Origin of the sequence: Acetobacter fabarum (assembly GCF_022483405.1) — a bacterium.
In the GTDB taxonomy this organism is placed as follows: domain Bacteria; phylum Pseudomonadota; class Alphaproteobacteria; order Acetobacterales; family Acetobacteraceae; genus Acetobacter; species Acetobacter fabarum.
The window spans coordinates 1,980,001-2,095,343 of sequence record NZ_JAKVNI010000001.1 but is presented as its reverse complement, the minus strand read 5'-3'; the positions used below and the strand labels follow the sequence as shown (position 1 = coordinate 2,095,343).

The window sequence follows — 115,343 nt, the reverse complement described above, 5'->3', positions numbered from 1 at the left end:
CCAGAATACCCAGCCAGTTAAACTTCTCAAACCGTTCAAAATGCATTGGATCCCGCGGCAAGCCATAAGCCATCATGGCGATGGCAAGCGCTGCTGTGGGTATGATCTCCCAGTATAGCCAGTGCCAGCCTACATGCTCAAACCAGAAGGCCTCCAGCGGCAGGCCTAGATTGGGGCCAAAAGTGGCACTCATGGCGTAGCCCCCGATGCCAAATACACGGATCTGGGGTGGCAGGTACTTCAGCATCACGGTCATGAGCACCGGTGGTAGGCAGCCAGCGGATAACCCCTGAAACGCCCGGAGAATGCAAAGCGATGTGACATCCGGCATAAAGGGAGCGGGAATGGACAGGAGTGCCAGAACCGCAGTCATGAAAATGGAAAACCGGTAGATCGAGAACGTCATGTAGAACCAGGGCGTAAACGCCATGGCCGCGATGTTGAACGCCTCGTAAATGGCAATGACCCACGTGCCTTCATCATGGCCAATGTGCATGGCCCCACGAATGTCGGACAGTCCGATTTCGGTCACATGCTCATTAAAACCTGCAACATGCACGGCAAGCAGCATGCCCAGACACCCAACAACGGTGCGCAGGCCAAATGGCGGAATATAGGAAAACTGCGGTGGTGACGCATGGATAACAGGCGCACCAGCCGCCGGTGCAGAAGCGGCATTTGTCATGCCCCGCATGTTCCCGATTGGCAGGCCACAAACAACCCCCATTCACGGCAACTAACGATTCCACTTTCTGGAACGATAAATGGTGGTGCCTGCGCCAGATAACGTCTATTTTTGCAACCATGAGAGGCTATGACCTAGATCTGCTGCGCTTCCTACAGGTTCTTATCGAGGAGGAAAGCGTCTCGCTCGCGGCAAGGCGGCTGGAGGTGAGCGAACCAGCCATGAGCCGCCACCTGGCCAAGTTACGCATCGCTTTTGCAGACCCCATTCTGGTCCAGTCTGGTCGTAGCATGAGTGCTTCCGCTTTTGCTGCTGGTATTCTGGACAGGGTGCAGGAGCTTGTTCGCGCAGCCGACAGCCTGATAGAAACACGCGCACTGGCCAATCTGGCCAACATGGCACCTACCTTTACCATCCGCGCAAATGATCTGGTTGTGGCATCCCTTGCCCTGCCACTTCTGCAGGCCCTGAAAAAGGAGTGCCCACGCTGCGAACTGATCTGGGCACCAGAGATTGATGACCCCGCATCCGACCCGCTCCGCCATGGTCGCGTTGACCTTTATATTGGCGCAACGGATGTTATGAAGCCCGAAATCAGGCGCCAGACCCTGTTCCGCGACCATATGCGCGGCGTTGTGCGCAAGGACCACCCCATTCTGGCAACCCCCGTTACCCCCCAGAGTATGGTGCTGTATGATTACATCAGCGTGTCCCGCCGTGGTCGTGCGCAAGGCCCTATAGACTGGATTTTACGCAACCAGTTCGGGCTGACCCGGCGCATAGCCATGGTGGTACCCAACTACCATTGCATGGTGGAGAGCATGAAGGGCTCTGACCTTATTCTACCCCTGCCCGGTATTGTTGTGGAGCATATCTCGCTCAAGGCACTGGAGCTGGCAACATTCGAGTTTCCGTTATCCCTGCCCAGTATTGATGCTTTTCAGGCATGGCACCCACGGCGGGATACAGACCCCGTACATCGCTGGCTGCGTGAAACCCTGTTCCGTGTTTCGCGGCAGGTTCTGGGGGCTTACACGCAATAATCAGCAGTTTTACAAAAAACCTGCCGTGCGGATATAAGGCCGCAAATCGCTCAAAAAAGCCTTAACGCTGGCCCGCGTATGCTGCCGTGTGGGCAGGACTGCATAGAGGTCAATTTTTTCGCCCTGCAGGTCCGGCAGAATACGCACCAGCTTGCCTTCTTCAAGGTCCTGATAAACGTCGCAGAGCAGTTTGTAGGCAATCCCCTGCCCTGAGAGCGCCCAGTCATGAATGATCTCGGCGTTGGTGGTGGAAAGGCGTGGCTCCACCATAACCACATCTGTTTCCGTCTCATTCCCGATAACCCATTTATTCAGCAATGCCATGGTTTTATTTTTGCGCAGGCATAAACAATCATGCTTGGGAATATCACGTGGATGGGTCGGCATGGAATGACGTGCAATATAGGCGGGGGATGCACACAACACCCGCATTGTGGAGGCCAGACGGGTCACTACCGCCCCCGGTGTTTCTGGCAGACCGAGGCGGAGCACAACGTCCAGATAATCGTTATAGTCATAGTTCCCTTCTGGCGCAAGGGCCAGATTGATCATCAGGCGTGGGTGCTTGGCGCTAAAGGCTTCAATAAACGGTGCGATCTGCCTGCGGCCCAGTTCTACCGGAGCGCCAATACTCAACGTGCCACGCGGCGCGTTGGTGCTGGACGATATTTCCTCCTCCAACTGGTCAATATCAGCCACAATGGTCAGGGCGCGTTCATAGTATAAACGCCCCGTCTCGCTCAGGCCAAAATGGCGCGTATTCCGGATAACCAGCGTACTGCCCAGCCGCATTTCCAGACGTGCCAGACGGCGGGATACCGCGGCCGGAGATGTGCCCAGACTGCGCGCTCCAGCGGAAAGACTGCCTGCATCCACCAGACTTATGAAAAAACGTAGATCTCCGGTTTCGTCATAAGACATGGAGCCTGCTCCTTTGGTAACGCACTCTGGTCGCCCAGTTTTGCGTTTAGCGTAATATTATTTTTCCTTAATTGTCACTACCGAAGATGTGAAAGGAGGGGCATATTCGCTTCAGAACATCAAGGTAAAGCGCAAAACATCCTTTGCCCATCTGTCAAAAAACAGACAGATGATACGAAATAGCAACGGAATAAGACAATGCCAATGCAAGCGACCGTCGAGCGGATCAAGGAAGATTATAACGCTCCTGCCCCATCGCATGAAGATACCCTGCGGCAGAACCTTATCGGCACATGGGAACTCGTGTCCTACAAGGTGGAAGAAAAAGAAACCGGCAACTTCATCAACGCAATGGGGCCAGCGCCCCGCGGCCGTGTTGTCTTTACCCCCGATGGCTGGGTCGCTTTTAACCTGGAAGGCAGCAACCGCCTTGCCGCAACAACAGATGCCGACCGCTCCCAGTTGATGAAAACACTGGTGGCCTATATCGGGCACTACCGTGTTGAAGGTGACCAGTGGATTACCAGCGTGCAGACCGCATGGGCACCAGAATGGGTTGGCACCGAACAGCGCAGAACAGTCACCCTTAATGGTGAATATGCGGATGTTGTCACCCCATGGCGTAAAATGCCTAACTGGGCGGCTGGGCGGCTGTCGCGCAGCATTATCCGCTTCCGCCGGGCGGGTAACGCGTAAACCCGCCACGCAGGACACCCCACATACACACCTTACTTTAGGTAAGGTGTGTATGTGGCAGCTTTATCCGGTCAGACCGGGCATACGCCACTGGCGCATTGTAGATGCGCCCAGTCTACAACCTCACGCACCTTTTCATCCGCAATCCCTGCGGTAATGGCTGCAAACTGACCTGCGGAAACTTCCTCTTCCGGCAGATATTCGTAGCCAAGGTCTGAATCCGCACGGCTTGGCAGTACGGCGCAGCACCTGACCCCTGGCTGGTATTTGGCGACCATGGCGCGGAAATTTTCCAGATCATGACGATCCGTATAAATTTTGAGCGTGTAGGAAACCTGATTCCCCTGCTCTGCACCAATCCAGTATTTTTCCAAAAGTTCCAACCAGCGAAACTGCTCCTCCGGTGTGGCTTCCGGCGCAGTCAGAACCCTCTCGCCCATACCCAGCCGCTGGATAAGAGGCACTGTTGGAAATCCGACAATGCTCATTCCGGGAAAACTCCGTAACGACCGAACAGGGTAGCCTTTTGCCTCGTAGGTAGACAAAAGCGGGTCCGTACCGTTTTCCCACACACCATCTTCACGCCGTACGCCTTTAAACTGTACCCAGCGCAAATACTGCCGTCTGGCTGGCAAGTGTGCCCCTTCGGTCAGGCCGAACAGTTTGGAGGTTGTGCCTGCGGGTTTGACTGTGGTCACTGTAACCGGGCGTTCTGCGCCCATATCCTGCGCATAGGCGTTGGCCTCTGCTTTGGCGATGCAGGAAAGCTGGTGCACCGCCTTCCAGAAAGACGCTGCCCGTTTTTCGTCCAGCATGTCTTTAAAGCCGAGGCCAAACCGTAGCCATGCCCATTCATGCAGCCCGGTGGGACCAATGCCTATGCGGTTTGTGCGGGCTACTTCCTGCGCATACAAGGCATCCATCCGGTTTGCCCGCAGCAGAAAACGAACGCCCAGCCTTACGGAATCCCTTACTCGCGCATCCCACGCCTGTGCCAATTCAAGCGGCAGATCGCCCGGAGTGACGTCCTCCAGAGGCACAGGGCATGCCAGCAGCGGCGCAAAATCTCCAATAACGCAGTAGCCACCCGTTACGTGGAGCGTAATTTCACCACACGGGTTGGTCGTAACCGGAAAATGTGCTTCGGCCGCGCAACCCGCCAGCTCTGCCAGTAATGCCGCAGCATGCGTTGCCTGATAACGCGACGAGCGGAAATCCCTGCCATCCGCATGCACGGGCTTACGGCGGGCACTGCCGGTGCGGTTATCTTCCAGTTTATCGCCGTTAATAAAACCGGGCTCACCATTAATCCATGCACAACGGGTTGCTTCCGCAAACACTGCCCTTGCATGCTCGGCAAGCGGCCCGACCTGCGCTGGGTCATTCACACACTGCCAGAATTCCTGATCCACCATGACCGAATGGTTGGCTGTCCATAGCCCCCCTTCCTCCTTGGCGCGAATAAAACGGAGGACTTCCGTATCCCGCCAGGATTTGGTGGCCATGCGCGCAGCACGGCGAGCACCACCTACCTGCACCTCAACAGACAAATAGTGGTCCACACGTAGCGCCTGCTCCCATTTGGGCATGCCGTTGCTACGTGCGGGTTCAATCACATGGACGCGCACATTCAACAGCCCACGCAGGAGCGAGATCGGGCCAGAGGCCGGCCGCCCCTGCATGCCGGCAATAGGGCTACCCGCGCAGCGAATGCGGCTGAAGTCCAGCACCAGAGAGCGCCCTTCCGCGCCCTGAAAGGCCATGGCTTCGATCATTTCGACCGCTTTGGCCCATCCTTCGCGGCTATCTTCTATAACATGCACAAGCGCATTGGGCTGTGCTGGCATGGAGGTGTGAACAAACTGGTTTAAAAAACTGCTAACCTGCGCTTCCATGTCTGCATCAAACGCATCCAGCAGTGTACCCCAGGGCAATATCTGCATTTCCAGACCAAAATGGAGCAATCCTGCCCGGTCATGCGGGTAATCTGGATGATCTTTCCCCAGCACAAAATGCAGGTCTGGGGCCTGTGCCCAATCTACAATGCAGAGTTCATCATCATACGCACGGCCTACCCCCGAGCCATTTAGCAGCAGGTAGAACTTGGCAAAGGAGCAGATAGCCGTCGCGCAATTGGTAAACACTTCCATATTGCGGCCCGGTTGATCCTCATCCCCGTGCTGAAGGTGCCTGCCGGATGTCAGCAACGCACCGGTGGCAATGGCATTGCGGAGTTGCTGGGTTTCCCTCTCATCCACACAGGCAAGCAGGCCCGTGTTGCCTGCGGCTACTCTGCTGGCCACTGTCCCAAAACTTTCATGATCCGATGGACGGAAGACTGTCCGCCGCCCGACCGCCTCCCCCATGCCCCGGTCAAGTGCACGGGCCGGTGCCGGGCGCAGGCCAAAAGCCTCTTCAAACGGGTAGCGCGGCGCTGCCACAGGTCGCGCGGCCAGAGTGCTCGCATGTAAAAAATGCCCGTTCATAGATTGACTCCATCATCTCGCCCAGCCGCAGAAAATCGGCCAAAAATCGTTCATGTTGTGTCTTGTTGGTGATGATTACGCCATATCTGGTATTTGGCACGTACAAAATTCCGCACAAAACCCCGGCTTTGCAACAAAGGCCGGACTTCCCTAGCCTTCCGCTTTGTTTTTTGCGAATGCGGCGCATTCTAAATATTTAAGGGGAGGTGCGACTCATCCTTTATGGCTCCCCCGCTTATGGCAAGAGCGGCTCATGCGTCGGGTGCAATGCCAGCAATGCTCCCGCTACAGGGCATGATACGTCTTGTATCTTGCCATCCCGCCTTATGGGCTTATGCTGCTTGGCGTTGTTACCGTGTGCGTTTCTGCTGGGAGCTTGTGTCCGTTGTCCACACCTCAACTTGTTGATCCAAAACTGACTCAGGCCGCAGTTTTTCTGGTTCTGACCCTTGATAGCGATACTTCGGTCAACCCGCAGGTTCTGGACCTTCTGGGGGATATTTCGTCTCTTGTGCGAGGAATTGGCTTTCGGATTCCAGATGGCAAGCTAAGTTGCGTAACCGGAATTGGGTCACAGGCATGGGACCAGCTTTTTGGCGCACCACGCCCCAAAGAACTTCACCCCTTCCGTGAGATCAATGGCGTGCACCATGCGCCAGCAACGCCGGGGGACCTGCTTTTTCATATCCGTGCAACCCAGATGGACCTCTGTTTTGAACTGGCTGCAGCACTTGTGGCCCGGCTGGAAGGTGCTGCAAGCGTTGTGGATGAAGTCCACGGTTTTAAATATTTTGATGCCCGCGACCTGCTCGGCTTTGTGGACGGCACGGAAAACCCTTCTGGTCAGGTTGCCACGAATGCCACAATCATTGGTGAAGAAGACCCCGCTTTTGCGGGGGGAAGCTACGTGATTGTGCAAAAGTACCTGCACGACATCAAAAAATGGGATGCCATTCCCACCGAGGTGCAGGAGCACATTATTGGTCGCAAAAAGGTATCGGACATAGAACTGCCCGAAGCCGCAAAGCCCAGCTACGCCCATAATGTTCTCACCAATATTGAAGAAAACGGTGAGCAACTCCAGATCGTGCGTGAAAACATGCCATTTGGCACCGTAGGTAAAGGGGAGTTTGGCACGTACTTTATTGGTTACGCCCGCTCCCCGGCCCGAACGGAGCAGATGCTCCAGAACATGTTTATCGGCAAACCACCGGGCAATTATGACAGACTGCTGGACGTAAGCACCGCAGTTACCGGTTCGCTGTTCTTTACGCCTACCTGTGAATTTCTGGACGCTGCCCCGGACATGGAAGGACCGGCCCAACCCGCCGCCCCTGCCCCTCAGCTTCCACCGCGTGACAAGCAAGACGGTTCCCTCGGCATTGGATCACTCAAGAATTAAGGACGCCAGACATGAACAACCTGCACAAACACCTTGCCCCCATTTCCGCCGAAGCCTGGTCCCAGATTGAGGAGGAAGCCACCCGCACCATCCGCCGCCATCTGGCTGGCCGCCGTGTGGTAGATACACCAGACCCCAAAGGCACCGCTTTTGCAGGCGTTGGAACCGGGCGTGGCAAAAAAATCGACACCTCAGATACGGGTGTGCTGGCCACCCAGCGCGAAGTGCTGCCGCTGGTTGAACTGCGCGTTCCCTTCACTCTATCCCGTGAAGAAATTGATGCCGTAGAACGCGGCGCTCTGGATTCAGACTGGCAGACCGTCAAGGACGCCGCGCAAAAAATTGCTTTTGCCGAAGACCACGCAATATTCGATGGCTTTGAAGCCGCTGGTATTTGTGGGCTGCGTAAGGGCACTTCCAACCCCCATCTCAAACTGCCGCCACAGGCCAAGGACTACCCCCACGCCATTGCAGAGGCCCTGAACACCCTGCGCCTTGCTGGCGTCAATGGCCCCTATTCGGTTGTGCTGGGCGCACAGGCGCATCTGGCGGTTAGCAGCGGGGATGATGATGGCTACCCCGTTCGCAAGCATATTGAGAGCATGATTGACGGCAAAATCATCTGGGCGCCTGCACTTGAAGGCGCTTTTGTCGTCTCCATGCGTGGTGGGGATTTTGTGCTTGATATCGGGCAGGATCTCTCCATTGGCTATCTGAGCCATACGGCAGAAACCGTGGAACTTTACCTGCAGGAAAGCTTTATGTTCCGCGTGCTGACCAGCGAGGCAACGGTTACTCTGGATCATTCTACGGCCTCTGCTTAACAGCGTTCCCCGCAGCCTATCTGCCGGTCAGGTAGGCTGATAAAGGCGGCATATGCCCGGTACGGGAGCAACCAGAACGCCCCACCGGGCCATGCCGCCTTTTTTGTGCGCATGTCAGCCCGTGCTCAAAGCGTGGCCCGCGCAAAACTTAATGCCCGCAGCAGTTTACGAAGCCCCGGTGTTACGCGATAAGACTGCTTTGCTGTTCCCCCATATGCGCGTTTTTTCCGAGGTTCCATGATCCGTCTCGACAATATCAGTAAACATAATGGTCACCGTGTGATCTTTATCGAGGCGTCTGCTGCCTTGCAAAAGGGCGAGAAAATCGGACTGGTTGGCCCCAATGGTGCGGGTAAGACCACGCTTTTCCGCCTGATTACGGGGCAGGAGGAACCGGACGAAGGGCATGTGCTGACCGACCGGGGCGTTACCATCGGCTTTTTCAACCAAGACGTAGGGGAGATGGCAGGCCGCAGCGCGGTTGCCGAGGTCATGGATGGTGCTGGCCCCGTAGCCGAAGTGGGAGCAGAACTTGCCAGACTGGAAACCGCTCTGGCTGACCCCGAGCGGTTTGACGAGCTGGATACCATACTGGAGCAGTTTGGCGAGGTTCAGGCCCGCTTTGAAGAGCTTGGTGGCTACGCACTGGATGGCCGCGCGCGTGAAGTGCTGCATGGGCTGGGCTTTAGCCAGGAAATGATGGACGGAGACGTAGCACTCCTGTCCGGTGGCTGGAAAATGCGTGTCGCACTTGCCCGTATTCTCCTGATGAAGCCCGACGTGATGCTGCTGGATGAACCAAGCAACCATCTGGACCTCGAAAGCCTGATCTGGCTGGAGCAGTTCTTGGCGGGTTATGATGGCGCGTTGCTCATGACATCGCATGACCGGGCGTTCATGAACCGGATCATCAACAAGGTGATCGAAATTGATGGGGGCGCCCTGACCAGTTTTTCAGGCGATTACGAGTTCTACGAACAACAGCGCGCCCTGAATGAAAAGCACCAGCAGGCCCAGTTTGACCGGCAGCAGGCCATGCTGGCCAAGGAAGTCGCGTTTATTGAACGGTTCAAGGCACGTGCATCCCATGCAGCACAGGTGCAGAGCCGGGTTAAAAAGCTGGATAAAATTGATCGGGTGGAACCACCAAAGCGCCGACAGGCTTTGTCTTTTACATTCCCGCAGGCGCCCCGCTCGGGTGATTCCGTGGTCAACCTGCGTGGCGTGGATAAAAGCTACGGCTCGCGCGTTATCTATAAAGGTCTGGACCTGTTAATCCGGCGGCAGGAACGCTGCTGTGTGCTGGGCGTGAATGGCGCGGGCAAATCCACCCTGCTCAAGCTGGTAACAGGCACCACCGAGCCCGATGCAGGCACTGTTACGCTGGGTGGCAGTGTTAAAATGGGCTATTTTGCCCAGCATGCCATGGACCTGCTGGACGGCGAGCGCACGGTGTTTGAAACATTGTGCGATACCTTCCCTCTGGCTAATCAAGGGGCTTTGCGCACGGTTGCTGGCGGGTTCGGCTTTTCCGGTGATGACGTGGACAAAAGCTGCAAGGTGCTCTCGGGGGGTGAAAAAGCCCGGCTGGTCATGGCGTTGATGCTGTATGACCCGCCGAACTTTCTGGTGCTCGACGAACCAACCAACCATCTGGATATCGCGACAAAGGAAATGCTGATTGCCGCACTGGCTGATTATGATGGCACCATGCTCTTTGTCTCGCATGACCGGCATTTTCTGGCAGCCCTTTCCAACCGTGTGCTGGAGCTTACTCCAGATGGCCTGCACCGTTATGATGGCGGATATACTGAATATGTCGCCCGAACCGGACGGGAAGCACCGGGACTGCACGAGTAGAAACACCAGCAGAACCAGGCAACCGATTAAGGTTTGAAAGGCCATTCGGATATGAAGCACTATTCCGCAGCTCAGACCGCAGAATACCTGCCCTTTGCCAGTCTGGTTGATGCGCTGGCCGTTGCGGTGCAGGACTACGCCAATGGTGCCATAACCTGCCCCGAACGCACGGTTGTTGGTGCGCCGGGCGGGACTGGCCTGCTCATGGCCATGCCCTGTGCAAGCCCGGATATTCTGGTCACCAAGCTTTTGACCATATGCCCCGATAACGCTGGCACATCACGCCCGACCATTCAGGGGCAGGTAACCTGTGCAGATGCAAAAACGGGCGAGCTCCTGTTCTCGCTCGATGGCCCAACAGTAACCATGCGCCGCACCGCAGGCATAAGCATGCTGGGCATACGCCTGCTAGCCCGCAAACCTGTCCGTAAAGTGCTGATTATTGGCACAGGTGCACAGGCCAGTGCCCATTGTGCAGCCTTGGCCAGCCTACACCCCCAGACAACAGTCTTTGTACGCGGCCGAACCCCAGAACGGGCAAAAGATTTTTGCGAACGGCATCAGGCCCTGCCTCTCGACCTGCGCCCGGTAGCCCCGCAGGATACCCGGTTTGACGTCATTATCACTGTGACACCAAGCAGGGAGTGCCTGTACAATGAACAACCAACTCCAGAAAGCCTGATTATTGGCGTTGGTGCTTTTCGGCCAGATATGATCGAAGTTGGACCGCGCACTGTACACGCAAGCCAGCTTTATGTTGATGACCCAATAGGCGCACCCAGCGAAGCAGGGGATCTGCTTCAGGCTGGTGTAGACTGGGCGCGCGTGTGCTCTCTTGCTTCGGCACTCCATACTCCCCCCTCTTTGGAGCGGGCTGTCTTTTTCAAGTCCGTTGGGTGTGCCGCGTGGGATCTGGCTGCCTGCCGCGTTGTGCCGCATTAATCCAGCCTGAGTGTACCCACAGTCCATGCCCCCTTACACGAGGCCATGGACTGTAGGGAGTATTATATTTACGCAGGAATATTCTGCACAATGGCAGCGCCAAGTTCACGCGTGCCCGCAGTGCCGCCCATATCTGGGGTGCGGGGTGTTGCCGGATTTTCCAACGTTTTTTCAATTGCCTGCATCACCAGCCCTGCGGCTTCTGGCTCGCCCAGATGCTCCAGCATCATGGCCGCAGCCCATATCTGCCCTACGGGGTTGGCAATAAAGCGGCCTGCAATATCGGGTGCGGAACCGTGAACGGGTTCAAACATGGAGGGGTAAGCCCGTTCGGGGTTAATATTGGCCGAGGGAGCAACAGCAATTGTGCCTGTAATGCCCGGCCCCAGATCGGACAGAATATCCCCAAACAGATTACTGCCAACAACCACATCAAACCGTTCAGGAGACATGACAAACCGTGCGGCCAGAATATCAATATGGTACTGGTCCATCCGCACATCCGGATACTCTTTGCCAATCGCTTCAAACCGGGAATCCCAGTAGGGCATGGAATGGAACAGACCATTGGATTTGGTGGCTGACGTCACGTGCAAACGCCCTAGTTTACGGGCATATTCAAATGCGTAGCGGAGAATACGGTCTGTGCCATAACGGGTGAAGACCGCAGTCTGCATAGCCCCTTCGGATGGTGTACCTTCACCAAACACGCCGCCTATCTGGGAATATTCGCCTTCACAGTTTTCACGCACAATCCAGAAATCTATATCGCCGGGTTTTTTATTGGCCAATGGACACGGGATACCCGGCAAAAGCCGGACCGGGCGCAGATTGACATACTGGTGGAACTCCCGCCGAATGGGAATAAGCAGCCCCCAAAGCGAAATATGATCTGGAACGGACGGAAAGCCCACAGCACCCAGCAAAATGGAATCACTTTGTGAGAGCTGGTCAATGCCGTCCTTTGGCATCATCTGCCCGGTGCGCAGCCAAGTTTCGCAGTTCCAGTCATAATTGCGAAATTTTATTCCAAAATCGCAAACTTCTGCCACACGCTCCAGAACATTCAGGGCTTGCGGCATAACTTCCGTGCCAATACCATCCCCCGGAATAACGGCTATTTCATAAGTCTTCACTCGGTTTTATCCTTATTACCAGATGAACAAACACGTCTTTTTCAATCAGAGGGCATGCTCTTGCGCGGCACATATATGGGCAAGAGTGTGCCAGTAGCGCACCCCTCTGGTTATGATTGAATCATCAAAATCATAATCAGGAGAATGGAGTTTATGAGACTCCCCATTCCCGATCATGGCATAGGCTCCAGGCTTTTTTTGCAGCATGAAGCCAAAATCCTCGGAGGCCAGACTGGGGGTAATATCCATATCCGGCACTGGGCCACCCATTTGTGCTTCCAGTGCACGCATGGCTTTGCGTGCAAGCTGGGTGGCATGGTGCTCGTTAACCGTAACGGGGTAAGGCTGATGAAAATTAACCTGTATGGTAACACCATGGGCCACCTGTAGCCCACTGCACAGGCGTTGCAGCCCATCCTTGAGTTCATCAAGCACCACCGGGTCCAGAGCACGCAGGGTACCTGCCAGCCGGGCTGTTTCTGGCAATATGTTATCCGTTGTTCCTGCATCAAAAACACAGAAGGACACCACGGCAGGAATGGTGGGGTCCGTGCGGCGGGCCACCAGTAACTGGGCCTCCTGCACCAATGCTGCCCCAATAGTCAGCGGGTCCGTGCCCAGATGTGGCTGGGCCGCGTGGGACCCCTTGCCTGTAATCTGGATTGCAAAGCGCCAGCCACCCGCCATAATCGGGCCAGAACGAACCCCCATGCGCCCGGCTTCCAGCCCCGGCCAGTTATGCAGGCCAAAACAGTAATCCGTTGGGAACAGATCAAACAGACCTTCATCTATCATAACCTGTGCACCAGCCCCGCCCTCTTCCGCAGGCTGGAAAACAAAGTGTACCCGGCCGCATGGCGGTGGGTCTGCTTTAAGCAGTGCCGCGGCACCAAGCAGCATGGCGGTATGCCCATCATGCCCACAGGCATGCATGACCCCGGGTGTGCAGGATGCCCACGGTGCTTGTCCTGCCTCGCTTACTGGCAGGGCATCCATATCGGCGCGCAGCATAATGGCGGGGCCTGCAATCCCCGTATCCAGCGTGGCGACAACCCCTGTTCCGGCAAGGCCAATATGGGGCGCGTAACCCAGATTTTGCAAATACTCGGCAACAAGGGCCGACGTTCTGTGCTCCTCAAACCTGAGTTCGGGGTGCGCATGCAAATCCCTGCGTAGTTCAGCCAGAAAAGCGACATCAACAGTCAATGGCTTCATAACTGTTTACTCCGCCGCCATCAGCACGCTTTTAAGCCTCAGATTAGCTTCAAACGCCTGCCTGCCGAGGTCTTTGCCAATGCCGGAACCGCCAAACCCGCCAGTTGGAATAACAAAGTCTGAAGAACGGCCATAACGGTTAACCCATACCGTGCCAGCTTTGAGCATACGAATGGCGCGCATGGCTCTGGGCAGGGAGGCAGTATGCACACCGGCTGCCAGCCCATAAACAGGGTGTTCAGCCAGTGCAAATGCCTGATCATCCTCATCAAACACCTGTATGGCCAGAACGGGGCCAAAGACCTCCTCCTGCCATAAGGGGCATTCTGCATTCTGGACCATTACCATACCGGGGGAGAGGAAAACGCCACCGGTATTCGTATCCATACGTTTGCAGGCTACCAGTTCCTGCGCACCTGCATGCACACTGCCTTGCACCAGTGCGAGAATACGGTTTGCCTGTGGTTCTGAAATAATGGGGGAATATGCTGCGTTTTCATCCCACGGGGCTAATGCCGTTACTTGCCCGCACCGTGCAACAAGCGCTGCAATCAGGGGTTCGGCCACACCACGCTGCACAATAAGGCGGGAGCCGGTTACACACACCTGCCCGGCATTGCCTGTAAAGGCGCGGAAAATGCGGTCCGCCACATCATCCACACTCGGAATATCATCAAACACCAGTTGCGGGCTTTTCCCGCCCAGTTCCAGCGTAACCGGTTTTGGCCCGCTTTCAGCAGCAGCTTTCATGACAGCAATACCCGTGCGGGTGGACCCGGTAAAACTGAGTTTGCCAATAGCCGGATGCCGGCAAATGGCCTCCCCCGTTGCAAGGCCCATACCTTGCACAACATTGAACAACCCTGCGGGCAACCCAGCCTCAACAGCCAGTTCGGCCAGCCTGACCACTGAAAACGGCGTCATTTCAGATGGCTTGAGCACCGTGCCATTCCCCGCGGCAAGAGCTGGCACCACTTTCCAGCTTGCCATGACCAGCGGAAAGTTCCACGGCGCAATGGCCCCGGTAACGCCGTAAGGCTCATACACGGTCATGCCCAAAAGATTAGTGGCTGTTGCGGCTACGTCTCCGCCAACCTTATCACAATACTCTGCAAAAAACCTTATACCTTCAGCAAGGAAAGGAATATCCCACCCAACTGTCTGGGCAATGGGGCGGGTGGAACAGACTGTTTCCAGCCGGGCCAGTTCCATGGCGTTACGCTCGACCAGATCAGCCCAGCGGCGCAGAACTTTTGCACGCTCGCGTGGAGCACAGCTTGCCCACCCACTCTGGCGCTGCACACGGGCAGCAGTTTGTGCGGCCTCGTCCACCAGATCAGCCCCGGCTTCTGGCAGATGTGCCAGAATGCGGCCATTCCCTGGGCTGGTTACGGCAATATCCGCCCCACCGGGCACAAGCCTGCCTGCCAGAAAATGCCCAACGGGCAGCGCTACATCTTCTGGACGAAAACCAAGATTGTTCACGCTCTACTCCCCTGCACTGTGGCTGTTGCAAACGCCATTCAGGTCATTGCGGTATCGTAGTTTTTCTTATCCATACTGTTGGCGCAAATACTAAAACGGGGTGAATGGCAATTTAATGCTTTCTTACAGCCCCTGCCTCCAGAACAGCACAATCCGCTATCGTAACGACTGGTTACAGCACCATATTTTCCGCCCGTACCAGCATAGGAAAAACAAGGCCAACAACACAACGGATACCAACAGCCATGACTCCAGAGACACTTGTATCACTCGATCGTGCCCACCTGATCCATCCCGTCTCATCATGGCGTGATCAGGAAGAGCATGGACCGCGCATCCTGCAATCCGGTCAAGGATCATGGCTGACGGATATTCATGGCAACAAGCTGCTCGACGGGTTTGCTGGGCTCTGGTGCGTTAACGTGGGTTACGGCCAGCAAAGTGTTGTGCAGGCCGCCGCAGAACAGATGACCCGCCTGCCCTATGCCACCGGCTATTTTGGCTTTGCAAGCGAGAGCGCCATTACCCTTGCCTCCCGCCTTGCGGCCGTAACGCCGGGTGATCTTAACCGGGTCTTTTTCTCCCAAGGTGGGTCCGATGCCGTGGATAGCGCCCTGCGCTTTATCCGCTTTTACCAGCATGCCCGCGGCACACCGGAAAAACGCCATGTAATTGGTCTGGCCCGTGGCTACCATGGCAGCACTTACACCGGGGCTGGCCTTACAGCCCTTGCTGCGTTCCATCGTAATGCAGATGTGCCTCTAGCCTGGCAGCATCACATCCCTAGCCCAGACCCCTACCGCCACCCCAAAGGGCCGGATGCCGCCGCCATTATTGCCGCCTGTGTAGCCGACCTGCACAACAAGGTGGCCGAACTTGGCGGGCCAGAACACGTTGCCGCATTCTTCTGTGAGCCTGTGCAGGGTTCGGGTGGTGTTGCAGTGCCGCCGGTCGGGTGGCTGAGCGCCATGCGCAACGCCTGCCGGGAACTGGATATTCTGTTTGTAACGGATGAAGTGATTACCGGTTTTGGCCGCACAGGCCCCCTGTTTGCCTGTGAGCATGAAAATGTTGTGCCGGATATGATGACCGTAGCCAAGGGCCTGACATCTGGCTACGCCCCCATGGGAGCCGTATTCATGAGCGAGGGCATGTATGCCACAATCCGTGATGCGACCCCCGCAGGTGTTGCCGTAGGCCACGGCATGACCTACAGCGCTCACCCCGTTAGTGCTGCCATTGGCCTTGCCGTGCTGGACCTTTACCAGAACGGGCTGCTTGAAAACGGCGTACGCTCCGGTGTGCATCTGGCTGAGCGCCTTGCCAGCATGAAGAACCACCCGCTTGTGGGCGATACCCGGTCCATGGGCATGCTTGCAGCCATTGAACTGGTGACAGACAAACAGGCCAAAACCAAGCCTGCAGCCTCGTTGGGTATTTCCAAAAAACTGGCCAGAATTGGTTACGAAAATGGCGTTCTGTTCCGCGCCTTTGGGGATGACATCATCGGGCTGGCTCCTCCGCTGTGCATGACTCTGGAAGAAACAGATATTCTGTGCGATCGTATCGAGGTCGTATTAAATGCATTGCTGGACGACAAGGACATAGCCGCAGCAATTGCCTGAGACACCGAGCCGTGGCGCACATGCGCCGCCACGGCCATGGCAGGAGATTCACCCTCATGAAGGGACTTTTCCGACGTGTGTCCGAAACACAGCGGTCACCCATTACCATAACAGTGAACGGGCAACCCGTTACAGCGCTTGAGGGGGACACCATTCTAACCGCCCTCCTTCTGGCTGGCGGGCAGCTCCGTGTGAATGAGTTTGATCAAAAACCAAGGGCAGGTTTCTGCCTTATGGGAGCCTGTCAGGATTGCCGCGTATGGACCGAAAGCGGTGATGAACTGCGCGCCTGTTCCACCCCCGCCACTCCCGGCCTACGTATAGTGACAGCAGAGGTGCCATGGACAAGCCAGTAGTTATTGTTGTCGGGGCGGGGCCTGCTGGCACACGCGCGGCACAAACCCTTACTCAGGCCGGCCTGCGCCCGATTGTGCTGGATGAAAACCGCCAGCAGGGTGGCCAGATATACCGTAGGCAGCCGGAAAATTTTGTGCGGCCAGCATCAAAGCTCTATGGCGCTTCCGCACGTTCCGCCACGGCACTGCATACAGCTTTTGCAGAATTACTCCCGCATATAGAATACCGCCCAGAAACGCTGGCATGGGGTGTTGTGGACCAGCAGGTGCTGGTGGAACATAACCAGCGGGTAGAGGCCATTCCCTATGATGCGCTGATCATTGCTACCGGGGCTACCGACCGCATTATGCCCTGCCCCGGCTGGACATTACCCGGCGTGTTTACCCTTGGGGGTGCCCAGATCGCGCTCAAGGCACAGGCCTGCGCCGTTGGTGCAGCCCCAGTCTTTATGGGCACGGGGCCACTTCTGTATCTGGTGGCGTGGCAGTACCTCAAGGCTGGCATCAAGCCACGGGCGGTGCTGGACACGTCATCCCTCAAAACACGTATTAAAGGCCTGCGTGGCCTGCGCCACCGACCCGCCATACTGGCACAGGGTGTGCGTTATATGGCCGAGCTCATGCGTGCTGGCGTGGCCCTGCATGCCGGTATTCAGCCCGTACGCATAGAAGAACGGGATGATGAAGATGGGTTGCGTGTAAGAGGTGTAACCTGGCGGAACAGCCGTGGTCAGTTACGCCATACCGTGGGCGATGCCGTTGGCATGGGGTATGGCCTGCGCTCGGAAACGCAGCTGGCCGACCTGCTGAAATGCGACTTCGCCTTTGACCCCACATCCCGCCAGTGGCTACCTGTTACGGACGAGGATGGCGCAACATCGCAGCAAGGCGTTTACACAGCAGGGGACGGTGCAGGCATACGCGGTGCAGATGGCGCGGAATATGCCGGTGCTCTGGCCGCCCTGCGCTGCCTTGCTGATCTGGGCTTGACTGTGTCTGCACAGGAAGTCGCTCGTTTGCGCAAGGCGCTGGAGCCTATGACGGCCTTCCGCACCGGGTTGGAAACGGGTTTTCCCTGGCCATGGCGGAACGCTGCCTCCTTACCGGACGAGACTGTTATCTGCCGCTGCGAGAACGTGACAGCAGGTGATATTCGCCGGGCAGCCGGTTCGCTGGATGCGCCGGAACTCAACCGTGCCAAAGCTTTTGTGCGTGTGGGTATGGGCCGTTGTCAAGGGCGCATGTGCGGCCTTGCCGGCGCGGAAGTTCTGGCAGCGGCCCGTAACATACCCATTGAACAGGCAGGCCGTATCCGCAGTGCGGCGCCCATTAAACCCTTACCCGCCAAAATCCGGGGTATTATGACATGAGCCAGCCTGTTACCAACACCACTGCACGGGCCGATGTTATTATTATTGGCGGCGGCATTATGGGGGCTGCAACCGCGTTTTTTGCGCGCCAGCGGGGTTTGTCCGTTATTCTGCTTGAGCGCGATCTGGTCGGCCAATATGCCTCGGGCACCAATTTTGGCAATGTGCGCCGCCAGGGCCGCTTTTTGCCCCAACTCCCCCTTGCCAACAGGTCCCGCGCCCTGTGGGGCGACCTCCCCCGCCTGATTGGCGAAAATGTTGAATTCCTGCCCAGCGGGCATGTGCGTGTTGCTTTTAAAGCCGAGGACAGCGCCCGACTGGAAAAATACGCACAGGACTGCAAACCCTATGGGCTAGAACTAGAGCTTTACAGTGGCCGCAAGGCTGTAGAGCGCTTTCCCATGCTCGCGGCAGATGTGGACTGCGCGTCTTTTTCCCCGCTTGACGGGCACGCCAACCCCCGCCTTGCCGCACCGGCGTTTGGCCGTGCTGCACGGCGGGCGGGTGCAACTGTGCGGGAGGGGGCCGAAGTCAGCAATATTACACGTACGGCAGAAGATTTTGTGGTGGAAACAGCTGATGGCCTGCGCTTTACCGCCCCCCTGCTCCAGATTTCGAGCGGAGCATGGGGGCAAAAAATGGCTGCCGCGTTTGGCGAAAACCTGCCGCTAACCCCCAAAGCTCCGCAGATGGGGGTAACAGAACCCGTTCCCTACCGTATTCACCCGGTTATTGGCTATGCCTCATGGGTGGAGGAGGAAGGCGTTTATCTGCGGCAGGTGGAACGCGGGAATATTGTATTTGGTGGCGGGCTACGGGGCACTGTGGACCTGAACACCAAGCGGGCACAACTTAACCCGCTGAACACTGTCAGGCAGATGCCGCATCTGGAGCGTATTCTGCCTGACTTTGCACGCCTGCGCATTATTCGGACATGGACCGGCATTGAAGGTTATACCGATGATGATCTACCCGTTATGGGGCCAAGTGCCCGCGTGCCGGGCCTGTATTACGCCTTTGGATTCTGCGGTCACGGTTTTCAGCTCGGGCCGGGTGTAGGGGCAACCATGGCGGACCTGCTGGCTACAGGCAAAACCGAAATTCCCCTTGAACCCTTCAGCATTGCCCGTTTTGCGGCTCCGGTCAGCCTATAATAGTCCTTGATCTGCCTGCCGGTTCTGGACGGGCAGATCAGGCCAAATATGCCCACGGCATTATCTGTGGTCCTTTTTCCAACATACAGAAGGCTCTGCTGCATAAACCAAGAAAGCAGTAGCATTCTCCGCTCAGTTTATGTTGTCATATCGTAACGTTAATCAGACGGACAAAAACATCATGACGACGTTCAGGCCAAAATTCGTAACATTTGACTGCTACGGCACCCTGACCCGCTTTCGTATGAGCGACATGGCGCGTGAGCTTTACGCAGATGTTGTTCCCCCCGAAGGCATGGAACAGTTCTGCAAGGACTTTGCCGCCTACCGGCTGGACGAAGTCCTGGGCCCATGGCAGCCCTACCGTTACGTGCTGCTCAATGCCGTGGAACGCACCTGCAAAAAATGGAATGTTCCCTTTGCACCCGAAGTGGCCAACAAGTTTTATGAAGCCGTTCCCACATGGGGGCCTTGGGACGATGTGCCCGCAGGGCTGGCCAAAGTTGCCAAGGAAGTGCCTCTGGTCATCCTTTCCAATGCTTCCAACACGCAAATCCACTCCAATGTGGCCAAGCTTGGCGCACCTGTGCACGCTGTATTCACGGCGGAAGACGCGCAGGCTTACAAGCCGCATATGCGTGCATTTGAATACATGCTGGACAAGCTGGGCTGTGGTCCGGAGGACATCCTGCATGTTTCATCTTCCCTGCGCTATGACCTGATGACCGCGCATGATCTGGGTATTCGCAACAAGGTTTTTGTTGCACGCGGGCATGAACCCTCCACGCCGTATTACGGTTACACCGAAATCCCCAATATTGGTGGCCTGCCCGGCGTTCTGGGCCTGTAAGCCTTTAGCCCGGATGCGGGGCGATTATTCCCATACAATATTCGCCCCGTTCTGTTTGTCCCTCCCCCCTGTTTTCCCCCGTTTGGAGCGTGTTGATGCTGAACCGACGCAACATGATAAAACAGGGAACACGCCTGCTCGCTACAGGGGTTTGCGCGGCTCAACCTTGGCTCGGCACAACGTGGGCAGAGGATAACAATGCTGTTGGAGCCGGTTTTGCACAAGTCGGGCAGCAGGGCACACAGCCCCGCACCGGCGGGCACGTGCGGGCAGCCTCCACATCGGGCTCCCTGAGCGACACGCTGGACCCTGCGCGCCAGTCCATGGCGACTGATTACATGCGGGGCAACATGTTTTACGATGGTCTTGTCGCACTGGACGAGACCCTGACCCCACACCCGGCTCTTGCCCAAAGCATAGAGAGCACCGACTTTAGAACATGGCATATCCGGCTACGCAGTGGCGTGTGCTTCCATGATGGAGCCCCCCTGACATCGGCCGATGTTGTGTATTCCATCCTTCGCCATAAAGCGCCCGAGCTTGGCTCACAGGTCCATTATCATGCCATGACCATGCGCACCGTAAAAGCCGATGGCCCGCTTGGCGTTGTGATTGAACTGGATGCACCCAATATCGCGTTCCCCTCGGTTCTGGGGTTAACCAATTTTGCCATCATCCGTGAGGGAACAACCCAGTTTCATAAAGCCAATGGCACCGGCCCGTTTACCTGCGCCGTTTTCCAGCCGGGTATTCGTTCAGTAGCCCTGCGTAACCCCAATTTTTGGCAACCCGGTGGTGTGTGGGTGGATTCCCTCGAACTCATTTCCATCAGTGATGATATGGCCCGGCATAATGCCCTACTCTCAGGCGATGTAGATATTATTGCTGCCGTGGACCCCCGGCTTGTAGCGCTCATCCGCAAACGCAATATCGCAGTGCTGGAAAGCCCGACAGGCACCTACACCAATCTGGCCATTCGGCAGGACGTGGGGCCGGGCCAGAACCCGGATTTTGTGCAGGCCATGAAGCTGCTGTTCAATCGCGAACAGATGCGCAGTTCCATTTATCTGGGCTTTTGCCGCACAGGTAATGACCAGCCTCTGCCCCCCGAACACCGCGACTGCAACACAACCCTGCCCCAGACCGGGTTTGACCCGGACAAGGCGCGCTTCCTGTTCAAAAAGAATGGTTTTCTCAACCAGAGCCTGCCACCGCTCATCTGTTCCCCCGCCGCTAACGGCTCGGTGGAGATGGCAGTGCTCCTGCAGAATGCGGCACAGAATATTGGGGTCAAGCTGGATGTGCGCCGCATGCCAGCAGATGGATACTGGACGCAGTCATGGATGCGTTTTCCCATGGGGTTTGGCAATGTTAACCCCCGTGCCTCCGCAGACATGACCTTTGCTGTCAGCTTTGCATCAACCGCCCCATGGAACGAATCCCACTGGCGCGACCCACGGTTTGACCAGTTACTCGCCCTGAGCCGCCAAGAGCCAGACACGGCCAAACGGCACGCCCTGTATAACGATATGCAGGCCATGATCCGCGCAGGCTCAGGCGTGTGCATCCCCAGCTTTATTACCAGTCTGGACGGCTTTCATCCCCGCATACAGGGTTTACGCCCGCATCAGGGCGGGCAGTTGATGGGGTATAATTTTGCCCGCCACATCTGGGTAGATGAACAGCCTACCCGCTCCACAGCAGGGGGGACGGCTCCATGAATGCCAAGCTTGGCATAGCCATTGCCCGCAGGATTGGCGCATCCTGCGTATCGCTTGTTTTTGTCGTGGTCGCGGTCTTTTTTATTACCTCGGCCCTGCCCGGCGATGTTGCGCAATCCCTGCTGGGGCAGGCTGCAACGCCTGATGCAGTTGCAGCCCTACGCCACAGCCTGCGGCTGGATGAGCCTGTTCTTCTGCGTTTTGCAAGCTGGGCTGGCGGGTTGCTCCGGGGGGATTTTGGCATGTCTCTGGTCAGCCACCAGTCTGTCATGAGCATGGTGCATGAGCGCCTGTTACACTCCCTTTTGCTCGCCGGCATTACAACGCTGTTTGCCGTTCCCACGGCTTTGCTGCTTGGCACGCTTTCGGCCATATTCCGCAATACGGTTTTTGACCGTTGTGTATCCGTGCTGACACTCTGCGTTGTGTCTGTCCCCGAGTTTCTGGTCGCAACACTCGCGGTGTTGGTGTTTGCCGTGCAGCTGCACCTGCTGCCCGCCCTTGCCAGTATTAGCGATATTCATTCCATCGGGTCGTTTCTGGCGGCGTTCTCCATGCCAGTCGCCACACTGGGGTGTGTGATTGTAGGGCAAATGGCACGCATGACACGCGCCGTTATGGTGAATGTGCTCAGCTCATCATGGGTGGAAATGGCCGTGCTCAAGGGGGTATCTCCCACCGCCATTATCCTGCGCCACGTTTTGCCCAATGTTGTGGCACCACTGTTCAATGTCATGGCGCTCAGCCTTTCCTACCTACTTGGAGGCGTGGTCATTGTGGAATCTGTTTTTCATTACCCCGGGATTGCCAGCCTGATGGTGGATAGCGTGGCATCGCGCGATATTCCGCTGGTACAAACCTGTGCGCTCATCTTCTGTGCTGCGTATCTGCTGCTAACCACGCTAGCCGATGTTGTGGCCCTGTTTTCCACACAGGAAAGGAGCCGTGCATGATGCTTGCGTTCCCCCGGCCACGTTACCTGACCCCGTTTTTGCAAGCCCCAGCACTGCTCGCCTTGCTGTGGCTTCTGTTAGCCCTTGCTGGACCATGGGTTGCCCCCTACCTGCCCGGAGAAGTGGTCAGCACCACCGTATTTGCCCCCATATCCGCCAGGCATTGGCTTGGAACGGACTATCTGGGCCGCGATGTGCTGACCCGCCTGCTCTATGGCACCAGCAGCACCGTACTGCTCTGTGCGGCTTCAACAGTCATGGCCTGTGGCGCAGGAGCCTTTCTGGGCATGATGGCAGCCCTTAAACGGGGCATGACCGATACCCTGCTCTCGCGCTTTATGGATGGTGTTATTTCCATACCCTCCCTGTTAAGTGGGCTTGTGGCGGTGGCGACCTTTGGCTCCTCCGTGCCGGTGCTTGTGCTGGCAATGGCGTGCATTTACCTGCCCGGCTCCTACCGCACATGCCGCATGCTGGCACTGTCCATCGTGCAAAAGGACTTCATCCTTGCAGCACGCATGCGGGGAGAAAAGACCAGCTATCTGGTGGTGCGGGAAATCCTGCCGAACATGGCTGGTCCCGTGCTGACCGATGTGGGGCTGAGGTTTATTTACGCCGTAAGGTTATTGAGCAATCTCAGCTTTCTGGGGGTCGGGTTACAGCCCCCACAGACCGACCTGGGCTCCCTCACGCGGGAAAATCTGCTTGGCCTTGTTTACGGAGCACCCGCAGTTATCGCGCCCGCACTGGCCATTGCGTTCCTGACCGTGGGGCTCAATCTTGCACTGGATGGTAAAGGGCGACGCCAATGAGCGGGCACTCCCCCCCTCCCCTTATTACAGTCCGGAATCTCTGCCTGACCGGCCGCAGGGCTACAGGGCCGGAAACCACCATTGTCTCCAATGTCAGCTTTGACGTGGCAGAAGGTGAGATGCTGGCCCTGATCGGTGAATCCGGGTCAGGCAAAACCAGCATTGCTCTGGCCCTGACCGGCTATGCCCGCACAGGCTGCCGCATAGCACAGGGGGAATTACGGGTCGCCGGGCATGACGTGCGCACCATGGGAGCTAGCGAGTTACGCAGCTTTAGGGGCAAAACCATTGCCTATATTGCCCAGAATGCCGGGGCTGCCTTTAACCCGGCCCTGCCCCTTATGGAGCAGGTGATCGAACCCGCCCTGACCCACCACATTCTCCCCCGCAAGGAGGCTGTGGACCACGCCATTGCACTGTTCGAGATGATGGCCCTGCCCACGCCGCACACCATCGGCGCACGCTACCCGCATGAATGTTCGGGGGGGCAACTCCAGCGGATCATGGCGGCCATGGCGCTGATAACCGAGCCTGAAGTGGTCATTTTTGATGAACCGACCACTGCGCTGGATGTCACAACGCAAATAGAAGTGCTGGAAGCTTTTAGGGTCGCCATGCGCCAGTGTGGGTTTACCGGTGTTTACGTAACCCACGATCTGGCCATTGTAGCCCAGATGGCCGACCGTGCTGTTGTGCTCAAAAACGGCAGCGTGCAGGAGGAAGGCCCAACCGGGCAGATCCTGAACAAACCCACACAACCCTACACCCGGCAGCTTGTTGCCGCCAGCCAGCCACACCTGCGCAACCATGATGCGTTGCCCCCGGCAACACCGTTGCTGGATGTGCAGAACCTGATGGTCGGTTATGGGGCCATCATGCCCAATGGCCACCCCAGACATACCATTGTCAACTCCGTAAGCCTGCCTGTCCGCGCGGGAGAAACACTGGGGATTATTGGCGAATCAGGCTGCGGCAAAAGCACCCTTATCCGTGCCATAGCCGGTATTCAACCCTGGTCAGGGGGGAACATGCTCTTTGCTGGTGAGCCCCTCCCCCCCAGAATTGAGGACCGCACGCCCCAGCAGCGCCAGCACCTGCAACTGGTCGCGCAGAACGCGGATCTGGTGCTTAACCCGGCCCTGAGCGTAGGTGCCACGCTCCGCCGTGTTCTGACATTCTATAACGAGGATGCCTCGGACGCGGCCCTTAACCGGGTTCTGGACATGGTGCGCCTGCCTGCTGCCGTTGCCGGGCGTTACCCGACCCAGCTTTCCGGCGGCCAAAAACAGCGCGTCAACCTTGCGCGCGCACTGGCTGCCCGCCCCCGCCTTGTGCTCTGCGATGAAATAACAGCAGCGCTCGATACCGTTGTCGCCGCCGCCATTTTGGACCTGATGATGGAACTCAAGCGCGAGCTGGGGGTATCGTGGCTTTTTGTTACGCATGATCTGCACGCACTGCGTTCTGTGTGTGACCATGTGGCGGTTCTGTATGCCGGGCATTGCGTGGAGTTCTCTACCGCTTCAGCCCTGAACACACCCCCACGCCACCCTTATACCCGTAAGCTGGAAAGCTCGGTGCCGGAAATGCACCCAAGCTGGCTGGACGGGGTCATTCGGCAGAACGGGCTCAAACCTAGCAGGGTAGCCCCTGCTCCCGCCCATGGCTGCTGCTACATGCCGCGTTGCCCGGTTGCTGTTGCGGACTGTGCACAAACCCCTCCCCCAGCGTGGCAGGCCCCTTCTGGCGCTCTGATTAACTGCCACTTACAGGCACCAGACCTATCCTGATCCCCCTTTTGTTAGGACAAACACCATGGCGCTACTCAACCTGAATGATCCCACGCTCTTCCGCCAGCAGGCTTTTATTGCCGGCATCTGGTGTGATGGGCAGGACAGCCAGCGGATTGATGTGGACAACCCCGCAACGGGAGGCATTATTGGCTCTGTACCCGCCTGCACTGCACAGGATACCCAAAAAGCAGTGGAAGCTGCACGCGTAGCCCAGCTGGACTGGAAGCGTAAAACCGGCACACAGCGGGCTGAAGTTCTGGCTACATGGTACCAGCTTGTCATGGACAATGTGGAAGACCTTGCCACGATCATGACCGCAGAACAGGGTAAGGTTCTGGTCGAAGCACGGGGCGAAGTGCGCTACGCGGCCTCTTTCCTCAAATGGTATGCCGAAGAAGCTCGCCGGAGCGAGGGGAGTATCCTGAGCACGGCAGACCCTGCCCGGCGCGTTCTGGTGCTGAAACAGCCCATTGGGGTCACGGCCGCCATTACGCCCTGGAACTTCCCACTGGCGATGATCACCCGCAAATGCGGCCCTGCCATTGCCGCAGGGTGCAGCATGGTGATCAAACCTTCCGAGCTAACGCCTTTTTCCGCCCTTGCCCTTGCTGTGCTGGGCGAACGTGCAGGCCTGCCCGCAGGGTTGCTAAGTGTCATTACCGGCCTGCCCGCAGCCGTGGGCAAAGTGCTGACCGAAAGCCCGGTTGTGCGTAAACTCACCTTTACCGGCTCTACGGGGGTTGGCAAAATCCTGCTCGAACAATCCGCCTCAACCGTAAAAAAATGCAGCATGGAACTGGGCGGCAACGCTCCATTCCTTGTGTTTGATGATGCGGATGTGGACGCCGCAGCCGAAGGCATTATGCAAAGCAAGTTCCGCAATGCCGGGCAAACCTGCGTTTGCGCCAACCGCGTGCTGGTGCAGGACGGCATATGGGACCGTCTGCTAGAGGCCGTCATGCGTAAGGTTGAAGCCTTGCAGGTTGGTGCTGGCATGGATGCAGGCAGCACGATTGGGCCGCTTATTAACGAATCTGCCGTAGCCAAAGTGCGGGCCCATGTGGAAGACGCATTGAGCAAGGGAGCACGTTACGTAGGTGCCCCCCTACGCACGGAGGGCCGCTTTGTGTGGCCGGTGGTGCTTGAAGGTGTCACCACCGAAATGCGCGTGGCTCACGAGGAAACATTTGGCCCCGTGCTGCCCCTGTTCCGTTTTAAAACGGAAGAAGAGGCCGTCAACATTGCCAATAATACGCCTTTTGGGCTGGCAAGCTACTTTTTTACCAATGACATCCGCCGTTTGTGGCGCGTGGGTGAAGCGCTGGAATTTGGCATGATCGGGCACAATACCGGCGCCATTTCCATGGAAAGCGTGCCTTTTGGCGGGGTCAAGGAGTCTGGCCTCGGGCGCGAAGGGGGGCATGCGGGCATGGAAGAATTCATGGAAACGAAAAGTCTGCATCTTGGCGGGCTTGACGTTTAACATCCGGAACATTCTGATCAGTGTTCCATCAGCCCCGCAACGGGGCTGACCCATCCTTGCTCTGGAGATCACCTCTGCCATGCAGCCCACGCCAAAGCTGGACAGAATTGACCTTAAAATTCTCACGCAGTTGCAGCGCAATGGTCGCCTGACCAATGTTGAGCTTGCCAACAGGGTTGGTCTTTCGGCCAGTCCGTGCCTTATCCGTGTCAAACGGCTGGAGGCTGCTGGCTACATAACGGGCTACGGCGCTCAGATTGATATCCGTAAGATTACGTCCATCCTGACCGTGTTTACGGAAATCACCCTCTCTGACCACAGGCGCCATGATTTTGCGCGCTTTGAAAGCCATGTCAGCAAGCTGGATACCGTTGTGGAGTGCCACCTTATTAGCGGGGGGTATGACTATCTGGTCAAGTTTATTACCCGCGATGTGGAACACTACCAGATTATCATGGAAAATCTTCTTGAACTGAACATCGGGATCGAGAAGTACTTCAGTTACATCGTGATAAAATCCCCAATTGTAAAAGAGTCTTTTCCAATTCAGGACTTTTTCCCGGAGCAGAAAATTTGACCCAGACTGCAACCTCCCCCCCAATCTTGCAAACCCAGATTGCATTCCGCCCCATAACTCCGGAGGATCTTCCTCAGGCGTGGCAGCTCTCCAAGGATCTGGCATGGCCCCACAGGCTGGAAGACTGGGAGCAGATGCTTGCTCTGGGTAATGGTTTTGTAGCCACCACCACAGATGGCTCCGTTATCGGCACGCTCCTGTGGTGGGCATGGGGCCCTCAGGCAGCCAGTCTGGGCATGATCATTGTCAGCCCTGCTTGGCAGGGGCATGGTATTGGCAAACATCTTATGGCGCTGGCCCGGCAGGCCCTGCCAGGTTACCGGCTCCACCTGAACGCCACATCCGCCGGTGTACCACTATACGAAAAAAGCGGTTTCCATTCCACGGGTGTAGTTATGCAGCATCAAGGCAATGTTTCCACCGTGCCCCTGATCCCCCTGCCGGAAGGCTGCCGTATGCGGCCCATGGGGGCGGCCGATCTGACCGCAATCTGTGACATGGATAAAGCGGCTCTCAAGCTTGACCGTTCTGCCCTGCTCACGCGGCTGATGGAAGATGGGCGCGGGATTCTGGTGGATTCAGAAAAAGGTATTCTGGGCTTTTCCTTCTGCCGCAAATTCGGCTGGGGGCAGGCCACAGGCCCGATAATTGCGCTGGATCAGGCTTTTGCCCTGCCCATGCTGGCATATTGGGCAGGCACCTGTGCCGGGCAGTTCCTGCGGGTGGACATTCCACAGGACGAAACCGTAGCTGGCCTGCTGGACCAGTGGGGCCTGCTGCGGGTGGGTTCTGTTGTGTCCATGTCCACCGACGTGATGGAAACAGGTGATGCAGCAACACAGCCCCCCATCTGCTTTGCACTGTGCAGTCAGGCGCTGTGCTGAACCCGGCACGGCTGTTCTTATTTTGTAGGAAACTACGTTATGTCTTTTCTGCTCAAATCCACCCGTGAGCGCGCAGAAGTCTGGAAGCCACTGTTCCAAAAGGCGCTACCAGACCTTGCCTTCCATATCTGGCCGGAAACCGGAAACCCCGAGGATGTCCGGTTTATGGCGGCATGGGAGCCTCCGGCGGACCTGCTCCAGCGTTTTCCCAACCTTGAAGTCCTGTTTTCGGTCGGGGCGGGTGTTGACCAGTTCGATATGAGCGCAATACCCGAGCATGTGACCATTATTCGCATGATCGAACCCGGCTTAACTGACGGCATGGTTGACTACGTTTTGTGGGCAACCCTGACATTGCACCGCGAAATACTAACCTATCTGGCCCAGCAGAAGCAGCATGTCTGGAAAACCCGGCATAACAAAATAGCTTCGCAGCGCCGGGTCGGCGTTATGGGCTTAGGCACACTGGGCACGCCTGTAGCCAGAGCTTTGGCCCATGCCGGGTTTAACTGCCGTGGCTGGTCGCGCTCACGCCATGCTGTGCCCGACGTAACCTGTTACGCCGGTGGGGAGGAGCTGGACGCGTTTTTGGCTGAAACAGATATTCTGGTCTGCCTGCTCCCGCTAACAGACGCCACGCGGGGCATGCTCAACGCCGATCTGTTTGCAAAACTGCCCAAAGGTGCGCAGGTCATCAATGTTGCTCGCGGGGCGCATCTGGTTACGCAAGACCTGCTTGCTGCACTTGATAGTGGGCAGATTGGCGCAGCCATTCTGGACGTAACAGACCCAGAACCCCTGCCTGCGGAGAGCCCCTTATGGGCACACCCCAATGTGCTGGTCACACCCCATGTAGCAAGCAACAGCCAGACAGAAACCGCAGGGCGTGTGCTCCTTGATACCGTGCAACGCTACCTGGCCGGGGAGCGGGACTTCCCTTCCAAGGTCGATCGCTCCAAAGGGTATTGAGCTTTAATCCGCATTACAAAAAACAGGCAGGGATAGCTATCCCTGCCTGTTCCGCCGTCCTGTTCAGTTACCCGTAGCTGTAAGCAACGCTCCGGCCACACCAATATGGGAGTGACCGGGTGACGGTATCAGGGTTCCAGATTCTGCACGTAATCCTTGGCCCGGTAGTATGCCCCCACAACTGGCAGAAAGTGTGACGCCAGACCATAAAACGGAATCTTCGGCCATGACCGCCCTGCCAGAGGATTGGTGCTGGGCATGCCACTCATGGCCTCAGCCATCCGCTGGCCCATATAAACAGACATCTGTGTACCATGTCCGCTATACCCCATGGTGTAATAAACACCATTCCACTGGCCTGCACGGGGCAGACGATCAACGGTCATATCCACATCCCCGCCCCAACAGTAGTCTATTTTAACGTCTGGCAAGGCAGGAAGTGTGCGCCGCATGGCGGCAAGTAGCATATGCCCGCTTGCAATATCCGTTGTGGTCCGTGAACGCGAAAAACTGGCCCGGCCGCCAAAAATAAGCCGGTTATCCGCTGTTGCCCTAAAGTAGTTGTGGATGTTCTGCATGGTCACAACATTGCGGCCACCGGGCATGACCTGCTCAAGGGTTGTGGCATCCATGGGCTCGGTCGCAACAATAAAGCTCCCCACCGGCATAATGCGCTGGCGGAACCAGGATGGACCATGCCTGCTGGTGCCAGTTGCCATAAGCACGTTTTTTGCAAAAATCCGGCCATGCGGGGTTGAGACCTCAAACCCACCCTTACCAGATTTAATACCGGTCATGGGCGTGTTTTCAAAAATCAGGCCACCCGCCTTCATAACAGACTGGGCCAGTCGCACGCCAAAGCGGCCCATATGCATGCGCGCACTCTGGGGGTAGATCAGCCCGCTGTTAAACAGATCTGATGCCAGTTCACTCCGGATCTGCTGCCCATCTATAAACTTTACGTCCGGGTCGGCTTCTTTCTGGAGTTTTTCGTAATCAGACAACAGAGCAGCCCGGTGGGCCTGCAAGTTGCCAACCTTGAGTTTGCCACAGCGCTCAAAATCGCAGTCAATCGCGTTATCCCGCACAACGGCCTCAACCGTATCAACCGCCGCGTTGAAGACCTTGTAAAGGGATGTTGCTTTATCCACACCCATATTTTTGCATGCGAGGGAAAAACTGCCCGCAAGGCCATTGTTCACATGGCCACCATTCCTGCCCGATGCCTCGCCTACCACGCGCTCTCGCTCAAGCAGAACAACAGATGCACCCAGCTGGCGCAACCGCAGGGCAGCGGAAAGGCCGCTAAATCCCCCCCCTACCACCACAGCATCCACTGAACCGGGCAGAGCGGCAATGGGACTGGCTGTGAATGATGGGGCTGTTTCCAGCCAATAAGAGGTTAACTTCATAACGCGTTCCTCATAACCGTATCAGGAAAGGGTAATATGACTAGCCTGAGAAAGGCTAAGCCCCGCTGTTTCTGGTGCCCAACGCCAGGATATAAGTGCCCCAAGGGCAAGAAGAGCAAAAGCGCCAAAAAGAGTTGCCTGCACGCCAAAATGGGCTACCCCAACAGGGAGCAGAAAAGTACCCAAAGCAGCCCCCAGCCGACTGGCAGAGGAGGCAAAACCAACCGCTGTGCCGCGTATTTCTGTGGGGAACAGTTCATTGGGATACACGAACTGAAGGCCACTCCCCGCAGCTTCCACGGCTGAATACACAATAAACGCAACCAGAACCGCCCACCCGGCCTGCCCTGGCCAGACAACAATAAAGAGCAGGGAGAGTGCTGCCAGCACAAAAGACCAGATCAGGAGTGTTCTACGCCCGATCTTGTTAATCAACCCGAATGTGACCGGCAGAATACCCAGGAATGTAAAGCATGTGACCACACAGGCTGCCAGAACAGGGTTGGTCAGGTGCATTTGCGCCAGAATTTGCGCCTGCAAGGTATGGATGGAAAATGCAGGAGCACTTTGCAGTATCCAGAACGCACTCACAAAAAGCAGTAACCCCCGGTAACGTGGGCTGCACAGCAGGGCCATAACCTGCCGTATTCCCCCTGCCGCAACCGTAGGGGAAGGTGCTTCAAACGCAACATCCATTTTCAGGAATGTTTTAACAATATGCCGAGCCTCCGCTGCCCGCCCAACACTGAGCAGCCACAGAGGAGATTCCGGCATACCCGCACGGCACAGCAGCAAAAAGAGTGACGGTACAAAGCTGGAACCCAGAATAAGCTGCCAGTTACCGGGAAAAAACGAAAGCAGCGCATACCCGATAATAAAACTGCACACATACCCCAGCCACCAGAAGGTGATGAGCCCGCTCAGTGCCGGTCCACGCCAGCGCCGGGGCATGAACTCGGTCACGTAAGCTGTCGCAATCGGGTAATCCGCGCCAATGGCAATGCCGATAAGAAAACGCCAGACCAGCAGCCCCGTAAAGCTGGCACAAAAAAACTGGGCGGCGGAAAAGACCGTGAACATAAGAATGTTCACGGTATAGAGGATCTTGCGCCCGAACCGGTCAGAGGTGACCCCTCCAGCCAGCCCTCCCACAAAAACACCGGCCAGAGAGGCAGCGCCCACAAGCCCGGTAGCGTTGGCTCCCAGATGAAAGCTGGAAACCAGCAACGGCAGCACAACGCCAATAATGCCCAGAATATAGCCATCGCAAAAAGGCCCGCCACCAGCAATAAGCGCTAGACGTAAATGAAAGGCCGATGCTGGTATGTCATCAAGGGTCCGGACTTCCATGCCTTGTATCCTCTCAGGAGTATAACATCTGCAGGTCGCCCTGGTCTGCCAAGTCTGCGAGTTCCTTCAAGGTGGAAAAATGGTAGTCTGGTTTTGTCAGGGTTTCGACCGCAATGGTGCCCCCAAACCCACCAATGGCTTTACGCCGCTCGATCCAGCATACCGTGTAGCCCAGTTTGCGGGCTATCCCGATGTCATGGTACTGGCTTTGCGCAACGTGCAGAATATCTCCTTGCAAAATACCATCCCGGCTCAGGCGGCCCCGGGCAAAACCAAAAAAGGCGGTATCCGGTTTTTCGCACAGCGCATCATCCACCGTAATGGAATCATGGAATGGCATGCCAAGTGTTTTTTCCATACCGGAAAAAGCCCAACGCTGCGTGTTGGTCATGGCCACGAGCTTGAAGTGCCTGCCAAGGCGCTGCATGGCTTCCACGCTATCTGCAAACGCGGGCCAGTCTTTGGCGGCGTAAACAAATGCATCGGCATAGGCTTCTGTTTCAGGCAGGCCAAACTGCGCAGCAAGTTGCAGGTAAATGGGCTTTAAGTCCTGCGGAAAAGGCAGGGTCTGCCCGCGTGCGCGCATACCTCTGTAAGCACTCAGGAATGCCTCACGCTCGATGGCAACCCCACACAACTTCTGCAGCGCATCCATCATGCCGCTTTCAAAGTCGATCAGGGTGCCGACAACATCAAAGGTTAATGCTTTGGGAAAACGGGCCACGTCACAATCTCCGTTACTTAGTGCTTAAAAACCTGTTGAGAAGGAAAGAACACCGGCAAAACCACCGCCGACATAATACTGCGGAGCGCTCCCCGCGACCGTATGGCCATTCACCACCATGCTCCGGGCATTGGTTTTGATGCTGCTTGTGCCAGACAGATATCCGCTATTGCCAATATTGAGCAGGTTCAGCTGGATCTGAGGGTGCTTTGCGAGCCACATATTCTTGAAGCGATAGCCAATGTTGGCATTAAACGTCTCGTAGCTCGGGATGGATTCATCGTTCATGAACGTTGAATACTGTTTGCCAATGTAGTTCATGTTGAACCCACCAAAAATGGATCCATCATCATAGTTCAGGCCAATTGCCGCCGTGAATTCGGGGGTATTAACAGCCCGCTTCCCTTTGGTTGGCAGGGCAACCGTTGTGTTGGAGCCATCGCTGGTACCCGCAGACAGGTTGCTGTCGATGGTTGCGTGTTCATACTGCCCAGAAACATAGGGGCTGAAGTGGTGCCACCGGCGCAGCCCGACTTCCAGCTGCACACCGCGCATGGTCTGCCCACCCGCATCAATCGATTCAGAAACAGGCAGCCCACCCTGATAGGTGGTTGTGCTCAGTTGCCGGTGCGTAAAGTTATAGTTAAACAGCGCGACAGATACGTTGGCAAAACCCGTGTGCCTGTAACCAATTTCCTCACCAATCGCGAACTCCGGATTAATCTTGGTCGCATGCCGGGAGGACAGTTTGCCACTGCTGATGCTGTAGCGGTCCGCATAGGTCATGATCGAGGCAGGCATACGGAAGGAAGATGTGCCGTTAATATATATCTGGTCATGCGGCGTAATTTTAAAGCTGGCCATGAACTGCGGCAGCGGCTCTGCAACACTCTGCCCGGTTGCGTAAGTTACCCCCGGTACGTTGTTGGTTTGCGAACGTGTGACCATGACTTCCTTGAACCCGGCCGTGAGTGTCAGCCGGTCATGGAATGCCTTGTACGTATCGTTGATGAACAGCGCGTTGGTTTGCTGGATGAGGTGAATGTCATATGTCCGCAGCACACTGCCATTAGCGGTCAGGATGGGGTTGTCGCCCCACATGCTTGGAACACTGCCATTTGCGTTAACAGCCTGATAGCTTTGCGGCTCGGACTGGTCAAAATAGGAATACCATGCACCGCCGGTAACCGTATTGTGCCCACGCGTCCAGGACAGGGCGGCGTTAATACCCGAATATGCCAGCGTGTAGGTATCAATAGAGTCCGCGACAATCGTGTTGTTTGTACCCGGAACCTGGAGCGGCCCTGCCGGGTTGGGGCCCAGAAAGCTGTTGTTCCGATCAAGCGTGGTGCCGCCGTTATCATACCCCCACGAGTAGGTAAAATATGGCGTAACATCCAGCGCAAGCCCGTGGTCGAACTTCATGTTGATCGGCGCACCCAGAATGAACTTCTTCATCCTGTTTTCATAATACTTGTAGTAATTCCCGGGGGAGGAACCAAAAGGTGTATCGTTATAGTTGAAATTGACACCCTGTGCATCCCACTGGGCCTTGGTGGGGGCACGCAGGTAATACTGCTGGGCATCGTTGTAGCTCATGACAAAGGCTGCGTGGTTATCGCGGCCCCAGTCTTTCACAAACTTCATATCAACATGGTAACGCTGGGTTCCACCCACACCGCGCCATTCGTCCGCCACACGGTGCGAGAAGGAGATAAAGCCACGCACACCTGTTTTGCCAATATCACCCGTTTCAACACGAATAAAATGACGACGCAGGCTAAAGGAGCCATAAGATGCATCAATCAACCCACCAAAATGGTGTGAAGGATCATGCATGGTTTCAGACAACTCCCCCCCAACCGCATTGTAGAGCGGGGAGCGTGTATCTGGCGAACCCTGTGTCAGTGTCAGGGACTGGATGTTTTCGTTATCCGCTGCGGCAGATGTATAGGGCAGCAAATACACGGGAGCCGCTGCGGGAATGCCTTCAAACAGAAAGCCGATTTCCTGCTGGTTAAGGCCGCGCACGGTCAGGCCCTGCTGGTCATCATTCGTGCCAAGCGGGTCGTTGCCTGCATACACAACACCGGGAAGGCTGGCCACAAGGGCTGCCGGGTTGCTGGTCGGGCTCTGCTTGGCAATATAGTCACGCGTCAGACCACTGCGGGATTTGGCAATGGTTTGCGGTGGCATCATACCCCCACCGGGCGTTCTGTTGGTAACACCATTAGACAGGGTAACATGGCCTGTTACACCGACTTCTTCCGTTTTTGCCGATTCAACCGCAGTTGTTTTGCGCGCGGCTGGGTCTGCCTTGGATACATCGGAGTTTTTGCGCGACGTTGCTTTGGCATGCCGTTTTGCTGCTGGTGTGGAGTGATCTGTCTCCGCCCACGCTGTTCCGATACCGGAACAATATAGTCCGCCAAAACTGGCAAAAGAGGAGACCGAGAGCAGCAGTGCCAGAGAACGGGACATACCCCTCTGTGCTACATTGCGCGGAAACCGCGCCAGCGTACAGTTCCGCGAAACAAAAGAAGTTTGAGTGTTTGCCATGCCTATCCTCCGGAACACCCAAAATAGGGCGGTAAAGCGTGAGACAGCGCCAGTTGTCCGAATGATTATGTGCGGATCGGTGCAGCGGAATACTCCGATTTCCTATGCTATACAGTACATCATATCGTTTTTATAACGGAATGAGTAAAATCCTCCCGAAGCCCGATATTCCCCCATTATGGCCAAAGCCCCCTTACCTGCCTGCACGAAATATGGCCTATTGCGGATAATATGCCCTGTTCAAAAACACCCCGAACTTCCTTGGAATGGAGCATATAAAAAAAGGCTGCCATTTTGCATGGCAGCCCGTTTGATGTTTTTGCGGAACCCGGTTTTTATACCCCGCGCTCCAGACGTTCCTCGTTTTACGGTTCTGTGGGACGAAAAATAACATAGACCTTTTTCACCATCTCAAGACTTTCCCAAGAACAGCTTGCCCCCCGGCAGATCAGGAAGGCATCCCCGGCTTTAAAAGTCTGTTTTTCCCCCGCCTCGTTCACAAAGGATACGCAACCTTCAAGCAGGTACATGAACTCGTCATGCACATAAGGAACCTTTTTCCTGTAATAGGGAGTTGCCGACCATGTACCACCATAGAACTGCCCTTTGCACGACCTCCACGCAGGCGCGCTCTGGCACTCCGGTGTTGGGCCAGTCAGATACTCGGCTGGCGGCGGGTTAGAAGGAGACATAACCGCGGCGGGGTCAATGGCAACCACGCCGGGCTCGCCTTTTTCCGCTTCTGTTACCCCCATCGCAAACAGGCGGGTGCCGGGTATGGCAGACCAGTCAAACGCTGTGCCAGCGCTTACCTTGCGCCCCTGCCCTTCCGTCATGCCAGTACCGTTTATGGAAAACTGTCCATCCAGCACAAACAGAAAAACATCTTCATTGCCGGCATCAACATGGCCCGTGCCTTGTGGTGCCACCAGTTCGAGCGAAACTGCTCCATCAGCCACGGGCAGCGCGTAACGGGCTGTTTTGTAATCTCCGGCGGTAAGCGGGCATGTTGCTGCCAGTGCCTTCAGGTCCAGAGCACGTTGCATGTCGAGCATTTTTCTTAAATCCTGCGTTGCATGGGTTCAAATGGGTCAGGCCGGGCAAAGCCCATTCCCATGAGGATAACCCCATCCATTACGCAGAATATGGTGGTTTTAGCGCCAAAAACGCCATTTCCATTTTATTACGGGTCCGCACCCAATAGATCACCCCTGTTCAACCTATGGAGTTTGAACTCCCACCTTGCGCAATATGCAGACCGGAGTGCCGGATGAACAGGGACGCGGCGTGCTTCTTATTTTGATTGCCCCGCCGCTTGCCTTAACTTTCATAAACGGTCAGTTTAAAGGCCAAGCGTGTTCCTTCCATTTTGATTTCGAGAATGTGTGTGCCCTCTTTTAAAGCTTCCTGCGCGGTATCCGTCGCGTTCTGCCTTCTTGCGGGCTGCACACCACCTAATTTTAACACCCCGGGTCCCTTGTCGCAGGAAAGCACCTACAACGCGCTATTCCCCCAGTGGGCCGAACTCTGTGCCGTTTCACAAATCTCCAAAAAACCCGGTTACGGGGCAGATATTGCCGGTGGACCGGGGGGGCATGCCGTCCTGTTCCTGCATGGGGCCTGTCTGGACCCTTCCTCCCCCTACCCGGTGCTCAAAGCCTGCCCGCAGGGTGAGACCGGGGTGAGCATGAACGCCCATTTTGTAAACGCAAACTGGGTTGGCATACCCGGACGTGCATTTTTTTATGATGGTATTCTCAAACCCGGAGAAGGTCTGACGCGGGAAGCCTACCAGAACACGAAAATTGAGGCACAAAAGCGTGGCCTTTACAATGCCATTACATTCCGGGACTGGGCGTTGGCAGACAGGCCAGCCAGCACCCCGGCAGAAGACTGGAAATACGAAGTTTCCATCGGCACGGATTACGCCGTAAGTTACGGGCGCGCCCGATACTGCGCCCGATTACCGGTCAGTTCGACCCAGATGGTCCAGATTGTGGACTTTCTGAACAGCCGCAACGCACTGTACCGCTACGGCCCCAAGACATTTGAAACCAATGTCATGCAGGATAACTGCAACCATCTTATCCATAATGCACTCGCGGCAACGGACTTCTGGCATGAACTGCCTGTTCATCAGTTCATTCTGCAGGCGGCGCTGACCTTCCCTGTTCCCAAAAACGAGGTGGTCAACCTGCTGGACCGGGCAGACCGCCACAAACCGGGGGACCTCCACGCCCTGTTCCATGACCCGCAAACCCGCCAGACCCTGCTGCGTGATGGTTGGCTACCGGGGGAACCGGGGGTTATTCTGGACTCTAACCCCGTACAGACCCCCAATGCGGTCTATAACACCAACCTGTCCCTTATTTTTTATGATGACCCGCTGCTTGGCCACTACAACCGGGCATTCAGCCGTTATCTGGCTCAACCGCGTTACCATGACCTGCGTGCCAACCTGCTCTGGTATCAAGCACTTTACGCACAAATCACGGCGGAACGTCGGCCTCTAGCCGAGTGGTTGAAAAAAGAGCCTGCGGGTTTTGCTGCGTTTTATAATGCCTATTACATATGGCTCGGCAACCAGCAGGCTCTTGTAGCAAAAGGGCTTAGTTTGCTGCCCGCTTCTTCGCCCATTTCCAGCGCATGGCCGCCAGCACGGAGCGAAACGCCAGCAGAGGCGCCTGCACCCGCCAGCGCCCCACAAAGTCCCCCGCCAGTAGCGAAATAATGGCGTCACGCATCCGCAGGATATTCCGCGGGTTGAGGAATAACTCCCGTTGCACCGGGTCATTAATCCCGTAAATCAGCCAGGCTACGCGGCGCATTTCCTGCCGTGTGCAGTATTCCTCACGCCGGGCGGCCTTGCGCCCCTGTGCGGGGCTGCGCAGCCATGCCCGTGCCACCCGTGCTCCACGGTAAGCACTCTTCATGGCCAGCAGCACACCGGACGAAAACACAGGGTCCAGGAACGCAAACGCATCCCCGATCATGTAATACCCTTCCCCCCATGTTTTGTCCGCGCAATAGGAGTAGTTTCCGGTGGTTGTCAGTTCTCCCAACTGTTCCGCTGGTGCCAGACGCTGTGAGACACTCGGGCTTTCCGCCACCTTTTTCCAGAACAGGTCTGTTTTGGGGCCGGTATGGGAGCTGAACGCATTTTTATCCCCCACAAAACCAACGCTCATAATGTTGTCACGCAGGGGGATCATCCAGAACCATCCATCATCCACCAGATGGATGGAAATATAGCCTTCCATATCCGCTTCACGGCGTTCAACATTGCGGAAATGCGCAAAAATGGCGGCTGTAGAGTTGTTTTTATCCGCATGCCGCGTATGCAAACGCCGCGCCAGAAATCCGTCCCGTCCGGATGCATCCAGCACAAAGCGGGGCGTAAAGGTGTGGGTTTGCCCGGCCTCGTCCTGCGCAACAACCTGCGTTGGCTGGCGGGGCGTAAAACGGGCTTCTGTTACCCGCAGGCCTTCAAAGGCTTCCACCCCATGCGCCTGAGCATTGCGGAACAGGATTTCATCAAACTCAGAGCGCCTGACCTGATACGCATGTGTATCCTTCGGGCTGATCGCATGGCTGAAGGGAAAAGCCAGCCGCCTCTCCCCCAGGTCTGATACAAATTCGGCACCGGGTTTAAATACCCCGATCTCGCGCACCTTATCCAGCACGCCAATGTCGCGGAGCAGCTCCATGTTGCAGGGCAGCAGGGACTCACCAATATGGAAGCGGGGATGCGGGTCTTTTTCCAGCATAATGACCGACACACCCTGCCGGGCCAGCAACGTGGCGGCTGTGCTCCCCGCAGGCCCGCCACCAATAACCAGAACATCGCATTCCCGCGCAGACATATCAGAACCACTCATGCCATACCCCCATTAACCCCAATGGTCTGCCCCGAAATGTAGGCAGCCTGTTCCGAGGCCAGAAACCCTACCAGATCAGCCACTTCCTCCGGTTGCCCCGCACGGCGGGCCGGAACTATAGCGGCAATATCCGCCTCGCTCATAACCGCTGCCGTAGCGGGGGAAGCAATAATGCCCGGCGCTATGGCATTCACTGTAATTCCGCGGCTGCCAACTTCGCGCGCAAGGGAGCGTACTGCCCCCTCCAGCCCGGCTTTTGCCGCGCCGTAATTGACCTGCCCCCTGTTCCCCATCTGCGCGGTAATGGACGACAAGGCAATAATACGCCCCCAGCGGGTACGGGTCAGGGGGAGCAGTAGCGGTTGCACAACATTAAAAAAACCATCCAGCGATACGGCCAGCACATCCCGCCACTGGGCTGGGGCCATACCCGCCATTGTTACGTCATCATGGGTGCCTGCGTTATGGACAATAACCTGCGGAACGCCCGCTTCCAGCACTGGAGTCAGGGCCTGTCTGGTCGCATTGGCATCTGTCAGGTCGCAGCACCATAACTCAGCGGAACCTCCTTCAGCCCGTATGCGCTCCACAACCTCCTGCGCCCTGCTGCGTGAGGCATGAGCATGCACCAGAACATGCAGGCCATTCCCCGCCAGTTTATGGCAAATGGCGGCCCCAATCGGGCTGCTGCCACCGGTTACAAATGCGCGCTTCATTCCGCCCGCCCTGCACCAGCTACAGCGCGTTGAAACATGACTGTCCCGCGACCTTGCAAAAGCAGATCCCCCGGCTGGGAATGAACGGAAAAACCATAAACCATACCAGCGCTATCGACCTGCTCGCGCAGGACGTCAATCTGCAACAGGCCATATTCTGCACAATCCAGCCGGTCGCACTGAGCCTGCAGGTCACGCAGGGCTGCCAGATAACCGCCTGTTCTGGCCATGGTCTGCCCTGTAAGGGCACCATGGAGGGCCGCGGCCTGCATGGCCATTTCCGCCCCGACCAGCACCCCCAGCTGCCCAGCATGGCGCAACGGGTTATCCGGGTGCAAATGGGCCGCTGTATGCGCGCGCAATGTGGTATCCGACCAGAAGGAGCAGGTATCCAGCAGGCAACTCGCACCCTGATGCGGGATTAAGGCCAGAATATCCACGCGCTCCAGCTTTACACGCTCTAACATGGCGTTACCTCTGCCAGAATGGTCCCCGGCTGGCAGGTCATATGCACAATGCCCTCCTGCCCGCTGGCAATCTGCTGGAGTAATGCCAGCCCCCCTGCCGCGGGGTTACTCCGCGCAAGCTCTGCAAGTTGGGGTAGCAAGGTTGTATCCTGCGCCACGGCACCGGGAGCATGGGTTATATCCAGCGTGCAAACCGCGCCCTGCCTAGCCTGTGGCACCAGCACAAAAGCGCAACCAAATGTGTTGTGTGTAATGCGGACTTTGCCAATTGGCCCGGGTATGGGCAGGTCATAGGCCACAAACAGCACAGGAGCATTTTCCACCACACATTCGGCAGCTGCCTTGAGCAAACCTTGCGCAAAAGACCAGTCATAACACCCCAATGCCACAACAGGGGCCAGACTGGCGTGCCCTATGTGTCAGGTTGTGAGACGTCATTGGCGTAATCAAGGATTTCGTCGACCTGTTTCATGATGTCACGACCAGCCGGTTTGATATAGTCTTGATTACGTGACGCGGGATGTTTTTCAAGCCATGAGATGATGCATTGGGCGGGAGCGATGCCGCCCAGAACACGCTGCGGGCGATGATTGTAGGCGAAACAGAAGCCTCTGAGCAGAATTTCCAGATCTTCATGGTTTGAGACACAGACCTGCAGTACTTCTGTAGCGACACGGCCATTGAAGCGTTCCACCATTCCATTGGTCTGAGGGGAGTAAGCCTTGGTCCGGCGTCGGTCGATTCCCATGTCATGACAGGCTTTTTCGAAGGCGTCCGCTGTAAAGCAGGAGCCACGATCGGTCAGGATATGGGTGATCCGGAAAGGAAAGGCCGATTTGACGGCATTGAGGAAATCAACGGAATTATCCGCATTTTCCGCGTCATAAACAGCCAGGTGCACTGAACGGGAACAGCGATCGATGGCGACATACAGAAAACGTTTCCGCCTGTCCCCATCTGCTGTCTGTAATTTTGGCAGATGTTTCACATCGATATGGACATAACCGGGATCGTAATCGCGGAACTTTCCCTGTCCCCGAACTGGTCCGGCCTTTAGAACAGGAGGCAGCCTGTTCAATCCGGCGTCTTTCAGTATCCGCCAGATATTGTCCCGGTTCAGATGCGGCAGGAAATGCCGTAAGACAAAGGTCAGATCATCCAGACCAAAACCGGTAGAACGCCGAATCTGACAGACAATGGCGCGCTCCTCCTCCGAGGCTTTCCAGGCCAGCCTCCAGGGACGGCTGCTGCGGTCCTGACAGGCGTCCGAACCACGCCTGCGCCACTTGCGGACTGTTTCATCGCTGATCCCGTAGCGTCTGGCGAGCACGGATGTCGGTTCTGACGAACGAGCTATCTCAGCCCGGACAGCCGGTGTCGTGCGTGCCTGTGGGTGGATCTGAAGCATCATTCGGTCTCCCTGCAAACGGAAGAAAACAACGAAGCATAACGCGGTATCGCCCACGCTACATCATCCCAATGACGTCTCACAACCTGACACCTATGGTCCAGTAGCCCGCAGGCGCATTATGCACCGAGTTATGAAACTGGGTTGGAGAAACCTCCCCTCCGGGCATGCTCAGGGCGGTTAAAATACTATCCACCACAGCTCCATCCCCATTGGAACTGGCAAATACCCCTCTTATGTCTGCCGCCTGTACGCCTGCCTGCGCGCAGGCTTCCTCCGCCAGCGCAATTGCCAGCCGGGTTAACGGGCCACACCGCCGCCGCTCATTGGCGGGCAGGCAGGTCGCAGGCGGAACCTGCACCGGTGCGGGTTCCCAGTCTTCCTGCCCTTGCAAAACACGTGCGGCATGTGGCCACCCAGACAAACCCGGTCCCCAGACCGAAATCCCTTGTACAGAAACCCGCATCACACACCCTCAAAAATCAGGCTGCAATTGGTTCCACCAAAACCAAAAGCATTGCTCATTACCCGCTGGACCGGCTTATGGAGTGTGTCTGTCAGCACATGGCTGTTAAATGTGGGGTCAATCTGCTGCATATTCAGGCAGCCCGGTGCAAATCCCGCACGCATCATCACAAGAGCAAACATGGCCTCGATAATCCCGGAGGCTCCCAGAGTATGCCCCGTCCAGCCTTTGGTGGAGGAACAGGGCACGCTACGGCCAAACAGGGTATGCACGGCGTGGTCCTCCATGGCGTCATTCACAACCGTGCCGGTCCCATGCAGATTGATATAGTCCAGTTGCGTGGCATCCAGCCCGGCCCGTTCCAGTGCCTCACGCATGGCCGCCACAGCCCCGCGTGCCAGCGGATCGGGGGAGGACATATGGTGGCCATCACTACTCACCCCATAACCAACCCACCGCCCCATGACGTCAGCACCAGAGCGCGCTCCTTCACGCTCGAGCAGAACAAAGCCTGCCCCTTCCCCTACGGAAATGCCCGTACGCTGTGCATCGCACGGGCGGGTTGGTTCCGCACTCACCAGCCCGAGGGCGGCAAACCCCCTTAATGTCATACGGCACAGGCTGTCTGCCCCACCAACGACAACGGCATCACACAGCCCGGCCTCCAGCCAATGGCGGGCATCCACAAATGCACGGGATGAAGAGGCACAGGCGTTGGAAACACTCAATATTGGCCCTTCCAGCCCCAGCCGGGCCGCCACAAACCGGGGGAGTGAGAACAGGTCCTGCGTATGGGCCTGATCAAACTCCGGGGGCGGTGCACCAGTTACCGGGTCCAGTGCTTCATAGGCATCTTCGGCTGAGAGAATACCAGACGTGGAAGTGCCCAGCACCACGGCAATCCTGTGAGCACCATAAAACTGGCGGGCTTTCTGCACTGCCTGCGCAAACCCATCCTGCGCACAAGCCATATCCGCCAACTGGTTGTTGCGGCACGTAAAGCCGGGGGCAACACCCTCCAGCACATGCGTGCCAGCTTGTGGCACACAGCCGACATAGCCTGTTTTTATTCCGGCAAAGTCACATGGTGTTAGCCCCGAACGGCGCGCCAGCAGCGCATCTTCGGTCGCGGCCAATCCTCGCCCGATTGCGCTCAGGACTGTTCCAGCGGTTATGGCGAGTGGTTTCATGGTCGGTCTGGTGGTCCAATATTCGGGCGTTGTCCAGCCAGAAGAAAGCCGTAGATCATGGCTAACGCAACACCAAAAGCAACTGTTATCCCAATTTCGCGCAGTAATGGGGTCTGGCAGGCTACCAGAAGGCCAAAAGTCAGCACGGTCATGGCATTGCAGGTCAGCAATGTACGCATGGTTCTGGCCCGTTCTTCCGCATCCAGCTGGGGGCGCGCAAAGAACAGAGCGTAATCCAGACTAACCCCCAGCACAAACTGTAGGGCAATCAGATGAATGAGTGTAAGGGGCTGATGTAACAGGGCAAACGCCCCCAGCACCGTAATCTGCACCGCCCCCACAGCCCCGATCACGCGGAACATGCGCCTGGCATCGCGCAGGCCAACCAGCAGCACGACAAACGCCAGCACACACCCGACGGCCATCCAACGCAGTGTACGGCCTGTATGGTAAGCCGAGAGGCTATCCACCTCCTTCCGCATATCCAGCACCAGAACATCCGGTTGCCCAGCCAGCGCGCGTTCTACAGCCTGATGGTCCTTCACACTTTCCGGAAAAACGAGGCCGAACCATTGCCCGCCCCGTGCAAACAGCAAGGGAGCCATTGCCGCCCCAACCGGCGTGCCCAGCATATCCTGCGGCAACAACGGAGGCATTTGCCGTGCACGCGCCACATCAGCCACAAATGCATCAAAGGCTGTCGCACGGAAGGGTAGTCCCTCCCTTGCCTGTGCAATAGCAACCTGCAACGGGGCCGGGGACGGCAACTGGCGGGCCCGGTTGCGCTGCATCTGCACCGAAGGCAGTAAGCGTGCCGCCTCCTGCACGCCTGCCAGTGCGCCCTTTTGCTGCAATTGCATCCATACTGGTGCCAGAGCCTCCTCCCGCTCCAGCACGGCCTGCGCATTCTGCCCTGAAACTGCCAGCATGAGTGAAGAGTCCGGCACACCAAGATCACGGCGTAATGAATCGTCCAGTCGCAGGGTTTTCTCTGGCAGGGGGCTAAGGGCTGTAAGGCGTGTGTCCATGAGCGGGGGAGAGCGCCATAACGCCACCGCGCAGAACATAACAGGCAGGCAGGCCAAAACCCGGTAGTGCCGCCAGCCTTCTGCCACAGCCAAAGGCCCGGACGGCCCACTCACATGCGGTGCCAGATCTGCCGCAACGACTAGTCTGGGCATGATATGCAGGGTAACAAGCGCTGCCATCACAAGCCCCACGGCTGCAAACACGCCCAGTTGCGCCAGCCCGGGCAGCCCGCAAAACACCATGCCGGTTAGCCCCAGCACAGCCGTTGCAACACCCAGCCGCAAACTATGGCCAATACGACACAGGGTTGCTTGTGGGCCTTCACCATGGTCACGGTGCCCGATAAGCAGCACCGGGTAATCCAGCGCCACACCCAGCATGGTCATACCAAAGCCGAATGCAATGCCATGCACAAAGCCAAAGGCCAGACGCACAACAAGCATGGCAACGCTCAGCGAGAGCAAAAACGGCACACCAATAGCTGCCAGCACCCACAGCGAGCGGAACCGCCAGTAAAGAATACTCACAACCAGCGCAAAGGAGCACAGCGCCATCATATCCACATCGTGCCGCATGCCCGCCGCACTGGACACGGCAAAAACTGACGGGCCGCTCATGAGCAGTCTGGCCGAACCGGGGTGCAAGGCGGCAAATGCCGCCGTTATGGTCTGTTCAACATGAGCCTGCCGGGCAAGGTCCATACCCGGGGCCTGCGTGCGCAACAACAGCAGGGCACGTGGCCGGTCCGGCGCAAACCAGACGCCCTGCACCACCCGGACACGCACATCCGGCTCCAATGCGCGCACAGTCTGCACAAACGCGTTTGTCGGGTCCCGCAGGAGTGCATCCGACAAAACGGAGCCTGCTGCGGAATCCAGCCCATCCAGAACATTGGAAAATGCCTGCGCCAGTGCCTGTCCATCCAGCTTGCGCACAGAATTATCGGGGGCAAGCTGGTAGCGATGCTCGAACAGGAGATTACGCAAGGTCTCGGCCTGATCCGTGGCAAAAACACCATTCAGGACAGAAACAAACTGGGGATCCCCTGCAAGGGCTGTGTGCAGGCCCAGACTAAGCCGGGCAAGTTCGGGCTCAGGGGCTCCCTCCACCCCCAGCATGATAACAGTGCCCGCTACACCGCCCTGCACTTCGCGTAATAAAAAGCGTGTTCCGTCATCATGGCCTTTGGGCAAAAAACCCGCCATATCCATCCGCAGCGGGATATTCAGGAACACCAGCACGGCAAACAGAACCGAAGCCGCCAGCGTTATGGCCAGAACCCCGGGCTTTCTACGCGGCCTCACGGGTCGAGGGTCAGGGTTTGCACATCCCCATTAGCCTGCACAATCTTCAGGCTTTGTATGGCGTTATTGCGCCCCTTCAGCACGACCAGACGCACCAGATGCACCGCCTGCGGGGAAAGAGGCGCCATATTAAGTGTCCATGCGCCAAGGTCGCCCTGTGCGCTCAGGGTGTAATCATGCGTCAGACTTGCCATGTCCCCTTCCAGCGGTGCGCGCATGGTTGTGACCAGCAGTGCAAGAGCGGGGCTTTGCGACAGCGGCACATTATGCACACTCCCCGCCCCCCGCTGGATGGAGACCATACTCCCGTCGATCACCAGTTTTTCGGGACGTGGGGCCTGCGTGTTTTTCTCCAGATATGCGGGGCGATGGAACAGCAGCACGCCACTGGAGAGCAATGGGTGCGTAAGAGCCGCCATATCCTTTTGTTCATGGAAAGGCTGCGCACGCTCGGGCACCTGCCCCAGATGGGCAATAATCTGCCCGGTCAGGTCTGTTCCGTTATCAACCGCCCATGCTTGCCCCATGCCTGCAAGCAGCCCCCATGCCACCAGAAGAGAAAAAACTTTCACGGCAGGTCTTTCCAGTAATCATAAAAATTAAACCATGAGAATGGGTGCCTGCGGCACAGCGCCTCCATCCAGCCCGCGTATCGCTCCGCCGCCTGTTGCACAAAAGCGGACCGTCCCTGCCGGGATGTGGGGTATGCCACACCAAACGGCACAAAATTTACGTCATAAACACCATCTGCTGCACGTATGGCGCTTACGAGCACAATGGGAGCGCCTGTAGCCATCCCCAGCCGGAAAGGCCCTTCAGGGAGCAAAACATTCCCCCCCAGCATTTTTGTGCGGATACACCGGTCTGTATCGGGCGTTCTGTCCCCCAGAATACCAACCACTTCTCCCCGCCCCAGACTTTCCGCAACGCGGAGCATGGTATCCACCTGCCCGATGGCAATAATAGTCTGTGCGTAAGTAGGGTCCAGCGTTTCCAGCACATCTGTGGCTCCCCCCAGATTGGAGCGGTACATGAGCATGCGCAATGTTATACCGTGCTCCCGCCCCAGAGACCTGAGCGCTTCAAACGACCCGATATGCGCCCCCAGCAAAAGGCACCCTCGCCCACCCGCCAGAGCCTGCAAAAAGCACTCCCGCCCCGTAACCCGCACATGTGGCATGTCCGTGGTGTTTTGCAGAAAAAAAATACGGTCCAGCACAACCTGTGCGAAGCACCGCATATGCCGCATAATGGTGGTTATTGTAGGGCGAACAGGCAAAGCACGACGCAAATAAGCGCGCGATGCCCGACGGGCCGCCCCGTTATGCAGAAAAAAATACAGCGTAATGGGGCCAAGAAGCCACTCCAGCCGCCGCCTTCCAACCTTGCGGGCCAGAAGCAGCGCAACCTGCATGGCAAACCGGTTACCCCGCTCCGGCACAACCCAGCGCCTGTCAGCCGTGCGTGGCATGCTCTTGTTTTGCCTTTAACACGGCCCGCATGACAGGCTGATCATTCAACTTGGCGGTCAGGCGCACAACAGAGCCTGTACTCCGGGCCAGAAAAATCACTTTCTGGCCCGGAAGAAGCGGGTGCAGAAATTTGACCATATCCACATGCAAGCCGGCCTGCCCCAACTGTTCCAGCCCGGCCTCCAGCAGCAAAACACCGGGCACAACCGGATTGCCGGGAAAATGGCCCGGCAGGCAGGGATGATCAGAAGGCAGCGTAAAAGACCCGACTTCCTCCTCCTGCATGGCCTGCCCTGCCATGGCACGCAACGCCTGCAAGGTGAGCTTACCCAACGCATTGCGGGGCAAGGCAGGTACCAGTCTGACGCTGCGCGGCAGAAAAACCGGCTCAATCTGCTCCCGCAGGGACAGCAGAATGCTCTGGGCACTCAAGGTGGAGGATACGGCAAAAACCTGCATCCGGGCCAGAACATTGGTGGCTTCACCTTCAGGAGGCAGAAATGCCCCATCCTCCACACCGGGAATGGCGTTTAACACTGCATTCAGCGCAGCAAGAGACGTCCGCTTGCCACCCAGCTTGACCACGTCCTTCATGCGGCCCAGCAGCAAAAATGTGCCATCGCTCTGAGTTTGAATAAAATCGGCGAGCAGATAGCTCGGCACACCCGGTGCTGAAACTTCAACACCATCAGCACTTTCATGCGGAGTGACACCTTTATACCACTGCCAGTGTGCCCCGCTCACCGTCCGCCGGATGGCCATGGAGCCTGTTTCTGTCGAACCGTAGATCTCGGTCACTTCTGTCCCAAGCACTTCCTCCGCCTCAGCGGCCAGCTCTGGCGCAAGCGGGGCCGAGGCCGAAACCACGCGCCGGATAGCTGGCCAAGCCAGCCCCGAACGCAACATGGTGCGCAACTGCAAAGGTGTTGTGACCAGAATGCGCGGGGCAAAAGCCCGGTTCAGGCTAGCCTGCCAGTCCGCCGGGTAACCACCGCCCCCGGCAACCACGGTAACGCGCGTGTTCAGGCATTGCAGCACCAATGCCTCGAACCCGTACATATGGTACGGCGGCACAGTGCCAACCAGACAGGCCGGGGTATCATCCGGGTCCAGCAGCACCCGTGCTGTTACGCTGCGTGTAACCAGCCCACCCCAATATTTACGATGCCCGACCGGTTGCCCTGTGCTCCCCGAGGTAAAAACCAGCGCCACCAGTGTATCCGGCTTGATGACAGGGTTATGGCAGGGCTGAGCCGCACTTTCAGCCGACGGAGGCATAGCCAGAACATCTGGCACCGTTAGCCCGCTACCGGCGAGCAATGCGCTCTCGGCATCTCCCTCAACACTGACACAGACGGCATTATGCTCCTGCGCGAGCTCTGCCAGCCGGGCGGGATTACGCTCGCTGCTCAACAGCACATGCTGCCCCCGCAGCAAGGTTGCTGCAAACAGGAGTGTAAAATGGCTCACACCTGAGCAGACAGGCACAATCGGGCAGTCGGGCAGCAAGGCAGCCACCGCATGGGCGGCATGCAGAAAACTCCACCCTGTAACAGCCCCCTGATCGGTCAGAAAAAGCGATCTGTCAGGAGCATAAACAAGGGAAAGATCAGGCCATTGCTGGTCAGGCCTCATATTGGGCATCAGATTCACCCAACAGTGCGATTTGCCTGCACAAATGCGCACAAAGACCGCAAGGAGCTAAAAATCTTTTTGTTATCCGGGTCTTCCGACCGCAGGGCCACGCCGTAATCACGCCCGACAAACAGGGCAATTTCCAGCGCATCAATGGAATCAAGACCCAGCCCTTCCCCAAACAGAGGGGCCTCGGGAGCAATTTCTTCAGCCGTGACTTCAAGCTGAAGTGCTGCAACAAGCCGTTCTGCAACTTCATGCTCAAAAGGCGTTTGTATTGTTGTCGAGCGGGTCGTATTCACAGCATGTCTCATGTTAAGTGCAGATATCATGAGTGAGCTAACACAAACACGCATTATCGCAAAGCCAACATGGCTGGAAAGACACGCAGCTTTCCGGCGTGGGGCTGGTGCTATGCTTGTGTCCCTATCAATTCTTCTTGGGCATATACCCTATACACCTTACGCAGCAATTCCCGTTAGTGTTATCTCGCTTCTCATGCAGTGCATGGCGTTTGCTCTACTAAGCCTGCACCTTAAAACAAGTGCTGTTATGGCTATCTGCCTTGTGCCTTTGGCCGTGTACTGGCCACACCAGATAACAGTTGCCGATGGCTGCGTGCTTTATGCGGCTTCTCTGGGGATGATGCTGTTCGTTTTTGGCCGCTCTCTTTTGCCATCCCAGCAGCCGCTTGTTGCTGTTATGGCCAGCCGGGTACATGGCCCCTTGCGGGCGGATATTGCACGCTACACACACGCACTAACGGTTTTTTGGACCATGTTTTTTGCCGCCGCCCTAACCACACCGCCGCTGCTGTTCTGGTTCGGGCCTGCTGGCATATGGCAATGGCCGCTCTCTGGGGGCACATTTGCCATGGCACTATTGTTTATGGTTGTGGAGGCAGGTGTCAGGCGCCTTGTCATACGCAACTTCCAGCACGTATCGCTCAGGACGACGATAACGGCTTTCCGCAACACACACGCCTCGCCCATGCAAACAACAACCTCAGATGCATAAAAACGAGCCGTGTGTTGTCCCGCACATAATGGAAATGGGAAATCCCCCCTTCGGCTGCGTTGAAATACTGCACAGCGGCGGGTTTATTGAGCGCGGGCACTCCCCGCCAGACCATACGCGCGGCAACCTCCGGGTCAAAATCAAAGCCGCGCATAAAGCGTGATTCCTGAAGAACCGTGACCAGTGGTTTGAGTGGATAAACCCTAAAACCAAACAGGCAATCTTTAACAGCGCCCCCTGTTTCCATACCAATGAGGATATTGGATAACTTGCGCCCCCACACGCGCAGAGCGGGTGCTTCTGGCCCAAAAACCGGCACGCCCAGTACCAGAGCCTGCGGAGCGGAACGGGAGAGAGCAATAAAATCCGGTACAGCCTGCGCTGGGTGCTGGCCATCTGCATCCATGGTCAAGGCATGCGTGTAGCCTGCCTGCAAGGCCCATAACGCCCCTTGCAAAACAGCGTGCCCCTTACCCCCATTTTGCGCCAGATGCAGAATTTTGAGCCCTGCATGTGCTGGCAGCATATCATCCAGTGTACGGTCGCTACCATCGGTGCTGCCATCTGTAACCACCACTACATCCGGCCAGACCGCCAGCACGGCAGAAACCGTGCTCCGCAGCAAAAGCCCAGAGTTATAGGATGGAACAAGAACAATACAGCGGAACATGGCAGGCATACCTGTGGGTCAAAACCAGAATAAAATACAGCAAGACTGGTCCACATACCTCAATTACGGTAAGAACCGAATACCAAGATCATTGAACCGGAAATGGCAATGTCTGAGCGCATACCCTGCCCACCTCACCCTGTCCTGCCTGACTATTACCGCACCAAGGGGGAACACAGGCAGTTTGTTCGCTCTATTTTTGATAAGACCGCCGGTTATTATGACCGGATCAACGCTGTTTTTTCACTCGGATCCGGCAAATGGTACCGGCGCTGGATGTTGCGCATGGCCGGGCTGCGTGCCGGGCAGACATTGCTGGATGTTGCTACCGGCACGGGCCTTGTTGCGCAGGAAGCCGCAACCATAACAGATGCCGCCAACATTATCGGGCTGGATATGAGCGCAGGCATGCTCCAGCAATGCCGCGACAAACTGCCCATTCAGGTTGTGTTGGCAGATGCTCAGGCCCTGCCAGTTGCCCCTGCCAGCATGGATATGCTGAGCATGGGCTACGCCTTACGGCATGTGCAGGACCTTAGAGCAACGTTTGCAGGTTATCTGGATGTGCTTAAGCCCGGCGGCCATGTGCTGATCCTTGAGATCGGGCGGGCTGACAACCGGCTTATCCAGCTTATGCTGCGGTTTTACCTCGGCCGGGTTGTCCCGCTGCTGTCCGGCGTTGCGGCATCGCAGGACAGCAGGAGACTTATGGCCTATTACTGGGACACAATAGAAGAATGCGTTCCCCCCGCCCGTATTCTGGGCACCATGCAATCTGTCGGTTTTAGCAACGTGCGCAAACACACATCGTTTGGTGTGTTCCATGCGTATATGGCCGAACGGCCACTATAAACACCTTCAACACGCCCCAAGGTGCAGCCCTGTAATCTGGGCATGCACCTTGCTGGCTGCGGTTTAAGCTGCCCCTGATGGTAGGCACACCCCATGGAATTCACGATTGGGATGTTCCTGCTGTTCACGGAAAAACTTCAATGCGTCTTCACAGGCTGCTTTGGTGTAAAATGAAGCCGTAATCATGGCATCTTCATTGTCCGGGCCCCGCTGCGCTACCAGCACCCATAACGGGCGCATGGAATGGCCATTTTCTGCGCCATTTTGCGCAGTATCCACAATCACATCCGGTTGGGCATCGGCCATAACCGGATACGTGGCTGCCGCCAGCCCCACCGCGACAAAACACCCGGATACATAAAGCATCATACGCTTAAAATTGACCTTCATTCACCAAACTCCCGTATATAATATCAACAGGAACTTCTTACTCTATTGATCGGAATATGTGCCCCTTTGTATTACTCTATCTGGGATACAGAATTATCAATACTGCCTATGGTGCCGCTTGCTCCATAAGCAAGGCTGCGGCAAATTACGGGAATGATCCGTATTTTTATCGATTCCGATGCCTGCCCCGTCAAAGACGAAGTGTACCGTGTTGCCACGCGCTATAAATTGCATGTTTTTGTTGTTTCCAACCGTATGATGGCTGTTCCCCCCACTCCACTCATTGAGCGGATTGTTGTGGATGCCGGTCCCGACATAGCTGATGACTGGATAGCCGAGCGCGTTCAAAGCCGGGATATTGTCATAACCGCTGATATTCCCTTAGCCGCACGGTGTGTGGAAAAAGGTGCTTATGTTCTTGAACACAAAGGCCGGTTGCTGGATGGGGATGCCATAGGCATGGCATTGGCCATGCGGAACCTGATGACTGACCTGCGCTCGGCAGGAATGATCACCCCCGGAAGCGCTACATTTGGCAAGGCAGATCGCTCCCGCTTTCTGTCTGAGCTTGATACATTGGTGGTCAAGGCACGCAAACAACCCATCCGCCTGTTACCACCTAACGGATAACAGGCGGGCTGCAGCCCTGCGCTTTTGTGCGACAATAGCGCAGAGTTACGTCACGCCTGCCTGATGTAATGCTTACTGCGCTTCTGCAGCAAAAATGTTAGCGCCCAGCGCCTGCGCAATAAACTGCACGGCAAGCTGCCCGCGCACACTGTTGCCGGCCGCATCAAGGCGGGACGAATAAACACCAATGGCCAACTTACCGGGGACCACGGCTACAATACCGCCCCCTACCCCGCTTTTTCCTGGCAGGCCAACCTTGAACAGCCATTCGCCAGACGTATTGTACAAACCTGCGGTTGCCATAACTGCCAGTACATGGGCGCTTGTTGCGGCATCAACCACGGCATGATGGGTACGCGGGTTTGTCCCTCCATTGGCCAGAGTGGCCCCCATGGTTGCCAGATCAACCGCATCTACATCGTAGGAACATTCACGCGTATAAAGATCCACTGTTTCCGATACATCGGCATATAAATGGTCATAACTTTGCAGCAGCATTGCTATGGCCTGATTGTGCTGATTACTGGCCATTTCTGAGCGGTAAACATTATCGTTCAAATGCAAAGTATGCCCTGCAAATGCAGATGCTGTATCTATAACGCTCTGCCATTTTGCATCCAGCGTTTTACCTTCGACCAGACTGGCTGTTGCCATGGCCCCCGCATTAACCAGCGGATTACCGGGGGGCGGGCTGCCACCCAGCTTGTCATTATTCAACTCTACCGCCAAAGCGGAATTAAACGGCAGACCGGTAGCATTCACGCCGATCTTATGCAGAACACTCTCTGCTCCCTGTTTATGCAGAACATCCGCCAGCGTAAAAATTTTAGAAACAGATTCCACAGGGAACGGGTGCCCAGCATCCCCAACCCGGAAAACCCGCCCATCCACCGTTACAACAGCAATGCCGTAGAGTTTACCGTCTGCCTTGGCTAGGTACGGGATATAATTAGCGTTTTTTCCATCCATGACAGGCTTGTATTTGTCATAAGCCTGTTCAATCACTTTTTGGATAACAGCAGAAGATGCTGGCTGAGGCTTATCCCGTGCACTTGCATTATTGACAGGCAAGACTGCAAAACAGGTTGTTAAGATCAACGAAGCGGATATTTTAATAAAAAAATTATTGCGCACAGGATCTATCTTTCATCAGCATTCATGTAATGCGTTACTACAATACACTTAATGAAAAATAAAATCCCGCATCACAGCCTATGCAGTTCCCCCTTTGGTTCCGCCCGAGCGGAATGTTCTCTTCACTCTCATAAATACCAAAAGGGAAAAAACTTTTAGCTGCAATCAATCAGTTACAATACTGGTTGTCAGAAACATGCTCCAGCCAATCAACCGGGGAGCCATTCTGCTTTTCCTGAATTGCAATATGGCTCATCGCCGTCGTTGCTGTCGCACCATGCCAGTGCTTTTCACCCGGAGCGAACCAGATTGTATCGCCGGGATGAATTTCCTCAATCGGGCTACCTTCGCGCTGCACCCAGCCACACCCTGCCGTCACGATAAGAATTTGCCCAAGCGGGTGAGTATGCCAAGCAGTGCGGGCCCCCGGCTCAAACGTAACCAGCGCAGTGGTTACCTGAGAGGGCTCCGGCGGGTTAAAAAGTGGATCTATACGTACTGTCCCAGTAAACCAGTCGACCGGTCCTTTAGCGGAAGGTTGGGTCCCTATGCGTTTGATCTCCATAAGCATTTTATCCTGTAAGTGGTTCAAAAACATTAAATCCGGTTGCTAGTCCTGCCTGAATGCCTGACAGGTTTTATGCTCCTCGACCGGCCAATCGCCCTGTCGTGGCCGCCAAAAGCGCAGCAATCGCAAGCACCACTGCACTAGCCGCAAATGTGGCCTGATACCCAACACCGTCAAAAAGGATGCCACCACAGGTCGCCCCTAGCGTAATGGCGAGTTGGACCACTGCCACCATAAGTCCGCCACCGGCTTCAGCATCCTGCGGAAGCGTTCGGGCAAGCCAGGTCCACCAGCCCACAGGGGCGGACGTAGCGAACAAACCCCACGCAGTGAGTATAACAGCGGAAACAGCAACCCACTTACCCAGAACAATAAGAGCAGCAGCCAGAAAAGCCATGAGGATAGGAATAATAATCAGCGCTGGATAAACACTGTTTTTTAGAATATTCCCGATCAGTACCGTACCAACAAAGCCAGAAATACCCATCAGAAGCAGGATTAACGACAAAGTGGATACGTCCACATGGGAAACGCCTTCAAGAAATGGCCTTACATAAGTAAAAAGTGTAAACTGGCCCATAAAAAACAGGCTGACTGCCAGCATACCAACAGCCACAATCGGTCGTGTCAGCAAAGAAAATACACTGGCCGACTGCTGATGCCGCGCGCTCGCCATAGATGGGAGGCTGACAAACTGCCAGACAAAAACAACAACAGCCACGGGCACCACACAGAAAAACGCACCACGCCAGCCAATAAGACCGCCTAAAAAACTACCAGCAGGTGCAGCAATAACGGTAGCCAGAGCGTTTCCTCCATTCAGGATTGCAAGCGCACGGGGCACGTGGTGGTCCTCCACAAGCCGCATAGCCGTAGCGGCAGACATGGACCAGAAGCCGCCAATAACAACACCGATCATTGCCCGCCCGAGCATGAACACCACATAATTCGGAGCAAGGGAAACAACACTCCCCGACACGATCATCATGGCTATCAGAGCCAGTAACAGGGTTTTACGGTTAATCCCCTTGGCCAGTGCGGAAATAAAGAGGCTGGTCAGCACAGCAAATGCGCCAGAAACTGAAATAGCCTGCCCTGCCTGCCCTTCTGTAATATGCAGATCAGCCGCAATCGGGGTTAAAAGACTAACAGGCATAAACTCTGATGCGACAAGAGCGAACGCACCCAGAGACATGGCCAGCACCGCCCCCCAGCCCCCGGCTGACTGATTGGCGCTCCGAGTTATTTTAGAAACTGTTTGAGAGATATTATCCATTCCGCCTCGGTATTATAGCAATCCGTAGCCATGATTTTCCCTACAGCGCACATAAGCAGCAAACAGCATTAACCTGAAAAACTGTAGCAGCGACTGAGGTTGCTTTAGGACATAAGGAACGAACTCTCTCAGGACTAGCCCCAATAAAACGAGCATGATCATGAATTATACTCATGAATAGACGTTTTGGGGTGTTTAGAGGCTACATGCCTGCTGCTAATGGAAGAAAAGGTCTGGGCATCACAGCACATGCTCTCTAGGCGGCTGACCATCTGGAGCCCCAGCCCGCGAACTATGAATGATATTTATGGATTAATGAAATTAAATCATTTTTATTCAATATTGTGTTCAGGCATAAAGAGTTCAGCACAGCTTAAACGCAGAACACTACTAAACATAACCTGAAAAACAGAAGCATAAACCGTGAGGTTCTCAACTCCCGGAAGATGAAATCTGCTTTCTGACAAAACAGGAGGGAGTTCGACCATGATTACAGAGTCCTCATTCCAAATTAAGAGCATCCCGTTTGATGAGAACTATCACCCTTCAAACGACACACGTCTCACAACCAATTTTGCCAATCTGGCCAGAGGGGACAATCGTCAGGAAAACCTGCGCAACGTGCTCCGGATGATCAATAATCGGTTTAATGATCTGGCACATTGGGATAACCCCAAGGCCAACCGCTATTCTGTTGCACTCGACATTGTTTCTGTGGGGCTCCATATCAACCATGGCAGCACAAACAGTATTTTCCCCCTGATCGAAATCCTGAACACGACAATTATTGATCAAAAAAGCAATCAGCAGATTAAAGGTCTTGCCGGTAATAATTTTTCTTCTTACGTCCGTGATTATGATTTCAGCGTCTTATTGCCCAATTACAACAAGAATAAGCCTGAATTCCACGTTCCACCTGATTTTGGTTATCTGCACGGAAATCTTTTTAAGAGTTTTGTACACTCTTCGGCCTACAAGAAAAACTTCAATAAGCTCCCGGTTATATGCCTGAGCGTTTCTACTAACAAAACCTATTGCCGAACAGATAACCATCACCCTGTTCTGGGGGTTGAATACAGGCAACAGGAACACTCGTTAACTGATCATTATTTTGAAAAAATGGGCATGCAGGTCCGTTACTTTATGCCCTACCGCAGTGTGGCTCCACTGGCTTTCTATTTTTTTGGTGATTTACTTTCCGATTACACAACGCTGGAACTTATCAGTACAATCAGCACAATGGAGGCATTTCAAAAAATTTATCGCCCTGAAATATATAATGCCAATTCTGTAGCACCACAAAGCTACCAACCCAGCCTGAATCATCAGGATTATTCCCTCACCCGCATTCTTTATGACCGGGAAGAACGCAGCAAACTGGCGACTGCCCAAGGCAAATACACGGAGGAGAGTTTTATCAAGCCATATCACGCGCGTCTTGAGCAGTGGTCTGCCAGTTACTCTGCCTGATTAACCAGAACAACAAGGTTTTACTCCTATGACAACAGCACTCCTCCCCACCGCAACAGCGGGCAGCTTGCCCAAGCCCTCTTGGCTGGCAGAGCCCGAAACACTCTGGTCACCCTGGAAACTACACGGGCAGGAATTAATCGAGGGCAAACAGGATGCATTGCGCCTGACACTGGATGATCAAAATCGTGCAGGTATTGATATTGTCAGCGATGGTGAACAGACACGGCAGCATTTTGTCACTACGTTTATTGAGCACCTGAGTGGTGTTGACTTTAAAAACCGCCAGACAGTCAAAATCCGCAACCGGTATGATGCGAGTGTGCCATCTGTTGTCAGTGCCGTGAGCCGCGAAAAGCCAATTTTTGTTGATGATGCAAGGTTTTTACGCACACTCACACAAAAACCAATCAAATGGGCTCTACCCGGCCCCATGACAATGGTCGATACACTCTACGATGGCCACTACAAAAGCCGCGAAAAACTGGCATGGGAATTTGCCAAAATTCTTAATCAGGAGGCCAGAGAGTTAGAAGCGGCAGGCGTGGATATTATCCAGTTTGATGAACCCGCGTTTAATGTTTTTTTTGATGAAGTGAATGACTGGGGCATCGCTGCATTAGAGAGAGCTATTGAAGGCCTTAAATGCGAAACAGCCGTTCATATCTGCTATGGTTACGGCATAAAAGCCAATATTGACTGGAAAAATACACTGGGCACACAGTGGCGGCAGTATGAAGAGATTTTTCCTAATCTCCAGAAATCCAATATCTCCATGGTTTCTCTGGAGTGCCAGAACTCTCGGGTTCCAATGGATCTGATTGAACTGCTGCGCGGTAAGAAAGTGATGATTGGCGCGATTGATGTCGCAACCCATGCTATTGAAACACCAGATGATGTTGCTAACACCCTGCGCAAAGCCCTTAAGTTTGTGGATGCAGACAAACTCTACCCGTGCACCAATTGCGGCATGGCACCTCTTCCGCGCCATGTGGCCACAGCCAAGCTCCACGCTTTAGGTGCCGGTGCAAAAATTGTCCGTCACGAACTCTCTGCCTGAAGGGCTTATGGAACCATAAGCCGTAAAAAGCCATGCAGGATAAAACATAGAGCGTGTGTTTATGAAAATGAACAGAACTGATATGTTTATACAGTAACGTGAATATTTTGTATCAATAAGGTGTGGCATGGGTATCCTTGAGCGCAGTCATCTGGCCATTATTCAAGCCGTCGCACGAGAAGGTTCGTTGACGGCTGCCGGAATGCGCCTGAATCTTACCCAGCCCGCCCTGAGCCATGCCATACGCAAAATTGAAAGCCAGCTAGACGTAAAAATATGGCGCCGGGAAGGACGCTCCCTTGTTCTTACCCAAGCTGGCGAGTGGCTGTTATCCTTGGCAAACCGCATGCTCCCCCAATTTGAGCTTGCAGAAAAACGGCTTGAACAATTTGCCAATGGTGAGCGTGGCACTCTTCGCATCGGCATGGAATGCCATCCCTGCTATCAGTGGCTACTTAAAGTCGTTTCTCCTTATCTGGAACAATGGCCAAAGGTTGACGTGGATGTGCGGCAAAAGTTCCAGTTTGGCGGCATTGGCGCATTGTTCAGTAATGAAATAGATATTCTGGTTACACCAGACCCACTTTATAAACCGGGATTAAAGTTTACGCCGGTTTTTGATTATGAACTTGTTTTGGTGGTTGGTCCCCAACACCATTTACGGAATACAAAGTTCATTTTGCCAGAACAACTTGCGGGTGAAACCCTGATTACCTACCCGGTGCCACCTGAGCGTTTGGACATATACACGCAATTCCTGCAACCAACAGGTATTGGCCCACGGCAGCAAAAGCAGATCGAAACAACTGATATTATGCTGGTTATGGTGGCACACGGCCGTGGTGTGGCTGCACTCCCGGGTTGGCTGGTGGAAGAATACGCCCCCCGCTTTGAACTCCACCCCATTAGACTTGGCAAAAAAGGCATTGCGAAGCAGATATTCCTTGGATACCGCGAAACCGATGAAGATATTCACTATCTGCGCAATTTTATTGAATTTGCAGCCACGTCTTGATCCGGCCTCTTGGGAGGCTCTGCTCTCGATTTAATGCGATAAGACGCTCCCGCAACTTCTAGGCAACATAATCCTCTAAAAATTGTACTGATTGTATGGTATGAGATCGAATATATTTTTCGAATATACGGAATCCCCGTCGCATGCCCGAACAGTCCTACCTCGCCCACTGGAAAGAGGAAATCAGCCAGAGCCCGAATGCCATTTATCTGACTTTGGTCGATGCCCTTGCCCACTCCATTCGCAAAGGCGACCTCAGGGACGGCGATAAACTGCCCCCGCAAAGGACAATTGCAGAACATCTTGGCACCAACCTGACAACCGTTACCCGCGCTTTTACTGAGGCGCGCAGACGAGGGCTGATTGACGCAACAGTCGGCCGGGGCACCTTCATTCGTGTTGGTGCGGGGGAAAGCCACTGGCGCCACACAGGCCCTGCGGTGGTTGACCTGACCATGAACCTTCCTCCCATCCCGCAAGACCCGCCTTTGCAGCGGATTATTCAGACGGACATCGCAGCGATCCTCAAGCAGCAGGACCTGAATAGCCTGATGTCTTACCGTGTCACCGGTGGAACTGTTGAAGAGCGTCAGTTGGGTGCAAAATGGGTTGCCCCGATAATCGGCCAACGCCGGACAGACGAGATCATGATCTCACCAGGCGGCCAGAGCGCACTGGCCGCCATTGTCAGCACGCATACGCAACCGGGTGATGTGATTGTCACGGACCGCATTGCTTACCCCGGTATCCGGACCATTGCCGCACAGTTTGATCTTATTCTGGTTGGTGTGGACAGCGACACGGAAGGCATGATGCCAGACCAGCTTGACCGGGTCTGCGCGCAGCACCACCCCCGTCTGCTCTATTGCATTCCAACAATCCACAACCCTACAACCGCCACAATGTCCCTACAGCGGCGCAAGGATATTCTAGCAGTCGCGCAACGGCACCACCTCCATATTGCTGAGGACGACCCATACAGCCTGCTTATGGATAATCCTCTGCCAGCACTGGCGGCCCTTGACCATAGCCGGGTCAGCTATGTGGCAACATTGGCCAAAACACTCAGCCCCGGTTTGCGCACGGCGTATGTCGCCCTCCCCAATGCCGACATGACCCGGCGGGTAACGGCTGCCATCCGGGCCATTGCCCTCACCAATGCGGGGCTGCTCAGCGCCCTGACTGCACGATGGATGCAGACAGGACAGGCCCATACAATCCTGCACGCAATTCAGAAAGAGCTGCGGTTACGCCAGTCTATCGCACGCACGGTTCTGGGGGAGCAGCACTGCACGAACCCTGACGGCCCCCATGTCTGGCTCAAACTCCCGGCATGGTGGGGGAGCGCGGATTTTGTCGCCTACGCCCGTAGGCGCGGTCTGGCACTGGTGCCCAGCACCGTTTTTACCATTAATGGGGAACCCCCGCAGCGGGCGCGTATTGCCTTGGGCAGTGCGCCCGATGCCGCAAGCCTGGAAGAGTCCCTCCGTGGCGTTGTCTCAGTTCTCCAGCACAAGCGCTCCCCCGGCTTTGCCGATATTGTTTAACCCGTTGCAGCACTCGGCAGGCCACGTTGTACCCAAAGGGCATACGTGGCCTTCCAGAACAAACGCACAGCAACATCACGAATGCGCGAGGTAAATATAAAGCAAAACCAGTATGTTAGCTGAACGCCGTAGAATTGTATGACATTGTGGAATAAACTGTATGCTTCTGTACCCGCAAAAAGAACTCATGCGGGAAAAATTGTTTTTTTTGTCATGCCAACGCATGCCATACAAAATTTTGCGTCAGACTTAACCCGTGTCACGTTTGCTTCAGCAAAGCGGTCAGGCCGGCTTCCTGCCGGAGACCGCAGCACACGGGAGACATACCATGCCAACACTCGAGCACGCTCCACATAAAGATGGCGACTGCTTCGTTAACTATGAAAACAAGGTTTTTGAGGACGTCAAAGCCCAGCCGGGTGAAAAAGCCCTTATCACCTTTCATACCGTTGCCAATGAAGGTTCAGTCGGGTTTGTAAATCTGCTGCAGGCCACACGCCTGATCCGCAAGGGGTTTGAAACCTCAGTGCTGCTCTATGGTCCGGGCGTCACTCTTGGCGTGCAGCGCGGCTTTCCCCGTCTGGGTGATGAAGCTTTTCCGGGGCACATGAACTGCAACAAGCAGATTGCAAAAATCCTTGAAGAAGGTGGCAAAGTTTATGCCTGCCGCTTCGCACTTCAGGCACTTTACGGCTACGGCGAGCAAAACCTTATTCCCGGGATAACACCCATCAATCCGCAGGATGTGCTGGACATCATTCTGCTGGCCCGGCGGGACAACGCCTTTATTCTGAATACCTGGACTCTCTAAAGGCCAAAGGGAGGACCGCAAGCCATGTCCCGTATCGTTCGCGCCGCAGCTATCCAGATCAGCCCCATCCTTGGTGACGATGGTCTGGGCACTGCACGGAAAGTCTGTCAGGCCATCCGCGATGCCGCCGAGAAAGGTGTAAAGCTGGCGGTCTTTCCCGAAACCCTTGTGCCTTATTACCCCTATTTTTCGTTCATCCAGCCTGCATTCCGCTTTGGTGGTGAGCATCTTGAACTCTACAAACGCGCCGTTGTTGTCCCCGGCCCGGTAACGGACATGGTGGCCGAAGCTGCGCGCGACACCGGCATGGTTGTTGTGCTGGGTGTAAATGAGCGGGATTACGGCACACTCTACAATACACAGATTGTGTTTGATGCCACGGGAGAAATCCTGCTCAAACGCCGCAAGATCACCCCCACTTACCACGAACGCATGGTATGGGGGCAAGGGGATGGCGCTGGCCTGAAGGTCGTGGAGAGTGCAGCCGGTCGCATTGGAGCACTGGCCTGCTGGGAACACTATAACCCCCTCGCCCGCTACGCGCTGATGACCCAGCACGAGGAAATCCACTGCGCACAGTTCCCCGGTTCACTGGTGGGACCAATTTTTGCAGACCAGATGGAAGTGACCATTCGCCACCATGCACTGGAATCCGGCTGCTTTGTCGTAAACGCCACAGGATGGCTTACGGAAGAGCAGATCCAGAACATAGCGCGTGACCCGGGGCTTGAAGGCCCTCTGCGGGGCGGTTGCTTTACTGCCATTGTCTCGCCCGAAGGCAAGCTGCTCGCTCCTCCGCTCACCGAAGGCGAAGGGATGGTCATAGCCGATCTCGACTTTGCCCTGATTACCAAGCGCAAACGCATGATGGATTCCGTAGGGCATTATGCACGCCCGGAACTGCTGAGCCTGCTGCAGGACCGCCGCCCCGCTCATACCGTGCATTACGTTGGTGAAAATGAGCCTTACTCTGCCCTGACAGACGAGGTGGCACCATGACCATTCCAACACTCGGCACCTTTTCTGGTCGCAAGCTTATCACCGACCTGCAATCCTTCGGGTTACAGATTGATGAGCAGAGCAGCGGCATGACCCGCAAGGGCGGAGCCGGTCCCTCCGACCACAAGACAATCACCATTGCGGGCCAGACCGTTATGGTCCCGGTTTATACATCCGGAGCACAGCGCTCTCCTTTTCAGGCCAGCCCGCCAGACCGGAGTGGAACCAGCACGCTGCTACGTGATGGCCAGACGCTCGGCACAATCCACTTTCCTGCTGCTCCACGCTTTTATGGGCTCAGCACGGCAGACGGTATTCCCTACTGGAAGATTGCTCTGCTCCACGGGCGCGACACGCTGGCAACCACGGTGCACCAGACCTGCATCCGCTATGCCGACCGGCGTACATCCTGCCAGTTCTGCGCTATTGGCCAGTCACTGGAGGCCGAGCGCACCATTGCCTACAAAACGCCTGCACAACTGGCCGAAGTTGCCAAAGCCGCCGTGGAACTGGATGGCGTGCGGGATATGGTACTGACAACCGGCACCCCCAACGTTATTGACCGGGGCGCTGCGGTGCTTGCGGACTCTGCGCGTGCCATCCGTGCTGCGGTCGATCTGCCGCTTCAGGTCCAGTGCGAGCCACCGCGTGATCACGGCTGGTTCCAGCGCCTGCGCGAGGCGGGCGCCGATAGTCTGGGTATGCATCTTGAAGCCGCCACACAGGCCGTGCGCGAAAAAATCATGCCCGGCAAAGCAACAGTAAGCGTTGACCGCTACATGGAAGCTTTTGCCAGCGCCGTACCGGTTTTTGGGCGTGGGCAGGTCAACACCTATATTCTGGCCGGTCTTGGCGATAGTGCCGAAGATATTCTTGGTTTGGCTGAACGCCTTATTGCATTGGGTGTTTATCCCTTCGTGGTGCCGTTCGTGCCTATTTCCGGCACACCATTGGAAAACCACGCACCGCCTACCGCTGATTTCATGAAGTCGGTTCTGGCACCACTTGGGCGGATGCTACGCGATGCCAACATGAAATCCACCGACATCCGGGCTGGATGTGGCCGGTGTGGTGCGTGCTCCTCCCTCTCGGCCTATGAACAATGAGTGCTTTACTCGAAGGCGTGGAACACCGCCCGTTCATCCCGACGGAATATGTCGTGCGCCTTGCCCGTACACCGTGGGAACGCGCAGGTTATCATGCCCTCCGCCGCGAGGTATTCTGCACCGAACAGCAGGTCTTTGCCGAGGATGATCGGGACGGCATTGATGACGTAGCCATCCCCATTATTGCAGCCTGCTGTATGGCAGGCATGCCGGACCGGATTGTAGGGGCCGTACGCATCCATGAAGCCGAACCCGGTGTCTGGCGTGGTTCCCGTCTGGCTGTGCATGAAGACCATCGCAAACTGGGACGGATCGGGGCGGAACTGATCCGCATGGCTGTCAGCACAGCACACGGGCTTGGGGCCACGCGCTTTCTGGCCCAAGTGCAGGAGCAGAATGTACTGTTCTTCCGCCGCCTGCACTGGAAAAGCCTCGGCGTAATCTCCCTGCATGGTCTGCCACATCATGATATGCAGGCCGACCTTTCCCGCTATCCGGCACATGGCCAGAACCAGACGTGGCTGCTGCGCCCACAACCGCGCACCAGACAGGTGGCATAATGGCAGGCAAGCTCAACGCGCTGCTGCATACCCTGCGCCACAGCCGCGCCCTTGCATGCAAGCAGGATATTGCCGAAGCAGCGGCAATCCTTAAACCCACCGACCCCAACGCCATCCGCCTTGGCGATGACTGTGCCGCCATACGGGATGGAGATGGTTACCTCCTGCTGGCCAGCGAGGGTTTTCAGGACAGTTTTGTACGCGCCATGCCGTGGTTTGCCGGTTACTGCGGCGTCATGGTCAATATCAGCGATATTGCGGCAATGGGTGGCCGCCCCGTTGCGGTGGTCAATGCCTTATGGAGCGATACCTCTGAATCAGCAGCCTCTGTCCTGCAAGGTTTACAGGATGGAGCACTGACCTATGGCGTACCCGTTGCTGGCGGGCATACCAACATGCGCAGCACTCACAACTCGCTTTCGGTCGCAATTCTGGGGCGGGCACGCCATCTGCTCACCAGTTTTGACGCCCGCCCCAGCGAGGTGCTGATTGCCGCCATTGATCTGCGCGGCCGCTGGCATGACCCACACCCGTTCTGGGACAGTAGTTCCGCGCTGTGCGGCACCGATGCGATTACCCGATTACAGGCCGACATGGACCTTCTGCCACAAATAGCCGAGGACGGGCTGAGCCGTGCAGCCAAGGACATCAGCATGGCCGGCGTGCTGGGTACAGCCCTTATGCTGGCCGAGTGTTCTGGCGTGGGCATGCACATTACGCTGGATGATATTCCACGCCCAGAACACGCTGCCATGGCCCGCTGGCTGGCAGCTTTCCCCAGCTATGGCTACTTGCTGAGTGCCCGGCCAGAGGATGCACAGGCCGTTATGGCGCGCTTTCATGGGCGAGACATTGCTGCGGCCGTTATCGGCCAGTGCAACAATACCCGCAGGCTGGATGTTACCTGGGGAGACGAGACAGACACTTTCTGGGATCTTGCACAAACGCCGCTCATGGGGTTTGCGCCATGAGCCTGTCCATTGGCATTCTGACGCACTCGACCCTTCCGCGCGGTGGCGTGGTGCATGGCATGGCGCTGGCAGAGGCGTTGTGTGACGCAGGGCATAAAGCAACCCTGATCGCCCCGGATGTGACAGGTGCAGGCTTTTTCCGCCAACCCCGCTGCGCTACGCGTTACATTGCAGCCCGAGCGGAGCAGAACCTGCCTGCTCTGGTGGAACGCCGTATATGCGAGATCACGGACGCGCTCAGGAATGAAGCACCATTTGACGTTCTTCATGCGCAAGACCCCATAAGTGCTAACGCGCTGGCTGAACTGGTGGCGCAAGGCCGGATACCGGGCTTTGCCCGCACGGTTCACCACCTCGACCGCTTTGCTCACCCCGGCCTTGCAATGCGGCAGGAACGCGGGTTCATGGCCGCGGCCGAGCTGTTCACTGTCAGCACCATGTGGAAGGGCATCCTGCACGGCGAGCATGGCCGTGAAGCACCTGTTGTTGGCAACGGCGTTGATCCTGAACATTTTTCACCCGCACCGGGCCTGCAGGACAGCTCACTGCGGGCGCGTTACCACCTGCCGGTTGGCCGCCGCCTGATTCTGGCGGTCGGCGGGGTCGAGCGCCGCAAGAATACGGTGCACCTGCTGGAAGCTTTTCTGGCGCTGCGCCGTGACCAGTCCGATGTGCATCTGGTTGTGGTGGGCGGGGCTTCATTGCTGGATCATTCGGCCTACCGCGCGCTGTTTGATATGCGGTTGCGCCAGAGCGGTGCAGCCGAGCATGTCACCCTCACCGGAGCGGTAGCGGATGAAGATATGCCTGCATTTTACCGGCAGGCAGCCGCGCTGGCCTACCCGTCCGTAACCGAGGGGTTTGGTCTGTGCCCACTGGAAGCCCTCTCCTGCGGCACGCCAGCCATTGTGCCGAAGGTTGCCCCCTTTACCGAGCACCTTCAGGCGTCAGACGTGCTCTGGTGCAACCCCGAGCACCCGGACACCCTGTTTTTAGCCTTGCGTGACGCCCTTAGCGCCAAAAACCGCGAGCACTTCCGGCTCAGCGGCCCCGCAACGGCCCGTCGTTTCGATTGGCACGGTGTTGCCAGTCGGCACCTCCCCGCATACCGGCGGCTGGCGGCCTTGTCGCACGCTGGCACTCCGGCTTCTGGAGCTTTGTCATCATGCCCGAAATGATTTTTCGTGTGCGCTGGCCCGATGGGCAAGAGAGCGATTGCTACTCTCCATCGCTGGTCATCAAGGACCACTTTACACCGGGTAAAGATTATCCGGTTCGTACTTTTCTGGAACAGGCCGATGCAGCCCTGACACAGGCCAGCGAGCGGGTGCGTGCACGCTACGGATTTGCCTGTAGCCGTGCCCTTGGCCAGCTCCAGGCGATCCGCCAGACCTGCACGCCCTTCCTCAACCAACCTGATGCGCAGGTGAGTATCCTGTCTTTCAGCCTCTGAAACGAAAGAACGACCATGACACAGAATGAAAAAAGCATCCCCGTCATTATCGTGGGTGGTGGTCAGGCTGGCCTGTCCATGAGCTGGTATCTCTGCCGTGAGAACGTGGACCACGTAGTGTTCGAGGCCAAAACCGCCTGCCATTCGTGGGATGATGAGCGCTGGGACAACTTCTGTCTGGTGACACCCAACTGGCAGTGCGAACTGCCCGGGCACCCCTACAGGGGGAGCGACCCGCACGGCTTTATGGTAAAGCAGGAAATTATTGACTACGTAAAAGGGTTTACGGACTCCTTCACCGCCCCTTTGCGCGAACATACGCCAGTCACGTCCATTACACGCCATGAAAACGGTGGCTACCGCGTCGTGGCAGGGGCAGAACTCTGGCACGCACAGCATGTTGTGATTGCTTCGGGCGCGTACCATGACGCCGTTATTCCCGGTTACGCCAGCGCCATTGATCCTTCCATTTATCAGGTTCACTCTCAGGATTATCGCAACGCGGCCCAACTGCCTGATGGTGGCGTGCTGGTGGTGGGAAGTGGCCAGTCTGGCGCGCAGATTGTGGAAGATCTGTTTATTGAAAACCGCAAAATTCATCTGTGTGTCGGTTCTGCCCCCCGTGTCTCGCGCTTCTATCGTGGGCGCGATGTTGTGGACTGGCTTGCAGACATGCAGTTTTATGACCTGACAGTAGATAACCATCCGCTGCGTGATAGTGCGCGTGACAAAACCAACCATTATGTCACCGGCCGGAATGGTGGCCATGACCTTGACCTGCGGCTTTTTGCCAAAGACGGTGTGGGCCTGCACGGCACGCTGGAAACCATTCGGGACGAGGTAGCCCATTTTGCACCGGACTTGCGGGACAATCTGGATGATGCCGACAAGACCAATGCCGACATCAAAAAATCCATTGACGCCTACATTGCCCGTGAAGGTATTACCGCCCCAACCGAAGCACCTTACGTGCCAGTCTGGGAACCCGATGGCAGCAATACGCCACTGGACCTGAAGGCCGCAGGCATTACCTCAATCATCTGGTGCATTGGTTTTCGCCCGAATTATCGCTGGATCGACGTGCCCGTATTTAATGGCGCCAACAAGCCGCTCTGGCATCGGGGGGTAACAGATGCGCCCGGCTTCTACTTCCTCGGGTTGCCGTGGCTGCGTACATGGGGCTCCGGCCGGTTTTCCGGCATCTCGCGCGATGCGGCGTGGCTGGCCAGCCAGATTACCGGCAAAGACGTGCCTGTAGCCTGAGGAAAGGAAAAGCCCCATGCTGCCATGGACCACTTATGAGGCAATGTATGATGCGGCCCAGAACCAGCCAGAAGCATTCTGGCTGGAAGCAGCTCAACGCATTACATGGCAGCAACAGCCCGGTATGGCTTGTCGGGCACGGGCGGATGGCTGGCATGACTGGTTCCCCAATGCCACGCTCAATACCTGTTACCATGCCGTGGACAGGCACGTGGAGCAGGGCCACGGCGCGCAGGCAGCCTTGGTCTGGCATTCCTGCGCCACAAAAGAGCGGCAAACCATCACCTATAAGGAATTGCTCGGCAGGGTGGCCGGGTTTGCTGGCGGCCTGCGTGCACTAGGGGTGGAAAAAGGCGACCGTGTCCTGATCGCCATGCCAACCATGATTGAAACAGCCATAGCCATGCTGGCCTGTGCACGCATAGGTGCCGTGCATGTTGTGGTATTTGCCGGTTACGCAGGCCCCGAACTGGCCCGCCGGATTGACGATGTAGCCCCCAAGGTCGTGATTATCGCCAGTTACAGCTTTCAGGGGCAAACCGCCATTCCGTCCGCCCCGGCCCTTAACGTTGCACTCACGCAGGCCACGCATGAGCCGCAGGCATGTATTATCGTGCAGCGCAACGCCTGCCCCGCACCACTTGTGTGCGCGCGGGACCATGACTTCCACACTCTGGAACACTCGCCACCTGTGGCACCCGTCATACTGCGTTCTGAAGACCCGCTCTATATCCTGCATACATCAGGCACAACGGGAACATCGAAGGGCATTGTGCGGGACAATGGCGGGCATGCCGTAGCCCTCGCCCTGTCCATGGAGCTGATCTATGGTTGCAGGAACGAAGATACGTTTTTTACAACGTCTGATCTGGGGTGGGTGGTTGGCCATTCTTACGGTGTTTACGCGCCATTGATCAACGGTTGCACCAGTGTGATTGTGGAAGGTGCTACAACCTCCGCCGCATTGCGCACGCTTTGCCACGAGCACGCAGTGACATGCCTGTTCACGACCCCGACACAAATGCGGCTCCTGCGGCAGGAAAACCGTAACCTGCCCGCACAACCCCCGGCAGCGCTGGCCCGTGTTTTTGTGGCAGGGGAATATGCCGACGCAACATTGCTGGACTGGGCACGCGCATATTTTCAAAAACCCGTGGTCAACCACTGGTGGCAGACTGAAACCGGATGGAGCATTACAGCCCATTTTTTCGGCCTGCCGGAACGCGAGCCCATAACGCTCATGAACGACATAGGACGCCCTGTACCGGGGTTTCATCCAGCTATTGTGCCCTCCGTGCCGGGTGAACCCTGCGGGGAGATTGTTCTTGCACTCCCCCTGCCCCCCGGTTGTCTGGCAGGAGTGTGGCAGAACAGGGTCATCCAGCCACCCACAGCCTGCATTGATGAAACAGGACGGTTTTACCGCACATTTGACGAAGGTATGATTGGCACCGGACGTGCCGTTCACATGCTCGGTCGCTCTGACGATGTTATCAAGGTCGCGGGGCGCCGGATTTCAGGCGTGCAGATCGAAAAAATCATTGCCGCACACCCTGCTGTTCATGCCTGCGCCGTTGTTGCTGTGCCCGATGGGTTGAGGGGACAGCGACCTGTTGCCTATGTGGTGCTTGATACCGCCACACAAAGCATACCTGCGACTGACGAAATTCTCGGGCAGGTTCACCGGGCGCTGGGCCGGTGGGTTGGTCTGAAGGAAGTGCGGTTTGTCCAGCACCTGCCTACAACCGTATCTGGCAAGATCACACGCAGACATCTGCTGGCTCTCTGATATGAACCCTCTCGGCCTCTCCCCCGCCTCATAGAGAAAATATGGAAACTATACGTTTCCATTGTTGTTATTTCTTGCCCATATTTTCGACGGTAATGAAGAACTCAGCGGAACAGCGCATGCCATGCCCCTCCGAGCATGACCGCACTGTTTTTCAAACGAGTTTGTTATGAACAACCGGAGTATGATCCCATGAAATACAGCCTTCTTTCTCTCCCTGCCGCAGCTCTTGCCTTTGGCCTGCTTGCTGGCAATCCGGCCTTTGCGCAGGTTGTTACCAACGCCACGCAGGCACAGTCCGGCACGTATGATGTTGAACCGGGGCACACACAGGTCGGTTTTTCCGTTCTGCATTTTGGTTTCACCAATTATCTTGGTGTATTCTCCAACGTTTCGGGCACACTGACGCTGAACACCAAGACCCCATCTGCTTCCAGGCTGTCCGTGACTATTCCGGTTGATTCCGTGCAGACAACCAGCGCCAAGCTCAATGATGAGCTCAAGGGTGACCAGTGGTTCGATGCTGCAAAGTTCCCCAATGCCACGTTTGAATCCACATCTGTCCGCATTACCGGCCGGAATGATGCGGTTGTGACCGGCAACCTGACCCTGCACGGCGTCACACAGCCTGAAACCCTGAAAGTGCATTTTATCGGTGCGGGCGTAAACGCACTGGACAAGAAATACACCACCGGGTTTGAAGCCACCGGCACCATCAAGCGCAGCGATTTTGGCGTAAAAATGTACGTGCCCTACGTGTCGGATGAAGTGCAGCTGCGCATTGCCGGCGCGTTTGAAAAACAGGGCTAAATACCATGCCAACGCCCGCACGCGCAGCGAGCGGGACCACGCGGTATTCCACAGTCGCGATCATCCTTCACTGGTTGATCGCGCTGGGAATACTGGCCCTGATCGCGATGGGTCTGGTCATGGACCATCTCCACCTCGATACGATGCGTGTGTTCCAGCTCTATCAGCTGCACAAATCCATCGGCATTAGCGTGATGTTCCTGATCTTGCTGCGTATTGGCTGGCGCCTGACGCACCAAGTTCCAGCTTTGCCGGGCGATATGCCGTCGATTGAAAAAACAGCCGCGCATCTTGCCCATACCGCACTTTATGGCCTGCAGGTGCTGCTACCCCTGAGTGGCTGGGCGATGGTTTCTGTCTCAGTGCTGGGTATTCCGACCGTGCTGTTCGGCACAGTGCCATGGCCGGACCTTCCCGCGCTTTCGACCTTGTCTGACAAGGCACCGGTCGAAACCGCGCTGAAGATGATCCACCATTGGGCTTCGTGGGGATTGCTGGCTCTGATCATGCTGCATATTGCAGCCGCTCTCAGGCATCAGTTCGTGCTGCACGACCATGTTCTTCGTCAGATACTACCGTCCTTTCGTGCATCCTCCACACCTCGCCACAAGGGAGAAACCCCATGAAGGCCTTTCACAAGTTTCTGCCAGTCGCTACTGTAGCGGGTCTCCTGCTCTCAGTCCCGACCTTTGCTGCCGACTGGACACTTACTGCGGGCAACGGCACGCTGGGCTTTGCCGGGACCCAGACCGGCCGGGCATTCGAAGGGCATTTCGGGAAATATGATGGCACGATCTCGTTTGATCCGGCCCACCCTCAAGCGGGTCACGCAAAGATCAGCATCGACATGGCCAGCGCCACAACAGGGGACAGCCAGCGTGATGGCGCCCTGCCCGGACATGACTGGTTTGACACCAAAGAATTTCCGTCAGCACTTTTCGAAGTAAAAGACTTCAAGGCCAAAGGCGGCAACGCCTATGACGCCGAAGGCACATTGACCATTAAAGGGGTCAGCAAACCCGTTACCCTTCCCCTCACCATCGACATTGCAGGGTCCGCCCTGCATGCCAAAGGTCATCTTCAGCTCGTCCGCTCCGCATTCAATGTGGGTATTGGTCCCTGGACCACGGGCCAGTGGGTGGCACTCGAAGTAGGCGTAGATGTTGATGTTACGGCGCATGGCGGCTGAAACGCCAGATGTTCTTCGCACGCCCATCTGGTTGAACATCCGCCCTGCTGCGACGATAGCAGGTTCATGACATCCCTGCCCTCACATCGCGGCCCAGAAACCGGCAGCGGGCTTCTCGCCTTGCCTGCCGGTTCTTCTGTGTCTGGGGGCTGTCTCACGTTCCCATTACCGGCAGAACTCTAGCCTCGCGGTCAGACCCATTCCCTTCAGGCAGAACAGAGCTGCGGGAAAAGTCTAATGACTATATAGCTATTTTTTAGACCGCTTGGCCCATAATCAGCCCACCTGAAACCACCCAATTTGCCAGCCTCCCATGCACACTGTCTCTTTGGTGGCTGGGCCAACTCACACCCACAATAGACAATAAATGGAAACATTGTGTTTATTCCATTTCTATTTATTGCACATTTAAAGGCTCTTAAAAACAGGCACCGGCAGCACAGAACCCGCTGCTTTTCTTTTGATGAAAGATATGCCGCCATGACTTCATCTCTCCTGCGAGACCTGGTCCTCCTTGCATCCCGCCTGCTCCTTGCCACGCTTTTTGTCCTGATGGGCTGGGGAAAACTGACTGGTTTTTCAGGCACAGTTGCTTACATGACGGCAACAGGCGCGCCTTTGCCTTACCTGTCCTCCATTATGGCCATTCTGGTTGAACTGAGTCTGGGCCTGTTTGTTGCACTGGGGCGCCTGACCTCACCCATTGCTATTCTTTTCGCGCTCTACACGATCGTCACGGCGTTGATCGGCCACCATTACTGGACATTTTCAGGCATGGAGCGGTACGACATGTGGATTCATTTTTATAAAAATTTCAGTATTTCTGGTGGATTTCTGGCCCTTGCAGCTGCGGGTCCCGGCCGTTTTTCGCTTGATGCCGTGATGAAAAACGCCTCTGCGGGCACTTCACGCATAAAATCCTGAAACTACTCCATACCAAAATCGGAAACTGAGCGTTTCCAGCTTTGACCTATCCATCCCTTACACAGGACGTATCGTCATGGCGTTTCTGAACACGTTACGGAAACTGTTTTCAACACCAACGGAGGATTCCAAGGTGGCTAAAGTTCTTGTTCTTTATTACTCCTCTTACGGACACATCGAAACCATGGCCAATGCCGTGGCCGAAGGGGTCCGGGCCGCGGGTCTAGAGGTCGATATCAAGCGGGTTCCGGAACTGGTGCCTGAAGATGTTGCCAGGGCACACCACTTTAAAACGGAGCAGGGCGCACCGGTTGCAACAACGGACGACCTACCCAATTATGACGCGATCATTATTGGTGCCCCCACGCGGTTCGGGCGTCTTCCTGCCCAGATGGCAAATTTTTGGGACCAGACCGGCGGGCTGTGGCTCAAAGGGGCACTGATCGGCAAGGTTGGCGCTGTCTTTACCTCAACCGCATCCCAGCATGGCGGGCAGGAGACAACCCTGTATTCCCTGATGTCCAACCTGATCCACCACGGCATGCTCATTAGTGGTCTGCCCTACAGCTTTCAGGGCCAGCTCAAGCTGGATGAAGTGACTGGCGGTTCACCTTACGGTGCCACGACGATTGCCGCGGGTGACGGGTCACGCCAGCCAAGTGCTAACGAACTGGACGGGGCCAGATTCCTCGGTCAGCACGTTGCGGGAATTGCAAAAAAACTGAGCTGACAACACATTGGTAGGCCACGGGCCTGCCACCTCTTCCCGTATCGGTTCCATGCTGATACGGGGAGTTTTATTGATATGACGTTATTTATCGGTTTTTGAACCCACACTGATCAATAGGAACGCTGGGTAATTAAACGCACCCGACCCATTCGGCCTGGCCAAAGCATTCCACCAGATAGTCAAGCAGCGCTGTCACCCGCACGGGCCTGAGCGAACTGGACGGTGTGACCAGATACAGCGCTATGGCTGGAGCCTCCCAATCGGGTAATACCCGTTCAAACTGGCCGGACGCCAATCCTTCCCCCACCATAAATTCAGGGAACACACCAAACCCCAGACCTGCGGCAAGAGCAGGCAGAAAAGCCACGGCATTATCCGCCCGGAAGCGGGATGTTTGCGTTAGAACAAACTCGTTCCCGCTTTTAATCTGCCGGAGCCGAACTTTTCCGGGGGCGGAGGTATTGGTGTAAACAAAACTCTTCTGCCCCTCCAGATCACGCGGATGAGTAGGACGCCCTACCCGGTCCAGATACTCGGGGCTCGCCGCCAGCAGCAGCCGGACTTCACACAGTTTGCGGGCCCGCAGGGATGAATCTGCAAGGGAGGCAATACGCAATGCAACATCATACCCATCGGCCACAAGGTCCACGAGTGCATCACTAAAATCAACCGTGATATCAATATCCGGATACTGTGCGAGAAAAGCAGGCAGAACGGGGGACAGATGGCGGATGCCAAATGTCATGGGAGCTGCAATCCTGATAAGACCGGATGGGCGCTGTGTGCCCCCTCTGGCCTCTGTTTCCGCTGCCTCTGCTTCTGCCAGAATACGGTTGGCATGCCCCAGTAGCGTTCGCCCTGTTTCTGTCAGAGAGATATGGCGGGAATTACGGCTGAAAAGTGCTACCCCAAGAGCCTGCTCCAAGCGCCCTATGGCTTTGGAGACAGTGGGTTTTGAAAGCTGGATGTCTTCTGCCGCTCTGGCAAACGACCCCAGTTCAGCCACTTTTGCAAAAATAGCCCATGCTTCAAAGTCAGGAAGGCGCATGATATTGCCCTGAGAAACAGTTGATGGTTACAGTTTCCATATCTTATTTTAAGCCGCCTGTCGCCATGCTGTATGCCAAAATCAGAAACAATACCTTTCCATGATTGCCATATATAATATCCTGCACTGCGAATAACCTGATCCCAGAAAAACATCACACGACTGATCAGGAGAAAACAGACCATGATTGAAGTCCGTCCCTACAACGAACTCGGCCACGCCAACCATGGCTGGCTGGATGCAAAACACCACTTTTCCTTCGCCAATTATTACGATCCCGCACGCATGAACTGGGGCGCTCTACGCGTCTGGAATGATGATACCATTGCCCCGGGCACGGGCTTTGGCACTCACCCGCATGAGAACATGGAAATCATTACCTATGTGCGGGAAGGTGCGATTACACATCAGGATAGTCTGGGCAACAAAGGGCGCACTGTTGCGGGGGATGTGCAGGTTATGTCCGCAGGCACCGGGATCCGGCACAGCGAACATAATCTGGAGGATGAAACCACCCGTATCTTCCAGATCTGGATCATGCCGAACCGGGCAGGGCATGCCCCATCATGGGGCACCCGCGCTTTTCCAAAAGACGACCGTGCAGGCAGGTTCGTTACTCTGGCATCGGGTTACCAGAATGACGGTGACGCCCTTCCCATTCACACCGATGCACGCGTGCTGGGTGCAACGTTGAGGAAGGACGAGGCCACCGAATATCATCTGGGCATCGAAAAGCTGGCCTACCTTGTCGTTGCCAAAGGCGCTGTCGAGATAGAGGGCCAGACCGTGCACGAGCGTGATGGCGCTGCAATTGCGGATACGGATACCCTCAAGGTGCGGGCACTCACAGACGCAGAAGTGGTTCTGGTTGATACAGCTCCATAAGGGTGGGCAGAGCAGTGCTCCGCTCCCCTTATCCGTAACGCATGATCAGAGAATATGATCTGCAAGCCGCGTTTTAGGGGGGCGTATGGTCTGGCCCCAACCGCCCCCTAAGGTCTTGTACAAGGTCACACTGTTAGAGAGAGCCTGAAGCTGCGTCGTAATCGCGCTTAATTGCGCCGTATAGAGTGCTCTCTGTGCCACAAGCGTCTCCAGATAAGGGTCATACCCGGCTTTGTAGCGCTGCAACGCCAGAGCATACTGCCGCTTGTTGGCGGCAACGGCGTTTTGCTGTGCGGTTGTCTGCCGCACATATGTTTCCCGCCCGATCAGGGCATCTGCCACCTCCCGGAAGCTCTGCTGAATAGCTTTTTCATACCGCGCTATTTCCTCACGTTTGCGACTATGGGCCTGCTTTAACTGAGCCATTAAGCGGCCTGCATCAAACAAGGGTACGGTAATCTGCGGCGCTACGTTCCATGCCCCCATACCGCTCTGGAACAGGCGCGTGATATTGTTGCTTGCCGTGCCATTGGCAGCAGTAATTTGAATTTTCGGGAAAAATTCGGCACGGGCCGCACCAATGTCATCATTGGCAGCGCGCAGTTCAGCTTCCGCAGCACGAATATCCGGCCGACGTGCAATCATATCCGAAGGTAAACCTGCCGGCACATCAGGAAAAGCACTGACAGAATCAAGGGATGCTCGTGTGTTGAGAGATTGCACGGTCGCATTCGATAACGGTATCCCCACAAGGAGGGTCAACTGGTTAAACGCTTCGGCCTTCTGGCGGGTGTAAATCTCAACATTCGTTTCCACATCATGCAGGGCAGATTCAGACTCCGCAACATCCAGTTGCGTTCCGGTGCCAATATCCGCCGTCTGCCTGACCAGATCGTAGGTGTGCTGCCTATTGGCAAGAACCGCCTGTGTTAAAGCCAGTGCCTGCGTATTGGCCACCCAGTTCAACATGGCCGTTGCCACACTGGAAATAATGCTCAGGCGCATGGCCTGCTGGTTCAGCGCACTGGCCATATAGTGATCAAACGAGGCCCGAGACGCACTGCGTATGCGCCCCCACAGGTCTACCTCGTAGGCGGAAACACCAAACCCCACAGCGTATTGCCGCATGTAAATCGGCTCATTCGTTTGTGAGAGGCTCCAGATATGAGAGTTCATTTTCTGGATATTGGCACCGGCAGTGCCATTGAGTGTTGGAAAGAGAGCCGCGTTTTCTATATCAAACTGGGAACTGACAGCCGCAGCCTGCTGCTGGGCTATACGCAGGTCGCGGTTATTCTCCAGCGCGCTCGCAATCAGGGTTTGCATCACCGGATCCCGATAAAAAGACCGCCAGTCCTGCAGGAGCGCAGAGGCATCCTGCCCTGCAACGCCCTTCCCCTGCCCCTGTGGCCAGCCATCGGCAACAGGAGCCTCCGGTTTGTGATAGTGCGGGATCATGGTGCAGCCACCAAGAAGAGCCAGCAGCAGCGCTCCACATACAGAAGAACACCGCACGATCAGAGCACCTTCAGCGATTTGTCGAGTTGAGGGGCCACAATGCTTCCCTCATGCAAGGCAGAAGGCGGATGGACCACAAGCTGGCTGCCATCGGGCAAACCATCCAGAATTTCCAGGTGATCGCCATAATCCCGACCAATCCCGACCTTGCGGACCACAACCTTGTTATCTGCCTCAACAGTTTCCACAGACAGGCCATCGGCCTCGTAGTTGAGTGCTTCTGATGGCACCATAATAACGGGAGCTGCCCGTGGCAGGTCAAAATGGATTTCCGCGTACAATCCGGCTGTCAGGCGGTTGTCATGATTATCAATTTCGATTTCAACAGGCAGCATACGGCTCCCCGGTTCCAAGGCATGGCCTGTGCGCGTTACTGTGCCTGTAAAGGTCTGGCCCGGACGCTCCGGCACCACAATGGAGGCCGGCTCACCCACTTTAACAGTCAGTGCGGCATCTTGTGGAACGTGAACACGCACACGCAGCCGATCCGTGCGTGTTACCACAAACAGGGGGCGTGCAGTGGCGTTATCGGCACTGACCAGATCGCCTGCTTCAATATTTCTGGCCGTCACCACACCGTCATAAGGTGCCGTTACTGTTGTGTAGGCCTGACGTTGTGCGCTTTCCGCCAGAACGGCATCGGCTGCTTTCTGTTCGGCCTGCCGGGCATTTTGTGTCAGCCGATCGACATCGAAATTTTGCCGGCTAACAGCCCCTCCCCCAACCAGACCACTGGAGCGGTGGGCAGTAATCTGCGCCAGAGCCAGATTGGCGCGCGCCTGCGCCAGCGTGGCCTGTGCCTGCTCAACGCGATGATCAAGCTCAGGCGCCCGAATAATGGCCAGAACCTGCCCTGAGCGCACAGGTGTTCCAATATCGACAAACCGCTTCTCAATATAGCCCGAAGCACGGGCACCAATGGGTGTGGTTTCAATCCCTACTGTCTCGCCCGGCAGGTCCAGGGGCAGAGGTTGTGTGGAGGCTCGCGCGATCATGGTCCGTACATCCGGAACCTGCCGGGCGCGTTCCTCTGCTGTTGCCGTGACCGCATGCGCACGCTCGATATGGGCGTAAACGCCATAGCCAACAGCAACCATAACACCCAGCCCTGCCACCAGCCCCGCAGAAAGAGGGCGACGACCTGCGCCGGAACGGGAGAGAGTGGAATCAGACATTCTCGTATTCCTCAAGCATGCGGCTTTTACGGCGGCGCAGACGGCTATAGAGCCACGGGACAACAAAAAGGGTGGTGCAGGTACCAATCATCAACCCACCGATGACGGCGCGGCCCAGAGGTGCGTTCTGCTCACCACCATCCCCCAGACCGAGGGACATCGGCAGCATGCCAATGACCATGGCCAGCGATGTCATCAAAATGGGCCTCAGGCGCTCCCGCCCGGCTTCCATGGCGGCCTCCATGGCGTTCATGCCATGGGCACGGCTTTCCTTGGCAAACGTGACAAGCAGGATGGAATTCGCACTCGCCACGCCAACGCTCATGATCGCCCCCATGAGTGAGGGCACGGAGAAGGTTGTTCCCGTAACGAAAAGCATGAGCACAATGCCGCACATGGCACCCGGCAGCCCCAGTATGACCACCAGCGGGTCCATGAAAGACTGGAAGTTCACGACCATCAGCAGATAAACCGCAACCGCCGCCACCAGCAGGCCGATTTCAAGACGCGTGAACGATGTGTTCATGCTATCAATCTGCCCTGCCACCTCAATGCTGTTGCCGGGTTTCAGTTCTTTTTTATGGCGCTCGATAATCTTCCCAATATCCCGGGCAATACTGCCAAGGTCACGGTCCTCCGCACTGGCGTCTATATCCAGAACCGGCTGGATATTGCTGTGGGAGATCACGTCTGGCGCAACCGTGCGCTCAATGGTTGCCACATTCCTCAACAGGGTTGGAATGGCAGCGGCCTGTGACGCATTACCTGCCACGACCAGTTTGCCCAGATCATCAACAGTGTTGACCTGATACTGCGGCGTCTGCACGGCAACCGGGTAAAGTGTGCCCATCTGCGGGTCAGGCCAGAAGTTGGGTGTAACCGTGTTGGATGACGCCTGAGAGACCATGACGCTACGCGCCACATCGTTCAGCACCAGATTAAGATCCTGTGCGCGTTCGCGGTCGATCGCAATGTTCAGCGCCGGGGCGGCTAACTGCTGGTGCAGGTGCACATCCACCAGGCCGCGTACATGGCGCATGTCCTCCATAATCCGGCCCATGACCACACGGTTGTTCGCCTGATCATACCCCGTGATCCGCACGTCAATCTGGGATGTGAGCCCAAAATTCAGGATCTGCGTCACCATGTCAGCAGGCTGGAAATAGAACACAACATCGGGGAAGCGCTTGGCCAGAACCGTGCGTAAACGGTTGATATACTGTGCGGTGGGCCGATGGTTTTCCTTCAGTGCCACCATGATCTGCCCATCATTCGGGCCAATGGTCGAACCATCATCAAACGGCATGGAATAACGAAAGGGAATGCCGATATCATCAAGCACCATTTCCCGCTCGTTTTGGGGAACCACCTCCCGAATGGTGTTCTCAACCTGATCAAAAATCCGCTCTGTCGTTTCAATCCGCGTTCCGGCAGGCGCGCGGACATGAAGCTTGAACTCCCCTGCATCAATGCTGGGAAAAAAGTCCTGCCCCACCTGCGTTGCAAGAAGCACTGCGCCCAGAACAAAAGCGCCGCCTATGGCCGGGACTTTCCACGCGCTGTGCATGAGGCCGGACAATGTTTTTTCATAACGGTGGCGCAGGCGCTCGAACCGGGAATCAAATTGCGTGCCAAAACGCTCAAAGATGGTGGGGGGCTTTCCCGCTGCCTGACGCCGCTTTTTAGCCTGATCTTCCGAACGGAGAAGTAGGGCAGCAAAGATTGGCACAAGCGTCCGGCTAATGGCGTACGACGCCAGCATGGCATACACCACGGCAAGCGCCATGGGGGTAAACAGGAAGCGCGATGGCCCCGTCAGAAACTCCACGGAGACGAACACACAGGAGATAGCCAGTGTGGACACAAGCGTGGGCAACGCAATGCCCGCAGCACCATCCAGCACGGCTTTACGCAAGTCGGCTCCGTCATGATGCAGGCGGTGGATGTTCTCAATCGTCACCGTCGCATCATCGACCAGAATACCCACGGCCAGCGCAAGACCGCCCAATGTCATCAGATTCAAGGTCTCTCCGGTGGCGGAGAGAATGGCGATGGATGACAGAATGGCAAGTGGAATGGAGACCGCCACAATTAGCGTGGAGCGCCAGCTTGCCAGAAAGGCAAGGATCATGGCCGCTGTAAGCAGACCAGCGATTACAGCTTCCGATGCCACGCCCTTGATAGCCGCTTTTACGAACAGGGATTGATCAAACAGTTCATCAATCTTCATGCCCGGAGGCGCTGCAGCGCGCGAAATGGGCAGAACCGTGTCGCGCATGGCGTTGACAACCGCGAGCGTGGACGCGTTCCCGGCTTTCATGATCCGCAACAAAACCGAGCGCTGCCCTTCCCGGCGGACCACATTATGCTGCACCTCCCAGCCATCACGGACCTGCGCAACGTCACGGATACGGATGATAGCCCCCGTATTCGGGTCTTTGCGCAGCGGAATGTTGTTAAGCTGCTTTGAAAAATACGGGATGCCGTTCATCTGGATGTTGTATTGGGATGGCCCGAATTTTACCGTGCCACCCGGGAGTGTCAGGTTCTGGGCGTTAATGGCGTTGGAGACATCCAGCGGGCTAATTTTCATTGCCTGCAATTTGGTCGGGTCAATATCAACCATGATCTGCCGGATCTTGCCGCCATGTGGCGGGGGCAGAAGCGTGCCGGGGACAGGCGCCATCTGCTGCCGCAGACGATACACGCCGTAATCATACAACTCGCTTTCCGTCAGCTTGTCAGAAGAGAGGGAGAGCTGGAGGACCGCCACGCTGGACGCACTGTACTGCATGATAATGGGCGGCTGAACACCTGGCGGCAACTGCGCGCGGATAGATTGCGTGGCCGAAACGGTCTGCCCAAGAGCAACTCCGATGTCCACTCCCGGCTGGAAATACAGCTTCTGCAGCACAAGACCCGGTGTGGTCTGGCTTTCGATCGTCCGCAGATTATTGACAAAAAAGCTGTGCGAGAACTCTGTATAAGTACTGATGCGTTTTTCGGTTTCCGGTGCCGAAAGGCCATCATAGTACCAGACAACAGTCACGACCGGAATATCAATATTGGGGAAAATATCGGTCGGTGTGCGGAATATGGAAGAAATACCCAGAAGAAGAACAAGTATGGCAGCAACGATAAATGTATAGGGCTTCCGCAGCGCAAGACCAACAATGCCCATATCGTCTGAAAATCCTGTTTTTAACCGAGAGCGCACGCAGCCATGATGATTTTGTCCTGAAGACAATCAATCATCTTGGAATGTACACTGCACATTTATGGAACAATTAGAGGCACAGAATATTCATAAACCACATAATGAGACTAGTGGGTTTTTTTCGAACATGATGATGAGGCAAATTCATCAATCATAGCCACTGAGATCAAAATCTGGCTTATTCGCCTCGCGCCCACCCTGCCGGGAATATCCTTGAGATGAAATGCGGTATGGTTATAAAAACAAAGCAGGATAAACAAAACCATATTCCAAATGGATTACAAAAATATTTTTAAAATAATTGATGAAGCTATATTCCCATCCGATTTTTCCATACGCGTAAATGTACAATCCATGTTGCGTTGTAGAGTGTATTCTGTTTCTGACGGTGAAAAAACCAAGGTTGTTTATCAAAAAGAATATGGTTCAAAAATTGTGGGAGTGACGTTTTGCGATGATCTTGTTGAACACTCCTTAACTGAGGTTCTTGAGTATTTAGAAAACACCCATAAAATTGAAGTCGATAAAGAAAACACATAGGGTAAGCATCCTGCTCTCAGCCTGTTGCACCTGAGCCAATTGCCTACGGATGCGATGTAAATACTGGTAAACACAACAGCATAGCTTTCTGCGGCAATGCCCCCTTCCTTGAGACGATCCCCAACATTCTTAGCGAAATGCAGCATTAGCAGGTCCGACTGAACCAAACTGCTACGTACTACGCCGTATGACAGCAATAAGGTTCCCTGCCCAATGCAGAAAGCCGTGTGTTGCGATTCCGCAACGGTGTGCAAAATAGGCAAGGCTGATATGTTTTTTTATGTCATTTCTATGTCGAAATGTAATACGGAGGACGAGTAATAATTCTTTACAAGTGGGACATGAAATATGCGATTAGCACGCCGCTTTTCTCTGCTTGCCTCCACACTCTGCACCGTTTTGCCTTCGCTTTCTGTGGCAGAAACGACCGGAACGGCTACGACGCATCGGAAAGCTTCACACGAACATTCCGCTAAAATAACGAACGAATCGACCGCTCGCGTTACTACGCCAACTTCAACATCTTCTGCCCGTAAAAAGGATAACACCAAGGCATTGTACGCCGCGGACGTTGAAACCGTTAATGTTTCAACCGGCACGCATTCCACCAACCGCAAGGCAAGGCAAAGCTCATCCCCTGTAACCGTATTAACGGCAGCAACATTGCGCCGCTCCGGTCAGGTTAATCTGGCTGATTCATTGGTGCGCACATACGCATCAATCAACGTGCAGGCCATGGCGGCAGATAGTGCTGCGCTAACATCCTCAATCCAGATGCGTGGCCTTAACCCGAACGAAGTGCTGGTTCTTGTCGATGGCAAGCGCCGCCATTCCACGGCGAACATTGTTGCGGACGCAGGCCCCCAGTTTGGTTCGACCGGTGTCGACTTAAATATGATCCCGGCAAATGCCATTGATCATATTGAAGTACTGGAAGATGGCGCTGCCGCTATGTACGGTTCAGATGCCATAGCGGGCGTTGTAAACATTATCACCAAAAAAGATGACCACGGCCTGCATATGTCAGCCCAGACCGGGGCCAATGCCTATAATGGTGATGGTTGGCAGTATCAGCTGAACGCAGATGGCGGTTTAAAGCTGGGTGAGGATGGTTATATCCACCTTTCAGGCCAGATCACACATACAGATCATTACGTTGTCAAAACCAAAGACCACCGGCTCTTGGGGTATTGGCCCGATGGTGCGACCACCACAGGTTATTATAATGGTGTGGTGGCCAACGCCATGAAGTTGCCGCTTGATTCCAACAAAATCATGAGCACCCCGGAAGAAACGCGGGAAAACCTTGCTATTGATTTTGGCAAAAAAATTAACGACGACATTCAGTTCTATGGCCTGATCACTTACGCGCATCGCTATGGCGAGGCATACGAAAACTACCGTATTCCCACCATTGCTCCAACTTATTATCCTTCAGGTTTTTCACCGCTCGAAACCATCCGCGAGAACGACTACGCCGCGACAATCGGCCTTAAGGGCGATGATTTTTTTGGCTTTGACTGGGATCTGAGCACCACCTACGGCGCTGACGAAACCAAAATCGGCAATAAAAACACCGCTAATACCGGCATGCTGTCGTCCGACTGTTCTCTGGATAGCACATCGGCCAATTATTCATCCCTCGGCTGCGGCTGGACACCGACCAACGTGCGCGCAGAAACATACAGGCTTGCGCAATGGACCAATAACCTCGACTTCCGGCGGCACTTCAACATCGCTCAAAAAGTGCCAATGCTGCTGGCTTTTGGCGCTGAACACCGGTTGGAAACATACGACCTAACAGCGGGTGACGCGGCTTCCTACCTTCTGGGTGGCACGCAGGGCTATGCAGGCATTGGCCCGCAGAGCGCTGGAAGCTGGAGCCGTGACATCTGGGCCGGCTACGTGGATGGAGACTTCCATCCGCTTAAAAACTGGGACCTGGATTTTGCCGGGCGCTTTGAGCACTATACGGACGTCGGCAATGCGGAAAACGGCAAGGTTTCCACCCGTTATGATGTGACGCGGCGCATTGCCTTCCGTGGAACCATCAGCACGGGTTTCCGTGCCCCTACCCTGCCGGAACAGCATTATTCCGCCATGAACGTGGACCCCAACGGTGCTTCCGGCCTGTTGCCTGTTGATTCGGCGGCAGCCCGCACACTGGGCGCCAGCAAGCTTAAACCGGAACGTTCCGTCAGCGCCAGCGGTGGTGTTGTGATTGAACCTATCCGCGGCCTCCATGTTGAAGCAGACGTTTACCAGATCAACCTGCGTGACCGTATTGTTGGTGGGGGCACGGTCAATGGTAACAGCGCTATTTCGGCCATTGAGCAGCTTGGTTATCTGCTTCCTTCCAATGGTCTGATTGCCGACAACGTATCTGCATACTTCATGACCAACGGCGCCAGCACCCGCACACAGGGGTTGGATATTAAAGCCGATTATACCTTCCGCTTCCGCACGGCCGGCACTCTGGCGCTGACACTGGCGCTTGATCTCAACCGCACCCGTCTGCACCACAATGCACTGGATACAAATGGTAATCCTTTGCTGAATGCACAGAACATTTCCTACATCACAACGGCCTACCCACGTAGCAAGATTATCCTGAACGCATTCTACCGTTACAAAAACTGGGACTTTAACGTGCGTGAAACCCGGTATGGCGAAACAACGTCCATGCTGACCTACTATGACTGGCAGAACCAGAACACACCCTGCGCAAGTGGAGGAAAGCTAGCTTACTCGAATACCTGCTTCAACCAGTTCAAGAACACACCGCGTTGGATGACAGATATTGAAATTGGCTACCGCTTTAACAAAAACTGGCACATGGCGGTTGGTGTTAACAATATTTCCGATGTCAAACCCCGCATGGTTGCGCAGATCAACAACTCCCGTGGCGCGCAGCCTTACGACCAGTTTTCCCTTCAGGTGCCAATCACCGGTGCCTACTACTACGGCCGCCTGAACGCGGACTTCTAAAACATATTATGGATGACGTCTGTTTTTTCAAACGTCATCCATATTTGTCGGTTTGGCTTTTGTTGAACCGTGAGTAAAAGAAAAAGCAGGGATACTCAATGGCAAGTCCATCAAACACCCATTCACAAACACGGCGGCAACTTTTGAGCCGCATTGGTACGTTGGCGGGAAGTGTGGCACTGTATCAGGCCATGACCAGCATGGGCCATGCAATGGGCACGGATTTTTCAGGTCCACCCAAATTATCTGGCGCAAAAAAAGGAACGTCAGTTCTGGTGCTGGGTGCTGGCCTTGCAGGTATGCTGAGTGCGTACGAACTGCGCAAAGCGGGCTATAATGTCAAAATCATTGAATTCCAGACACGCAGCGGTGGCCGCAACCTCAGCCTGCGTGGAGGAGACACAGTAACCGAGCTGGGTGGTGCAACTCAAAAGGTTGGCTTTGCACCGGGGAATTACATAAACCCTGGCCCGTGGCGTATTCCCTACCATCATCAGGGGCTTTTGTACTACTGCCGTGAATTTGGTGTGCAACTGGAACCCTTTATTGAGCTGAACCATAATAGCTGGCTCCATTCGACGGGTTCTTTCGGTGGCAAAGCCGTGCGCTACCGGGAGCTGGCTGCGGATTTTACCGGCTTTACGGCAGAGCTTCTGGCCAAAGCCGTGGACCAGCATAAACTTGATGATCTGGTTACCCCTGATGAGGTGGCGCATCTGAAAGATGCCATGCAGGGCTGGGGCGCCCTCACCCCGGAACTGGCTTACACAAAGGGCAACATCAGCTCGTTACGCCGCGGATTTGAAAAGCCACAAGGGGGCGGACTGAACGGAGCCCCGATCCCTTCTGACCTGATGAACCGGGGAGAAATCTGGAAATCCGGTCTATGGAACTGGATGGCATTCCACGAGCGGCTGGATATGCAGACAACGATGTTCCAACCCGTAGGGGGGATGGACAACATTGGTAAGGCTTTTACCAGACAGGTAAAGGACCTGCTGCAACTCAACTGCAAGGTCACGGCCATTCATCAGGATGATCATGGCGTCAGTGTTACCTATAACGACATGCAGCATGGTGGTGTGGTTCGTCAGGCAAAGGCTGATTATTGCGTTTGCACAATTCCCCTGTCCATTCTGTCACAGCTGGATGTGCAGGTAAGCGACGGTATGAAAGCCGCCATTGGTGCAGTGCCCTATGCTTCTTCCGTTAAGCTTGGCCTGGAATTCAAACGCCGTTTTTGGGAGGAAGATGACCAGATTTACGGTGGCATCAGCTTTACGGATCAACCTATCAGTCAGATTTCCTACCCGAGCCACGGCATTTTTTCCAAGGGACCGGCAGTGCTGCTTGGCGGCTATATGTTTGGCCCTGCGGCATATGACTTTGCAGGAATGTCGCCTCAGGAACGGCTGGAACAGGGTATAAAGCAAGGGCTGGCTTTTCATCCTCAATACCGGAAGGAATTCCTCAATGGCGTGAGTTTCGCATGGAGCCGGGTGCCATGGACTTTAGGGTGCTGCTCGATGTGGAGCGAAGAAGCACGCAAAACACACTATAAAACGCTGTGTTCCATTGACCAGAGGGTGGTTCTGGCGGGCGAGCATGCATCGTATGTCGGGTGCTGGCAGGAAGGTGCCATCCTATCCGCGCTTGATGCGGTCACACGTTTGCATAAACGAGCCCTGGGAGCAGCCTGATGCGAAAATTTCTTCTTTTGTCGGCGCTCGTGGCTGCTACGGCACCAGCAGGTTTTGCACGGGCAGACAGCGCGAGTGCAATTTCTGGTAAAATGGAAGCCTTGCCATCGGGCGAGGCAGTCTACCGCCACATCTGCCAGAGCTGCCACATGGCAGAGGGTCAAGGCGCTGTTGGTGCCGGGGCGCAAATCCCTGCTTTGGCCCATAATCCGCGCTTGCAGGTTGCCAGCTACCCTGCAACCGTTATCCTTAACGGATATGGAGCCATGCCGTGGTTTTCCGGTTTGTTGAATGACAAACAGATTGCGGATGTGGTGGACTATATTCGTACACATTTTGGCAACCATTACACAGATAAACTTAACCCGTCAGAGGTCGCTCTTATGCGCCCACACCTGACAGCCGAGGAGCAATAAGACTATGCGTGTATTCAAGGCCGGAAGGGTTTCTGCCCTTTTTGCAACAACTGTTCTGGCGGCGTCCGTATCCTTTGCACAAGCGCATGCTCAAAGTGACATTGTAAGGCATAACGAAGCCACTTTTCCTATTGCTTCAGCTATTGAAGTGCCTGCTGGTTCTTCCACCATCTACCTGAGCGGCATGGGCGCCCCTGTCGTCGATACGAAAGCACCGCAGAAAAGTCTGGAAGCGTATGGTGACATGGCCACACAGACGGAAGGAGCTCTCAAACGAATAGAGGAGACACTTGCAGGCATGGGGCTGACCATGGGCGACGTGGTGCAGATGCATGTTTTCATGGTGGCGGACGCAAAAACCAAAAAGCTTGATTTTGAAGGCATGATGAAAGGCTACACTAAGTTTTTTGGCACCGCGTCACAGCCCAACCTGCCGGTTCGCTCTGCTTTTGGTGTTGCGCAACTCGCCAACCCAGGGTGGCTGGTAGAAATTGAGGTTACCGCGGTCAGGCCGTCTCACCACTAACAACGCAAGACATGCTCACAAGTCGAGAGAGTTGTGAGCATGTCAAAAATCGTATTTTGGTTCATAATTGCCTAGTTAAATTAAGACCAAAAGCAATACACTCTCATTGCGATGAGACCATAACCCTGCTTAATCAATAATATGCTGTATATTAAAGGCTTCACAAATAATCTCAATTTTATCACCGATTTGTATTTCCATTTGTATGCACAATCCCCCATCGATGTCATACGCTTTAACTTCATTTATCGAGACACTCGCGCCCCATGGGTGTTTTCTGGGGCAGGTCAGTTTTTTGACTCTATCTGCCACCAAGATTACTGGCCCCTCTCCAGTATTGAGACGACAAGACAACAAACCCGATCGCCAATCCAACGTTAACTGGATTAAGCTAGAATCATGCAATTCACGTACCTCACATTAACTCCTATAAAAAACGGGATTCCGGAAATCCTAGTGGAATTGAATGTTTATTAATGCCCGGAAGTGTCCCAAAAGAAGTTTTTATGTTTATCTATAGAAAATTAGAAGCAACTCTGCCCCTCTCTTCTGGCTACAGACCAGATTAGACGCTATTAGAACTTAATCAAGCCATGGTGGCAGGATGAATAAATTGGATTACAAGCCTTTCCCCAAGTTCATCAAAGAGTTCGTCGAACAGAATATTAAAGTCGATTGGGGGGACTTGGCATGGGCCTTGTCTAACCACTGGCTTGATGTGAGCTCAATTGCAGAATTAGCTGAGGTTCTCGCTCTGAAAAATGAATATTTATATACCTCATTAGCTATCGCTAGAATAAACAATGATGAACCAGCCCTAAAGACATTGGTCTTTCAGCAAGCGTAGAAATATACGGTTCCCGATGAATTGATACGCGAACGCTGAATGTTATTAGCTGTTAGATGGTTTACCTTTAGCTGACATTAGGGAATAACGATCTCGCTACCTGATTTCACCCGGTCCAGTGTGATAAGAGAACGGTATTTGGCTATGAAATCATTTTGAGCAAAAATTCTACGCGTTATTTGTTCATATGCCTTCACATCGGCAGTAACGATAATTAGCACAAAACTAATACCTCCCGTTACGTAATAACATTGCTGAACTTCAGGCGTTGATTTAAATAGATTTTTTGCCAAATCTACAGTTTCTATACGTTCATCCCTTAGATGAACTTCAACAATAGCCGTAATGTTCATATCAACAGCATGCACATCTAGGACAGCAGAATTTTGCTTGATAATGCCGCTCTTTTCCATAGCGGCAATACGTCTTTGCACAGCGGCGGCTGAAAGATGAACAATATCCGCAATCTGCCGTTGCGGTGTTTTATTGTCTTTTTGAACAATGCGCAGGATTGCCCTGTCAAACTTGTCCAGTGGTTTCGTTATGGTCTTTTTATTCATGAGTGAGTTTTTGTTGCATTTTAAGGGTAAATCAAGAGCACAAAAATCATTTTCTCGGTGATATGTCTCTTTTTAAGGAGATAACGTTGTGAGCAGTGTGGAAACAGAAAAGCGCCTTCAAAGCATCTACAATATCCCTTTGGGCACGTTATGCGGTGTTGGTGCAGGTGCATTATGGGGGTTGGTATTTCTTGCCCCCGAACTTGTGCGAGATTTTACTCCTCTTGAACTGGCTATAGGGCGCTTTCTAGCCTACGGGATAATTGCTTTTGTAGTCATTATACCCCGTTGGCCCATACTCACATCAAGCCTTGACAAACAGGACTGGCGCGCTCTTTTCTGGCTTTCTTTATTTGGAAATACTTTATATTATATTCTACTTTCCAAAGCAATACAGAGTGGCGGGATAGCATTGACCTCCTTGGTAATAGGATTTCTTCCTGTCGCCGTCACGATTATTGGGAGCCGCGACAAAGAGGCCATCCCTCTTATAACTCTCTTCCCATCACTTCTTCTGTGTTGCGCAGGTGCAGTTTGTATTGGCTGGCAAGCCCTTAAAGCGCCTGAGGCGACACATCAGACAAGTATGGGGTTGTTATGGTCCGTTGCCGCACTTTTGTCTTGGACCACCTATGCCGTCGGCAATAGTCGCAGTCTTGCCCGCCTAAGCACAGTATCAATTCATGATTGGAACCTTCTTGTGGGTCTTGTCACTGGCGCTCAGGCCATTTGTCTTATCCCCGTTGCGCTCCTCCTTGGCCACTTAAAGCACGATCTCACCTCATGGGGTAGGTTTGTGGAGGTCTCTACGGCAGTTGCAATCATTGCCTCCTTTTTTGGCAATGTTTTATGGAACCAAATGAGCCGTTTACTTCCTTTGACCATGACGGGACAGATGATTCTTTTTGAAACGCTTTTTGCCCTTATCTACGGTTTTCTCTGGGAACATCGGTGGCCGCGTCCCATTGACGTGGCCGCATTTACATTCATTGTTTGTAGTGTAATGACATGCGTATCAGTGCATCGAAAACATCATCGCGCTCTCAATAACGCTGCAACCGCATCACACAAAAGTGGAGTATAAAATTGTGACACTTATTTCTTTCGATGATTTTCAGAAGACTGATATTCGCGTAGGTACCATAATTGAAGTTGACCCTTTTCCAGAAGCACGGAAACCGGCATGGAAACTGAAGATTGATTTTGGCCCTGACATTGGATTAAAAAAATCTAGTGCTCAAATTACGGATTTATATACTTCTGTTGATTTAATTGGCCGACAAGTGGCCTGTGTTGTGAATCTCTCACCTCGGCAGATTGGGCCGTTTATTTCGGAAGTCTTGACGCTTGGGTTTTATGATACCCAGAAGAACGTCGTGCTGATTGAACCTGAACGTCAAGTCCCCAATGGTAGTCGATTGTTTTAACAAACAAACCTTACCTAATAATTTCCAACAACCTTGAAGCAGACAGGAGGCAGTCGCCTACAGTCCGGGCATTTGTTTATAAGTTCCTAAAGCGGACCGGCGACATCCCCATCAGGTTCGTAAACGCTTTTGCGAATGCACTAAGCGATGCGTAACCGACACCGGCTGCCACATCCGTTACCCGTTGCCCTTCGGCAAGCAGGTTTGCTGCGTGGAAGAGACGGGCCTGAGCGATCCACTCCTGCCATGTCATGCCGGTTTCTGCATGGAAATGGCGGCGGAAACTACGTTCCGACATTCCGGCATGATGCAACATTAAGCTGAGATTTGCCTGCCCGGGGCTGGCAAGGGCTGCGTCCATAGCCCGCACGATAGACGGGTGGGTGGCACGCGGCAACGTGAAAACCCGTGTTGTTTTCGCCTGCATTTGCTCCATACAAAGCAAACCAACGGTTTGAAAAAAACTTCGGGCCATGGGATCATGTTCAGTTGAGCCGGGCTGCCAACGCACAGTGTGGAGCAGCATTTCCTGCAACATGGTCGTTATGGGGAATGTGTGGATATGCTCCATGTGGCCATGCGGAAAATACGCTGGATCAAAATAGACGGAAACACCGTCCAGATCTCGGATCATGGTCCGATGGCGTGTTTCTGTCGGAATCCATACGGCATGCGCCGTGGGTAACAGATGGTGTCCGCCCGGACCTTCAATCTGTGTCGTGCCGCGTCTTGCATATGTAATCTGGTGGCATGGATGCACGTGCCAGTCATAAAAGATGGCGGAAGATGGATTACGGAATGCAAAGCCGGGCTGGCCCGGGCCATCCAGCCTGTTCTCGACAAGAACACCTTGTGTCTCTCTGGAGGTCAGATTTTTCATTGGCCGGTATCCGCTCATTTATGGCCGGATGGCGTTAGACGGCCACCCGTCCTTTCCTTATTCTGAAACGCCAAGGAAAGGAATAGAGATGTCTGCTTCACGCACACCACATGATACCCGGATCGTTGACCAGTTTACATGCTGGGCAAAACCATTTGCCGAGTTGGCTATTCACGCAGAGGCGGAAAGCATGGCCCAGACGCTTGCTGCCTGCGCAATTACCAAAGACATGAAGGTGCTTGATGTCGCCTGCGGTCCAGGGATTGTCGCGTGTGAACTGGCCCGCGTTGGCGCAGAGGTCACCGGCATCGACCTGACCCCCGCCATGATCGAACAGGCACGCCTGCGCGCGGACAGGGAGAACGTGAGGGTGGCGTATCATATTGGCAATGCGCTGCATTTACCGTTTCAGGCCAACAGCTTCGACCGGGTCGTGACACGCTACAGCTTTCACCACATGCAAGAACCCGAGAAAGTTCTGGCGGAAATGGTAAGAGTCTGCCGTCCCGGTGGCCGGATTATTGTGATTGACGCCACCCCTACTCCGGAATGCCAGAAAGACTATGACCGTGCGGAAACGCTCCGTGATCCTTCGCATACAAGCGCCCTGACACTGCATCAGTTACTCTCGCTGGGAACTGATGCAGGCCTCTCGCCTGTTGTGGTACATCAATATCGCCTTGCGTCCTGTTTGCAGGATCAAGTCGCGCCAGAGGACTGGAGTGCTCTGGAAGCGATGTTTGCCAAGGATATTGCAGAAGGGCAGGATCGTCTGGGCATGGGCGCATGGGAAGATAAAGACGGGATCCATTTCTATTTCCCTGTCTCAATCGTGACATGGAGCAAAAGCAGGCACGAAAAGCCCCTTGTTGATTTTCACTGAGAACTGGGTTCTTCCGCACTTTTCGTGATGATGTTTTTTGATTATGCGGGCTGAAGGACACGCGCCCTGAGGAGTTCGAAGCCTGCTCTTCCGAACATGGTTCGCTTGATCATTTTCAGTCGGCTGATCTGTCCTTCAACCGGGCTGGTTGTCCAAGGTGTGACAAGAGACGCTTCAATGGCAGCCGCATCCCGTTCAAGCGCGGGAATCAGACGTGACAGCAGCGTCGTCTTTCCTTCTTCCAGCAGAGCCTTCAGATCGCCTCCCGTGCAGGTGTCACCCCTTTTACAGAGCAGGGTCTGCATTTTCCTGAGCCAGCAGAGTGTGACGGCAAGGTGCGGTTCAGCTTCCAGAAGGGCAGGAACCAGCAGTCCCTCCTGTCCGGCAGATAACGGATCCTCTGCGAGGAGAAGCCGCGCAAGTCTGCGTCCCCGAGGTGCAACGACATGCGCGGAAGGAACGGGTTTCGCGGAACATCCCTGTCGCGTCGCCACCCATTTCCAGACGGTGCCATATTGTCCTGCAAAGCCCTGCTCCAGGAGTTCCCGCCATAGCTGACGACTATTGCGACATCCTTCGGACCATCTCTTTTCCAGGTGGGCTGCGTAAGGCACGAGTATGCTGCGTAGCGGAACCGTCCTTTTCCATGGTGGTGCATGGCCCCGCTGAAACCAGCGCCGCACGGTTTTTCTCTCTACCCCGATCGTTGTGGCGATAGCCTGAATGCTGTGTCCCTCTGCTTTCAGGGCAAGAGCTTCCTTGAAAAGAATATCACGTCGTTCCCCAGAGGCTGACCTGACGACCGCCTGCGCCTCTTCTGGATGCGCTCTGATTGTTTCAGATATTTTGCTTACTGCCGTTGATACGTTCAGCTGTCGTGTCAGGGTCCTCACTGTTGTCGTAAAACGGTCCAGAATGCTGACAAAAGCGTCTGACAGGTTCTTCAGCAGATGCCAGCGGTCTGTCACCTGAAGAGCGGATGGTGCGCCTCTGCGGCATCCGTCTGCATAAGCACCGGCACGGTCTCTGGCAATGATTTCAATACCGGGATGGACCTGCAGCCATCGGGCAAGGGTATCAGCGTCCCGATCTGGCAGGAGGTCAATGACATCATTTTTCTCAAGATCAACCACAATCGTTCCATAGTGATGTCCCCGCCGCCATGCCCAGTCATCCACCCCCACCACACGTGTACGGGCCATGCCTTTTGTGGTGTTCTGCGCACGTGAGAGAAGACGGCGGACAAGAGTATCGGCGCTGATGGGGCAACACAGGCGCACGGTCATTCGTGCTCCAGCGGAACCGCCCAGGGTATGGGCGATATAATAATGAAGATCGGCAAGACGTGTGGTCTGTCTGCCATGACGCACGGTTATCCCCTCAAGGGGCATGACAAACGTCCGACGTGGACAAAGCATCGTCTGGCAGAAAAAGCGCGGCACAGAAACGATCAGCGTGGCTGGACGGCCCTGCCATGGAAGATCCGCGAGTTTTCTCTGATAGAAACTGTGAATGCGTCGTGTCGGGCACTGACAGTCCGGACACACTGCACTCCGCTTTCGCAGACTGACTTCGATCTCCACTCTGTTGTCCAGTGCAACAACACGACGAACGACGAGGGAACGGGGAAGATCAAGAGACCGAAGGCGTGACACTGGGGAATATCCATGAAAGTGAACGACTTTCTGGATTTCCCAGTTCCGGAACCTAAGTACAAGATACCCATCACGAAAAGTGCGGAAGAACCCAGTTCTCAGTGAAAATCAACACCACAACGCAGCGAGCCGATGCCGGGATATTGCCCGATCAGGCTCATCGCCTCTTCGAGCGCCCCGACAAACCGGTCGGCCACAGCACCTCCGGCTTTCCCGACATAATCGTCAATGATCCGATCAATATCCCGCTCGGCCTGCTCGCGCAGCACCGCGCGTCTGGTCGTCATGATGATCAGGCGCCGCGCACACGCGACCGCAGGCGTTCGAAATATGCGGCATCCGCCGTGGAGCCTGCTGGGGATCGACCACCCTCAAGCAACATACCACGCAGACGCTGTCTATCCTGATCCTTGCGGATCAGTTCGCGCACATACTCGCTGCTGGTGCCAAACCCACGGCCGGCAACCTGCTGGTCAACGAAGCTTTTCAGGGCTTCTGGCAGAGAGATGTTCATGGTGCTCATGCGAGCAGGATAATCGTGTATGGCAAAAATTGGCAACATGATTCATGCCTGTCCCGCATCACAATCCCAGCCCCCGCTGCCGTCCGAGTTGCCAGTCCATGGCACCCCCGCGCATGACACCGGTGATCTCCTGACCGATCCGGTTCTCGATGACAGGCTTCCAGGGCACCAGCACGAACTCCTGGGCGTTCTCGACCAGCGCGTAGGTGCCGCTGGCCAGCCGGACCTTTTCTTTCAGCGTGCCACGCATTTTCTCGCCGTCCACCATGGTGCGGTATGACGTCCCGCGTGATGGCCCCAGTTCCTCGCCGACACGATCCAGTTCCCGCCGTTCCAGCGTCGCCAGCAGGCCCTTGCTGTAGCGGACGTCCCCCTCCCTGTCGCGCCAGACGTCGCCCCGTTCGATCAGCACATCCTGACGCTGTTTCCGGGCCTCGGTCACCTGATGACCGAACCCGGCATCGACCACATTCGACCTGCCGCGCGAGACCAGCCCCCGATCCAGCCATGTCGCACCATCCGCCGTGATCTGGGCCTCGAGATCGATATTGGACAGGACGCGCGCGGACATCTGTTTCGCGCGGCTCGTATCATACGCCGCAGCCCGTTCCAGATAGTCGCCGGGGATCTGCCACCGCCCATCCTCAATCCGCTCGACAACGCCCGCACGACGCAGGGCTTCCAGACGACGCACATGGGAGGCGACATAGGCCTCGGCATCGCCTCCGGGAATACGTGGCATGGACCGCGCCTGCGCAAGATGCGCGTCCGCGCGATAGACACCGTCACGGCCTGCGACCGACACGATTTCCCGGTCAGCGGGACGGGGGGCTGCGACCTCCGGGCCGACCGCGACAATGCTTCCGTTTCGCACCCCGTCCAGGGAAACCGGGTCAATCCCGGCGACATGATGGGTGCGCCCGTCCACCCCGTCGATGACCAGCCCAATCTGCTCGCCCAGCTCGTCGGAGAGATGACGGTCAAGGATCCGCCCTTCCACCGTGTCGCGTGAAGCCGGGCCATGGAACACGAACAGGCCGGGATCCGGCGCTCGCCCCTGCTCGTGCATCGCCCGGTTCATGGCGCGAATGATATCGCCCCGCTCCCCGAGGTCGCGCAGCGTTTTCTCCGTCTCCGGCGCGAGCGTCCACACACCAGGCTCGGTCTGGCTGGCGAGGCCCATCCGCTCCAGTTTCACAAGCCGCCGCTGCCGCAGGACATGATCGCCGCCCTGCTCGCCACGCATGTCGATCGGACCATCTTCCGCCAACGCCAGCAACTGCCGATCAATCCGCGTGAAGCGGTCCTGCCCGACCATGTTCTCCAGTTTGCGACGTTGCTCCAGCACTGTTTCCGGACCCAGCTCCAGCGTCACCAGTTCGGTCGCCCGTTCCCGCACCCCTTGGGTAATGTAGTCGCCATTGATGACCAGATCGTCCCCCTGATCGTCGCGGCCATTGATGACGATATGAACGTGAGGATGGCCGGTGTTGAAATGATTGACGGCGACCCAGTCGAGTTTTGTCCCGAGGTCCGTTTCCATCTGCTTCATCAGGTCACGCGTGAAGGCACTCAGATCCTGCATCTGCTCGGCATCCTCCGGCGAGACGATGAAGCGGAACTGATGCCGGTCGTCATGCCCGCGTTCGAGGAAGGCATCGCCATCGGCGCGACCGGCTTCCGGCCCGTAAAGCTGACCACGCTGCCCCTCGCGGGACGTGCCGTCACGCTGGATGTAATTGAGGTGAGCGCGCGTCCTGCCATCACGGCCCGGCCCACGGATCATGCGCGACTTGACGATAACGCGACGGCTACCGGATTTCGCATGATTCCAGCCCGCGAGATGCCGTGCCCGCACGAAGGCGGCGCCGCGTCCTTTCCGGACGCCGGATCGACCACCGCGACGTGGGGCGGTACCGCCGGAACCACCTGGCCCATTCCCCGCAGACCCGCCGTGAGTTCGGAGCGGCCGGAACGCCCCCGACCGCCGCATAGTTGCGCGCATCCGCGAGAGAAAACTTCTTGTCTTTCCGCCCCCCTTGCCCCGGATGCGACCCGTCCGAACCTGAAAGTGGCTGTCATCGTCAGAAGACATGATCAGCACCGCAAATCACCGCCGTTTCCCGCACAGTGCCGTGGAGAATGACGGAAAACTGCCTTTTTCTGGAAAACCGTCGCACTCCACGCGAAAAATCGACAGTGCTGCAACGCAGGACGCCAACCCCATGTGCAGACAGAGAAAACCGCAGGTTCAGGCTGGACGGAGTGCCGCGCCCTTTAATCTTGCCGTGCTTCCTTCCCTCTTTCTCCTGCCCTTCTCTCATGGTTTCCCGATCCCATCCTGCATGACAGCGCGCGATCCCACCACGACGCCAGAGACGAAAAAATCAGGATACGGTCGCCCTCCCGACGATGGGAAAAATCCGGCCGGAAAGAGAGAAAAAGCCGGGAAGTTTTTACGCCTGGAAACCGGTGCCAACGTCGTGGGTTCCGCGAGTTTTTTCTCGATGACAAACAGTGGTCCCGTGCGCCAGTCCAATATGGTTTCGGAAGCCGGACCGGGGAAAAATGCGCCCGAATTTTCGATCAGATTCCGGACCTGCGCGACATAGGAAACCGTCTCTCCTGGAAGCGGTCGGCCAGTCGCCAGATGGTCGTCATAACGACCGGGACCGGCATTGTAGGCGGCAAGGAATCCCACATCGCCATAACGATCGTGCAACCATCGCAGATAGGATGCCCCGGCCGCGATATTGTCACGCGGGTCGAAGGGATCGGCCCCCAGATTGAGCGTGCGCCGGACCTCCTTCCAGGTGCCCGGCATGAGTTGCATCAGGCCCATCGCACCAGCACCGGAAACCGCATGCGGATCGCCAGCACTTTCGGCTTGCAGGACGGCCTGCACCCATGCTGGCGGGATCGCGTTCCGTTCCGCCGCCTGCCGCACTAGATCGTCCCAATCCTGCGCGCAGGCGATGGGTGGCGAGAGCGTCAGCGAGAGCACGGCCAGCATGCCGGCGGACACGAAAAACCGGCGTCTCATTCCCGACCTCCCGGGCGTTTCGCGGGCCGGCTCCACACCAGTTGCCATTCACGCCCACCACGTCCGGCCTGAAACAGCGTGGCCCGGACCGGCTGCATGAAACTGGGGTCGTCCAGCACGATGGAAATATATTCGCCAGCACGCTCCCCGGTGCGGGTCCACCCGGCACCGATCTCCGGCCCAGCGTCTCCATCACCAAGATGGATGCGATAATCCGGCGCATGTTCCGCGCCATTGTTTTCCGCTGGCACGAAGGTCAGTTCGGCATCCAGTGACAGGGTGCGCACCCGTCCGGCAAATCCATCGGCTGTGCGGGTGAAAAATCCGATCTGGCTCATGAGGAAAATCCTTTCGGAAATGGTAGAGGTGCTAGAAAATCCGTGTGCTTTACGATCATCATTCGATGGGCGGTTCGCCCGGTTTCACGAGCATCATGGGCGGTCCCAGAAGCAGCCGTTCCCGCATTGGCTCGGGCAGTTTCGGGAGGGGATCGAAATGCGGGGGCGGTTGCTCTGCCTCACCCGTGTGGACGTGAACCGGCACGGCACGCCCGATGACGGTGTCCATCGACAGGACACCGAAATACCGCCCGTCCAGACTGGTCGGCACGGTCGCGTTCATGACGAAGACCTGCCCTTGACCGAGATGCTGACAGCCCTGCCAGACGGGCAGCTTTCGGCCCCGATGATCGACAGATTTCGCGTCACCGGCAGCCTTACCGTCGATGGCGATATGGATGCCGATGCGGCAGACACTCTGCCCCGCCAGTGCTGCCACAGGCTTGAGCAGCGGCACACCGAACGGCAGGTAGCCGCGTGTCGCCAGCAGCGTTGCCTCGCGCTCGGGAAGACGGAGCGCGACGATGTCACCGACACGGACCGGAACCGTGGGCTGGATGCGATACAGGCCGACCGGCACGCTCGCCGTTTCATTCCAGACCCAGCGCGGCGCAGGATGAAACGCCAGCGAGGCACCCACGCCGAGCACGGCAAAATACGTGGTGAAAAACCAGCCCCGCCGGGTCATGATACCGCTCCCCTGCGCAGCCATGCCTGGTGCCGTTCACGCGTATAGGGACGTGGCTCCTGCGCTGCCGTGAGCCGGTGATGCAGGTGTCGCCAGTGATCGGGACAGGCGGCCGCAGGATCAATTCCCAGCGCCTCCACGACGTCGATGGCCTCCAGCACGCGCCGCACCTTGGGCCAGCCACTCTGGCGCAGCAGACTCTCACCACCGGGCCGCACGAAGGGCACCGTCTGGCAGGCTTCCTGAGCCTCAACGGCGCGCACGATGTCGATGCAGGACACCACGGTGCCAAAATCGTTCGCAGCCCAGCGGATAAACGCAAACACGCTGTCCGGCGTGAAGCTCATCAGTCTGCGCCGACGATCCAGAATGCGATCCTCGACAGGGTGGCCAAACCGGATCCAGTGCTCAATGCGCTTCTCGATCCAGGTCAGTTCGACCGTGGTGAGGGCATCGCCCTTCGGCCGGAAAGAACGCGCGGTCATGGAACACCGACCAGGCGATCCGCGACCGCTTCCCGAGCCTTTTCTCCATACCTCGACCGGGCGGCCGGGAGGGTGTCCGAAAGACCGAAATCCCCTACATAATAAGTTATTATATTAGTTATATAAGTTACGGTGCCATTTTCTCCTTTTGAATCAGATGCTTCGACGGGCTTTTGCATCTGTAGCAACGGTAATTCCGCACCTGCACCAACGGTATAATCCGCATCTGAAGCAACGGTAGGATCCACATGGTTTTCCCCAGGCACTGTGGATCGACCCGTTGGAACAATGCGCAGGACTCCCGGTTTTCCGCCAGAAACGAGCTGGAAATCGTATCCTGGAATAGTCTGGCGGCGCACGATGGTGCCGATATCGATCATGAAATTGCGCAACGGGGTGAGACTGCCGGAACGGGCATGAAGCTCCGCCACATCGAACGTCCACCCGGTCTTCTGCCGACCGGCATGGCGGCGCGCCAGCCGGTAAAGCCAGCGTTCCAGACCACCGGCCAGCCGGAAGTAGGCGGGGTCGAGAGTGAGGACACGGGAGCGGTCGCAAACACCTTCCATGAACCAGATCGGGAGGGTCAGCGATACGCCCTCGGTTCTGGACATCCGCAGATCGCTGATCCAGGCGAAGGATTGCGCCGGCCAGTCAGGAGGGGTGCGCAGGCTGGTAGCGACGCGCGTGGTCTCCAGACGCACCAGAGCACTGCGAAGACGACGGTACTGATGCGCACCGTCCGCCCAGCCAAGATCGTGGAACAATTGCCAGGGCGTGAAACGGACATGGCGTGACACCCAGCGGCCATGATTGAGAGCCTCGACAATCTGGCCCGCGAGCCAGAGCAGCACGTCAGCATCCCAGATTGTGGCCATGCCTTCGTCAGCCGATGCCCGGACAATCACATCGATCTGTCGGGACCAGTAACGGACTGGCTCGAAGCGCGGACGCCGGGCCAGCGCGAAGAACGGTCGGCCCATCAGATCGCGCTGGTCACGCGGGCTCGCCGGTCCGCTGACCACGAAGCGGCGGTCTGGCTCCCGCCAGCTTTCATCGGCGGCCATCACAGGCTCTCCCGTTCTTCGGGGGTCAGTGGGCGTGCTGGAAAGACACGGCTCGACGTCGTTTCCGACGGTGAATGGCGCGCCCCCCCGGCGGTCCAGGCCATCATGTCCTCGACGGAATACAGAACCCGCCCGCCGACTTTCCGGTAGAGCGGCCCCGTGCCATAGGTGCGGTGTTTTTCGAGCGTGCGGAGCGAGATACCCAGAAACCGGGCCGCCTCACGAACACGCATCAGGCGTGGTGCGATCGCCATGACCATGTCTCCTTTTTCATACCGCTCCCGGCAAAGACCGGGGCGTATGGAGGGAGGCTGGTGGATAATCGGCGGCTCAGGGAATGGACGTTTTTATCGACGACAGAAGCGTCCATGAAACGGAACAGGAAACCGTCCTTTTCACCACCCGAACGCCGTCGTTTGCCGCCCGCCTTCGAAAATACGTTCCGGCAAAACAGCTTTTTGTGCTTCGCTGCTATCAGGGAGTCGTCATGAAAATCAGGGATAAACCAATGCGGACGGATGCGGCCCTGCACTCACCTGCGGCGCGACAGTGGATAGCCCATGAGATCGCGATAACCGCCTTCAATCGGTCGGTCCGCCAGACGCTTGAGACGACGGAACCGCCCGCGCCCGGAAATATCCGGCCAGTCATAGGCGCGCGCCGTCGGTTCACCGAGCAGACGATCGGCGATCACCCTTTCGCTGACGCCCGTGGCAAGAGCGTCTTTGACACGCAGGGCGAGAATGTGGCGTGCGATGGACTGCGCCGACATCCTGTGCCACGGACCGGGATCCGGGAATCCCGCGAGCACCCGCCAGAAGCGAATTGTCTCGTGAGCCCGCAATGGCGTGAAGCTGTCGTATGCCTGCTCGAAAACATAATGGTGCGGCCCCGGCCATTGGTGTTCCATCCAGAGCTGCCAGGTCACGCCAGCACAGACACAACAGATGTAGATTCCGTCGTATGTTTCGACGAAACGCACATCGGACAGCGCCTGGAGATCGAGACGGCGTGGGGTCAGCGTCTGAGCTGGCGGCAATGGCCGGATGACCAGGATCGTCGGCAGGGCCAGACGCGACCAGAGCGCGGTCAGCGCACTGAAGCGCTGATCAGGATCGGCGGCGAAATCGCGGACCCCAGCGGCGGGCGAATTCCGCCTGGGCGGGATCGTCGGGAGAGAGGTCCGCGCAGGCGCGCTGTTCGTCGCGATAGCGACGATTGCGCCGAAGATATTCCCAGCCGAGTTCCGCCGGGATCGCGTTGCGCAGATACTCGTACCGCGCCTGGTCGTGCCAGTGTGCTCCGGGCATGGCGCCCTCCCTCGTTTGTCTGAGAACGGGTGGCGACGCCTGCCCGGACGTTCAGTATCCACGCCCCGCCATCCAGGGTGAACCCGGCAATTGGAGATCATATGATCGCGCGGCATGAACAACATTGACGCGACCGCTATCCGGACCGTGTGACCCGGCGGCAGAGAAAAGCCCTTCCCGGCTGAACCGGGAAGGGCCAGTGTGGGGTGATCAGTCCCCGTTGCGCGGGCGCTGGCGGCTCCAGACCAGGTTGTAGGCGCCGCCTTCCTCTTCGAAGAGGCTGGCGAAGATCGGACCGGGAAGGGTCGGATCGTCCAGCTTCACGCTGAGATATTCGCGCCAGTCCGTGGTGTGCTTGATCCAGGCGGCCCCGGCTTCAAGTTTGCCGATCTGGACCCGGAAGTTGGGAACATTGTCGCTGGCCCGGTTGGCTTCGGGCACGATGAACTGCCCCGGGTTTACCGGAGAGTAAAACTCTCGGAGAATGATCCCTATGGCAGAGAAAAAGAAGACATCACGTTATTCGCCTGAGTTCCGTGAGCGCGCTGTGCGCCTTTTGGACGAGCATCGATCAGATTACCCGAGCCTATCGGCGGCCTGTCGCGAGATTGGTGGCAAGCTTGGCTGCTCGGGCGACAGCCTGCACGACTGGTGGAAGCAGGCCCGACGGGACGCTGGGGCGCAACCGGGGCGGACTACGGCCGAGACGGCACGGATCAAGGCATTGGAGCGTGAGGTCCGCGAACTGCGTCAGGCCAATGAGATCCTGAAGAAGGCCTCGGCTTATTTTGCTCAGGCGGAGCTCGACCGCCCGTTTCGCAAATGATCGCGTTTATTGAAGCCTACCGTGCCGATTACGGGGTCGAGCCAATCTGTCGCGTTCTGCCGATTGCCCCGTCCACGTTTTACCAGCAGGCGGTCATGGCAAGAGATCCGGCCAGGGCCAGCCCGCGTGCCCGGCGTGATAGGGAGTTGATGGAACATATCCGCCGGATCTGGCAGGACAACCGTGCTGTTTATGGTGCGCGCAAGGTCTGGCACAGCCTGCAGCGTGAAGGGCGGCAGGTTGCGCGCTGCACTGTTGAGCGTCTGATGCGCAAGATGGGTCTGAAGGGTGTAATCCGGGGCCGGAAGGTCATCACGACCCGTCCGGATACGGCGCGCCCCTGTCCCGATGACAGGGTCAACCGGCAGTTCCGGGCCGAGAGCCCCAACCAGCTCTGGGTCTCGGACTTTACCTATGTCCAGACCTGGAATGGCATGGTCTATGTGGCGTTCGTCATTGATGTGTTCGCCCGCAGGATCGTGGGCTGGAAAGTCTCGACTTCCATGACCACCCAGTTCGTGCTCGACGCCCTTGAACAGGCCCTCTGGCAACGAAAGCCTGCGGGAAACAAGGCGCTGATCCATCATTCGGACCGTGGATCACAAGGCGGATTCAACCGGTCGTCGCAACACCTTCGATTATATGTTGTTTGAGCAGTTGGTCGAGTGCCTCTGCTGGTGTTTTCCAACCGAGTGTTTTGCGTGGCCGTGTATTCAGGGCATGAGCAACCGCATTTAATGCATCGGTATCATGCTGGCTGAGATCCGTTCCCTTGGGGAAGTATTGGCGCAGCAGACCATTGGTGTTTTCGTTGCTGCCACGTTGCCAGGGGCTTTGTGGGTCGCAGAAATAGATATCAAGACCGGTATCAATCTGGAGCTGGGCGTGTTGTGCCATCTCCGCTCCCTGATCCCAGGTCAGGGATCTGCGCAGACTGGCAGGTAGCTCCATGATGGTCCCTGTAATCGCGTTACGAACGGCCTGGGCCCCATGACCAGCAAGGGCTGGACCATTCCTGATCACTCTGGTTTTTCCATGCCCTTTCATCCGCGGCAGATGCAGCAACATCGTAAAGCGCGTGGTGCGCTCGACCAAAGTTCCGATCGCTGAACTACCAAGGCCGAGAATGAGGTCGCCTTCCCAATGACCCGGCACAGCTCTGTCCGCAACCTCTGCCGGACGATCACTGATCATCAAAGCGTCTTCAACAAAAGATCTGCCTCGCTTACGCGCACGTTCCCGAGGAAGACGGAGTGCCCGCCCCGAGCGCAAGCAGGCGGAAAGTTCGCGTTTCAGAGCGCCACGCCCCTGAATGTAGAGTGCTTGATAAATCGCTTCGTGACTGATGCGCATGCTCTGATCCTCTGGGAAATCCACCTTCAGCCGTTGCGCGATCTGTTCCGGGCTCCATGCAAGGGACCAGCGTCGACTTTGACGATGAACTGCCCGTCGCTTTTTCCATATCACGACAGGCCCTTTCAGTGTGACACCATCCGGCGTGGCGATCAGGCCTGCCAGACGATCGTGGACATAATCGTGCAAGGTAGAATTTTGTGCCAACTTACTCACCTTGGGACGTTGGGCCGCACGATCCGCATGCCATTGTGCGGTGGTGGCACGGTAATTGAAATCCCCGTTGCGGGTCGCGGAATTGCGCCTGATCTCACGAGATATCGTGCTGGGCGAACGTCCCAGCTTGCGGGCAATAGCACGCACCCCGGTCTTGCGTGCGCATTCCAGAGCGATTTCTTCACGCTCGGAAAAAGAAAGACTACGGCCCTGTGGGTGAGAGCTCGAAGGGGTTAAATGTGTAGGTGGCATCCCGCCAGAACTCCGAAACCAACGGCTTCCAACTGGAGCAGAAACACCGGCTTCGATACCAGCCTCTTCGCTGGAAAGACCTGCCGCGATACCCTGCCAGAACCGACAAAGGGTCTCACGCTGCCAGACAGGCGGCCGTCCTGGCGAGCACAATTTGCGCCTTGTGGACCGCTCCGATTTCCGTTTCCCTGTCATCGTCTACACCTCCAATATTAAGGTGTTGCGACGACCGGTTGAATCCGCCCAATATCTGTCGATCCGATATACCGAACGCCTGGCGCTGGCTGACATAGACGCCTCAGTCGGCACGGTTGGTGACAGCTACGACAATGCACTGGCGGAGACCATCAACGGTTTATACAAGGCCGAGGTCATCCATCATCTGGGGCCATGGAAATCCATGGCGCAGGTCGAATGGGAAACCCTCAGATGGGTGGACTGGTATAACAACCGACGCCTGCTGGCGCCAATCGGATACAGGCCGCCCGCCGAAGCCGAACGCGCCTTCTATGAAGATCAGAGCGGGCTTGATATCGCTGCCTGATTACTGAACAAATCGCTCTCCGGTAAACCCGGGGCAGTTCACGAAGCGGATACCCCGGATTTTCTGTGTCAGGGTGACGATCTCGCCTTCGTAGCCCTCGCCGACCTTCTTGAATGAACCGATGATCATTGTCCTGTCTCCTGGCTTGTATCGGGCCGCGACCACCACGGCCTCGATGGCCATCGTCAGCCCGGAGACGACCGGCGGCGCACCCCGCAGGGGCCGGAGCAACGCGGAGGACGGCAGCACGAAATTTTTTTGGACCGCGAGGAATGGGCGAAGCCCAGGGGAAAAAAGTTGCGGGCCACCGTTGCGCCATAGCCGGGCGAGGCGAAGCCGGTCTTCGGGCAGATCGGCCATATCGAGAGGCCATGGTGTGCGGCGCCGTCAGCCCTGTGGAGAGACAGGTCAGTCCGTTGTGTTCCATGAAAGGGGCGCGGGTTGTCAGGAGATATCCGTTTCCAGCATACAGGTCGTATCGTATCCGCCGCCGGGATAACCCACTGGCTGGCACCATGTTCCCTGCCCTTCCAGATCAGGAGACTGAAGCTGACGCCGGGCCGCCAGTCACGCCGACAGCACGACATGCGTTTTCTGCACCGAATCTGGCCGACGCTTCGCGCCAGTCGGGTCTGTGCTGAGCATCTCGCTCAGAAGGAAAGGTGCTGCCCGATCCTGAACCCTGATCCGCCCGCGCAACGAGGACTGACCGCCCCACGCTGACCTTTTGGACCTGGCCGAAACTGTGATTCTGCCACCGGGAACTTACGCAGGCTGGATGGCGCAGAGCCGTGTCCATGCCGCTCCACCGACGCACAACGCCCCGAACGTCGCGAAAAGGTAGGCCGGAATAGTGCTCATAGCTCCCATGCCACAGAAACCCAGCGTCATGCCAAACCCGGCCAGTGCGGCCGGGAGGGCGAGCAGGAACGACACCAATGTCCGAAGCGCGGGATCGCGCGAGAACGCCAGGATCGCCTGACCGGACGCCAGCACCATGACTCCGGCGGCGATGCCCGTGAGGATGGCATGGGCACCGGACAGCACATCATGATCATAGAGCAGAGTGCAAACCATCGTCGCCACGAACAGCGGTGCGGCATAGACCGCACAGAGAAACAGCAGCCAGCATAGAAAGCCGATACTGGCGAAGCCAAGGACAATACCAAGACCGAGCAGCATGGATCGCGTCCTTTCCACGAGGAGGAACACCACACACATGCCGCGACGATTCAGGAATATCCACGAAATAGAATTGGGTTTTCTGGATCTGTTTTCACGATTTCGACAGCGCGCGGAGCGCGCCGGATCATGACCGAGGCGCCCCCTGTTGGCGCCTTCCGCTCGCGCCGTGGACGCGGCGCGTTGTCCCGGCAACGTTGGGGCCACGGCACCAGGGACGTCCCTTTCCCGGTCAAACCATCCGCGAGCCGGCCATGCCGGCGAGCGCCGCACACGCCGGGTCGCGGCGCGATTTTCCGGCCGTGTCCGGTAACGGGAAGAAGGGGCGGCTTACGCCGCCGCCCTCGCCGTCCCGTGCCAGGCCAGCCTGCGGGTTGCTGTGGCCGCGTGGTCCGGGTCCAGTTCCATCCCCAGCCAGTCGCGGCCAAGATGCTGCGCCGCGACCAGCGACGAACCCGAACCGGCGAACGGGTCCAGAACCAGCCCACCCACCGGGCAGAAGGTTTCCACCAGGGGCAGGAGTGCCGCCACCGGCTTTTGCGTCGGGTGCAGTTTGTTGCCCGAATAGGGCATGTCGATCACGTCCGGGATGGGCTTCGCGGGCGGCGTCACGTTGCCCTTGGCCAGCAGGTAGGCGCTTTCATGTTCATACCGGAGAAACCGGGAAGAGGATGAATAGGACTTGCGAAAAACGATATGCCCGACCATGCGGAACCCCGCCGCCTTCCAGGCATCGGCAAACAGGTCGATGCGGTTCCAGCCATAGAACGAAACGGCAAACCCGCCCCATTTCAGGACACGGTGCATCTGGTTGAAGGCGGGTCGGAGCCAGCGGGAATTATCGTCGTTGCGGACCCTTCGCCCGTCCCTGCCCTGATAGTTCACCAGGTAAGGCGGGTCGGTCAGAATGAAGTCCACCGCATTGCGAGGAAGTGCGCGCATAAGCTGCACGCTGTCGCCGTTGAGAATGGTGTTGCGGAAATCGGTCGCCGTGGTGGTGTTGCCGGTCATGGTCTTTGCCCTTTGTTCCGCGAGGAACAGCCCCCGCTGTTCCTCTGCCTCGCGGCGAGCAGCGGGGTAGCAACGGCAAGGGCGACCGATGGGGAGGGGTATCGCCCGGTCTGCACGGAGCGCAGCGCAGGAAGATCGGGGAAACCCCATCGGGCGGCGTCAGCGCGCTGACGCGAACCCTTGCCGGCGCGAGGGCGGAGCCATTAGCTTTTTTCCTCTTTTTCATGGTGACGGCATTTGCTTGCGCCCCTGGGGGCACGGTCATAATCTGTATTCATGGCCCGCACTCCTTCGACAAAACCTGCCACCCGGAAATCCGCCTCATCCGCGAAAGTCGGCACGACCGTCACGAAAGACAATCTGAAAGCCCTTGGTGTGGATCGGCTTGCAGATCTTCTGGTCGAGCTGTCGGAACAGGATGCCGTGCTCACCCGGAAACTGCGCATGGCGCTAACAGCCACCCATGCGAAAGACAGGCTCGGCAAGGAGATCGAGAAGAGGCTGCGAACGATCCAGCGTTCCCGTGGATTCCTGCCCTGGGACCGGATCAAACCCCTTGCGACCGAACTCGATGCCTTGCGCCAATCCATTCTCGATGATGTTGCAACGACGGATGTCGGACAGGCCATTTCCGCGATGCGTCTTCTCGTGGAACTTGCTCCTTCCGTCTATGAGCGCTCTGACGACAGTTCCGGTTACCTGTCAGATGTGTTTCGCGAAGCGACCTCTGACCTCGGCTCCCTCTGGGGACGACAGGCTGGCCGGGATCCGGCTGTCACAGTCAGGGATCTGCTCACGCTTCTCGATAACGACGGGTATGGCACGTGTGACCACCTGATCGCATCATGCGGCGAGGCACTGGGGGCTGCTGGCGCGGCCATACTCAGAAGCACGCTTCTTGCACGATTGCACGACCTTCCCGCCTCAAAGGCGAAGGGAGACTATCGTACCGACATCGGGCGCATGCAGACCCTCGGTCACCTGAAGGATCTGGCCGACGCGATGGATGACGTCGATGCCTATATCGAAGCAGTCAACCTGAGTGAACGTCAATCCGCCTCTATCGGCGATGTTGCACGCCGCCTTCTGGACAAGGGACGCGCCCAAGAGGCGCTCGAATGGCTGGACCGGGAGACCGATGAGACGTCCCGGTTTCGCTGGGAAAACGACGATCTGCGGATTGAAGCCTGTGAGGCTGTGGAAGACCGCAACCAGGCCCAGTCCCTGCGATGGAAAGTCTTTCAGGAACGCCTGAGCCTGCCGCACTGGCGGGCATACCAACGCCATCTCAGCGATTACGATGCGATTGATGCTGAAGAGCTGGCACTCAATCACATCCGTAATTTCCCGGTCAGGGGCGTAGCCCTTTCCACTCTTCTTGAATGGCCAGCGCTCGATGCCGCTGCCCGTCTCGTGCGGGAGCATACAACAGAGTTGGACGGGCGTGATTACGGGACACTCCGTCCGGCTGCCGATCGTCTGTCTGAATCATATCCCGACGAGGCGACCCTTCTTTACCGCCTGCTGGTCGAGGCCGTGCTGGATAAGGCGCTTTCCCGTTACTATCCCTACGCCGCCAAGGATCTCGCCTCCTGTCGACTGCTTGCACCAATGCTGACAGCGCCAAACGGCATGGAAACCCACGAAGCCTTTATGATCCGCTTGAAAGCGCAGCATAAGCGCAAGCTGGGATTCTGGACGCTGATCGGTGAATAGTTAAAGACCGCAATGGGGGGGAGAACAGAGAGTCCGCTTTCTGATGATGACAATTAAAAATTGCCATCCGTTGTGTTTTTATTTGCGTTGCCGTGAAATCTTATGCGCTCTGCGGCGCACTTGCTAAATCTACTACTTCCAAGCAAAATCTGGACCAAAGGCTAAGGCATGCAAAAGATTGCCGTTCCCTGTCTGTGGCACATACATTAATATTTACGCTTAAACTGTAGCGAAATTTTTAGAGGTCCCGGCGTGAATAACATCGCTCTCCAGATCGAGACGCAGACGTCACCTGTTGGTGACGAGTTTTCAGCCTTGATGGCTGTTGTTTCCCCCATTCTTCAGGGTCTGCTTTTTGGGCTCAAGCAAGAGGTCGTCGATCAATGCGGCGGACTTGAGCAGATGCCCCTCTTCATGCTCCCTCGGGCGTACCGACCTGGATTCGGCGATTGTGGAATTTGCTTTGAGTACGCAGCACATGACGCCATCAATAGGAGAGTGCCTTCTGTAATTGAGAGGGTGTCAGACAGCCTGACACGATACTGCCGCGTTCCGGGACGTGAAACCGCGTCCATCCTTTTCGGAGCGGAAAAAACCGGCGCTCTGCAGATAATTGGTTCTCCTGCGAATCTGCTCACCGCTGAATCGAGAATTCTAACCGGAGCACAAGCACAGCCCCCAAAGCTGAAGCAGTATATCGATAAGCTCACTGAAGCATTTCGTCGGAGTTCTCAACGCAGTCTCCTCCCGAGCAGCATTTCTGGCCTCTGGAAAGCAGACCTATTCTTAGGAAATCGCGATACCGATCGATGGGTTGGGACTACGGTTAAAATCAATAGATCTCAATTAGAGGGTGCTGCCGGGTTGAGGATTGGCATAGTTCCTGCTCGCTACGGAGTAGGCGATGCTATATCTTTGGATCACTCTAAAAATCTTGTCATCTGCCCCCTGCCATATGATGGTGATTTTATGGAAATATTTTACACAGGATGGACAATCGTTCAGCAATTTTTGGCTGCTGATGCTCGGGTGCCGTCGGCGGTATTCCTTCCGATAGGATCTCACATCATGGTGGCAAAGTTCCTCCAAGATCGCCGCGACTATTCCGTACTCGATGTGATCCGTGCAATGACCCCCATGGCCCAGCCAGAACTGCTCCGAACGACCAGCGTCCCAGGCACTACAGCAATTGAAGCTTCAACTGGCAACGACGCTGTCACTAATGTAATCGCCCCTCAGCCGATGACCATTTTCTGATCATACCGAATTGAGTTTCGTCATCATCGTAACGGGCACCGCCGCTATCTGCCGATCATACCAATCTACCTTTCTAAATGCATCCCTTCAAAAACGGCGGTTAGCCCCGGAACCAGTCATCCAGGTTTGTCGTGGCGCCGCCTCTGCAAAAGACTTGCGTGGAAGCAGAAACTCGCCGCGGAGTGACTGGAATGTGCGCGCAGTTGTCCCCTGACCGGAAAGGCCTACAACGAGCGGAATGGCCGCTGTCTGGAAGCCGTTTGAAGCCTGAAAATGACCGCATGTGCGTAAGCCGACATGCTGCTAGTCCTTTCTTTTAGGGACAGCATAAGTTCCTTATCCCTGTCGTAAAATAGATGTTTCCGACAAGGAGGCTGCCATTCTGACGCGCATGTGAGTGTTCACGCTAAATGGCCGGTTTATGATCACGGTATATGGCCACCTGCGAGGAGGAAGGGGAGGAATGAGAATATCTGGTTCGGGATAATCGAAAATAGCCATTCGCGTTGTTTACGTTTGTGGCGGATTATAGCCATAGGGCGTCTCCAACGGTAGAGATAGGCACCTAGATTGAGTATTTATTCGAGCATAATATAAATTTAAAATAGATTTTCAATAATTAAAAAAGCGAGAAAAATGACGCTGATAGCCGTGTTTACCACCAACCATCCAGTCCTGTTATCGGACGTCTTACTCTCGAGTAACCAGTCGATCGTTCCGACCATTACGCCAATGAGCGTTCCGATCGATCCCCACATCTATGATAATGCACCATTTCGACCCTCCCACTTTCAACAGAAGACTGCAATCCTCCACGAGGGCAAGATCGCGGTGGCGGTGGCTGGCGACTTCATCAGAGCCCAGCAGGCCGTCTGCCAACTTAGAGATGACGTACGCGGCGGAACAGTCGATCAGGCTGGTCTGGAGACGTGGTGTCGTGATGCAACCAAGAAGTTCAAGCACGTGGCGCTCATTATTGTTTGGGTCGAAGGCCCGCAATGGGTGGTGGGACGGATTGGCGATAACATGATGCAGAAGAATACGCGAAGTGGTGCGGTCGTCCACTATACCGGATCCGGAAGCAATTGGTTTAAGAGTTCGTCGGTGTCTATTGGGGCTGAAGTCGAACATATCGGTGAAAAATATGAGGCTGATCGTCTTATCATGCAGGCTATAGCTCAGTCGGGTATGCAACTCTTCAGCGAGCGTAGCATAGGCGTGTGTGACAATTTCGGCGGCGGCTGTCAGATTACTCAAATGGTGGACAGTAAATTCTACTACGTCCGCAATATCACGTATCTCCATTGGAGCATCTTCCACACTCCTGAGGGGGCGCCGACCATAATGGAGTTCTATCCGGTGATCGTGCGTCAAAGGCAGCAGGGCTCTGATATGGTTTTTGAAACAATACGGATCAATCCGGTCCAATGTTCGAAAGGAGATAGTTGGACTGTATATCGGGGACAAGCTATCCGTCAGTCACAAAAAGTAGCGCCCCTCATCACAGGATCCCCTCCTGCGTCGGAAGCCGATCGCTTCGATGTCGTCAACTACTATCACGTCCAGACTGCGAACTACTGGAAAGGAATGCTGGTAGACTTCAAAGCTTCAGTGATGCTTCACGTCGGCGACGTGGACTGCCCTGTAGAACTCGATACAGAGGGAGATGAGGTTTTAGTCCGAATTCGCAACGAAACATTAATGTACTTGAGGCGAAGGAGTAAGTTCCGCAGCAATTGGAAAAAGATTGAACGTAGATGGATCGCTGCCCGAAGAGCCCGAATTAGTCCTTTCCGTTAACTGGTTTTTTCAACAAAACAGATTTCGACATTAGGCTTACATTTCGTGATTTACTCACTTAGAGACTATTGATTGGCTATTATCTCACCTTCGTATAATTTGTCACGGATGCTCTCTTCGCTGCTTGTCGCTTTTTAAGGCAGGCCGGTAGTTTGTATCCCAACTCACCGCGAAAAGATCATGCTCTTTACGTCCGCTATGAGGAAAACTGCTTATTGGCACGTATGACCGACATGTAGGCGAAAGCGGTCGCGCGCTGCGCATACCGGTTTCGCCTTCATCTGAACGCTCATGGCAGCAGAATCCATTAAAACTGGAACCATTACCGACCACGACGTATCACTACATCTCCCCATTGATGTTGATCATCCATCCTATTACTTACACAAATACCGCCGATGACCGCATAGGATGATTTTGTTCTTTTCCATGACGCATAACCCTGTCCAATGGCTCCAGTATCGTCTGGAGAAACCGTCATGGACGCACGAAACAGACAGGCGCGGATCGAGATCATTCTTCCCGACGACGAGGCAGCCGCACCTTATGTGACCGATGCCAGCGTGCTCCGCCTGGCGCGGCTCATCGGTCGCCAGATGGCTCGCGAGGATCATGAGCGTCAGAAGCGCCGCCGACGCCACACCCGCCATCCAGCAGGGTCTGCCCGAAAAACGTGATGGCGACGCCAACGAATTGACTACCACCCAGCGGGTGGAAGCAGGGTAAGCTCTGACACCCTCTCTTTTTGGAAGATGATGCCCGGAGTCCTGCCATGGTCCGTGTCGCGCTCTATGCCCGCTATTCCTCCGACAATCAGCGGGCCGCCTCAATCGAAGATCAGTTCCGCATCTGCCGCGAGCACGCCAAACGCGAAAAATGGAAGGTCTCCAGCGCTTATAAAGACGCAGGCATCTCCGGTTCCAGCATGATCCTGCGGCCCGGCATCCAGACCCTCTTGCAGGACGCGCAACGCGGCGAATTCACTGTCGTGCTGGCCGAAGCCCTGGATCGCATCAGCCGCGATCAGGCAGATGTCGCCACCCTGTTCAAACATCTGAAGTTTGCAGGGGTCACGATCGTTACCCTGGCCGAGGGCGAGATCAGCGAACTGCATGTCGGCCTCAAGGGCACGATGAACGCTCTGTTCCTCAAAGACCTCGCGGCCAAAACCCATCGCGGCCTGCGCGGCCGGGTTGAGGACGGAAAATCTGGTGGTGGCCTATGCTACGGCTACAAGGTCATCAAAAAGCTGGATGCCCGAGGCGATCCGATCCGGGGCGACCGTGAGATTGACGCAAACGAAGCCAATATTATCCGTCGCATATTCAGAGACTTCGCCGCTGGCATCGGCCCGCGCGCAATCGCACGCACACTCAATGATGAAGGTATCCCTGGTCCGAACGGCAAGCTGTGGATCGACACCACGATCCGGGGGCACGTCCAGCGCGGCACCGGGATCGTCAACAACGAACTCTATATCGGCCGCCTCGTCTGGAACCGGCTCCGCTATATCAAGGATCCCTCAACCGGTAAGCGGGTGTCGCGGCTGAACCCTGAATCCGAGTGGATCATCACCGATGTGCCCGACCTGCGCATCGTGGATGATGCTCTCTGGCAGGCGGTCCGCGACCGTCAGGCAAAGATCGCCGCCCAATACGTCAACGTCATCGCGGCAGTCAGGACATCGGCCACTAACCGGATGAACGGCATGCGCCGCCCCAAATCCCTGTTCTCGGGGATGATTTTCTGTGGCGTCTGCGGCGGCAGCTACTCGCTCCGCGAGAAGGACCGTTATGCCTGCTCAAACCGGATCGCTAACCGTTCCTGCCATAACAAGGCGACGATCCTGCGCCCCGATCTTGAAGAACGCGTGCTCGCAGGCCTCAAACACAAACTGATGACACCCGAAGCCGCCGCTGCGGCCATGAAAGCCTATACGGAAGAGACCAACCGACTGAATCATGAGCGCCGCGCCAACAGTGCCGGCTGGAAGTCCGAACTGGCTAAAGTCGAGAAAGGCATCGCCGGTATTCTGACTGCGATCGAAAACGGGATGTTCGAACCTGAGATCAAGGAACGGATGCGAGCGCTACGGCAGCGCAAGGTTGAACTGGACGCCCTGCTCTCCTCCGAGCTGGAGGACACGCTCGACATCCATCCGAATGTCGCGGCCGTCTTCAAAAAGAAGGTGGAGCGTCTGACCGAGAGCCTGAACAAGCCAGAGGACCGGGCCGAGGCGTCCGAGGCCGTCCGTGCGCTGGTGGAGAAGATCGTCCTGTCACCGGGTGATAAGCGCGGCGAGATCTTCGCGACGCTCTATGGCGAGCTTGGCACGCTGCTCAGATTCGTGAAGCAGAAGGACACTAAATCGGGCAAGTCCTTGAAAGGACTTGCGAAAACATCAATGTGGGAATCGGTGGTTGCGGGGGCAGGATTTGAACCTGCGGCCTTCAGGTTATGAGCCTGACGAGCTACCGGGCTGCTCCACCCCGCGGTTGAGAGAGTGCTGATTTTGTTTTGGCTTAGTTTTGTGAGGGTAGACTGGAAGACCTGGCGGCGACCGACTTTCCCGCGGCTTAAGCCGCAGTATCATAGGCGCTGGGGGTTTTCACGGCCGAGTTCGGGATGGGATCGGGTGGAACTCTCCCCGCCATGGCCACCAGGTCATCCAGACTACCCTGTAAGGGTGTGTGGATGCGGTTGGTGCGTTTTGGTGTTTTGTGTGTGACGTGGTTATGGATGATTTCTGTGCACGGGCTATCCGTAAGGATAGTGTGAGAGTGAGCCTATTGGGTGATTAGGACCAGTTAGCTGCACGTGTTACCACGCTTTCACATCTGGCCTATTAACGTGGTGGTCTACCACGACCCTCAGGGAGATCTAGTTTTGAGGTGGGTTTCCCGCTTAGATGCTTTCAGCGGTTATCCCGTCCATACTTAGCTACCCGGCTGTGCCGCTGGCGCGACAACCGGTGCACCAGAGGTATGTTCATCCCGGTCCTCTCGTACTAGGGACAAATCCTCTCAAATCTCCAACATCCACGGCAGATAGGGACCGAACTGTCTCACGACGTTCTAAACCCAGCTCACGTACCACTTTAATCGGCGAACAGCCGAACCCTTGGGACCTGCTCCAGCCCCAGGATGTGATGAGCCGACATCGAGGTGCCAAACCTCCCCGTCGATGTGGACTCTTGGGGGAGATCAGCCTGTTATCCCTAGAGTACCTTTTATCCGTTGAGCGATGGCCCTTCCACGCGGGACCACCGGATCACTATGGCCGACTTTCGTCTCTGCTCGAGCTGTCACTCTCGCAGTCAGGCGGGCTTATGCCATTGCACTCAACAGCCGGTTTCCGACCGGCCTGAGCCCACCATCGCGCGCCTCCGTTACACTTTGGGAGGCGACCGCCCCAGTCAAACTGCCCACCATACAGGGTCCCGGACCAGGCTTACTGGCCGCGGTTAGACATCAGAAAAATTCAGGGTGGTATTTCAAGGATGGCTCCACAAGAACTGGCGCCCCTGCTTCAAAGCCTCCCACCTATCCTACACAGAATGTCTCTGATGCCACTGTAAAGCTACAGTAAAGGTTCATAGGGTCTTTCCGTCTGACCGCGGATACCCCGCATCTTCACGGGGAATTCAATTTCGCTGAGCCGATGCTGGAGACAGCGGGGAAGTCGTTACGCCATTCGTGCAGGTCGGAACTTACCCGACAAGGAATTTCGCTACCTTAGGACCGTTATAGTTACGGCCGCCGTTTACCGGGGCTTCAATTCAGTGCTCTCACACCTCCTCTTAACCTTCCGGCACCGGGCAGGCGTCAGACCCTATACGTCGTCTTTCGACTTCGCAGAGTCCTGTGTTTTTACTAAACAGTCGCTACCCCCTGGTCTGTGCCACCCACAAATGGTTGCCCAAATGTGGGTCTCGCTTATCCCGAAGTTACACGAGTAATTTGCCTAGTTCCTTCAGCATCGTTCTCTCAAGCGCCTTGGTATGCTCTACCAGTCCACCTGTGTCGGTTTAGGGTACGGTCTATACGCCAGAGCTATTTCCTGGAATGCTCCAAAAGCCGGTCCAATCCGTTAAGGACCAACAACATATCGCATTCGTCACTTCTGGCAGGTTCAGGAATATTCACCTGATTCCCATCGACTACGGCTTTCGCCCTCGCCTTAGGGGCCGACTAACCCTGCGTGGATTAACCTTGCGCAGGAACCCTTGGACTTTCGGCGACAGTGTTTCTCGCACTGTTTGTCGCTACTCATGTCAGCATTCGCACTTCCGATATCTCCAGAAGGGGTCACCCCGCTTCCTTCACAGACCTACGGAACGCTCCGCTACCGCGCATACATAGTATGCACCCACAGCTTCGGC

At 56.0% G+C, this 115,343-nt stretch carries 105 protein-coding genes, 1 tRNA gene, 2 rRNA genes, 3 pseudogenes and 1 other annotated feature (2 of these 112 only partly in view); of the genes and pseudogenes, 56 read left to right on the top strand and 55 right to left on the bottom strand.

The window, feature by feature from the left end:
* On the bottom strand, positions 1-685 hold the start of the coding sequence (locus tag LKE65_RS09755; protein ID WP_165925803.1) for an MFS transporter. It extends 953 nt beyond the left edge of the window; only the first 685 of its 1,638 coding nucleotides appear in the window; the start codon lies at positions 683-685; its stop codon lies beyond the left edge, outside the window.
* Positions 686-804: 119 nt separating this feature from the next.
* On the opposite strand from LKE65_RS09755, the gene LKE65_RS09750 reads away from it, so the two are divergent.
* Positions 805-1,728: a LysR family transcriptional regulator gene (locus tag LKE65_RS09750; protein WP_278741205.1), complete on the top strand. Its 924-nt coding sequence runs from the start codon at positions 805-807 to the stop codon at positions 1,726-1,728.
* Between the two features lie 9 nt (positions 1,729-1,737).
* On the opposite strand, the gene LKE65_RS09745 is transcribed toward LKE65_RS09750, so the two are convergent.
* A complete protein-coding gene (locus LKE65_RS09745) occupies positions 1,738-2,649 on the bottom strand; it encodes a LysR family transcriptional regulator (protein WP_278741204.1) in 912 nt (303 codons plus the stop codon).
* A 198-nt stretch (positions 2,650-2,847) separates the two neighbouring features.
* On the opposite strand from LKE65_RS09745, the gene LKE65_RS09740 reads away from it, so the two are divergent.
* The gene (locus LKE65_RS09740) at positions 2,848-3,345 is read left to right on the top strand and encodes a lipocalin-like domain-containing protein (RefSeq protein ID WP_278741203.1); all 498 of its coding nucleotides are present in this window, start codon (positions 2,848-2,850) and stop codon (positions 3,343-3,345) included.
* A 71-nt stretch (positions 3,346-3,416) separates the two neighbouring features.
* Here the strand turns inward: LKE65_RS09740 and LKE65_RS09735 are convergent, their stop codons facing one another.
* Positions 3,417-5,831, bottom strand: coding sequence for a recombinase (locus LKE65_RS09735; protein ID WP_278741202.1), 2,415 nt, complete (start codon positions 5,829-5,831; stop codon positions 3,417-3,419).
* Positions 5,832-6,216: 385 nt separating this feature from the next.
* Here LKE65_RS09735 and LKE65_RS09730 point away from each other — a divergent pair, with 385 nt between their 5' ends.
* The 4 genes from LKE65_RS09730 to LKE65_RS09715 all read left to right on the top strand — a co-directional run bounded on the left by LKE65_RS09730 (position 6,217) and on the right by LKE65_RS09715 (position 10,859).
* Positions 6,217-7,233: a Dyp-type peroxidase gene (locus LKE65_RS09730; RefSeq protein WP_278741200.1), complete on the top strand. Its 1,017-nt coding sequence runs from the start codon at positions 6,217-6,219 to the stop codon at positions 7,231-7,233.
* An 11-nt stretch (positions 7,234-7,244) separates the two neighbouring features.
* On the top strand, positions 7,245-8,057 hold the full coding sequence (locus tag LKE65_RS09725; protein ID WP_165925805.1) for a family 1 encapsulin nanocompartment shell protein: 813 nt from the start codon (positions 7,245-7,247) through the stop codon (positions 8,055-8,057).
* Between the two features lie 237 nt (positions 8,058-8,294).
* A complete protein-coding gene (locus LKE65_RS09720; protein WP_278741199.1) occupies positions 8,295-9,917 on the top strand; it encodes an ABC-F family ATP-binding cassette domain-containing protein in 1,623 nt (540 codons plus the stop codon).
* A 51-nt stretch (positions 9,918-9,968) separates the two neighbouring features.
* Positions 9,969-10,859 (top strand): delta(1)-pyrroline-2-carboxylate reductase family protein, encoded by an 891-nt coding sequence (locus LKE65_RS09715; protein WP_278741198.1) that lies wholly within the window; start codon positions 9,969-9,971, stop codon positions 10,857-10,859.
* A 68-nt stretch (positions 10,860-10,927) separates the two neighbouring features.
* Here LKE65_RS09715 and LKE65_RS09710 read toward each other — a convergent pair whose 3' ends face one another.
* The 3 genes from LKE65_RS09710 to LKE65_RS09700 are packed head-to-tail and all read right to left on the bottom strand — an operon-like array spanning position 10,928 to position 14,695.
* Positions 10,928-11,995 carry a tartrate dehydrogenase gene (locus tag LKE65_RS09710; protein ID WP_095349874.1) on the bottom strand — a complete coding sequence of 356 codons (1,068 nt, stop codon included), beginning with the start codon at positions 11,993-11,995 and terminating at the stop codon, positions 10,928-10,930.
* A 45-nt stretch (positions 11,996-12,040) separates the two neighbouring features.
* Entirely contained in the window at positions 12,041-13,210 is a 1,170-nt protein-coding gene (locus tag LKE65_RS09705) for an amidohydrolase (RefSeq protein ID WP_278741197.1), read from the bottom strand.
* A gap of 6 nt (positions 13,211-13,216) precedes the next feature.
* On the bottom strand, positions 13,217-14,695 hold the full coding sequence (locus LKE65_RS09700) for an aldehyde dehydrogenase family protein (RefSeq protein ID WP_278741196.1): 1,479 nt from the start codon (positions 14,693-14,695) through the stop codon (positions 13,217-13,219).
* Between the two features lie 245 nt (positions 14,696-14,940).
* Here LKE65_RS09700 and LKE65_RS09695 point away from each other — a divergent pair, with 245 nt between their 5' ends.
* The 13 genes from LKE65_RS09695 (at position 14,941) to LKE65_RS09635 (ending at position 29,242) form a co-directional block, all read left to right on the top strand.
* Complete coding sequence (locus LKE65_RS09695) at positions 14,941-16,320, top strand: aminotransferase class III-fold pyridoxal phosphate-dependent enzyme (RefSeq protein WP_278741195.1); 1,380 nt, start codon at positions 14,941-14,943, stop codon at positions 16,318-16,320.
* 56 nt (positions 16,321-16,376) lie between these two features.
* Positions 16,377-16,676 (top strand): (2Fe-2S)-binding protein, encoded by a 300-nt coding sequence (locus LKE65_RS09690; protein ID WP_086646805.1) that lies wholly within the window; start codon positions 16,377-16,379, stop codon positions 16,674-16,676.
* On the top strand, positions 16,661-18,046 hold the full coding sequence (locus LKE65_RS09685; RefSeq protein WP_165925810.1) for an FAD/NAD(P)-dependent oxidoreductase: 1,386 nt from the start codon (positions 16,661-16,663) through the stop codon (positions 18,044-18,046). The genes LKE65_RS09690 and LKE65_RS09685 overlap by 16 nt, the downstream gene beginning before the upstream one ends.
* Entirely contained in the window at positions 18,043-19,200 is a 1,158-nt protein-coding gene (locus LKE65_RS09680; protein WP_086646807.1) for an NAD(P)/FAD-dependent oxidoreductase, read from the top strand. Before LKE65_RS09685 ends, LKE65_RS09680 begins: the two co-directional genes overlap by 4 nt.
* Positions 19,201-19,381: 181 nt before the next feature.
* The gene (locus LKE65_RS09675; RefSeq protein WP_086646808.1) at positions 19,382-20,050 is read left to right on the top strand and encodes a haloacid dehalogenase type II; all 669 of its coding nucleotides are present in this window, start codon (positions 19,382-19,384) and stop codon (positions 20,048-20,050) included.
* Positions 20,051-20,163: 113 nt separating this feature from the next.
* Complete coding sequence (locus LKE65_RS09670) at positions 20,164-21,771, top strand: ABC transporter substrate-binding protein (protein ID WP_278741192.1); 1,608 nt, start codon at positions 20,164-20,166, stop codon at positions 21,769-21,771.
* A complete protein-coding gene (locus LKE65_RS09665; protein WP_278741191.1) occupies positions 21,768-22,724 on the top strand; it encodes an ABC transporter permease in 957 nt (318 codons plus the stop codon). Before LKE65_RS09670 ends, LKE65_RS09665 begins: the two co-directional genes overlap by 4 nt.
* The gene (locus tag LKE65_RS09660) at positions 22,721-23,536 is read left to right on the top strand and encodes an ABC transporter permease (protein WP_086646810.1); all 816 of its coding nucleotides are present in this window, start codon (positions 22,721-22,723) and stop codon (positions 23,534-23,536) included. The genes LKE65_RS09665 and LKE65_RS09660 overlap by 4 nt, the downstream gene beginning before the upstream one ends.
* Positions 23,533-25,326 carry an ABC transporter ATP-binding protein gene (locus tag LKE65_RS09655; RefSeq protein WP_278741188.1) on the top strand — a complete coding sequence of 598 codons (1,794 nt, stop codon included), beginning with the start codon at positions 23,533-23,535 and terminating at the stop codon, positions 25,324-25,326. Before LKE65_RS09660 ends, LKE65_RS09655 begins: the two co-directional genes overlap by 4 nt.
* Positions 25,327-25,351: 25 nt before the next feature.
* Positions 25,352-26,812 carry an NAD-dependent succinate-semialdehyde dehydrogenase gene (locus tag LKE65_RS09650; RefSeq protein ID WP_278741187.1) on the top strand — a complete coding sequence of 487 codons (1,461 nt, stop codon included), beginning with the start codon at positions 25,352-25,354 and terminating at the stop codon, positions 26,810-26,812.
* Positions 26,813-26,891: 79 nt separating this feature from the next.
* Entirely contained in the window at positions 26,892-27,389 is a 498-nt protein-coding gene (locus LKE65_RS09645; protein WP_086646813.1) for an Lrp/AsnC family transcriptional regulator, read from the top strand.
* Positions 27,386-28,273: a GNAT family N-acetyltransferase gene (locus tag LKE65_RS09640; protein ID WP_278741186.1), complete on the top strand. Its 888-nt coding sequence runs from the start codon at positions 27,386-27,388 to the stop codon at positions 28,271-28,273. The genes LKE65_RS09645 and LKE65_RS09640 overlap by 4 nt, the downstream gene beginning before the upstream one ends.
* A gap of 39 nt (positions 28,274-28,312) precedes the next feature.
* Complete coding sequence (locus LKE65_RS09635; RefSeq protein ID WP_278741184.1) at positions 28,313-29,242, top strand: 2-hydroxyacid dehydrogenase; 930 nt, start codon at positions 28,313-28,315, stop codon at positions 29,240-29,242.
* 128 nt (positions 29,243-29,370) lie between these two features.
* On the opposite strand, the gene LKE65_RS09630 is transcribed toward LKE65_RS09635, so the two are convergent.
* The 17 genes from LKE65_RS09630 to LKE65_RS09550 all read right to left on the bottom strand — a co-directional run bounded on the left by LKE65_RS09630 (position 29,371) and on the right by LKE65_RS09550 (position 49,166).
* Positions 29,371-30,654, bottom strand: a complete 1,284-nt coding sequence (locus LKE65_RS09630; RefSeq protein WP_278741182.1) for an NAD(P)/FAD-dependent oxidoreductase — start codon at positions 30,652-30,654, stop codon at positions 29,371-29,373.
* Positions 30,655-30,675: 21 nt separating this feature from the next.
* Positions 30,676-32,004: an MFS transporter gene (locus LKE65_RS09625; protein ID WP_278741181.1), complete on the bottom strand. Its 1,329-nt coding sequence runs from the start codon at positions 32,002-32,004 to the stop codon at positions 30,676-30,678.
* A 13-nt stretch (positions 32,005-32,017) separates the two neighbouring features.
* On the bottom strand, positions 32,018-32,728 hold the full coding sequence (locus LKE65_RS09620) for an HAD-IA family hydrolase (protein WP_278741180.1): 711 nt from the start codon (positions 32,726-32,728) through the stop codon (positions 32,018-32,020).
* A 24-nt stretch (positions 32,729-32,752) separates the two neighbouring features.
* Entirely contained in the window at positions 32,753-35,209 is a 2,457-nt protein-coding gene (locus LKE65_RS09615) for a TonB-dependent receptor (RefSeq protein WP_278741178.1), read from the bottom strand.
* Positions 35,210-35,652: 443 nt separating this feature from the next.
* Entirely contained in the window at positions 35,653-36,342 is a 690-nt protein-coding gene (locus LKE65_RS09610) for a cupin domain-containing protein (protein ID WP_278741176.1), read from the bottom strand.
* Between the two features lie 1,554 nt (positions 36,343-37,896).
* Positions 37,897-39,165 (bottom strand): tryptophan 7-halogenase, encoded by a 1,269-nt coding sequence (locus LKE65_RS09605; protein WP_278741175.1) that lies wholly within the window; start codon positions 39,163-39,165, stop codon positions 37,897-37,899.
* A complete protein-coding gene (gene fabG / locus LKE65_RS09600) occupies positions 39,162-39,881 on the bottom strand; it encodes a 3-oxoacyl-ACP reductase FabG (protein ID WP_278741174.1) in 720 nt (239 codons plus the stop codon). The genes LKE65_RS09605 and fabG overlap by 4 nt, the downstream gene beginning before the upstream one ends.
* On the bottom strand, positions 39,878-40,348 hold the full coding sequence (locus LKE65_RS09595) for a phosphotransferase (RefSeq protein ID WP_278741172.1): 471 nt from the start codon (positions 40,346-40,348) through the stop codon (positions 39,878-39,880). Before LKE65_RS09595 ends, fabG begins: the two co-directional genes overlap by 4 nt.
* Complete coding sequence (locus tag LKE65_RS09590) at positions 40,342-40,737, bottom strand: hypothetical protein (protein WP_278741170.1); 396 nt, start codon at positions 40,735-40,737, stop codon at positions 40,342-40,344. The genes LKE65_RS09595 and LKE65_RS09590 overlap by 7 nt, the downstream gene beginning before the upstream one ends.
* A gap of 23 nt (positions 40,738-40,760) precedes the next feature.
* A complete protein-coding gene (locus LKE65_RS09585) occupies positions 40,761-41,756 on the bottom strand; it encodes an IS481 family transposase (RefSeq protein WP_278741835.1) in 996 nt (331 codons plus the stop codon).
* 79 nt (positions 41,757-41,835) lie between these two features.
* Positions 41,836-42,180, bottom strand: coding sequence for a beta-ketoacyl synthase chain length factor (locus tag LKE65_RS09580; protein ID WP_278741169.1), 345 nt, complete (start codon positions 42,178-42,180; stop codon positions 41,836-41,838).
* Between the two features lie 41 nt (positions 42,181-42,221).
* Positions 42,222-43,412 carry a beta-ketoacyl-ACP synthase gene (locus LKE65_RS09575; protein WP_278741168.1) on the bottom strand — a complete coding sequence of 397 codons (1,191 nt, stop codon included), beginning with the start codon at positions 43,410-43,412 and terminating at the stop codon, positions 42,222-42,224.
* On the bottom strand, positions 43,409-45,745 hold the full coding sequence (locus LKE65_RS09570; protein WP_278741167.1) for an MMPL family transporter: 2,337 nt from the start codon (positions 45,743-45,745) through the stop codon (positions 43,409-43,411). The genes LKE65_RS09575 and LKE65_RS09570 overlap by 4 nt, the downstream gene beginning before the upstream one ends.
* Positions 45,742-46,317 carry a LolA-related protein gene (locus LKE65_RS09565; protein ID WP_086646826.1) on the bottom strand — a complete coding sequence of 192 codons (576 nt, stop codon included), beginning with the start codon at positions 46,315-46,317 and terminating at the stop codon, positions 45,742-45,744. The genes LKE65_RS09570 and LKE65_RS09565 overlap by 4 nt, the downstream gene beginning before the upstream one ends.
* Complete coding sequence (locus tag LKE65_RS09560; protein ID WP_278741165.1) at positions 46,314-47,216, bottom strand: LpxL/LpxP family acyltransferase; 903 nt, start codon at positions 47,214-47,216, stop codon at positions 46,314-46,316. The genes LKE65_RS09565 and LKE65_RS09560 overlap by 4 nt, the downstream gene beginning before the upstream one ends.
* Positions 47,200-48,861 carry an AMP-binding protein gene (locus LKE65_RS09555; RefSeq protein WP_278741164.1) on the bottom strand — a complete coding sequence of 554 codons (1,662 nt, stop codon included), beginning with the start codon at positions 48,859-48,861 and terminating at the stop codon, positions 47,200-47,202. Before LKE65_RS09555 ends, LKE65_RS09560 begins: the two co-directional genes overlap by 17 nt.
* A 5-nt stretch (positions 48,862-48,866) precedes the next feature.
* The gene (locus tag LKE65_RS09550; protein WP_278741163.1) at positions 48,867-49,166 is read right to left on the bottom strand and encodes a phosphopantetheine-binding protein; all 300 of its coding nucleotides are present in this window, start codon (positions 49,164-49,166) and stop codon (positions 48,867-48,869) included.
* Positions 49,167-49,182: 16 nt separating this feature from the next.
* Here LKE65_RS09550 and LKE65_RS09545 point away from each other — a divergent pair, with 16 nt between their 5' ends.
* Positions 49,183-49,869, top strand: coding sequence for a hypothetical protein (locus LKE65_RS09545; protein WP_278741162.1), 687 nt, complete (start codon positions 49,183-49,185; stop codon positions 49,867-49,869).
* On the opposite strand, the gene LKE65_RS09540 is transcribed toward LKE65_RS09545, so the two are convergent.
* Positions 49,799-50,539, bottom strand: a complete 741-nt coding sequence (locus tag LKE65_RS09540; protein ID WP_278741161.1) for a glycosyltransferase family 2 protein — start codon at positions 50,537-50,539, stop codon at positions 49,799-49,801. The two genes, LKE65_RS09545 and LKE65_RS09540, sit on opposite strands and share 71 nt — an antisense overlap.
* A gap of 108 nt (positions 50,540-50,647) precedes the next feature.
* On the opposite strand from LKE65_RS09540, the gene LKE65_RS09535 reads away from it, so the two are divergent.
* The gene (locus LKE65_RS09535; RefSeq protein WP_086646832.1) at positions 50,648-51,391 is read left to right on the top strand and encodes a class I SAM-dependent methyltransferase; all 744 of its coding nucleotides are present in this window, start codon (positions 50,648-50,650) and stop codon (positions 51,389-51,391) included.
* A 63-nt stretch (positions 51,392-51,454) separates the two neighbouring features.
* On the opposite strand, the gene LKE65_RS09530 is transcribed toward LKE65_RS09535, so the two are convergent.
* Complete coding sequence (locus LKE65_RS09530) at positions 51,455-51,781, bottom strand: hypothetical protein (protein WP_278741159.1); 327 nt, start codon at positions 51,779-51,781, stop codon at positions 51,455-51,457.
* 153 nt (positions 51,782-51,934) lie between these two features.
* Here LKE65_RS09530 and LKE65_RS09525 point away from each other — a divergent pair, with 153 nt between their 5' ends.
* Entirely contained in the window at positions 51,935-52,411 is a 477-nt protein-coding gene (locus LKE65_RS09525) for a YaiI/YqxD family protein (RefSeq protein ID WP_278741151.1), read from the top strand.
* Between the two features lie 72 nt (positions 52,412-52,483).
* Here the strand turns inward: LKE65_RS09525 and glsA are convergent, their stop codons facing one another.
* The 4 genes from glsA to LKE65_RS09505 all read right to left on the bottom strand — a co-directional run bounded on the left by glsA (position 52,484) and on the right by LKE65_RS09505 (position 55,877).
* Positions 52,484-53,545, bottom strand: a complete 1,062-nt coding sequence (gene glsA, locus LKE65_RS09520; RefSeq protein ID WP_278741150.1) for a glutaminase A — start codon at positions 53,543-53,545, stop codon at positions 52,484-52,486.
* Positions 53,546-53,714: 169 nt separating this feature from the next.
* Entirely contained in the window at positions 53,715-54,110 is a 396-nt protein-coding gene (locus LKE65_RS09515; RefSeq protein ID WP_278741149.1) for a (R)-mandelonitrile lyase, read from the bottom strand.
* A gap of 73 nt (positions 54,111-54,183) precedes the next feature.
* On the bottom strand, positions 54,184-55,308 hold the full coding sequence (locus tag LKE65_RS09510; RefSeq protein ID WP_278741148.1) for an MFS transporter: 1,125 nt from the start codon (positions 55,306-55,308) through the stop codon (positions 54,184-54,186).
* Between the two features lie 413 nt (positions 55,309-55,721).
* Positions 55,722-55,877: a hypothetical protein gene (locus LKE65_RS09505; RefSeq protein WP_278741147.1), complete on the bottom strand. Its 156-nt coding sequence runs from the start codon at positions 55,875-55,877 to the stop codon at positions 55,722-55,724.
* Here LKE65_RS09505 and LKE65_RS09500 point away from each other — a divergent pair.
* The 18 genes from LKE65_RS09500 to wrbA all read left to right on the top strand — a co-directional run bounded on the left by LKE65_RS09500 (position 55,876) and on the right by wrbA (position 73,086).
* Complete coding sequence (locus LKE65_RS09500) at positions 55,876-56,859, top strand: DUF1852 domain-containing protein (protein ID WP_278741146.1); 984 nt, start codon at positions 55,876-55,878, stop codon at positions 56,857-56,859. The two genes, LKE65_RS09505 and LKE65_RS09500, sit on opposite strands and share 2 nt — an antisense overlap.
* Before the next feature lie 28 nt (positions 56,860-56,887).
* Positions 56,888-57,919: a methionine synthase gene (locus LKE65_RS09495; protein ID WP_278741145.1), complete on the top strand. Its 1,032-nt coding sequence runs from the start codon at positions 56,888-56,890 to the stop codon at positions 57,917-57,919.
* Positions 57,920-58,046: 127 nt separating this feature from the next.
* On the top strand, positions 58,047-58,934 hold the full coding sequence (locus LKE65_RS09490; protein ID WP_278741144.1) for a LysR family transcriptional regulator: 888 nt from the start codon (positions 58,047-58,049) through the stop codon (positions 58,932-58,934).
* A gap of 143 nt (positions 58,935-59,077) precedes the next feature.
* Entirely contained in the window at positions 59,078-60,481 is a 1,404-nt protein-coding gene (locus tag LKE65_RS09485) for an aminotransferase-like domain-containing protein (RefSeq protein WP_165925837.1), read from the top strand.
* Between the two features lie 328 nt (positions 60,482-60,809).
* Positions 60,810-61,292, top strand: coding sequence for an MSMEG_0572/Sll0783 family nitrogen starvation response protein (locus LKE65_RS09480; RefSeq protein ID WP_086646840.1), 483 nt, complete (start codon positions 60,810-60,812; stop codon positions 61,290-61,292).
* Between the two features lie 24 nt (positions 61,293-61,316).
* A complete protein-coding gene (locus tag LKE65_RS09475) occupies positions 61,317-62,291 on the top strand; it encodes a Nit6803 family nitrilase (RefSeq protein WP_165925839.1) in 975 nt (324 codons plus the stop codon).
* The gene (locus tag LKE65_RS09470; protein WP_278741143.1) at positions 62,288-63,397 is read left to right on the top strand and encodes an MSMEG_0568 family radical SAM protein; all 1,110 of its coding nucleotides are present in this window, start codon (positions 62,288-62,290) and stop codon (positions 63,395-63,397) included. Before LKE65_RS09475 ends, LKE65_RS09470 begins: the two co-directional genes overlap by 4 nt.
* Positions 63,394-63,957: an MSMEG_0567/Sll0786 family nitrogen starvation N-acetyltransferase gene (locus LKE65_RS09465; RefSeq protein WP_095350441.1), complete on the top strand. Its 564-nt coding sequence runs from the start codon at positions 63,394-63,396 to the stop codon at positions 63,955-63,957. The genes LKE65_RS09470 and LKE65_RS09465 overlap by 4 nt, the downstream gene beginning before the upstream one ends.
* Positions 63,957-64,928, top strand: a complete 972-nt coding sequence (locus tag LKE65_RS09460; protein ID WP_408744063.1) for a sll0787 family AIR synthase-like protein — start codon at positions 63,957-63,959, stop codon at positions 64,926-64,928. Before LKE65_RS09465 ends, LKE65_RS09460 begins: the two co-directional genes overlap by 1 nt.
* Complete coding sequence (locus LKE65_RS09455) at positions 64,925-66,106, top strand: MSMEG_0565 family glycosyltransferase (RefSeq protein WP_278741142.1); 1,182 nt, start codon at positions 64,925-64,927, stop codon at positions 66,104-66,106. The genes LKE65_RS09460 and LKE65_RS09455 overlap by 4 nt, the downstream gene beginning before the upstream one ends.
* Positions 66,094-66,381: an MSMEG_0570 family nitrogen starvation response protein gene (locus tag LKE65_RS09450; protein WP_278741141.1), complete on the top strand. Its 288-nt coding sequence runs from the start codon at positions 66,094-66,096 to the stop codon at positions 66,379-66,381. Before LKE65_RS09455 ends, LKE65_RS09450 begins: the two co-directional genes overlap by 13 nt.
* A gap of 15 nt (positions 66,382-66,396) precedes the next feature.
* Entirely contained in the window at positions 66,397-67,644 is a 1,248-nt protein-coding gene (locus LKE65_RS09445) for an MSMEG_0569 family flavin-dependent oxidoreductase (protein WP_278741140.1), read from the top strand.
* A gap of 16 nt (positions 67,645-67,660) precedes the next feature.
* Positions 67,661-69,433 (top strand): AMP-binding protein, encoded by a 1,773-nt coding sequence (locus LKE65_RS09440; protein WP_278741139.1) that lies wholly within the window; start codon positions 67,661-67,663, stop codon positions 69,431-69,433.
* Positions 69,434-69,625: 192 nt separating this feature from the next.
* Positions 69,626-70,243 (top strand): YceI family protein, encoded by a 618-nt coding sequence (locus tag LKE65_RS09435; protein WP_165925846.1) that lies wholly within the window; start codon positions 69,626-69,628, stop codon positions 70,241-70,243.
* Positions 70,244-70,248: 5 nt separating this feature from the next.
* Entirely contained in the window at positions 70,249-70,869 is a 621-nt protein-coding gene (locus tag LKE65_RS09430) for a cytochrome b (protein ID WP_278741138.1), read from the top strand.
* Entirely contained in the window at positions 70,866-71,432 is a 567-nt protein-coding gene (locus tag LKE65_RS09425) for a YceI family protein (protein ID WP_278741137.1), read from the top strand. The genes LKE65_RS09430 and LKE65_RS09425 overlap by 4 nt, the downstream gene beginning before the upstream one ends.
* Positions 71,433-71,912: 480 nt before the next feature.
* A complete protein-coding gene (locus tag LKE65_RS09420; RefSeq protein ID WP_278741136.1) occupies positions 71,913-72,356 on the top strand; it encodes a DoxX family protein in 444 nt (147 codons plus the stop codon).
* A gap of 133 nt (positions 72,357-72,489) precedes the next feature.
* Positions 72,490-73,086, top strand: coding sequence for an NAD(P)H:quinone oxidoreductase (gene wrbA, locus LKE65_RS09415; RefSeq protein WP_253529641.1), 597 nt, complete (start codon positions 72,490-72,492; stop codon positions 73,084-73,086).
* 130 nt (positions 73,087-73,216) lie between these two features.
* Here the strand turns inward: wrbA and LKE65_RS09410 are convergent, their stop codons facing one another.
* Positions 73,217-74,134, bottom strand: coding sequence for a LysR family transcriptional regulator (locus tag LKE65_RS09410; RefSeq protein WP_086646853.1), 918 nt, complete (start codon positions 74,132-74,134; stop codon positions 73,217-73,219).
* A gap of 183 nt (positions 74,135-74,317) precedes the next feature.
* Between LKE65_RS09410 and LKE65_RS09405 the strand changes: the two genes are divergently transcribed.
* Positions 74,318-75,019 (top strand): pirin family protein, encoded by a 702-nt coding sequence (locus tag LKE65_RS09405; protein ID WP_278741135.1) that lies wholly within the window; start codon positions 74,318-74,320, stop codon positions 75,017-75,019.
* Positions 75,020-75,064: 45 nt separating this feature from the next.
* Here LKE65_RS09405 and LKE65_RS09400 read toward each other — a convergent pair whose 3' ends face one another.
* Genes LKE65_RS09400 through LKE65_RS09390 form a run of 3 tightly spaced genes read right to left on the bottom strand, consistent with a single transcriptional unit; the run spans position 75,065 to position 80,893 of the window.
* Positions 75,065-76,534: an efflux transporter outer membrane subunit gene (locus LKE65_RS09400; protein ID WP_278741134.1), complete on the bottom strand. Its 1,470-nt coding sequence runs from the start codon at positions 76,532-76,534 to the stop codon at positions 75,065-75,067.
* A gap of 2 nt (positions 76,535-76,536) precedes the next feature.
* Positions 76,537-77,712, bottom strand: coding sequence for an efflux RND transporter periplasmic adaptor subunit (locus LKE65_RS09395; protein ID WP_278741133.1), 1,176 nt, complete (start codon positions 77,710-77,712; stop codon positions 76,537-76,539).
* The gene (locus tag LKE65_RS09390; protein WP_278741132.1) at positions 77,705-80,893 is read right to left on the bottom strand and encodes an efflux RND transporter permease subunit; all 3,189 of its coding nucleotides are present in this window, start codon (positions 80,891-80,893) and stop codon (positions 77,705-77,707) included. Before LKE65_RS09390 ends, LKE65_RS09395 begins: the two co-directional genes overlap by 8 nt.
* Positions 80,894-81,202: 309 nt before the next feature.
* On the opposite strand from LKE65_RS09390, the gene LKE65_RS09385 reads away from it, so the two are divergent.
* The 6 genes from LKE65_RS09385 to LKE65_RS09360 all read left to right on the top strand — a co-directional run bounded on the left by LKE65_RS09385 (position 81,203) and on the right by LKE65_RS09360 (position 87,946).
* A complete protein-coding gene (locus tag LKE65_RS09385; RefSeq protein ID WP_278741131.1) occupies positions 81,203-81,469 on the top strand; it encodes a hypothetical protein in 267 nt (88 codons plus the stop codon).
* 348 nt (positions 81,470-81,817) lie between these two features.
* Positions 81,818-84,457 carry a TonB-dependent receptor plug domain-containing protein gene (locus tag LKE65_RS09380; RefSeq protein WP_095350545.1) on the top strand — a complete coding sequence of 880 codons (2,640 nt, stop codon included), beginning with the start codon at positions 81,818-81,820 and terminating at the stop codon, positions 84,455-84,457.
* Positions 84,458-84,555: 98 nt separating this feature from the next.
* Complete coding sequence (locus LKE65_RS09375) at positions 84,556-86,157, top strand: flavin monoamine oxidase family protein (protein ID WP_278741130.1); 1,602 nt, start codon at positions 84,556-84,558, stop codon at positions 86,155-86,157.
* On the top strand, positions 86,157-86,573 hold the full coding sequence (locus LKE65_RS09370) for a c-type cytochrome (RefSeq protein WP_086647248.1): 417 nt from the start codon (positions 86,157-86,159) through the stop codon (positions 86,571-86,573). Before LKE65_RS09375 ends, LKE65_RS09370 begins: the two co-directional genes overlap by 1 nt.
* 4 nt (positions 86,574-86,577) lie before the next feature.
* Complete coding sequence (locus LKE65_RS09365) at positions 86,578-87,099, top strand: RidA family protein (RefSeq protein ID WP_278741129.1); 522 nt, start codon at positions 86,578-86,580, stop codon at positions 87,097-87,099.
* 613 nt (positions 87,100-87,712) lie between these two features.
* Positions 87,713-87,946, top strand: a complete 234-nt coding sequence (locus tag LKE65_RS09360; RefSeq protein ID WP_278741128.1) for a DUF2247 family protein — start codon at positions 87,713-87,715, stop codon at positions 87,944-87,946.
* A 77-nt stretch (positions 87,947-88,023) separates the two neighbouring features.
* On the opposite strand, the gene LKE65_RS09355 is transcribed toward LKE65_RS09360, so the two are convergent.
* On the bottom strand, positions 88,024-88,506 hold the full coding sequence (locus tag LKE65_RS09355; protein WP_165925856.1) for an Lrp/AsnC family transcriptional regulator: 483 nt from the start codon (positions 88,504-88,506) through the stop codon (positions 88,024-88,026).
* A gap of 88 nt (positions 88,507-88,594) precedes the next feature.
* Between LKE65_RS09355 and LKE65_RS09350 the strand changes: the two genes are divergently transcribed.
* Both LKE65_RS09350 and LKE65_RS09345 read left to right on the top strand, forming a co-directional pair.
* Positions 88,595-89,590, top strand: coding sequence for a DMT family transporter (locus tag LKE65_RS09350; protein ID WP_341461191.1), 996 nt, complete (start codon positions 88,595-88,597; stop codon positions 89,588-89,590).
* A gap of 4 nt (positions 89,591-89,594) precedes the next feature.
* Entirely contained in the window at positions 89,595-89,933 is a 339-nt protein-coding gene (locus LKE65_RS09345; RefSeq protein WP_278741126.1) for a tRNA-binding protein, read from the top strand.
* Between the two features lie 76 nt (positions 89,934-90,009).
* Here the strand turns inward: LKE65_RS09345 and LKE65_RS09340 are convergent, their stop codons facing one another.
* Positions 90,010-90,567, bottom strand: a complete 558-nt coding sequence (locus LKE65_RS09340) for a helix-turn-helix domain-containing protein (protein ID WP_278741124.1) — start codon at positions 90,565-90,567, stop codon at positions 90,010-90,012.
* 334 nt (positions 90,568-90,901) lie between these two features.
* Here LKE65_RS09340 and LKE65_RS09335 point away from each other — a divergent pair, with 334 nt between their 5' ends.
* Positions 90,902-91,696 carry a class I SAM-dependent methyltransferase gene (locus LKE65_RS09335; protein ID WP_278741122.1) on the top strand — a complete coding sequence of 265 codons (795 nt, stop codon included), beginning with the start codon at positions 90,902-90,904 and terminating at the stop codon, positions 91,694-91,696.
* A 41-nt stretch (positions 91,697-91,737) separates the two neighbouring features.
* Here LKE65_RS09335 and LKE65_RS09330 read toward each other — a convergent pair whose 3' ends face one another.
* The 13 genes from LKE65_RS09330 to LKE65_RS09270 form a co-directional block, all read right to left on the bottom strand.
* Entirely contained in the window at positions 91,738-93,351 is a 1,614-nt protein-coding gene (locus tag LKE65_RS09330; protein WP_075624942.1) for an ISL3 family transposase, read from the bottom strand.
* Between the two features lie 98 nt (positions 93,352-93,449).
* Entirely contained in the window at positions 93,450-93,638 is a 189-nt protein-coding gene (locus LKE65_RS09325; RefSeq protein WP_278741121.1) for a type II toxin-antitoxin system RelE/ParE family toxin, read from the bottom strand.
* A 5-nt stretch (positions 93,639-93,643) separates the two neighbouring features.
* Positions 93,644-93,913: a ribbon-helix-helix domain-containing protein gene (locus LKE65_RS09320; RefSeq protein ID WP_278741120.1), complete on the bottom strand. Its 270-nt coding sequence runs from the start codon at positions 93,911-93,913 to the stop codon at positions 93,644-93,646.
* Between the two features lie 19 nt (positions 93,914-93,932).
* Positions 93,933-95,660 carry a DUF3363 domain-containing protein gene (locus LKE65_RS09315; RefSeq protein ID WP_278741119.1) on the bottom strand — a complete coding sequence of 576 codons (1,728 nt, stop codon included), beginning with the start codon at positions 95,658-95,660 and terminating at the stop codon, positions 93,933-93,935.
* A gap of 534 nt (positions 95,661-96,194) precedes the next feature.
* On the bottom strand, positions 96,195-96,917 hold the full coding sequence (locus LKE65_RS09310; RefSeq protein WP_278741118.1) for a lytic transglycosylase domain-containing protein: 723 nt from the start codon (positions 96,915-96,917) through the stop codon (positions 96,195-96,197).
* The gene (locus tag LKE65_RS09305) at positions 96,914-97,255 is read right to left on the bottom strand and encodes a DUF736 domain-containing protein (RefSeq protein ID WP_278741117.1); all 342 of its coding nucleotides are present in this window, start codon (positions 97,253-97,255) and stop codon (positions 96,914-96,916) included. The genes LKE65_RS09310 and LKE65_RS09305 overlap by 4 nt, the downstream gene beginning before the upstream one ends.
* A gap of 58 nt (positions 97,256-97,313) precedes the next feature.
* Positions 97,314-97,943, bottom strand: coding sequence for a S26 family signal peptidase (locus tag LKE65_RS09300; RefSeq protein ID WP_278741116.1), 630 nt, complete (start codon positions 97,941-97,943; stop codon positions 97,314-97,316).
* Positions 97,940-98,428 (bottom strand): DUF2840 domain-containing protein, encoded by a 489-nt coding sequence (locus tag LKE65_RS09295; RefSeq protein WP_278741114.1) that lies wholly within the window; start codon positions 98,426-98,428, stop codon positions 97,940-97,942. The genes LKE65_RS09300 and LKE65_RS09295 overlap by 4 nt, the downstream gene beginning before the upstream one ends.
* A complete protein-coding gene (locus LKE65_RS09290; RefSeq protein ID WP_278741112.1) occupies positions 98,425-99,495 on the bottom strand; it encodes a replication initiator protein A in 1,071 nt (356 codons plus the stop codon). The genes LKE65_RS09295 and LKE65_RS09290 overlap by 4 nt, the downstream gene beginning before the upstream one ends.
* The gene (locus tag LKE65_RS09285; RefSeq protein ID WP_215762544.1) at positions 99,495-99,755 is read right to left on the bottom strand and encodes a helix-turn-helix transcriptional regulator; all 261 of its coding nucleotides are present in this window, start codon (positions 99,753-99,755) and stop codon (positions 99,495-99,497) included. Before LKE65_RS09285 ends, LKE65_RS09290 begins: the two co-directional genes overlap by 1 nt.
* A gap of 272 nt (positions 99,756-100,027) precedes the next feature.
* Entirely contained in the window at positions 100,028-100,477 is a 450-nt protein-coding gene (locus LKE65_RS09280) for a DUF2285 domain-containing protein (protein WP_278741108.1), read from the bottom strand.
* 127 nt (positions 100,478-100,604) lie between these two features.
* Positions 100,605-100,805, bottom strand: a complete 201-nt coding sequence (locus tag LKE65_RS09275) for a transcriptional regulator domain-containing protein (RefSeq protein WP_144032620.1) — start codon at positions 100,803-100,805, stop codon at positions 100,605-100,607.
* A gap of 210 nt (positions 100,806-101,015) precedes the next feature.
* A complete protein-coding gene (locus LKE65_RS09270) occupies positions 101,016-101,246 on the bottom strand; it encodes a DUF736 domain-containing protein (protein ID WP_278741106.1) in 231 nt (76 codons plus the stop codon).
* 52 nt (positions 101,247-101,298) lie between these two features.
* Here LKE65_RS09270 and LKE65_RS09265 point away from each other — a divergent pair.
* Positions 101,299-102,236 (top strand): annotated as a pseudogene (locus LKE65_RS09265) (IS3 family transposase); the annotation flags it as partial.
* Positions 101,586-101,702 (top strand) — a sequence feature (AL1L pseudoknot). It overlaps the preceding pseudogene by 117 nt.
* Before the next feature lie 7 nt (positions 102,237-102,243).
* Here the strand turns inward: LKE65_RS09265 and LKE65_RS09260 are convergent.
* On the bottom strand, positions 102,244-103,647 hold the full coding sequence (locus LKE65_RS09260) for an IS30 family transposase (RefSeq protein WP_253559791.1): 1,404 nt from the start codon (positions 103,645-103,647) through the stop codon (positions 102,244-102,246).
* A gap of 46 nt (positions 103,648-103,693) precedes the next feature.
* On the opposite strand from LKE65_RS09260, the pseudogene LKE65_RS09255 reads away from it, so the two are divergent.
* Positions 103,694-103,996 (top strand): annotated as a pseudogene (locus LKE65_RS09255) (integrase core domain-containing protein); the annotation flags it as partial.
* Between the two features lie 39 nt (positions 103,997-104,035).
* On the opposite strand, the pseudogene LKE65_RS13495 reads toward LKE65_RS09255, so the two are convergent.
* The 3 genes and pseudogenes from LKE65_RS13495 to LKE65_RS09240 form a co-directional block, all read right to left on the bottom strand.
* Positions 104,036-104,179 (bottom strand): annotated as a pseudogene (locus tag LKE65_RS13495) (DUF736 domain-containing protein); the annotation flags it as partial.
* A 582-nt stretch (positions 104,180-104,761) separates the two neighbouring features.
* The gene (locus tag LKE65_RS09245; protein ID WP_278741103.1) at positions 104,762-105,178 is read right to left on the bottom strand and encodes a hypothetical protein; all 417 of its coding nucleotides are present in this window, start codon (positions 105,176-105,178) and stop codon (positions 104,762-104,764) included.
* Positions 105,179-105,508: 330 nt separating this feature from the next.
* Positions 105,509-106,189, bottom strand: coding sequence for a DNA methyltransferase (locus tag LKE65_RS09240; RefSeq protein ID WP_278741102.1), 681 nt, complete (start codon positions 106,187-106,189; stop codon positions 105,509-105,511).
* A gap of 276 nt (positions 106,190-106,465) precedes the next feature.
* Between LKE65_RS09240 and LKE65_RS09235 the strand changes: the two genes are divergently transcribed.
* The 4 genes from LKE65_RS09235 (at position 106,466) to LKE65_RS09220 (ending at position 113,423) form a co-directional block, all read left to right on the top strand.
* Positions 106,466-107,905 (top strand): DUF6880 family protein, encoded by a 1,440-nt coding sequence (locus tag LKE65_RS09235; RefSeq protein WP_278741101.1) that lies wholly within the window; start codon positions 106,466-106,468, stop codon positions 107,903-107,905.
* 252 nt (positions 107,906-108,157) lie between these two features.
* On the top strand, positions 108,158-109,162 hold the full coding sequence (locus LKE65_RS09230) for a hypothetical protein (protein ID WP_278741099.1): 1,005 nt from the start codon (positions 108,158-108,160) through the stop codon (positions 109,160-109,162).
* A gap of 636 nt (positions 109,163-109,798) precedes the next feature.
* A complete protein-coding gene (locus LKE65_RS09225; RefSeq protein WP_278741098.1) occupies positions 109,799-110,962 on the top strand; it encodes a hypothetical protein in 1,164 nt (387 codons plus the stop codon).
* A gap of 772 nt (positions 110,963-111,734) precedes the next feature.
* The gene (locus tag LKE65_RS09220) at positions 111,735-113,423 is read left to right on the top strand and encodes a recombinase family protein (RefSeq protein ID WP_278741831.1); all 1,689 of its coding nucleotides are present in this window, start codon (positions 111,735-111,737) and stop codon (positions 113,421-113,423) included.
* Here the strand turns inward: LKE65_RS09220 and LKE65_RS09215 are convergent.
* The 3 genes from LKE65_RS09215 to LKE65_RS09205 all read right to left on the bottom strand — a co-directional run.
* Positions 113,380-113,456, bottom strand: a tRNA-Met gene (locus tag LKE65_RS09215). The genes LKE65_RS09220 and LKE65_RS09215 overlap by 44 nt on opposite strands.
* 54 nt (positions 113,457-113,510) lie before the next feature.
* Positions 113,511-113,626, bottom strand: a 5S ribosomal RNA gene (gene rrf / locus LKE65_RS09210).
* 112 nt (positions 113,627-113,738) lie between these two features.
* Positions 113,739-115,343, bottom strand: a 23S ribosomal RNA gene (locus LKE65_RS09205); it runs 1,136 nt beyond the window's last position.

Coding starts and splice junctions, on each gene's coding strand:
- LKE65_RS09545 (WP_278741162.1), top strand. CDS start 49,183: ATGAGTGAGCTAACACAAACACGCATTATCGCAAAGCCAACATGGCTG.
- LKE65_RS09615 (WP_278741178.1), bottom strand. CDS start 35,209: ATGTCCCGTTCTCTGGCACTGCTGCTCTCGGTCTCCTCTTTTGCCAGT.
- LKE65_RS09335 (WP_278741122.1), top strand. CDS start 90,902: ATGTCTGCTTCACGCACACCACATGATACCCGGATCGTTGACCAGTTT.
- LKE65_RS09410 (WP_086646853.1), bottom strand. CDS start 74,134: ATGCGCCTTCCTGACTTTGAAGCATGGGCTATTTTTGCAAAAGTGGCT.
- LKE65_RS09395 (WP_278741133.1), bottom strand. CDS start 77,712: ATGTCTGATTCCACTCTCTCCCGTTCCGGCGCAGGTCGTCGCCCTCTT.
- LKE65_RS09625 (WP_278741181.1), bottom strand. CDS start 32,004: ATGGAAGTCCGGACCCTTGATGACATACCAGCATCGGCCTTTCATTTA.
- LKE65_RS09245 (WP_278741103.1), bottom strand. CDS start 105,178: ATGCTGCTCGGTCTTGGTATTGTCCTTGGCTTCGCCAGTATCGGCTTT.
- LKE65_RS09275 (WP_144032620.1), bottom strand. CDS start 100,805: ATGCCCGGAGCACACTGGCACGACCAGGCGCGGTACGAGTATCTGCGC.
- LKE65_RS09515 (WP_278741149.1), bottom strand. CDS start 54,110: ATGGAGATCAAACGCATAGGGACCCAACCTTCCGCTAAAGGACCGGTC.
- LKE65_RS09510 (WP_278741148.1), bottom strand. CDS start 55,308: ATGTCTCTGGGTGCGTTCGCTCTTGTCGCATCAGAGTTTATGCCTGTT.
- LKE65_RS09475 (WP_165925839.1), top strand. CDS start 61,317: ATGTCCCGTATCGTTCGCGCCGCAGCTATCCAGATCAGCCCCATCCTT.
- LKE65_RS09390 (WP_278741132.1), bottom strand. CDS start 80,893: ATGGGCATTGTTGGTCTTGCGCTGCGGAAGCCCTATACATTTATCGTT.
- LKE65_RS09530 (WP_278741159.1), bottom strand. CDS start 51,781: ATGAAGGTCAATTTTAAGCGTATGATGCTTTATGTATCCGGGTGTTTT.
- LKE65_RS09720 (WP_278741199.1), top strand. CDS start 8,295: ATGATCCGTCTCGACAATATCAGTAAACATAATGGTCACCGTGTGATC.
- LKE65_RS09605 (WP_278741175.1), bottom strand. CDS start 39,165: ATGAGTGGTTCTGATATGTCTGCGCGGGAATGCGATGTTCTGGTTATT.
- LKE65_RS09675 (WP_086646808.1), top strand. CDS start 19,382: ATGACGACGTTCAGGCCAAAATTCGTAACATTTGACTGCTACGGCACC.
- LKE65_RS09595 (WP_278741172.1), bottom strand. CDS start 40,348: ATGTTAGAGCGTGTAAAGCTGGAGCGCGTGGATATTCTGGCCTTAATC.
- LKE65_RS09440 (WP_278741139.1), top strand. CDS start 67,661: ATGCTGCCATGGACCACTTATGAGGCAATGTATGATGCGGCCCAGAAC.
- LKE65_RS09705 (WP_278741197.1), bottom strand. CDS start 13,210: ATGAAGCCATTGACTGTTGATGTCGCTTTTCTGGCTGAACTACGCAGG.
- LKE65_RS09670 (WP_278741192.1), top strand. CDS start 20,164: ATGATAAAACAGGGAACACGCCTGCTCGCTACAGGGGTTTGCGCGGCT.
- LKE65_RS09430 (WP_278741138.1), top strand. CDS start 70,249: ATGCCAACGCCCGCACGCGCAGCGAGCGGGACCACGCGGTATTCCACA.
- LKE65_RS09560 (WP_278741165.1), bottom strand. CDS start 47,216: ATGCCACGCACGGCTGACAGGCGCTGGGTTGTGCCGGAGCGGGGTAAC.
- LKE65_RS09290 (WP_278741112.1), bottom strand. CDS start 99,495: ATGGCCGCCGATGAAAGCTGGCGGGAGCCAGACCGCCGCTTCGTGGTC.
- LKE65_RS09235 (WP_278741101.1), top strand. CDS start 106,466: ATGGCCCGCACTCCTTCGACAAAACCTGCCACCCGGAAATCCGCCTCA.
- LKE65_RS09490 (WP_278741144.1), top strand. CDS start 58,047: ATGGGTATCCTTGAGCGCAGTCATCTGGCCATTATTCAAGCCGTCGCA.
- LKE65_RS09240 (WP_278741102.1), bottom strand. CDS start 106,189: ATGACCGGCAACACCACCACGGCGACCGATTTCCGCAACACCATTCTC.
- LKE65_RS09745 (WP_278741204.1), bottom strand. CDS start 2,649: ATGTCTTATGACGAAACCGGAGATCTACGTTTTTTCATAAGTCTGGTG.
- LKE65_RS09375 (WP_278741130.1), top strand. CDS start 84,556: ATGGCAAGTCCATCAAACACCCATTCACAAACACGGCGGCAACTTTTG.
- LKE65_RS09660 (WP_086646810.1), top strand. CDS start 22,721: ATGATGCTTGCGTTCCCCCGGCCACGTTACCTGACCCCGTTTTTGCAA.
- LKE65_RS09470 (WP_278741143.1), top strand. CDS start 62,288: ATGACCATTCCAACACTCGGCACCTTTTCTGGTCGCAAGCTTATCACC.
- LKE65_RS09420 (WP_278741136.1), top strand. CDS start 71,913: ATGACTTCATCTCTCCTGCGAGACCTGGTCCTCCTTGCATCCCGCCTG.
- LKE65_RS09695 (WP_278741195.1), top strand. CDS start 14,941: ATGACTCCAGAGACACTTGTATCACTCGATCGTGCCCACCTGATCCAT.
- LKE65_RS09435 (WP_165925846.1), top strand. CDS start 69,626: ATGAAATACAGCCTTCTTTCTCTCCCTGCCGCAGCTCTTGCCTTTGGC.
- LKE65_RS09320 (WP_278741120.1), bottom strand. CDS start 93,913: ATGTTGCCAATTTTTGCCATACACGATTATCCTGCTCGCATGAGCACC.
- LKE65_RS09535 (WP_086646832.1), top strand. CDS start 50,648: ATGTCTGAGCGCATACCCTGCCCACCTCACCCTGTCCTGCCTGACTAT.
- LKE65_RS09225 (WP_278741098.1), top strand. CDS start 109,799: ATGACGCTGATAGCCGTGTTTACCACCAACCATCCAGTCCTGTTATCG.
- LKE65_RS09455 (WP_278741142.1), top strand. CDS start 64,925: ATGAGCCTGTCCATTGGCATTCTGACGCACTCGACCCTTCCGCGCGGT.
- LKE65_RS09505 (WP_278741147.1), bottom strand. CDS start 55,877: ATGGTCGAACTCCCTCCTGTTTTGTCAGAAAGCAGATTTCATCTTCCG.
- LKE65_RS09295 (WP_278741114.1), bottom strand. CDS start 98,428: ATGACCGCGCGTTCTTTCCGGCCGAAGGGCGATGCCCTCACCACGGTC.
- LKE65_RS09650 (WP_278741187.1), top strand. CDS start 25,352: ATGGCGCTACTCAACCTGAATGATCCCACGCTCTTCCGCCAGCAGGCT.
- LKE65_RS09585 (WP_278741835.1), bottom strand. CDS start 41,756: ATGCTTCAGATCCACCCACAGGCACGCACGACACCGGCTGTCCGGGCT.
- LKE65_RS09450 (WP_278741141.1), top strand. CDS start 66,094: ATGCCCGAAATGATTTTTCGTGTGCGCTGGCCCGATGGGCAAGAGAGC.
- LKE65_RS09495 (WP_278741145.1), top strand. CDS start 56,888: ATGACAACAGCACTCCTCCCCACCGCAACAGCGGGCAGCTTGCCCAAG.
- LKE65_RS09305 (WP_278741117.1), bottom strand. CDS start 97,255: ATGAGCCAGATCGGATTTTTCACCCGCACAGCCGATGGATTTGCCGGA.
- LKE65_RS09485 (WP_165925837.1), top strand. CDS start 59,078: ATGCCCGAACAGTCCTACCTCGCCCACTGGAAAGAGGAAATCAGCCAG.
- LKE65_RS09385 (WP_278741131.1), top strand. CDS start 81,203: ATGGATTACAAAAATATTTTTAAAATAATTGATGAAGCTATATTCCCA.
- LKE65_RS09525 (WP_278741151.1), top strand. CDS start 51,935: ATGATCCGTATTTTTATCGATTCCGATGCCTGCCCCGTCAAAGACGAA.
- LKE65_RS09555 (WP_278741164.1), bottom strand. CDS start 48,861: ATGCCCAATATGAGGCCTGACCAGCAATGGCCTGATCTTTCCCTTGTT.
- LKE65_RS09405 (WP_278741135.1), top strand. CDS start 74,318: ATGATTGAAGTCCGTCCCTACAACGAACTCGGCCACGCCAACCATGGC.
- LKE65_RS09310 (WP_278741118.1), bottom strand. CDS start 96,917: ATGAGACGCCGGTTTTTCGTGTCCGCCGGCATGCTGGCCGTGCTCTCG.
- LKE65_RS09725 (WP_165925805.1), top strand. CDS start 7,245: ATGAACAACCTGCACAAACACCTTGCCCCCATTTCCGCCGAAGCCTGG.
- LKE65_RS09220 (WP_278741831.1), top strand. CDS start 111,735: ATGGTCCGTGTCGCGCTCTATGCCCGCTATTCCTCCGACAATCAGCGG.
- LKE65_RS09715 (WP_278741198.1), top strand. CDS start 9,969: ATGAAGCACTATTCCGCAGCTCAGACCGCAGAATACCTGCCCTTTGCC.
- LKE65_RS09685 (WP_165925810.1), top strand. CDS start 16,661: ATGGACAAGCCAGTAGTTATTGTTGTCGGGGCGGGGCCTGCTGGCACA.
- fabG (WP_278741174.1), bottom strand. CDS start 39,881: ATGAAGCGCGCATTTGTAACCGGTGGCAGCAGCCCGATTGGGGCCGCC.
- LKE65_RS09315 (WP_278741119.1), bottom strand. CDS start 95,660: ATGATCCGTGGGCCGGGCCGTGATGGCAGGACGCGCGCTCACCTCAAT.
- LKE65_RS09630 (WP_278741182.1), bottom strand. CDS start 30,654: ATGAAGTTAACCTCTTATTGGCTGGAAACAGCCCCATCATTCACAGCC.
- LKE65_RS09425 (WP_278741137.1), top strand. CDS start 70,866: ATGAAGGCCTTTCACAAGTTTCTGCCAGTCGCTACTGTAGCGGGTCTC.
- LKE65_RS09370 (WP_086647248.1), top strand. CDS start 86,157: ATGCGAAAATTTCTTCTTTTGTCGGCGCTCGTGGCTGCTACGGCACCA.
- LKE65_RS09260 (WP_253559791.1), bottom strand. CDS start 103,647: ATGACAGGGAAACGGAAATCGGAGCGGTCCACAAGGCGCAAATTGTGC.
- LKE65_RS09740 (WP_278741203.1), top strand. CDS start 2,848: ATGCCAATGCAAGCGACCGTCGAGCGGATCAAGGAAGATTATAACGCT.
- LKE65_RS09680 (WP_086646807.1), top strand. CDS start 18,043: ATGAGCCAGCCTGTTACCAACACCACTGCACGGGCCGATGTTATTATT.
- LKE65_RS09285 (WP_215762544.1), bottom strand. CDS start 99,755: ATGGTCATGGCGATCGCACCACGCCTGATGCGTGTTCGTGAGGCGGCC.
- LKE65_RS09500 (WP_278741146.1), top strand. CDS start 55,876: ATGATTACAGAGTCCTCATTCCAAATTAAGAGCATCCCGTTTGATGAG.
- LKE65_RS09325 (WP_278741121.1), bottom strand. CDS start 93,638: ATGACGACCAGACGCGCGGTGCTGCGCGAGCAGGCCGAGCGGGATATT.
- LKE65_RS09365 (WP_278741129.1), top strand. CDS start 86,578: ATGCGTGTATTCAAGGCCGGAAGGGTTTCTGCCCTTTTTGCAACAACT.
- LKE65_RS09340 (WP_278741124.1), bottom strand. CDS start 90,567: ATGATCCGAGATCTGGACGGTGTTTCCGTCTATTTTGATCCAGCGTAT.
- LKE65_RS09665 (WP_278741191.1), top strand. CDS start 21,768: ATGAATGCCAAGCTTGGCATAGCCATTGCCCGCAGGATTGGCGCATCC.
- LKE65_RS09635 (WP_278741184.1), top strand. CDS start 28,313: ATGTCTTTTCTGCTCAAATCCACCCGTGAGCGCGCAGAAGTCTGGAAG.
- LKE65_RS09380 (WP_095350545.1), top strand. CDS start 81,818: ATGCGATTAGCACGCCGCTTTTCTCTGCTTGCCTCCACACTCTGCACC.
- LKE65_RS09750 (WP_278741205.1), top strand. CDS start 805: ATGAGAGGCTATGACCTAGATCTGCTGCGCTTCCTACAGGTTCTTATC.
- LKE65_RS09460 (WP_408744063.1), top strand. CDS start 63,957: ATGGCAGGCAAGCTCAACGCGCTGCTGCATACCCTGCGCCACAGCCGC.
- LKE65_RS09355 (WP_165925856.1), bottom strand. CDS start 88,506: ATGAATAAAAAGACCATAACGAAACCACTGGACAAGTTTGACAGGGCA.
- LKE65_RS09655 (WP_278741188.1), top strand. CDS start 23,533: ATGAGCGGGCACTCCCCCCCTCCCCTTATTACAGTCCGGAATCTCTGC.
- LKE65_RS09690 (WP_086646805.1), top strand. CDS start 16,377: ATGAAGGGACTTTTCCGACGTGTGTCCGAAACACAGCGGTCACCCATT.
- LKE65_RS09465 (WP_095350441.1), top strand. CDS start 63,394: ATGAGTGCTTTACTCGAAGGCGTGGAACACCGCCCGTTCATCCCGACG.
- LKE65_RS09540 (WP_278741161.1), bottom strand. CDS start 50,539: ATGTTCCGCTGTATTGTTCTTGTTCCATCCTATAACTCTGGGCTTTTG.
- LKE65_RS09610 (WP_278741176.1), bottom strand. CDS start 36,342: ATGCTCGACATGCAACGTGCTCTGGACCTGAAGGCACTGGCAGCAACA.
- LKE65_RS09300 (WP_278741116.1), bottom strand. CDS start 97,943: ATGACCCGGCGGGGCTGGTTTTTCACCACGTATTTTGCCGTGCTCGGC.
- LKE65_RS09645 (WP_086646813.1), top strand. CDS start 26,892: ATGCAGCCCACGCCAAAGCTGGACAGAATTGACCTTAAAATTCTCACG.
- LKE65_RS09445 (WP_278741140.1), top strand. CDS start 66,397: ATGACACAGAATGAAAAAAGCATCCCCGTCATTATCGTGGGTGGTGGT.
- LKE65_RS09550 (WP_278741163.1), bottom strand. CDS start 49,166: ATGAGACATGCTGTGAATACGACCCGCTCGACAACAATACAAACGCCT.
- LKE65_RS09480 (WP_086646840.1), top strand. CDS start 60,810: ATGCCAACACTCGAGCACGCTCCACATAAAGATGGCGACTGCTTCGTT.
- LKE65_RS09735 (WP_278741202.1), bottom strand. CDS start 5,831: ATGAACGGGCATTTTTTACATGCGAGCACTCTGGCCGCGCGACCTGTG.
- LKE65_RS09575 (WP_278741168.1), bottom strand. CDS start 43,412: ATGAAACCACTCGCCATAACCGCTGGAACAGTCCTGAGCGCAATCGGG.